The following is a 115343-nucleotide window of genomic DNA, read 5'->3' as shown; positions in this document are numbered from 1 at the left end:
ACAGCAAAGCGGAATGTTTCTTTTCCATTCATATGCAAGCAATGCATATGATTATCTATAGATTCTTGGTCTGCTGGATGTTTACTTCCCCCACCTGGAATTTCAATAGTGGTAGCGCCACTTCCATCAGCACCCAAATCAAAAGATAACATACCATAACCTTGTTCAACTTCACCAAATACAGCAGCACCTGCTCCATCAGCAAAGATGATACAAGTATTTCTGTCGTGCCAATTTACAAATTTAGATAATGTTTCAGCACCTACAACTAATACTTTTTTATAAACACCAGTTTCAATAAACTGTGTTGCAATTGCAGACCCATAAACAAAACCAGAACATGCCGCAGATAAATCAAAAGCTGCTGCATTTTTAGCTCCCAATTTTTCTTGCAAAATACATGCTGTTGATGGGGTATTACAATCGGCAGAGATTGTCGCTACTATTATCATATCTAATTCTTCAGCAGATACTTTCGCATCTTCTAAAGCTTTAATAGCAGCTTTATACGCTAATTCTGATGTTGGCTCATCTTTTGCAGAAATACGTCTTTCTTTGATACCTGTACGTTCTGTTATCCATTCGTCATTAGTATCTACTAATTTTTCAATATCTGCATTAGTGAGGATTTTTTCTGGAACATGGTATCCTATTCCAATAATGCCTGCACTATTTAACTTCAGTGTCATGGCTCCAAATCTCCTCCTTGTCTATATTGTCTCGAATTTGAGTTATTACATCTTTTTGTACAAATTCACTGGCCTGTCTAATAGCGCTACAAATAGCTTTTGCATTAGAACTACCATGAGATATTATACAACAACCATTTACTCCTAGTAAAGGAGCTCCACCATATTCAGAAACATCTATATCTTTTCCTAATTTTTTTAAGGCAGGCATTAACATTAATGCTCCTAATTTAGCTAATATACCACCCTTATTTATGGCTTCTTTAGCTAAACTAACTAAAGTTTTTGCTAAACCTTCAGCAAATTTTAAAACAACATTTCCTACAAATCCATCGCAAACTACCACGTCAAATTGGCCTGTTGGTACATCTCGACCTTCAGCATTTCCTTTGAAATTAATAGTTTTCATGCTTTTTAACATAGGATATGTCGCTTGAGCCTGTTCATTGCCTTTAGTTGCTTCTTCACCAATATTTAATAAACCTACAGCTGGATTTTCTAATCCTAGCATACACTTGGCATAGATTGACCCCATCAATGCACTTTGGCAAAGATGTTTTGGTTTACAATCTACATTTGCACCTGAATCTAACAATAAAGTAACGCTACCTTTTCCTGTAGGTATAGGTGTAGCAATTGAAGGTCTATCAATTCCCTTTATTCTGCCTAAAATAAATAACGCTGATGCTGCTGCTGCACCTGTATTGCCTGCAGATAATACAGCATCACATTTGCCTTCTTTTACTAAACGAGTAGCTACAACGATAGAAGAATCTTTTTTTCTACGCACTGCTACTCCAGGGTGTTCACCCATGCCCACTACATCACTAGCATGATGAATGGAGATGGTACTTTTTCTCCATTCTGGATAATTTTTATCTAACTCTTTTTGAATTTGAGTTTGATCACCGACTAGTACAATTTCACAATCATAGCGTTTAGCTGCAAGTATTGCACCTGCTACAATCTCTTTAGGTGCAAAATCTCCGCCCATAGCATCTACTGCAATTTTCATACCTCGGATCCTCCATTATCTTCTAATGAAACAAGAATAAATTTTGCTCTAAAAACTTCTTCTGTAACATTTTTAATTTTCACCCAAACAAAGAATTTATTTCCTCGTTTGTGTTTTAACTCTGCTTTAGCGATTAATTTATCGCCAACACGAACTGGAGCTTTATATTTTATATTAGCAACACCTGTTACCGCCATGGGAGCATCAATCAATGCTAATGCTAATGAATTTGCCTGTGCAAACATATATGCACCTTTTGCTATTTTAGTTTTTTCAAAAACCATATCTTCAGTGATATTCATTAGCGAAATGCCTGATTTTCCCAATTCTAATTCTAATAGTTCCCCAGAAACTTCACTACTACTAATAGATTTAACTTTTTTCTGCGTAGCTTCAGCTAATTGTTTTACTCGCTCTCTAAGCTCTGGTATACCTAGCTCTAAACGGTCTAACCTAATAGTCTGTATACTAACATTCAAAAGTTTTGCCAATTCCTCATCCGTAAAGAAGGGTTTGGATTTCACATAATCTATTAATAGACTTTGTCTTATTCGCTTTTTTTCACGTGTCATCCTTCACACCAACTTTTAGTACCAGATAATATAATCAGTTACAATTGGTTATTATACAAACTTTTTTTCTAATTGGCAAGTATAATTTCCCTTAACTAATTGACTATACAAGATAAAATCCAACTCAAAAATACATTTATTTTTACTATAAAATAAAATATGCTCCCTTTATAGATAGAGAAATTTAATATCACTATATCTATAAAGGGAGCATACTAATTCGCTCCAGAAAATTATTCTGCAGAAGCGATAACTTCTTTACCATCATAATAACCACATTCAGTGCAAACATGATGAGGCATTTTTGGTTCATGACACTGAGGGCATGCAACATAACCAGGAGCTTCTAATTTCCAGTTAGCACGACGTCTGTCACGACGAGCTTTTGACATTTTACGCTTAGGTACTGCCATTTACTACACACCTCCTTAAATAACTAAAGGTTCTTCAAGCTAAATTGCTTTTACCTATTTTTTCAATAAATCCTGCAAAGCTGCAAGTCTTGGGTCAATACTTTCCCTATTGCAACCGCATTCGGTTTTATTCAAATTAGCACCGCATACACTACATAATCCTTTGCAATCTTTGGAACATAAATGTTTTGTCGGCTGAGCAGAAATTATAATATCACGCACTAAATCGCCGATATTAATAATATCGCCGTCAAAATGATTTATCTCTTTAATTTTTGCAAATTCTTCATCTCTTGTATATTCTTCCGCAAAAGAATATTCACTTTTTGTCTGGAAATATTCTAAACATCTATCACAAATCTCTGAAATAGTGCAAAAAATCTTTCCCTCTAAGCGAAAACAAGTACCAGTATTAGTTGCGGTTCCTTTGACCATGATGGGACCTTCTAACTTACAATCATCTAAAAGTGGCCCAATGTCTTCGGGTTTTGCATCAAAACTAAAAGCCTTTTCATGACCAATTTGTTCAGCTATTTCCGATACATTTATTTTCATCATTGCAATCAACCTCAATTCATTATAGCCGTAGCTATATATTTTGTCAAACAATCCAAGTAAAATTTTTAGGAAAAATTTTACTTCTATGCTAAAATATTTTTTATCGCTAAAAAAATTATAAAATAAAAATCAAAGAAAGTGAATTAAAAATGTCAATAACTGGAATTATTAGTGAATATAATCCATTTCATAATGGTCATAAATATCTCATTCAAAAACATAAAGAAAATTTTCCTGACAGCTATTTCATCGCTGTTATGAGTGGTAATTTCACGCAACGTGGAGAAATTGCCTTAGTTGATAAATGGCAAAGAGCTAAACTTGCTGTAGCTAATGGCATTGATTTAGTCATTGAGCTTCCTTTTGTATTTGCTGTTCGTAGCGCCCAATATTTTGCCAAAGGTGGCATTGATTTACTGCATAAATTACACTGTGTAGATACTATTTGTTTTGGTAGCGAATACACTAATGAAAAAGAGTTAACATTTATTGCCCAAACTTCTCAAAGTGAAAAATTTCAACAAATGTTAAAAAATAAACTTGCTGATGGTCAATCATATGCTGCTGTAACTAGTGAAGTTTTAAGTAATCTCACCAATATTTCTGAAGATATTTTAAAAGCTCCTAATACTATTTTAGGCATTGAATATTTAAAAGCTAATTTAAATTTAGAAAAGCCTTTAACCGTAAATATAATTCAACGCATGAAAGCAGAACATAATAACTTGAATTATCAAGAAAATTTTGCTAGTGGTACAGCCATTCGCCATTCTTTATATACAAATAATAGCAATTTTTCCAAGCTTAAACAAGTTGTACCAGATGAAACTTATTTTCTTTTGCAAGAAATTCACCAAACACAAGATTTACCTCATTTAGATTATCTGTTTACCAATTTAATCAGTAAATTACGACTAGCTAAACTTGATGAATTAACAAAAATTTATGGTATTCGCGAAGGATTAGAATATAAATTGTTAAAAACTGCCAATGAAGCTATCAATTTACAAGATTTCTTTCAAAAATTAAAATCGAAAAGATATCCTTTGACAAATTTACAACGTTTAACATTATATTTACTACTAAATATAACTAAAGACCTTATACAAAGATTTGATGATACAGGCGCTTTATATGCCCGTGTTTTAGCTTTTAATGATAAGGGTACAGAATTACTTAAACAAATGAAAAAAAATGCTTCTATTCCTATTATAACTAAAACAACATCATATTTAGACAGCAAAAAACGTTGCCAACAAAAATTGACAACGTTTGAAGAAATGTTAGCTATAGATACTTACGCTACTGAATTATATAATTTATGCTTTAATCCGTTTAAACCATATGGAAAAGATTTCACTACATCTCCATATTATTTTAAAACGAATAATGAAAATTAATTTTTCGACTAAAAATTAAAAGTGTAAACTTTGTTGCTTCATATGAATATTCATCAATAAGCCTAAACATGTTACATTCGTCAACAATGAACTTACACCATAACTCATAAGAGGAAGTGGTATACCTGTTACTGGCATAACCCCCATTGTCATACCTACATTTACTAATAAATGGAAAGCTAACATAGAGGTAATGCCTGAAGCTAATAACATACCAAAAGCGTCTTTACATTCTCGCGCTATTTTAACACCACGCCACAATACGATTAAATACAGACATAATAAAAATGCTGCACCAATAAAACCAAATTCTTCACCAACAACGGCGAAAATAAAGTCCGTATGATTTTCTGGTAAGAAGTTTAATTGACTTTGTGTACCACCAAAAAGACCTTTACCAAAAAGCATTCCTGAACCAATGGCTATTTTTGATTGTATGATATGATATCCTGAGCCTAATGGGTCAACATTTGGGTCAATAAATACCATGATACGCATTTTTTGATAATCATGTAAAAATTGCCATATTATCGGCAACATCGCCAAAAATGCACCAAATACAATTCCTAATATTTTTAAACTAATACCTGCGACGAAAATCATACCCAAGAAAATAGCTAAAAATACTAAACCTGTACCCAAATCCGGCTGTTTTGCTACCAATAAGAACGGCACTAAAACAAATAAAGCAACTGGTATTACTTCTCTCCATTTGCTTAGATGTCCAATTCGACTTTCTAATAATGTCGCCAAAGCGATAATCATAATTACTTTAGAAAACTCTGATGGCTGTATACTGATAGGCCCTATCTGTATCCAACGCTGTGCCCCTAATGCTGCATGACCGAAAAACATAACAGCAAGTAACATGATTAAATTGAAAATATATATCTTATTACCCCAGTTTTTCAAAGCTCGATAATCGAAAAAATTCGTTATCATAAAAGCCCAAATCAATCCACCAACTGCAAACATGCCCTGTCTTTGTAAATACCAATATCTATCATCGCTAGGTGTATTTACATGAGTTGCACTAGCTATTGTAATAAGACCTACTATTAAAATTCCAATGACTGCTAAAGTCAAAGGCAAATCTAACCGACGCAGTGTTCGATGCTCTCTAATATTGAACATAATTACCTACCATTTCTTCTTTTCTTCTAAAAATACTAATTACCTATACAAAATAATAGAGGATACAACTGATTTCATTTGTATCCTCACTTATTATAGCAATTCTTATCATAATGTCAAAGTCATTATCACTTCATCTGTATCTATATCGATAATTTTAATAGTTTTATCCTCTAATACAGCTACAGTTGCTCTATTATCTTCACGTTTACTAAGTGATGGAGAACCCGGATTTAAAAATACTGTATTTCCTCTTTTTTCTAAAACATTAATATGCACATGACCAGAAATGAAAATATCTGCTTTTAAAGCTTTAGCCATTTTATCTTTTGCTTCATCTGTTTCTACATAATGACCATGAGTAGTAACTATCTTTAAGCCTTCTGCTACTACATAAGTATATGGTGCTTGAATTGGCATATCTAATACTAAAGTATCAACTTCACTATCACAATTACCACGGCAGATAACCACAGGCATACTACAAGCATTTAATTTTTCTGCAAGTTTGGCAGGATTATAATCGGAAAGCATAGGATTTCTTGGTCCATGATATAAAACATCTCCTGCATGAATAATCATATCTGCATCTTTAAAATATTTATCAAAAGCAAGTGAAAATCTTTCATGACAACCATGTGTATCGCTAATAATTCCAATTTTCATATCAAAGCACCTCTTTATCTTTATAATAAAATTATTCTAGCATTTTTCTAAAAAAAAATACATACTTGCATTTATCATTCTAAAAATATCTTCCTAACAAAAAAGATTTCTTGAAAATTCAAGAAATCTTTTCTTCTTTTATTAAAGATTATTCATAGTTTTATTTTCGCCACAAAGAGCTTCAAAATCTTTTACAAATACATCAACTGCACATCTTGCAGCATCAACTTTGATGAGATTTTCAATTACATCTGGAGCAATTGTGCTTGCACCTACACCATATTTAGCAAGCTCTAATACTTGTTGGGAATTTTTAAAACTTGCAGCTAAAATTTCAGTTTCAAGACCTGCATTTTTCAACATATCATGAATATCTTTTGCTACTTGAATACCATTTGCACCTAAATTATCAATACGATTTACATATGGTGCTACATATTTTGCCCCTGCTTTACCTGCTAAAAAGCCTTGCATCTGATTGTAAATTGCAGTACCTGTGATATTTACGCCTTCTTTAGCTAAAGCTTTGATTGCTTTTAATCCTTCTGGAATTACAGGAATTTTGATAAAAGTATTTTCACCTAATACTTCACGCATTTTATAAGCTTCTTTGATCATACCTTGCGCATCTTTAGAGATAACTTGTGCATGAAGTTCAGCTTCACTGCCAATAAAAGCTCTGATTTCACTTAAAACATCAAAAGGATTTCTTCCTGCTTTTTTCAAAATTGAAGGATTTGTAGTAACACCATCTACAGGATAATATTCATACATTTTTTTAATGGCATTAATGTCAGCATGGTCAACTAAAATTTTCATTATTATCGCTCCTATTCAATAATTAAATTTTTTATTCCATTTTGTTTAGCAATATCATAAAAAAATTGCAATTGTGCATTGCTATACAATTTAGGATTTTCTGTAAAATAATATTTTTTATCTAAATAACTATATTTAGCTTTTGCTAATGGATTATAATTTAATAATTCATACTTTACTTTATCATAACAACTACTAATAAATCTACTGATTTGCTCAATATTTTCTTTTGTAGCCGTCAATGTTGGAATAAGCGGTGTTCTTACAATTACACAATCTTTTTTATCAGTTTGCAATAAAAACTTTAAATTATCTTTTATTACTTGATTATCTACATTTGTACATTTTTTATGCCAATCGTTATCAAAAATTTTTAAATCAGTATAAAACTCATCAACATATGGCAATATTTTGGCTAAAACTTCTCGTTTAACAAATAATGATGTTTCTATCGCTGTATGCAAATTCTTTTGCTTACATGCTTTTAATATAGCTAAGGCAAATTCATGTTGGAATAATGGCTCTCCGCCAGAAAGCGTAACACCTCCACCATATTTAAAAAAAGCTTCATCTTTCGTTATTTCTTGCATAATTTCTGGTAAATTATAGTATTTACTATCAAATTGCAAGGCTCTTGTTGGACATTCTTCTATGATCTGCAACCAATTGCTATCTTGCTGACGATTTATATTCATCTTATCATCTACAAATTTTATCGCATCATTTTCGGCAATATGCTCACAAGTCTTACACTTTATACATTTATTTTCTAAATATAATATCTGCTGTTTATAATCCAATCCTTCTGGATTTTGACACCATTTACAACGAAGGGGGCAGCCCTTCAAAAATACAGTTGTACGAATTCCTGCCCCATCATGCACAGCAAAACGCTTAATATCAAAAACTAAGCCTTTATCTTCAGACATTATCATATGTTGTTCTGGCAATGATTTCATTTTGTAACTCCCCTGCAAGCTCTGTAAAATACGCTGTATAACCTGCCACTCTAACAGTGAGTGAACTATATTGTTCTGGATTTTTTTGAGCTTTTAGCAAATCTTCTCTACACACTACATTAAATTGAATATGCGGTATTTCTAAATCGACAAAAGTTCTTAAAAAATTAGCAAATTTATCTATACCTGTCTGTGTTTGGAAAAATTCTGGCAAAAACTTCATATTCAATAATCCGCCATTTGTCGTCAAATTATTATCTAAACGGGAAACAGATTTCAGTACTGCTGTTGGGCCATTCAAATCTCTACCATATACAGCAGACATACCGCCATCTGCTAATGGAGTTTGCGATAAACGACCATCTGCACTAGCTCCTAAATTTTCGCCCATAGGCACATGAGCACTAACTGTATACATGCCCATATGATAAGCTCCACCTCGATAATTTGTAAATTCTCTGAGTTTTGCTCTGAATTTTCTAGCCCATTTAACGCCCAATTCATCTACCCAAGCAATATCATTGCCGTATTTAGGTACATGATTTAATAATTTTTGACAAAGAATTTCTTGATTAGCAAAATTATTTTTCAAAGCTTCTTCTAAAACTTTTGCTGATACTTTTTGTTCATCAAATACTAATTGTTTTATCACAGCTAAACTATCTGCTAAATTAGCCACCTGAATAAATTGTATTCCCGATAAATTATATTTTGCTCCACCTTTTGTTACATCAATGCCTTTTTCCATGCAATCATCAATTACACTAGATAAAAATGCTGTTGGCAATATTGCAATATGACCTTTTTCCACAGCTTCACAACAAGGTATCATCTTTTCTACAAAATAATTCATTGTTTGCTCTAAAGCTATTTCTAAATCTGCAAAAGTTTTATAAGTACTAAGTGAACCAAAATCAGGTGCCATCTGTTTATCTGTCAATAGACATCTACCATGATTTAAAGTTAACTCTAATACTTTATTCATATTGAACATAGCCGCATCACTCCAACCAAGATTATTGCCCTGAGTTGTGAGTTCTACACAGCCAACAATAGCATAATTCATAGCATCTTGATGAGTTACACCTAAATTTTCCATTTCTTTAATGATAGCTTTATCATTGAAAAATTGTGGCATTCCACTGCCTTTGGCTACTACACGAATAGCATGTTTTAATAATTTATCATTAGTTTTTTCATGAAGTCTTACCGATAAATTAGGTTGTGGCAAGCCTAAATCTTCTTGTGCTGATAAAAATAGTTCTGATAAATCATTGCTAAAATCATTACCATGTTCATCTACACCGCCAACAGCTATATTAAAGCCAATAGGAAAACCTGCAAAGTATTTTGCACTATGCTGATTGCGTAAATAAACAATTTCATTGAATTTTAACCATAGACATTCAATAATTTCTAAAGCTTCATCTTTAGTTAAAATATTATTTTCTATATCTTTTATATAATATGGATATAAAATTTTATCTAATCTACCTGGAGAAAAACTAGACGCATTACTTTCCATATGCAAAATCACGAATAAAAACCATGTAGCCTGCACAGCTTCATGAAATGTTTGCGGTGGTCTTTGGCTGATATTTTTACAAATATCGGCTACTTTTATTAAGCTAGCTCTATTTTTTTCATCAGTTTTGGCAGTAGCAATCAATAAATCATGATAACGAAGCATAAAATCTTGTACAGCTTTCATCACAATAATTATTGCCTGATAAAAATTTTTCTTATCTTCATCTGCATTCTCATAATGATTTTGAGCATCTTCTAGTAGACCGCTGACCCCTTTTTGTAGCCATTTTTCTACATTTGGACAAATATGACCTTGTGCATGGTCTGTTTGATTTATTTTTACTACTTTGTTTATCACACTTATTTCTTGTCCAAAATTTTGTTTTATTACATCTTCTAGACTTTTGCCCTTCCAGTAAGGTACTATCTGCTCACGAAAAATTTTTATATCTTCATCTCTTACTAAAAATTTATCTTGTTTTCGTGTGGGAATAGTTTCAAATTCTCTATCCACCCAAGAAATACCGCTTTCAGGAAAAACAACACCATAGCGCACACCTTTAGTGCGATTTCCCACTATCAATTCTTCATTTTCTATACCGATTTCTAATTCTCGCAAAGCATTTACTAGTGCATAAGCTCGTTTTAAAATTATAGGTTCATTTTCATGTTGTTTATATGTTTTTGTAATAATTAATGCTTGTTCTATACTGACATATCTAGGTTGGGACAACATTTTTTCTTTTAAAATTTGTATGCGATTTTTTGTCATAAATACACTCTCCTCAACTATAAGCAACTGTCAGAAAATTCCATTCATTAATTTTATTATATAAAATTTCTTATTATTGTCAACAAATTTATATTATTTTTTATTATTTATTATTATTTTATCTGTTGATAATTTCTATATTATATTTTAATAATTCTTTTTCTTCTGTTTCCGTCAAATTTTCATCAGTAATTATTCCTTGAAAATCTTCGATATTAGCATATTTATAACTTCCCGATTGTTTTAATTTTTCACTTTCTGCCATCATATAACTTTTTCTACTAATATTTAACACTTCTTTTTTCGTAATACCATCATTTGCCATATAAGTAGTTACTGCATTATCGTGAATATCCACACTGACAACACCCATAAAAGCTAAATCAAAACGGAAATTTTTCAACATCTCTATTGTTAAGCTGCCCACAAAACCATCTTTGCCAAAATCAAATTCTCCACCGATAAAAATCACTCTTATATTTGATTTTGCCAATATATTCACTATCTCCAACATATTCGTTACAATAATAGCTTTCAAATCACTTTTAGCAATGAGATAAGCCAGCTCAATATTTATCGTAGATATATCTAAAAATACAACATAATCATCTTTTATCAAGGATAATGCTTTTTGTGCTATCTTTTGCTTAGCTACTAAATTAATGGATTTTCTTTGTGTAGCAAATTCACGATGCACATTTTCCTTTACTAATACAGCTCCGCCATACGTTTTTTTCAATTTGCCTTGCTGAGCTAATAAAGCTAAATCCTTACGAATTAAATCTTCACTGACCTTAAATTTTGCACTTAACTCTTTTACTTTCACACGACCATTTTCTTTTAATTCTTGTATAATCAAAGCATGTCTTTCTTCTACAAACACTTTTATCACCTTCAAAACTAAATTATTCCCCTTATTATTTTACTGCATAGCCTAAAAATCCAAAATAAAAAGATGAGATATCTATTTAAAATATCTCATCTTTTTTGTCTTTTATATTTAGTTTTAAAGTTTATCTACAAGCTAACACATCATTATAAAAAGCGTCCATTTCTTCTTTTGTATTGAAATTAGCTATATACATTTGATTTCCCATTGCCCCAGAAAGAGCATCCGCTACTCGTCCTGACATCTTCATGTTAGCACCGTATTTATGCATTATATCTTCATCACTCATCACGAAGTTTTTACCATCACGACGACCAGCAAATGCACAAAAAGCAGTCTGACCAATTCCTCTTAAGGAACTATCATATGCTATCATATCTGCCCAAATTTTATATACATTAGTACTTTGAGAAAAGTTCATCATGTCTGGGCTAATACCGCCACTTGGTCTCATATTTACTTCAAGCCCAATGAGCTCACCTTTTCTACCTAAACCTTCATGGTCTTTCAATAAACGGAAAAATTCAAAATGCACAAAACGACTTTTTACATCAAAGCTTTTTACTGTAGCTCTGCCCATAGCACGTGTATCATCAGCTAAATTATTTAAAATATAAAAAATACTATTATCTGCATTATTTACCACGTCCATAATAGACATTGGAGTTACATTACCAATCTCAAAAATTGGCTCTCCATGAGAATTGATAATCGCATCATAAGAATTTATCTCTGCATATATGTATTCTTCCATAATATATTCTATGTGCGAAAATTTTGTTGCAAAGAAATATGCCACTTCATCTTGATTATTAAGTTTATATGTGAAGCTAGCACCCACACCGTTATTAGGTTTTACAATTACAGGATAACCAACTTCTTGAATAAACGCCATACAGTTTTCCCAGCTATCTACAATATGATAGCGAGCTGTAGGTATGCCAACTCGAGCATAAAACTCTTTCATTCTCGATTTATATTTTACCTTTGGCATATCTTCATTATGAAAACCAGTTTTAATATTAAAATCTGTACGCAATCTAGCATCGCGTTCTAACCAATATTCATTATTGGACTCTAACCAATCAATCTCACCATATTTATTTCTAAAGAAATCTACAGCTCTACAAACTTCATCATAATTTTCAAGACTGCCAACTTTATAATATTCATTTAAACTATCTTTTAATTCTGGGCATAAATAATCATAAGGAGCATCACCAATACCTAAGACATTTAAGCCATTGTTTTTTAATTCTCTGCAAAAATGCCAATAATTCTCAGGAAAATTGGGAGATATAAATATAAAATTCTTCATAATATTATCCTTTCTTTCATCTCTCTTCGTCTTAATCTAGTAAATATGGTACAAAATAAGCTACTTGTTTATACCACCAATCCCAATCATGACTGCAATCATAGCCCCAATAATCTACCCAAGTATTAATATTTTTTTCTCTCAAAATATCATCAAGTTGACCTGTTGAAGAAGGTATTTCCCAAGCTCCTTTACCTACGCAAATCACAGATTTTTTTAGATTATATAAATGAATATATGGGTGGTCATCTGGCATATTTTTTAAATAATCCACAGGAGAATTATTATAAACAATATCGTCCATATAGCCATCAAATCCATAGCTTGCAATGTAAATACCACTTAATGCCAATAATCTATCAAATAAATCTGGTCGACGATAAAATAAATTTGTTGCATGTGTAGCACCTAAGCTACAACCAAAGACCATTATTCCAGGATAACCAGTCCAACCATTACGCAAATTCACCATATCTCGCATAAAAGGAACCATTTCATCTGTAATATATCTCATCCATTGTTCATGACGTTCTGCTCTCCATCTTGGGTCAGCGCCTTTATTTGACCATGTTTCTTTATCCATTGTATCTATGGAAAAAACCATCACTTGACCGCTTTCTATCCATGGAGCCCAAGTATCTGTCATTTTAAAATTCTCAAAATCAAAAAAACGCCCATCTTGACAAGGAATATATAAAACTGGTCTACCTGCATGACCATATACTTTAAATTCCATATCTCTATTTAAATTATAGCTATATCTTTTAAAATACTGTACTTCCATAAACTATCACTACATATAGTAGCTAAAATTCACCTCTTATTATTTTTTATTTTTCATATAATAAAGTTTCAACAAAGAAAGGAATTTGTTTTTCCCAACTTGCTTCACTATGCGTACCATTTGGCACAATGCGAGCATTCAATCTGATATTTTTTTTCATCAACACTGAAGATATCATCGCAAATTTTTGTATCATATGTTTGTATCGTGGAAGTTCCTCTGTACCATAATCCATATAAACTACAGTATCTGGATTAATATTAGCGTTTTTTATCATTTTGGCTAATTTTTGTGGACCTGTCCATATAGATGGTGATAAAGCTGCCGCTCTAGAGAATATATGATTGTATTCAAGTATTGCATATAAACTCATTAATCCTCCCATGGAGCTTCCTGCGATAAATGTATTATTTCTATCAGAGAGTGTGCGGAAAGTATTATCAATTGTTGGCTTTAATTCATTGACAAACCACTCCATAGTAATTTTTCCTAAGCTCTTGATATTTCCAAATGTTTTATCTTTAAATGGATATGGTGTATATTCTTTTAATCTACCATTATCTGGATTTTGATTACAAGCTGGGGCCACTACTATCATTTGTGTATTTGTATATTCAAGATATTCTTTTAATCCCCATGATTTTCCATAAGTGGCATCGCTGTCAAAAAATACATTTTGTCCATCAAACATATATAATACAGGATAATATTCGTCTGGTTTTTCATTATAAGAATTTGGAAGATATATATATTTTCCTATTTTCTTGGCCTGTTAATTCTGGTATAGTTATATCCCATACATCAATCACAATTATCACCATTACTGAAAACTTATAAATTACTTTATAAGGTTACACCTTTTCAATAAATCCTTTCTTTTTTGCTTAAGTATTTACTTAATACTCAACGTGGTAACTTACGTTTTAAAATAATAAAATTTATTTAGAGATTATAAAACTCATCATGTCTAATCTCAGGAGATTTTAAGGCTTCTAGAGAGATTTTTTATTAAATATACCATGTTTCAAAACAAATTTCAACATCATCTATAAAAACTCATGTAAACATGTAAACTAATAATAAATTAAATAAAGAGGATATTTCTATATGTTTTATAAAAATATCCTCTTTAGTATTTATCTATATTTATTTAAAATATTATTTTATTTTCTTTAATAAGCTTGCCATTTCCATAGCTGCCATAGCTGCATCGCTACCTTTATTACCTGCTTTTGTACCAGCACGTTCTACAGCTTGTTCGATATTTTCAGTAGTTACTACACCAAAAATAGTAGGTACGCCTGTGCTCATTCCTACTTGAGCTACACCTTTAGATACTTCATTACATACATAATCATAATGAGTAGTTGACCCACGAATAACAGCACCTAAACAGATAACAGCATCATATTTTCCTGTTTGTGCTAATTTTTTAGCTACTACAGGAATTTCAAATGCGCCTGGTACCCAAGCAACATCAATATCATCTTCATTTGTTTCATGACGGCGAAGTGTATCGATTGCTCCAGATAATAATTTACTTGTAATGAACTCATTAAAACGAGCTACAACAATACCAATTTTTAAATCTTTACCATTTAAATATCCTTCTAATATATTAGCCATTAAAAAAACCTCTTTTCTTTATACTTAATATTTGTATTAAAGATTATTATTTAGTATCTATTTATTATTTTAATAAATGTCCCATTTTTTCTTTTTTCACTTTTAAATAACCTGCATCATATTTATTAGCAGGAATTTGAAGTGGTACTCTTTCTACGATTTCTAAGCCAAAACCTTCAAGACCTGCTCTTTTAGCTGGATTATTAGTCAATAAACGTATGCTAGATAAACCTAAATCTTCTAAGATTTGAGCACCAATACCATATTCACGTTCATCAGGAGCAAAACCTAATAAAACATTTGCTTCAATTGTGTCTTTACCTTGGTCTTGAAGTGCATACGCTCTAATTTTATTTGCAAGACCTATGCCACGACCTTCTTGACGAAGATATAATAATACACCTTCACCAGCTTCTTCAATTTTTTGCATTGCTAAATGAAGTTGATCGCCACAATCACAACGCATAGAACCTAATACATCACCTGTTAAACATTCAGAATGAACACGTACTAATACATTCTTTTTATTTCTTACATCGCCTTTAACAATAGCTAAATGACATTTTCCATCTAATTTGCTTTCATAAGCCATTACTCTAAAATGACCAAATTTATTTGGAAAATCTGCTTCAGCCACTTTTTCTACCATTTTTTCTGTAGTTTTGCGATATTCTACTAATTGAGCTACAGTTATAAATATTAAATCATGTTTTTTGGCAAATTCAATTAAATCTGGAGTACGAGCCATATGACCGTCTTCCTTCATGATTTCACAGCAAAGACCTGCTGGTTTTAAACCTGCTAATTTTGCTAAATCTACAGTAGCTTCTGTATGACCAATACGGCAAAGTACGCCACCTTCTTTAGCACGAAGAGGGAACATATGACCTGGACGACGTAAATCTTCTGGTTTTACATTATCATCAATTAAAACTTCAACTGTTCTAGCTCTTTCAAAAGCAGAAATACCTGTAGTTGTATCCACAGCATCAACAGATACAGTGAAAGCTGTTTCATGATTATCTGTATTGTGGCTAACCATCTGATTTAAACCAGCTTTATCAATGAGTTCGCCAGACATTGGCACGCAGATTAAACCTTTAGCATGAGTAGCCATAAAATTGATGATTTCTGGAGTTGCTTTTTCAGCAGCTACGATTAAATCGCCTTCATTTTCACGGTCTTCATCATCTGTTACTAATACCATTTTACCTTGTTTAAATGCTTCAATAGCTTCTTCAACTGTATTGTATTTAAATTCCATATGTCTATACCTCATTTCTTAAAAACCATTTTCACGTAAAAAATCTAAACTCAATGATGATGATTTTGGTTTATCTTGTTTAAAACTCAATAATCTTTCTACATATTTACCCACGACATCATTTTCTACATTAATTATCGAACCTACTGATTTACTAAGTAGTGTTGTAACTTCAGATGTATGTGGTATTAACGATACTGCAAAATTATCTTCACCTAAATGTGCTACAGTAAGACTTACTCCGTCTAAAGCAACAGAACCTTCAGAAATAATATATTTTAAAATTCTATCATTAGCTGTTAAAGTAACACGTGTAGCATTATCATCTTTTTTCATTTCAATAATTTTAGCAGTGCCATCAATATGGCCACTTACAATATGACCGCCTAATCTACTTGATAAAGTCAAAGCTCTTTCTAAATTGACTTTATCGCCAATTTTTAATAAACCCATATTCGTCTTGCGCATGGACTCGGGCATAACATCTGCTATAAAATAATCACTTGCTAAAAAAGTAACTGTTAAACATACACCATTTACAGCAATACTATCACCTAATTGTGTATTTGCTAATACTTTCTTAGCTTTAATAGATAATTTTATAGAATGAGTGCCTTTTGCTATAGCCTTTACAACACCGATTTCTTCTACGATACCTGTAAACACTGTATCACACCTTATCTTTATCTACTCTACCTATGATTAAAATATCTTCTTCTAATTTTTCAATTTGGATATCTTTTAGCGCTAGAGCTTCTTGTAAATTTAAAATACCTGTTCCTGCTACAGGAGTTTTCGCTTCTTTACCGCCAACAATTTTTGGGGCAATAAAGAAATATACTTTATCTACTAATTTTTTTGCAACAAAACTTCCGCTTAAAGTAGCACCGCCTTCAACTAAAATGCTACAAATATTTTGTTGTCCTAAAATATTTAGTAATTTTTCTATATCTACTTTGTCATTTTCATCTTTATCCACTACAATGACATCAACATTTTGAGCTTGTAGTTTTAAAATTTTATCTTTATCCGCTTTATCTGTAGTAGCAACAATAGTTTTTGCTGATTTATCTTGTACTACATTAGCATTTATATCAATTTTTAAACTGCTATCTACAACAATTCTAATTGGATTTTTTCCGCCATCCACTCTAGCAGTGAGCATAGGATTATCTTCTATCACAGTATTAATTCCTACCATGATACCATCATAAATATCACGTAATTTATAACCATATGCTCTTGATGTTTCATTTGTTATCCATTTTGATTGACCTGTTGCTGTAGCAATTTTTCCATCTAAAGTCATAGCAGCTTTTAAGACTACAAATGGTTTTTTATGCTCAATCCATTTAAAGAATACTTCATTTTGTTTACGCAATTCATCTTGCAAAAATCCATATTCCACATGAATACCTGCATCTTCTAAAATCTTAAAACCTTTGCCTGCAACTTTAGGATTTACGTCCAATAAACCGCCATATACATTTTTTACCTTTGCTTCTACTAAAGCTTTAGCACATGGTGGCGTTTTGCCATAATGAGCACACGGTTCTAATGTTACATATACATCAGCACCTTGCGCTAATTCTCCTGCTTGATTCAATGCATGAACTTCAGCATGTGGTGTACCTGCCTTTCTATGCCAGCCACAACCCACAACTCGATTATCTTTGACAATCACAGCACCGACTAAGGGATTAGGAGAAGTTCTACCGATTGCATTTCCTGCTAACTGCATGGCAAGTCGCATATATTTTTCATCGTAACTCAAAAAATCACCATTCTTTCTGTTCATTCTTTGGTTATAATTTTTAAAGAATTAAACAAAAAAGGCTGTTAAATGCATTGCAAATAACAGCCTAATCAGCTTTATATTATAAATTAATTATCTATACTAATTCACTTTTATAAACTAATTTATAACTTTCCATCTTTTCTCATCCAGACTATACTGTCGGCTTTGGAATTTCACCAAATCATGCAAATAATTGCTCGCGGGCTTTACCGCCGGTAGGGAATTGCACCCTGCCCCAAAGACTGCTTTATTTAGTTACAAGAACATCATAGCACTTTACTATGAATAAATCAATATTTATTCTTTATTATTTCAAATTTATTACATCTAAATCATCAGGTACATATAAATTTCCATAATAATATTGTTTACCTTCATCAGTGTATAATTCTTTGCGTTTATCTATATGTTTATCTTCTGTATGATATAAAATCAAATTTTTAACTTGTAATTGTTCCGCTAATTCGCAAGCTTCTTTTACTGTGCTATGGTGTTTTTCATATGGTTTGAAAATATCTCTATCCCCATATAAACAAAATGCTTCAGATAATAAATAATCGGCATTTTGAGCATAAATTTCACAGACTTCATTATATGGTTCATCTCCTAAACAACATAAATTCATGCCATCTGCAAATTCAGCACTAAAACCAAATTGTTTTTCTTTTGTAGATAAAATATCAAAGAAAATAACTTGCATATCTAAGATTTCTCTTTGGTCGCCATCTTCAACTACATCAAAAATAATATTTTTACCAATTTGTGCTAAATCTTTCTTTTTCAAAGTCAAATTTGCAATAGTTTCTACTACCATTTTTACTTTATCATGACAATAGATATGTAATTTGCCTTCATATTTTCCTTGGTTCATTAACGTAGCTATCTTACGCACTACCCAAATTACACCGAGAACATGGTCTGTATGCGCATGTGTAATAAATAAGTGATGGATTTTTGTCATATCTATTTGCGCTTTTTCTAATTGAGCTAAAATTCCATTTCCGCCACCAGCATCAACTAAAAAATATTCATCATCTATATTTAAGGCAAAACATGTATTAAAACATTTTGTAACCATAGCATTGCCTGTTCCTAATAAGATTAATTTTCTCATAGCTAGCACCTCTATTAACATAATAGTTGTTAGTATTTATTATAGCACAAAAGAATAAACTCTGGGTTTATTTCCTACATTTCATCTATGTATACAAATACTTACCTATAATAATACATAACCTAGTCTGTTACTTTTTATTTATCATTAAAGAAAGCCATATAATAATAATTTATTATTTACTAACATGTCTATTTTGTAGTAAACTTAATTAAGTTAGTAATTCGAAATATGCAGGTGATATAATTTGTTAACAAAAAACAAAATGTTCTTCATTATTAAGAAAGATTTATCATCGCTAGAAAATTTATTACATGAGACGGTTACATCTCCTGTTGACCTTATAACTGATATTGGAAATCATCTTATAAGCTCTGGCGGAAAACGTATTCGACCCGCCTTATATCTTCTGGCGACAAAGAGTAATCCTAATTTAGATAAAGATTATGTAATGCCTCTTGCTATGGCACTAGAAATGATTCATACAGCTTCTCTTGTTCATGATGATGTTTTAGATAATGCAGCTACTCGCCGTGGTTCTGCTACTGCCAATGCAAAATGGGGAAATAATATAGCCGTACTTACTGGCGACTATCTATTTGCTAAAGCATTTGCAGCCATTGCTAAAAATGATTATGGCACGCGAATTTCTGAACGCTTAGCAACTATTGTTTGTGATTTAAGCGAAGGCGAAATCTTACAAAACCATTTTGGTTATACAATTCCAGACTCTATTGATATTTATTATGAACGCATTGCCAAAAAAACAGCCAATTTTATTGCTACTAGCTGTGAAATCGGTGCAATTGTTGCTAAATTATCAGCAAAAGAAATTGATGCTCTCCGTGAATACGGTTATTGTATCGGCATGGCATTCCAAATAGTTGATGATATTTTAGATTTAACCTCTGACTCTAAAAAAATCGGCAAACCTGCTGGAAACGATATTTTGCAAGGTGTAATTACTCTTCCTGTAATTCATGCCTATAAGCATGGCGAAAATAGCGAAGAGTTAAAAAATATCATCGAAAATCGTCAAATGAGCTTAGAAGAATTAAATCGTGCTATTAATATCGTAAAAAATTCCAACAGTATTGATTTTGCAAGACAAACTGTTACAGAATTTTTAAATCGCGCCAAAAATATTCTACCTGATAGCTTACCACAGTCAGTTAGAACATCTTTCATTGAAATAGCTAATTTTATTGGTAGCCGTGATTATTAAAATAAAATTTTTACTGAGGTGACTTAAATGTTTGGTATTGGTTTTCCTGAACTTATCCTTATTTTAATCATTGGTCTTGTAGTATTTGGTCCTGGCAAATTGCCTGAAATTGGTCGTGCTGTAGGTAAAGGCTTACAAGAATTTAAAAAAGCCACTTCTGAATTATCAAATTCCGTTAATAATACTACTAATAACGTTTCTATAACTCCTACACCACCTAATCCAGCTAACCCAGAACAACCAGCTGTAGCTCCTGTCTTCATGCAAGAAACTGCTACAGAAAAAAATACTACTACTGCAAAAACAGAAACAACAACACCTAAAACTCCAGTTGAACCTGAAAAAACTACTAAATAATCTATAATAATTGACAACTACTTTTTAGATTATATTCTTTATTTAGTACTAAAAATAAAAATAAAAGTAAAGGTGATTTAAATGTATAGTATTGGTATTCCTGAACTTGTATTAATCTTGGTTATCGCTTTAGTTGTATTTGGTCCTGGTAAATTGCCAGAAATCGGTAAAGCTGTAGGCAAAAGTCTTCGCGAATTCCGTTCTGCTTCTACAGAAGATAATACAAAAACTATTGATGCTAAAAATGAAGACGAAAAAAAAGATAAAAAGTGAGGTAGCAATTTATGTCTCAAGATATGAACGAACATACTTCTGCTAATACTGTTACTGCTTCAACTTCAGAAAATTTACCAACAACTGAAGTTAACGAGCAGACAACTACAAATAATGGCAGTATGTCCATTATTGCTCACCTTACTGAGCTTAGAAAACGCCTTATTCGTTCACTAATCGCTATAGGTATTGGTAGCTGTGTTGCTTATTATTTTATTGAAGACATAATGCACATCTTAACAGGCCCTGCTGGAAAGCTTTATTATATGCAACCAGCAGAGGCATTTTTTACTTATATTAAAGTTGCTGTATTTGTCGGATTTTTACTTGCTCTACCTATAGTTTTATATCAAATATGGCGATTTGTTTTACCTGCCTTAATCGGTATGGAAAGATATTTAATCTCCGTTATTGTGCCTATTTCGCTAATTTTATTTTTAGCTGGTTTAGCCTTTTCCTTTTTCTTTGTCATGCCAGCTGGGATAAAATTCTTAATGGGCTTTAGCACTGAAGAACTTCAACCTATGTTTTCGCTAAAACAATATTTTGACTTTGTCATTGCCTTTTTATTGCCATTCGGCTTTATCTTTGAAATGCCTTTAGCCATTATATTATTAGCCAAAGTAGGTATTATTTCTTCAAAATTCTTAGCAAAACAACAACGCATTGTAATCTTTTTAACTTTTGTTGTTGGCGCTATTATTTCCCCAACACCAGATGTTTTTTCCCAATCTATGATTGCTATACCTATGATTTTACTTTATGAAATAAGTTATGTCATAGTTCGTTTTGCTATGAAAAAATAATGTTAATCACTTACGCAATATAAATATAAAGGAGCGATTTTTTTGGCTTTTTATGATTTAAGAGAATTCATCAACGCTTTGGAGTCTCGTGGTATGCTCAAACGCATTAAAACTCCTGTTGATTGTAATTTAGAAATCACTGAAATCACTGACCGCGTTTCCAAAATGGAAGGCAAAAAAAATGTAGCTTTATTATTTGAAAATGTAAAAGGCTACGATATGCCTGTACTTATGAATGCTTTCGGTAGCATGGAACGCTTGGCACTTGCTTTTGGTGTAAATGACATCGAAGAAATTCCTAATGAACTTCGTGAAATCTTAAGATTACCTTATATTTCCCTTCAAAATAAAATGGATTTAATCCATATCATTCCAACTGCAAAACGTGCTATTAATTTCCCTAAATATGTAAAAAAAGCACCTTGCCAAGAAGTAGTTATCACAGATAATCCTACTTTAGATAAATTCCCTATTTTGAAATGTTGGCCTCAAGATGGTGGTCCATTCATCACTTTACCACTTGTATTCACTCGCAATCCAAAAACAGGTAAACGCAATGTTGGTATGTATCGTTTACAAAAATATGATGGTCAAACAACTGGTATGCACTGGCATCTTCATAAAGATGGTGCTAGTAACTATCGCGCTTATCAAGAAATGGGCAAAGATAAAATTGAAGTTGCAGTCGCTATCGGCACAGACCCAGTAATCACATATGCTGCTACTGCTCCACTTCCTCGTGATATCGATGAAATGGTATTTGCAGGCTTTTTACGTAAAAAATCTGTAGAAATGGTAAAATGTAAAACTGTTGATGTTGAAGTACCAGCTTGTAGTGAAATCGTACTTGAAGGATATGTAAATATCGGTGAAACTCGCCGTGAAGGTCCTTTCGGCGACCATACAGGTTATTATTCATTAGCTGATGATTATCCAGTATTCCACATCACTTGTATAACACATCGCAAAAATCCTATTTATTCTGCTACTATTGTTGGTAAACCTCCAATGGAAGATTGCTTCTTAGCTAAAGCTACAGAACGTATTTTCTTACCATTATTACAACAGACTTTACCTGAAATTCGCGATATCAATTTCCCTCTTGAAGGTGTATTCCATGATTGCGTAATGGTATCCATCAAAAAAACATATCCACAACAAGCTAAAAAAGTAATGCATGCTATTTGGGGTATGGGACAAATGATGTTCACCAAAATGATCATTGTCGTTGATGAACATGTTGACGTTCAAAAAGAAAAAGAAGTTTGGTGGCGTGTTTTCAACAATATTGATGCTAAACATGATATTGTAATGGTTGAGGGTCCACTTGACGCCTTAGACCACTCCTCACCAATGGCAAAATGGGGTACAAAAATAGGTATTGATGCTACAAAAACATGGCCAGAAGAAGGACATACTCGTGAATGGCCTGATGAAATTAACATGTCTGACGATATTAAAAAACTTGTAGATGCAAAATGGCAGGAACTCGGTCTTGAGTAAATTATCTGCTCATATTAATAATATAGCTCTTCATCATTCTGTATTTGCCCTACCCTTTGCTTATATGGGATTATTCCTTGCGGCAAAGGGTATCCCTACTTTTCACGATTTTTTATGGGTAACACTTGCAATGATAGGAGCTAGAAGCTCTGCTTTAGCTATGGACAATCTTGTCGATTTGAAATTTGATAAACAACAAAATCGCATGTCCAAACGTCCATTAGTTACTGGAGCAATTAAACCTATTGAAGTAATTATCCTCATCATCGTCAGTCTATGTATATTTTTATATTCTGCTAGTCAACTAGCTCCTATTTGTCTAAAATTAACACCAATTTGTTTATTTTTCTTATTATTTTATCCGTATACGAAAAGATTTACTTTTCTTTGTCATTATTTTTTAGGTGTAGCTTTAGCCATGGCACCTGCTGGTGGATATATCGCTGTTACAGGTGAATTGCCATTTGGTATTATTTTATTAAGTGGTGGCGTTTGTTTATGGATTGGTAGTTTTGATGTAATTTACGGTAGTCAAGACCGCCAATTTGATTTAGACCATAAACTTCATTCTATGGCAACACAATTTGGTGTAGCTAATGCTCATAAAATAGCAGCTTTTTTCCATTTTATTTCTATTTTATGTTTTATCGGTGCTGGAATCTATTTTGATTTATCGTTTATCTATTATATTGGTGTATTAATAGCTATCTTGACATTAATTTATCAACATAGCCTCATCACTCCATATGATTTCAGTCGTTTAACTCAAGTTTATTTCATGCGCAATGGCATTGTTTCTATTGTCATTTTTGTATTTACATTAATCGATATTTTAAGTTAATAAAGAAGGTGTTATTTTTGAGTGCACAAATTTTATCCGGAAAAATATTTGCTAGTGAATTTAAAGAAGAAGCAAAAAAACAAGTTTTAGCTTTAAAAGAACAATATAATATCACTCCTGGTCTTGCTGTAATTATCGTTGGTGAAAATCCAGCTTCTAAAGTTTACGTAAATAATAAACATCGTACTTGCGAAGAAGTTGGTATCTATTCTGAAGTTATAAGCATGCCTGCTGATACAACAAAAGAACAACTCATCGCCAAAATTGATGAATTAAATTACCGCCAAGAAATTCATGGTATTTTAGTTCAATTACCACTTCCAGAAGCTATTACTAAAGAAGAAGCAGATATTTTAAATGCTATTTGCCCATTAAAAGATGTTGATGGCTTCCACCCTGTTAATGTTGGTAAATTGATGATTGGACAAGACGATGGTATGATACCTTGTACTCCATATGGTTGTTTAAAAATGCTTCAATCTGCTAAAATCAATATAGATGGCGCACATGCTGTTATCGTTGGTCGCAGTAATATTGTGGGTAAACCTATGGGACAATTATTACTCGCTCAAAATGCTACAGTTACTATCTGTCATTCACATACTCACAACCTCAAAGAAATTTGTCGTTCTGCTGATATTCTAGTGGCAGCTGTGGGCAGACCTCATTTTATCACTGCTGATATGATAAAACCTGGTGCTACTGTAATTGATGTTGGTATCAACCGCATTGCACCTAAAAAATTAGTTGGTGATGTAGACTTTGATAATGCTGTAGAAGTAGCTGGTGCTATCACACCTGTACCTGGTGGTGTAGGTCTTCTCACTATAGCTATGCTCATGCAAAATACTATCAATGCTGCAAAATTACAACTTGCTAAATAAATTTGCCTTTGTTATAATAAAAGCATAATTTCATAAATAGTATGGAACTGACGGATTTTAGTGGAATTAACCACATGAACCGTACTATTATCAAAAAGTCGACCGTCTGGGCATAATAATATATGCTCAGGCGTTTTTTTTTGCCTAAGCATATGTTTGGCAAAATTTATATTGCCTTTTTCCAAAATATATAATACTATCAAATTAGTTTAATTATTGGAGGTACTAAACCACATGAAAACAGACGTGCAAATTGCTCAAGAAGCTATTATGGAACCTATTGGTAAAATTGCTCAACATCTTGAAATTCCAGAAGATGAACTTGAATTATACGGAAAATATAAAGCTAAAATTTCTTTAAACTATTGGAACACAACTCTCCAACAAAAAGAAAATGGTAAACTTATTCTTGTAACAGCAATTAATCCAACTCCTGCTGGTGAAGGTAAAACAACTACTAGCATTGGTCTTGGCGATGCTCTTCATAAACTCGGCAAAAAAACTGCAATCGCTCTTCGTGAACCTTCCTTAGGTCCATGCTTTGGTATGAAAGGCGGTGCCGCTGGCGGTGGTTATGCTCAAGTAGTGCCAATGGAAGATATCAATCTTCATTTCACTGGCGATTTCCACGCTATAACATCTGCTCACAATTTACTTGCTGCTGTTATCGATAACCATATCCAACAGGGCAATGCTCTTGATTTAGATGTTCGTCGCATCACTTGGAAACGCGTTGTCGATTTAAATGACCGTGCTCTTCGCAATATCATCTGTGGTTTAGGTGGTAAAGCTCATGGCGTACCACGCGAAACTGGTTTTGATATCACTGTTGCATCTGAAATGATGGCTATTTTATGTTTGACTTCTGACCTTGAAGACATGAAAAAACGTCTTGGCAATATCATCATTGGTTACACTAGAAGCGGTCGTCCTGTTCGCGCTGAAGAATTAAATGTAACAGGTGCTTTAACTTTATTATTCAAAGATGCAATTAAACCAAACCTTGTACAAACTCTTGAAGGCACTCCTGCTCTTATCCATGGTGGCCCTTTTGCCAATATCGCTCATGGTTGCAATAGTGTAATGGCTACTAAATACGCTTTAAAAATGGCTGATTATACTGTTACTGAAGCAGGTTTTGGTGCTGACCTTGGTGCTGAAAAATTCCTTGATATCAAATGTCGTTTCACTGGATTTAAACCTGATGCAATAGTAGTTGTTGCTACTATTCGCGCTTTAAAAATGCATGGCGGACTTGCAAAAACTGAACTTGCTACTGAAAATATCGAAGCACTCAAAAAAGGTATGACTAACCTTGCTAAACATATTGAAAACATTCAAAAATTCGGTTTACCAATCGTTGTAGCTATAAATGCTTTCCCTACTGATACAGAAAATGAACTTCAAGAATTAAAAGCTCTTTGCGAATCTATGGGTGCTTCTGTAAGCATTTCCGAAGCTTGGGCAAAAGGTGGCGAAGGTGCTATCGACCTTGCTCAAAAAGTTATTGAAGCAACTGAAAAACCATCTAACTTCCAATACATGTATGACGTAAATGATTCTATCAAAGATAAAATCAATGCAATCGCTACAAAAATCTATGGTGCTGATGGCGTAAACTACACACCTGCTGTAGAAAAAACTATCGCTGAATTTGAAGCTGAAGGTCTTGATAAAATGCCAATCTGCATGGCAAAAACTCAATATTCCTTAAGTGATGACCAATTCAAATTAGGTGCACCAACAGGATTTAAAATCACTGTTCGCGAACTTCGCATTAGTGCAGGCGCAGGCTTTATCGTAGCCTTAACAGGTAATATCTTAACAATGCCTGGTCTTCCTAAAAAACCTGCTGCTGAAAATATGGATATCGATATTAACGGAAAAATTACTGGTTTATTCTAATTTTCTACGTTAATTATTAATTAAAAATCAAAACCCCAAAAGTTTGTTTAAATTAACTTTTGGGGTTTATTTTATCCTCTTTTATTAAATTTAGTCATATTTTTTAACAATCTAAGATTGATAATCATAGCGATAATGGCAAAAATCGCACCACCTAGACCAACAAAAGGCATAGGTGCAAAATTTATGATTATTCCACCACAAGCTGAGCCTAGTGCTATACCTGTATTAAAAGATACAGGATTTAATGCAGAAGCTAAAGTTATAGCTTCTGGTTTTTCTCTTGTTGCTGTCTTCAAAAAATGCAATTGCGCTGGTGAATTTTGTAAATACATTATCACACCCATTAGCAAAATATTTATCAAACCTAAAACTAAATGATAACTAGTAAAAATAAGTGCAAGCAAACATAGAGCTTGTAAGAAATATACCATTGGCATTTTCTTCATGCCACCTAAACTAGCTATTCTTCCTGAAAGTAAATTACTGATAATCGTACTAATGCCAAATAAGCTCAATACTAAACTTGTCATAGAAATAGGAATTTGTATATATTGCTGTAAAATCGGTGTCAGATATGTATAAAATACATAACTTCCAGCAGCACCACAAATTACAATAAGCATACCATAATTTATACGCATACTTTTCAATAAAATAAATTGATTACATAAATTTGTTTTTTGTCCACTGCCCACATTTGGTAAATAATGCCACAACATCAATAAAATACATATACTAACTACAGATAATAATATAAAAGTCATTTGCCAACTAAATATTTGACAAATAATCGTACCTATAGGCACACCAAAAACAGAGGCTATACTAAAACCTGCAAAAATCCAACTGATGACTTTTGGTTGATATTGAACAGTCGCTATTTCAGAAGCAAATGTCATCGAAATAGATAATATTGTTCCTGAAATTATCACAGTTATAATTCTGGCTAATACTAAAATATAATAATTACTCGCTAAAGCACATAAAAAATTTCCTAAGATAAAACATATTGCTAATATCAATAATACATAATATCTGTTATAAGCACTAACTGCTGCTGTGATAAACGGTGTGCCTATTGCATAAGCAAAAGCAAAAACTGAAATTAAATTACCCGCCATAGTCAACGAACAATTTATGTCTTTCGCTATATCAGGTAAAATACCCACAATTATAAATTCACTCGTTCCTAAAATGAAACTCAATAAAATTAAACTTAAGACAGCCATAGTATTATATGTTTTTTGTGCCATCAAGATAATCTTCACCTTCTCTAAAATACAAATTTATTTAAACATAAATTATACTTATTCAAAGGAAAAAATCTAGTATTTACAACCATTATTCATCATTTAAACTACAAAAATCACGATTTTGACTATATTGACTATTTATAAATGAAATTAATTTTATTCTTGACATAGATTAAATATTTGTTATAATAAAGCTATCAATTGAATAAGCACTGTGGAACTGACGGATTTTAGTGGAATTAACCACATGAACCGCATTGCTATAGAAAAGTCGACCGTCTGGGCAAAGAAAATTTTTGCCTAGATGGTCTTTTTGTTTTTAGGCATAAGTTTTCTTGTATTTTATAATTTTTTATTTTTACGAAAGGAAGATTATATAATGAAAAACAGATGGCTTATCGCATTATCCGCAATTGGTATTCATATTTGTATTGGTAGTGTTTATGCTTGGAGCGTACTCACTAAGCCAATCATGGCTCAAATGGGCTTTAGTCTTCAAGAAACTACATGGACATTTTCTATTGCAATTTTATTTTTAGGTTTATCCGCTGGTTTTTTAGGAACATTTGTTGAAAAAAATGGCCCTCGTATTAGTGGACTTACTGCCACTGCCTTCTTTGGTATTGGTATGTTTGGTACAGCTTTAGCTCTTCATCTACAAAGCCTTATTTTACTTTACATCTGCTATGGTGTAATCGGTGGTATTGGTCTTGGTATTGGATATATCACTCCTGTTTCCACTCTTGTAAAATATTTCCCTAAAAGACGTGGATTTGCTACAGGTCTTGCTATCATGGGATTTGGTTTTGCAAGTTTAATTGCTGGCCCTATCATGCAAATTCTCGTTAGCAATTTTGGCTTAGTAACTAACTTCGTCATTTTAGGCTGTGCTTATATATTAATCATGGGAGCTTCTTCTTTATATCTCGCTCCTCCACCAAAAGAATTCGTAGAAAAATATTTACCTACAACTGTTAAAACTTCTAATTCTGTGGTTGAAATAAAACAATATAGCGTAGCTGAAGCTACTCGCGATTGGAAATTCTATGCACTTTGGTGGATATTCTTCACTAATATTACTTGTGGTATTGGTCTTTTAGCTGTAGCTTCTCCTATGGCTCAAGAAGTAGTTCATATGAGCCCAATTGCTGCTGCTTCCATGGTTGGCGTTATTGGACTTATCAATGGTTTTGGTCGTATCGCTTGGTCTAGCGTTTCCGATTATATCGGTCGTAGAAATACTTATATTTTATTTTTCTTGATTGAAATTTTTGCTTTCTATGCACTTGCTAATACAACTGAAGCCTTTTTCTTCCAATTATTAGTTTTAATCATTGTTTCTTGCTATGGTGGTGGCTTCTCTTGTATGCCAGCTTATTTAAGCGATTTATTTGGCACAAAACAATTAAGCGCTATTCATGGCAGAATTCTCACAGCTTGGGGCATGGCTGGTATCGCAGGACCACTTTTATTATCCTTTATTCGTGAAACAACTCAAAGTTATGCACTTTGCCTCTATGTATTCGCATTTTTATTTATTATCAGCTTCATCATAGCTATAATATTAAAAATAAAAACAACTAAAAAAGAAAAACTCATTTCAAGCAAAACTATTGCTTAAGAAAAAAACTCACTCTAAATAAAGCCTAGTAGTTAAAATTAAACTAACTACTAGGCTTTATTTATGTGCTAAAATAATATTAACTATCAATATAGTTAAATCTCATTAATAAAAAATATATGTTTTTTATAGAAAGGTTAATTTATTATGTCTGAGCTCTTCCATGAATTTTTATCTACCAATTTTACAATAACACAAGAAATAAAAAAATCATCAAAGAGTAAATTATACGATAAAACGCTTTATGAAGATTTTTCTAAAAAAGTTGATTTAAGCAATGGACTTCCAACAAATAGCACTCTAGATAAAGATAAAAATGGTCCCTATATGATAGATATAAGCTTTTATTCACCTATACTAGATATTATCTATCTTTATAATGATGAATTTCCTGTTTATTAATCATAAATTATCATAAAAACTTTGTAATTCTTTTAAGCTATTTGTTCTTTGTTTTATCGGCAAAGCTTGCCATACTTTTTCTTTATAACTTGCCTTTGATTTATCACCTAAACGTGAATCAATGATAGATACTATGCCTTTATCTGTTTTATTGCGTATTAATCTACCTACACCTTGTTTTAATTTAATAATCATTTCTGGAACCAATACTTCCTCTAAAGGATTTTTACTGCGTTTACATTTTTCATTGATGATTGGTTCTGGCAGTGGGAATGGCAATTTATAAATAATTAAATTCGAAAGTGCTATACCTTCTATGCTTATACCTTCCCAAAAAACTCCTGTTCCTAGTAACACAGAACTTACATCTTGCTTAAATTTATGAATTAATTGTTGTTGTGAAGATATTTCATTTTGTTTAATTAAAGTATAATTTAAATTCAAAGCTTTTAGCCTTGTATATACAGCATTCATATCCGCTTTAGATGTAAACAAAATCAAAGCCTTTCCTTGAGAAATATCCAATATTTTTTTCACTAAATCTATGCTTTCATCAATGAATTTTCCTCTATCTTTACTAGGGCTTGTAATATCATCTGTATAAAAAAGTTTTGCATGTTTATCATAAGCAAATGGCGAATATTTCACTTCTGATAATATGCTATCATTTATTGGAAACATTGTATTTTGTATAAAATAACTATATGCTTTCGTCAAATCTTCACTGGCTAAATTTGTCAAAGTTGCCGAAGTAAAAATTGTATGGAAATTTTTTCTCAATTTTACTCTATCGCCAAAAAATAATTCATTGATTTTTTCATTTACATTTGTAGGACAAAGATATATTATTGGATTTTTAGCCTCTTCAGACCAGACAATATAGTTTTTTTCATCTTGCCATGCTTTGAAAAAGTCTAAAATAATCTCCATATCACTATTGATTTTTCCGCCAGTTTTACGAATACTTACAGCATGTGCTATCATTATTGCTTCTGCTATTTTATATACATTTTGCAATAAATCAATCGGTATATTTATCTTAAATCTATCAGCATCTTGATGTTGTTTTTGTGCCTGTTGTATTTGATATTTTATCTGCTTATCTATTATCCTAAAAATTTTATCTATGTCGCTAAATACACCATCTATATTTTTAGCTAAATTAGGTGGTATTTTTTTTATGCTTAAATAGCATCTTTTCAATGTATTTACCAATTGCTTTCTAGTCAACATATCTGTATATGAAGAACGCACTTTATCTTCTAAATTATGAGCTTCATCAACAACAATCAAGCTTAATTCTTCAGTAAATAAACCATCTTTCATCTCTCGCTTTAAACGCAAATCAGTAGTGAGCATATCTTGATTGCAAATAATTATGCCCTTTGTCTTTTTCAAATTTAAACGTAAATTATGGTAATGACAAACATCTCGATATTCACAATATTTACATTCACGATAATTATAATTTTTAATTCTAAACTTCTGCCATAAATCTAAAGGAAGTTCAATATTCCAATCACTTGGCTCTTTGCCACCTTGATTTATACATTCATATATTTTTTCATATTGCTTTAAATTTGTTCTATCATCAAAAAATCTTTTAAAATGATATCTACAAATAAAATTAGTCATACCTTTAGCCAATAAAACTTCTGGAAATATTTGTAATTTCTCCATGATATAGCGTATATCACCTTGTAATTGTTCTTGCAAAGTTATAGTTGAAGTAGCTATTACCACTGGTTTTTGTAAATAATAATTGTAATAAATAAGTGGCACTAAATAAGCAAAAGATTTTCCAATCCCTACACCTGCTTCTACCACTAGATTTTTCTTTTGACTTATGGCATCTACTATTTCACAAGCCATCTCTGATTGACCTTCACGAAATTCTAAATTATTATTTTCCATTTCAGGATTTTCAAAGAAAAAACTATATACTTTTTCTCCAATCTCTCGTAAACATTTAGCTTCTAATTTTGATTGCACTATTTTTACCTCTACTATCTATAATTTAATCAATATTGCATTCTTTAAAATATTATTTTATTATAATATAAATCAATTAAAAATAACAAAGGAAGTATTTTTATGGGAGTAATCACAGATAAATTAGGTGCTGATTTAAAACAACAAAAAGATCTTCACACTTTTTTAGAAAATAATAAAGATAAATTATTAGATATGAACTTACCTAAATATCTAGATGAACTTTTAGCACAAAAAAATTTAACAAAATCAGATGTTCTCAAAAAATCTGGTCTACCTGTAACCTATGCTTATAAGATTTTTTCAGGTCAAAAACACACTGCTAGAAATCGCATATTAGCTCTTGCTATAGCTATGCAATTAAGTATTGATGAAACAAATATATTATTGACTGATGCAAAAGCTTCTCCTTTGCTAGAATAAAAAATAGGCTAATAATTTTTTCTTTTTATTAGCCTATTTTTTATTCTATATAATGTATTTTTATTTTTTCATTAATTTAAATAATGAAGTTTCCTTTATGCTTTTCAAAAAAAATATGGAACTTGAACCGTATAATCGTAAAGTAACTGATAAATTTTATAAATTACTTAGCTTAAATCGTCATAGACAATTTGGTTATTAATATTTTCAAATAAAAAAGGAAGTCTATATAATAGACTTCCTTTTTATTTTCATATTTATTATTTTACGCCTAAAGTTACTTTTTCACCATTGATATTCCATTCTTTAGTGAAGCCGTCTAATTTATCGTAAACAAGTTCATCTGCTAAAGTAATTTTCTTAATTGTTTCTGCATTATCCTGCATTAATTTAGCAATTTTTTCATTACCTTGAGCAAATACTGTAATTCTATCAGTTACTTCAAAGCCATTTTCTTTACGCATTGTCTGAACTTTACTGATGATTTCACGAACGAAACCTTCTTCAATGAGTTCATCTGTCAATACTGTAGAAATAGCAATTGTTACATCACCATCACGCTGAGCTGCAAAACCTTCTGTTTGAGTCATTTTTACATCAAGATCTTCAGGTACAAGTGTGATTTCACCAGAAGAAAGTTCTAATTTCAATGTTTTTGTAGTTTCAAGTTCAACTTTTGCTTTTTGTCCATCAACTTTAGCTAAAGCAGCAGCAATTTCTTTCATCTGTTTGCCGTATTTTGGACCTAATACTTTGAACTGTGGTTTGATTTCATAGTTCAAATATTCGTCCATATTATCTTTGAATTCTACTTTTTTAACATTTAATTCTTCTTCTACAATTTTTGTATAGAATTCATTGAGTTCAAATGGAGCTTTTACATACATAAGAGCGATTGGCTGACGGTTTTTAATATTTGCTTCATTACGAGCAGCACGACCTAAAACTACAGCTTTCAATACTAAGTCCATAGTTTTTTCAAGTTCGCTATCAATGAATGCTTCATTCGCAACAGGATAAGCACAAAGATGTACGCTTTCTGGTGCATCTTTTTCACTATTTAAAACAAGGTTTTGATAAATAGCTTCTGTCATAAATGGAATCATTGGAGCTGCAAGTTTAATAATTGTTGTAAGTGCAGTATATAAAGTCATGTAAGCATTGATTTTGTTTTGGTCTGTTTCTTTAGCCCAGAAACGATCACGGCTTCTTCTTACATACCAGTTAGAAAGTTCATCTACAAATTCTTGAAGAGCTTTTGCAGCTTCTGTGATTTTATAGCTATTTAAATCTTCATCTACAGTTTTAATTAAAGTGTTAAGACGAGATAAGCACCATTTATCTAATACAGAAAGTTTATCATATTCAAGGCTGTATTTAGATACATCAAATTTATCAATATTAGCATAGAGTACAAAGAATGCGTAAGTATTCCATAATGTACCCATGAATTTACGTTGACCTTCTTGAACAGCAGCATCATGGAAACGATTTGGAAGCCATGGAGCACTATTTTCATAGAAATACCAACGGATAGCATCTGCACCATGTTGAGCTAAAGCTTTCATTGGTTCTACTGCATTACCTTTGGATTTACTCATTTTACGACCTTGAGCATCTAAAACGTGACCTAATACGATAACGTTTTTATAAGGAGCTTTGTCAAAGAGTAATGTGGAAATAGCGATTAGAGAATAGAACCAACCACGAGTTTGGTCTACTGCTTCAGAGATGAAATCTGCTGGGAATTGTTCTTCAAAGAGTTCTTTATTTTCAAATGGATAATGCCATTGTGCAAAAGGCATGGAACCAGAATCAAACCAGCAGTCAATAACTTCTGGAACACGATGCATTTCTTTACCACAATGAGGACATTTAATAGTTACAGCATCAATGAATGGACGATGTAATTCAATATCATCAGGGCAATTATCAGACATGGATTTTAATTCTTCGATAGAACCGATTGCATGTTGATGACCGCATTCACATTCCCAGATATTAAGTGGAGTACCCCAATAACGGTTACGAGATAAGCCCCAATCTTGAACATGTTCGAGCCAATCGCCAAAACGACCTTTACCGATAGATTCAGGAATCCAGTTGATTGTTTTATTATTAGCAATTAATTTATCGCGAACAGCTGTCATACGAATGAACCATGTTTCACGTGCATAGTATAAAAGTGGAGTATCGCAACGCCAGCAATGTGGATAACTATGTTCAAAGTTAGGTGCAGAGAATAATAATCCTTTTTCTTCTAAGTCTTTTAAAATTTTTGGATCTGCTTTTTTTACAAATACGCCTGGCCAATCAGTATCTGCTGTCATGCAACCTTTAGCGTCAACAAATTGTACGAAAGCAATACCATATTCACGGCAAACACGGGAGTCATCTTCACCGAATGCAGGAGCCATATGAACGATACCAGAACCATCTGTAGTTGTTACATAATCATCACAAGTTACGATAAATGCTTTTTTGCCATTTAATTTATTTAAAGCATATGGATAAAGTGGTTCATATTCTTTATATTCAAGAGATTTACCTGGCATTTCTTCGAGGATTGTATAATCTTCGCCTAAAACTTTTTCGCAAAGTTCTTTAGCCATGTAATAAGTGTAATCGCCTTGTTTTACTTTTACATAAGTGATTTCTGGATTTACGCAAAGTGCAAGGTTAGATGGAAGAGTCCATGGAGTAGTTGTCCATGCGAGGAAGTAAGCGTCTTCGCCTTTTGCTTTAAATCTTACAAATGCAGATTTTTCTTTTACATCTTTATATCCTTGAGCTACTTCGTGAGAAGAAAGCGGTGTACCACAGCGAGGGCAGTATGGAACGATTTTATGCCCTTTATATAAAAGACCTTTATTCCAAATTTCTTTTAATGCCCACCATACAGATTCAATATAATCATTATGGTATGTAACATATGGATCTTTCATATCTGCCCAATAGCCTACAGCTTTGGAGAATTCTTCCCACATACCTTCGTATTTCCAAACGCTTTCTTTACATTTTTCTACGAAAGGTTCAATACCATATTCTTCAATTTGTTCTTTACCATTGATGCCTAATAATTTTTCAACTTCAAGTTCTACTGGAAGACCATGTGTATCCCAACCAGCTTTACGGATAGTTTTATGACCTTTCATAGCTTGATAACGAGGAATCATATCTTTGATTACACGAGTTAAAACGTGTCCAATATGAGGTTTACCATTTGCTGTTGGTGGTCCATCATAAAATGTGAATACATCTGCATCTTCATGTTGATGTACTTGTTTTTTAAATATATCGTGTTCTTCCCAGAATTTTTCAATTTCTTTTTCGCGTTCTACGAAATTTAGATTGGTATCAACTTTGTTATACACAAAAAAGCCTCCTCTGTATACAAATAATAAATAAAAATTCCAGTATATGAAAAAAACTCTTGCCAAATAGGACAAGAGCAACTGTAATACATAACTAAAAAAAGCCTTCACCCAAAACAGGATGAAAGCTGTGCTGTCATTATACCACCTATTTCACATACCAACATATGCAACCCCTTTAACGGAGGGACCCGACACGGTCTATTCTTAAAAATTAATTTCAACCTGTAACTCCAGAGTGATTTTCCATTAAAAACTACTTGTACCAATTTCCAGCAATACATGGCTCTCTGTAACTTTTATTTTTAATTTACTATCTCTTTCATTGTTTTTCTTCTTTGTACTATTGTGTACGCTTGATATAATATCACAATAATAGAAAATGAGCAAGAAAAAATTTACCCTAAACAATTTACAATTATACAAAATAAAATTGACAAATATAATTTTATCGTTTATAATTCATTCATACTTATTCACTATGAAAATACATATTAAAGGAGGTCATTGCCATGAAAATTTATCATAATTTTATGGAACTAGTAGGTCATACACCTCTTGTTCAAATTAATAATTACAGTAAACTCCATGATATAAAAGCTAATTTATTAGTGAAATTAGAATATTTTAATCCTGCTGGTAGTGCCAAAGATAGAATTGCCAAAGCCATGATTGAAGATGCTAAAAATCGCGGTATTTTAAAACCTAATTCCACTATCATTGAGCCAACAAGTGGCAACACTGGTATTGGTCTTTGTGCTGCAGCTGCAAGTAAAGGTTATAAAATCATCATCACTATGCCAGAAACAATGAGTATTGAACGCAGAAAACTCATGAAGGCTTATGGCGCTGAGCTTATATTAACAGAAGGTAGCAAAGGCATGGCAGGAGCTATCCAAAAAGCTGAAGAATTAGCAAAAGATATACCTAATAGCTTTATTCCTGGACAATTCACTAATTTAGTCAATCGCCAAGCTCATTACATGACGACTGGCCCAGAAATCTGGCAAGATACTGATGGTAAAGTTGATATCTTCGTTGCTGGTATTGGTACAGGCGGTACTTTAAGCGGTACAGGAAAATATCTCAAAGAACAAAATCCTAGTATAAAAATCATTGGTATTGAACCTCAAACTTCTGCTGTATTAACAACCGGTAAAGCAGGGGCTCACAAAATTCAAGGTATTGGAGCTGGCTTTATTCCAAATACTTTGGATACCTCTATCTATGATGAAATCATAACTGTAGACAATGAAGTATGTTTTACAGCTAGTAAAGAATTAACTAAAACAGAAGGTCTTTTGACTGGCATTTCTTCTGGTGCCGCACTTTGGGCAGCTACTCAAGTTGCTAAACGTCCAGAAAATGTTGGCAAAAATATTGTTGTGCTTCTTCCTGATACAGGTGAACGTTATCTCTCTACACCATTATTTGAAGAATAATATTTCAAACTCAATAACATCATCATATTGTAAATATTTTTATGTGATGATGTTATTTTTTATAAGTTATTCATAGTTTTATAATAGGATAAATATATTTTAAAAGGAGAGTTTTATGATGACAAAAAAATTAGATACAAATAATTGGGCTTTTGAAACTAAACAATTACATATAGGTCAAGAAATATCTGACCCTATAACAAATTCTCGTGCTGTACCCATTTATCAAACGACCTCTTATGTATTTGATAATTGCCAAGTAGCTGCTGATAGATTTGCCTTAAAAGAAGGCGGTAATATTTATGGTAGATTAACTAATTCCACTCAAGAAGTATTAGAAAAGCGCATTGCTAGTCTTGAGGGTGGTGCAGGAGCTTTGGCTGTAGCTTCAGGTGCTGCCGCTATAGCCTATACAATACAAGCTCTCGCTAAAGTAGGCGATCATGTTGTCTGCTCAAAAACAGTATATGGAGGAACATATAATCTTTTTGCTCATACTTTAGTGGATTTTGGTATAAATACGACTTTTGTCGACATTCATAATCTAGATGAAGTCGAAAATGCCATCACAGAAAATACAAAATGTATTTATTTTGAAACTTTAGGCAATCCAAATAGTGATGTTGCCGATTTAGAAGCTTTAGCTAATTTAGCACATAAATATAACATTCCTGCTGTTGTAGATAATACATTTGCTACACCATATCTTGTACGACCTATCGAATATGGTGTTGATATCGTCATTCACTCTGCTACTAAATTCATTGGTGGTCATGGCACTTCTCTAGGTGGAATTATCGTAGATAGTGGCAATTTCGATTGGGAAAAAAGTAATAAATTCCCTTCTTTAGTCGAAGCTAATCCTAGTTATCATGGAATTTCTTTCACTAAAGCTACAGGAAAGCTCGCTTTTATCACTAAAGTTCGTGCCATTTTACTTCGAGATTTAGGTGCTTGTATCTCTCCATTTAATGCCTTCTTACTCTTACAAGGATTAGAAACCTTATCTTTACGTGTAGAACGCCATGTACAAAATACACTTAAAGTCATTGAATTTTTACAAAATCATGATAAAGTCGAAAATGTCAATCACCCTTCTATTACCTCACGCTTCGACCATAATTTATATCAAAAATATTTGCCTAATGACGGTGGCTCTATCTTCACATTTGAAATCAAAGGCACAGCAAAAGACGCCCAAGATTTTATCGATAGACTCCAATTATTCTCCTTACTTGCCAATGTAGCAGATGCGAAATCCCTCGTAATTCACCCAGCTAGTACCACTCACTCACAAATGACTACAGAAGAATTATCTGCTTCTGGCATAAAGCCAAATACAATTCGCCTTTCTATAGGTCTTGAAAATATAAACGATATTCTCCGTGATTTAGCTCAAGCTTTAGCATAATAACAAAGCCACATTATATTATTTAAATTTAATATAATGTGGCTTTTATTTAACAAGCTGTAATTCCGCCATCAACGCTCCATACAGCCCCTGTTACAAAACTAGCTTCTGGACTTGCCAAAAAATAAATTACATTTGCTACCTCTTCTGGTCTGCCTATTCTTCCTATAGGATATAAGCTACTCGCTTCTTTTATGCCTTCCTCCACATCACCTGCAAATTGATTTCGCGTAAGTGGTGTATCTATATCTCCAGGGCAAACACAATTTGCTCTGACCTTATACGGTGCTAATTCCAAGGCTAAAGCTTTTGTAAATACGGTCAAACCACCTTTAGAAGCACAGTATGCACTACAAAAGAAATTTCCATTAATACCTGCATCAGAAGATACATTTACAATAGAAGCATTCTCTCCTTGTTTTTTCAAATGAGGAACAGCATATTTACATAAAAAATAAGCTCCTTTTAAATTTATACTCATAATTCTATCAAATTCATCTTCTTCTACATCTTCAATAGCATTTTCCAGATAAATCCCTGCATTATTCACTAAAATATTTAGTTTTTTATATTTTTCAATCACTGTATCTATGACGCTCTTGCAATTTTTAGCACTGCTGATATCTGCTTGGATAAAGTCGCAAAATACATCTTTTGTGATAAATGATTTTAAATATTTTCTAGCTTCTATATATTTATCTTTATTTCTACCTACTAAAATCACATTTATTTTATTTACTAAAAATTTTTTAGCACATTCAAGACCGATACCAGATGTCCCACCTGTGATTAAAGCTATTTTCTCCATAAACTTCACCATTTCTTCATCATTCTAAAAAATAAAGTCGAGTCTAAATATCACGTGATATTAAAAACTCGACTTTATCATTTCTTAACGTTTATTCAATTAAGAATTACTGATTTACAGCTTCTTTTAAAGCTTTACCAGCTTTGAATACTGGGTTTTTGGAAGCAGGAATTTCGATAGTTTCGCCAGTCTGTGGGTTACGACCTTTACGAGCTGCACGAGTTCTAACTTCGAAAGTACCAAAACCAATAATTTGTACTTTGTCATCTTCAACAAGAGCTTTTTGTACACTTGCAAAAACAGCGTTAACAGCTTTTTCTGCATCTTTTTTTGTTAATTCTGCTACTTCAGCAACACTTGCTACTAATTCGGATTTATTCACGAAGATAGCCTCCTTTAAAATTATTATCAAATATAATTGTTCGCCGCTAAAGAGGTATTTCCTCTAAATAAGAGTCTAATATATATATAAATTACGGCAAAACTCTTATTTTGTAAGGATTATTTCACAACATTAAATCCTTATATGATGAGATTATAAAACCACCTTATTATCTCATCATATAAGGACTTAATCAAGTCCTTATTTACATTTATTTAATTATTTTTCATCTTTAAGTTTAGCTTCTTGCCACAATTCATCTAAATCAATCAAAGACAAGCTTTCCCAATTTTGTTGTTTAGCTTTTACTTTTTTTTCAATATAAGAAAATCTTCTTCTAAATTTGCGATTTGTGCCAGTTAAAGCCACTTCTGGGTCTATCTTTAAGAAACGAGAAATATTTACAATTGTAAATAAAACATCGCCTAGTTCTTCTTCTATCTTTTCTTTTTGTCCATCAACAATAGCTTCTTCTAATTCACGAAGTTCTTCTTCTAATTTATCCCATACAGGATCAATATCTGGCCAATCAAAACCTACTTTTGCTGCCTTATGTTGTAATTTATAAGCAGCCATAAGTGATGGTAAATCTTTTGGCACACCATCTAATATTGAAGTTCTTTCTGTTTTTTCAGCCTGTTTGATAGCTTCCCAATTAGCTAAAACTTCGCCTGCATCTTTTACATCGACATCACCGAAAACATGTGGATGACGGCGAATTAATTTTTCAGTTATACCATCGATAACATCTTGCATAGAGAATAATTTAGCTTCTTCTGCCATGCGAGCATGAAATACTATTTGCATCAATAAATCGCCAAGTTCTTCACAGAGCAATTTTTCATCTTCTAAATCTATAGCTTCAATAACTTCATAAACTTCTTCAATCAAGTTACGACGAAGAGATTTATGTGTCTGCACGATATCCCATGGACAACCGCCTGGGCTACGAAGTGTTTTTACTACATCTTCTAGTGGCTCTAAATCAAAAGTTTGCTCATTTTTTGGCATTTTTCCTATATATAAACTTGTCAAATGGTCAATATGAGGTTGACGGTCTAATTCATATAGAGGAATTTCGCGAATTTCTTCATCTGGCAAACTCAAATTGCGAATGAATGTTACCGGATAATCTTCTGGATAATTTTCCATCAAAGTCAATTTTGTATCTGAAGCTACATGCTGATTATATACTTGCGTGATTACAAGTGCTGATGGCATTTCACTTGGCAAGTTTTCTAAATCACAAGCATCTAAAATAGTAAGCCCATCAATAGGGTCTATATTTAAGCGCTGATATAAAACTTCCATAAAGCTCATACCTGGCATGATGTTTAATTTCACACCAGCTTCTCTGGCTTTTTGTCTGATAATCACTACTGTTCTTTCTGCAACAAGTGGACTACCTGGAACAGCATATACTACATCATGACCATTTTTAGCTTCTTCAATCAATTTTTGAGCAATGCTATTATACACATCATCAAAAGAAGCCCCTTGTTCATAAAATTCATCACAAGAAGTATAAACTACATTTCGTTTATCTAATTCAGCTACTGTAGGGTGAATAGCAGTACGCAAAATCAATTTATCTGTATTTGTTATTTTATCCCAAGTATCTAAAGTAATAAGACCAAAATCGCCTGGTCCTAAGCCTACAATTGTTATTTGTCCCATATTATACCTTCCACTTCTTTCAGAAAAAAAGTAACCGCTGTGGAAAACCGTGCGGTTACTATGGATTGTGATTACTATAAATATAAAGCAAGAAAAGTGATTTGTCAATCAAAGATTGCAATAAACTAAGGTTTCATAAGGTTTTAATGCAATTTTTTTTGCTTTTGCTTCATTTTTATAATTATTTAATATGCATTTGTAATTTGAAAGGTCATATGGCAATTCTATTTCATATGTTGTTGGATAGAAATTACAGATTACAATTAATTTTTGACCTTTATAATTGCGTTCATAAGCAAATACTCTTTTATCTTCACGAAGTAATGGTTTTATATCTCCATAAGCTATCACATCATAATTTTTACGCAACTGAATTAATTTTTGATAGTAATAGAAAATAGAGTCCTTATCTTCTAAACTATTTTTTACATTTATCTCAGTATAATTATCTGCTGTCTGTATCCAAGGAGTTCCTGTTGTAAATCCTGCATTTATACTATCGTCCCATTGCATAGGAGTTCTTGAATTATCACGGGAATGTACATCTAAAATCATCAAAGCTTGCTCTTTTGTCATGCCTTTATCTTGTAAAATTTGATAATGATTTAGACTTTCTACATCGCGATATTGTTCAATGGATTTAAAATGAGGATTAGTCATTCCGATTTCTTCACCTTGATAAATATATGGTGTTCCTCTTAAACAATGTATCAATGTTGCCAACATTTTGCCTGATTCTTTATGGTATTTATCATCACTACCAAAGCGAGATATTACACGTGGCTGGTCATGATTGCACCAAAAAACAGCATTCCAAGCATTATTTTTTTCCATATTTATCTGCCAATCAAAAATCAACTGTTTCAACTTCATAAAGTCAGTTGGTACAAGTACCCATTTTTCATTGCCCATAAAATCCACTTTTAAATGATGGAAAGTAAATACCATAGAAAGTTCGCCTGTTTTTTCACCAGCGTATTTATAACAATTTTCCATAGTAGTGCTACTCATTTCACCAACAGTGATGATATCTTTGTCTTTTGCAAAACTATCTCTAGCTAATTCTTGTAAAAATTCATGAATACGTAGCCCATCTGTATAAAAGCTTCTGCCATCTCCATCTACAGAGAAATCATCTTCAAAACCAGCCTTACTGATTAAATTGATGACATCAAAACGAAAACCTTTTACGCCTTTTTCCATCCAAAAATGCACGATATTTTTTACGTACACGTTCTATATACCAAACTTTAGTACCACTTTTTAACATCAATAATTTTTTTATTTCTTCATCTGGCTCAATACATTCACAAGTATGCACGATAGTTTCAACTTTGCCTTTTATATCACTTGCAATTTCTTTAAAACTAGTAAGCCCTGATACTGGAAAATTAAATCTATTGATATCTAATACAATTGAACTTTTTCCCTGTGATTTTTGAATATATCCATTTTGAGATAATAATAATAATGCTTTTCTAATTGTATCTCGTGAAGCTTGATATTTATTTTGTAAATCAAACTCACTAGGCAATTTTTCTCCAGCTTTAATTTTATTATTTTCAATCAAAGCCAATAAATCATGATAAATACTTTCATATTTTTTCATTATTTTTTCTCCTCTTTTTTAAGAGTCATCTTCTGTAATTTTTCACCTGTTAAAACTTTTACTACTTTTAAACATAAATTTATTATATGTTTTTTATTTATTGGCGTAATTTTTATCTGTATCGTATTTTGTTTTGGCACAAATTTTAATAGATTATCAAATTGCTTTTTCGCTAAAAGCATATTTTCTGTCTCTATATTTGGTGCTTTATCAAAATATATTTCCACAAAAGCAGGTTTTTCAATAATAGATTTTATTTTTAATTTACGAGCATAATTTTTCAATCGTGCTACTTGCATTATTTTCTTTACAGGTTCAGTCAATGCACCAAAACGGTCGATTAATTCTTCCTCTAATTGGTCTGCATGTTCGTCTGTTCGTATCGCTGCAATGCGTTGATAAATTTCAATCTTATTAGTGGCGTCATTTATATATTCTCCATCTAAATAAGCATCTTCTTTCAATTCAATTATCGGTTCTACTACTTTTTCTGGCTCTTTACCTGTTTGCAATGTTTCTACTGCTTCTTCTAATAGACGACAATACATCTCAAAACCCACACTAGAAATATGACCATGTTGTTGAGAACCTAATAAATCACCAGCACCGCGAATTTCTAAATCTCGCATAGCAATTTTAAATCCAGAACCTAATTGAGCAAATTCTTTTATTGCCTGTAATCTCTTTTCTGCCATTTCAGATAAGATTTTATCTTTCTGATAAATAAAATATGCAAATGCCATTTGTTTTGAACGACCTACACGGCCTCGCATCTGATAGAGCTGAGATAGACCAAAATAATCTGCATCATAAATAATTATAGTATTAGCATTTGATACATCTAAACCATTTTCAATAATGCTTGTAGCCAATAAGATATCGTATTTTCCTTCATAAAAATTGAGCATAGCTCTTTCTAATTCTTCTTCACTCATCTGCCCATGAGCTATCCCTATTTTTACATCAGGAAGCATAGATAATAAATGCAAATACATCTTATCTATAGTTTCTACTCTATTGTAAATAAAATATACCTGACCGCCACGACGAACTTCACGCTTAATAGCATCTTTAATAATCATATCATTATTTTCAATTACATAAGTCTGCACAGGGAAACGCTCCTGTGGTGGAGTTTCGATAACAGACATATCTCTAGCACCTACAAGAGACATATGCAGTGTACGTGGTATAGGTGTTGCACTCAAAGATAATACATCGATATTTTTACTTATGCGTTTTATTTTTTCTTTTTGTTTTACGCCAAAACGCTGTTCTTCATCAACAATCAATAAACCTAAATCTTTAAATTTTACTTTTTTCTCATTCAAAATAGCATGAGTACCAATCAAAATATCAATTTGACCTGTTGCCAAATCTTCTAAAACTTTCTTTTGTTCTTTCGGGCTATTAAATCTACAAATAATGCCGATTTTCGGTCCAAAATCATTAAAACGATTGCTAAAAGTTTGATAATGTTGTTGCACTAATACAGTAGTCGGCACTAATACAGCAACTTGTTTATTGCTCATTACAGCTTTAAAAGCAGCTCTAATGGCTACTTCTGTTTTACCAAAGCCTACATCACCGCATAAAAGTCTATCCATAGGAACAGGTTTTTCCATATCTGCTTTTATCTCTGCTATCGCTTTTAATTGGTCAGGTGTTTCTTCATAAGGAAAAGCATCTTCAAATTCTTTTTGCCATGGCGTATCTGGAGCAAATGCAAAACCTTTGCCATTCTTACGTTCTGCATAGAGATTGATTAAATCTTTAGCAATATTTTCTACAGAAGCTTTTGCTTTTGCGTTTGCTTTTTTCCATGCTGTACCATTCATCTTAGATAAACGAGGCACATCACCTTCAGAACCAATATATTTTTGAATTAAATGCACTTGGTCTGTTGGCACGAATAATTTATCTGTACCGCTGTATTTTATATGTAAATAATCACGATGAACATTGCCTATTGTCAATGTTTCCACACCTAGATATTTACCAATACCATGATTTACATGTACAACATAATCGCCGATATTTATATCTCTAAAATGAGATATTTTATCATTTTTATTTTTACCCGATTGACGTGGTCTTAACTTTTTCTTTTGACGACCTAATATATCTTTTTCTGTGATTACCACCAATCGAGATTGAGGGAATTCAAAACCATTTAAAAGTGAACCTACGATAAATGTAACTCTATCTTTGGATAATTCTTTCGGCTCACTTTCTCGTGATACAGGTATTTTTTGTTGTTCTAATACATCTTGTAAATATGCTATTTTTGTTTTATCACCCAAACAAATCAATATTTCATTTTTTTGTTCTAGCCAATTTTTAATTTCTTCACCTAATAAATGCATCTGCTTTTGAAAAGGTGCTGTAGATTTTACTGCTACACTGATGAGCTGTTCTGGCTCTGTATCTGCTATTCGTTGCATCATCAAAGACATATAAATAATATTATGCTTTTTTGCAGAAGTTAAAATATAATTCCAGTCATAGACAAATTCTTTTATCTCAGGATTTTCTTTTATACTGCCTTCAACAGCTTCTTTTAAATGTAGTGGTTCATCTAAAATTACATTACAATCTTTATTTAAATAAGATAAAAATATAGCTGGTGAGCCTGTATCGTCCATTTGCATCAATGGCAAGATTTCACATTTAGCTATATTGCGCAAAGAACGTTGACTATCTATAGCAAATTCACGTATGGACTCTATTTCACTGTCAAAAAACTCAATACGTATAGGCGTATCTGAATTTATAGGATAAATATCTATAATTCCACCACGAGCACTGAATTGCCCTATTTGTTCGACTTTATCTACACGTTCATAACCTAAAGATACTAATTGTTCTAAAATTTTATCATGTTCGTATTCTTTATTGAGTTCTATTTGCACACTAGAATTTTCAAAATCCTGACGAGACATGTCTTTTTGCATAGCAGCATTGGTAGTCGCTAAAATAATGACAGGCTCTTTTCTAGTGAGCATTCCCAAAATTTTCATTCTCTTAGCTTTTAATTCTAAGCTTTTTGCTGTAGCACTTACAGACATGACATCTAATGCTGGCAATTCCCAAATAGATGCTTCTGGCAATAATGAAGAGAAATCATTATACCATTCTTCTACACCATCTTGATTATGTGTAATAATAATTGTCGTTTTAGGATTCTGTTTATATGCATTAGCAATAACTATATGTTTTTGTGTACCTGCTAAGCCATAAATATAATTTTGACCATAATCTTGATTAAAACATTCATTTATCTTAGTTAAAGTTACCTCTTTAGCTAATGCAGGAAAGAGTATATTCATTCATTTATCAACCTTTTCTCTATTGACTATTTTAAATACGATAAAGGGGACTGTACAATATTGTACAGTCCTCAATAAAACATAATATTCAACTTATAAATATATTACTATATTTACACTTCATTGTATATAGTAATGCAAATATTACAATTGTCTATTTTCTCAAATATCTAACTAAAATAACTAAAAGATATTTATAAAAAAAGTGTATAAGCATAAAAACTTATACACTTGATAAAAAATCCCTAAAAATACTAATTTGAAGCATTTTTCTGTTTTATTCCTATTAAAACAGAAAAAATAGAAAACATTATACACATAAAACCATAGACAAAAACGATTTTATGATTTGTAAAATTAAACAAACCTAAAAAACCTGCTAAGGCATAAAAAACAACACTTATAAAAGCTCCGCTATAAGCATCTCTTGTATTTATACAGATTAAAGCCGCAATCAACGCCACAAAAGAAATTATTATCCCTATATTACCTATACCATTACTACTTTTTACTGTGGCATAAGCTCCACATGATTGAAAAGCCACAAATACAAAAAGCATAATCGTAACTATACCTATAATTAATCGTATATCTTTCAAAAAAATTCGCCTCTTTTAATTCTTATCACTAAAATAATCTAAAATCACTACATTTGCCCTAAAATAAATTCAAAAAAATCAATACTTATCTAAAATATTATTCTTTAAAGCATAATTCACTAAATCTGAATTCTGTTTGCAGTTCAGCTTAGTCATTATTCGCGTTTTATATGTTGAAATAGTTTTTACAGATAAACATAATTTTTGTGCTATATCCGATAAAGAATATCCTCTAACTATATAATTTAAAACCTCTTCTTCACGTGAAGATAAGCTTTCTTTTTTCGGTGGAATATACATCAAACTATCTAATAAACTATTTGCATCATTTTCTGCTAAATAACGTCTTCCTTCAGCTAAAGTTCTTAATGCTTTAAATAATTCTGTATCTAATGTATCTTTACGTAAACAACCTTTTGCACCTAAAAGCATAACTTCTTTGATATATTGTTGCTCATTGTGCATAGTCAATACTAATACATTTATACTAGAAATACTCTGTCTTTTATTTAATTCACGTAAGCAATCAAGCCCACTCATAACAGGCATAGATAAATCCAATAAGATAACATCTACTTCTAAGCCATCATCTAGTAAAGATAAAACTTCTTTGCCATTAGAAGCTTCTGCTACCACCTTGAAATCTTTCTGAGTAGAAAGTAATAACTTTAAACCAGTTCTCAATATACTATGATCGTCTGCTAATAAAATTTTTAAAGTTCTACTCATAATCAAAATCCTCTCTTGTTGGTATATTTTCTACAGGTATCACAATTTTTATTATTGTACCTTCATTCATTTTAGAAATTATTTCAAATTCACCTTGTAATAATTCTATGCGTTTTTGCATACTTCTAAGACCTAAATGATGATTTAATTTTGCTCTTTTTGCCGTTTCTTCATTAAAACCAATACCATCATCAATAATTTCTAAATCTATCTTTGTCTTTGTATAAATAATTTTTACCAAATGCAAGTGTAAAGCCCCTAAATTTATTTATGGGGATATAAGCTCGCTAAAAAACAATGATTCGATATCATTGTTTTTTATTGTATTATATTTTTAATAGTTATATAATACTTTTATGAAATATAAATCAAATAATAATATAGTATATTCTTGTAAATATCATGTAGTATTTTGTCCTAAATATCGTAGAAAAGTCTTGAACAATGGTGTTGATGAACGATTAAAGGAGTTGATTAATAATATTTGTCAGGAGCTTCACGTCGATTTAATCGAGATGGAAGTAAAGCCAGACCATGTTCATTTGTTTTTAGAAGTTGATCCACAATTTGGTATACATAAAGTTGTTAAACGAATAAAAGGAATATCTTCAAGGATACTTCGAGAAGAATTTTCATGGTTAAAATCAAGGCTACCAACATTGTGGACAAATTCATATTTTGTATCTACAGTTGGTGGAGCACCAATGTCAATTATTAAACAGTATATAGAAAGTCAAAAGCGTTCAGAATAAATAAATGATAAAAAGGCAGGTGATTGTAGTGAAGACATATTGTTTTAAATTGTATAAGGCAAAAAGGAATAAAAAACTTCATAAAGTTATTAATATAGCTGGAATTATCTACAATCACTGTATTGCTTTGCATAAAAGATATTATCGTTTATTTAAAAAATCTCTTAATATCTATAAGCTTCAAAAACATTTAACTAAACTTAAGAAAATAGGTAAATTTAGCTATTTTAAAGAAGTAGGTTCGCAAGCTATTCAAGACATAACTCAAAGAATAGACCGTGCTTGTAAATTGTTTTTTAGAAATTTAAAACATAAAATTCGTACAGCACCACCATCTTTTAAAAAGATACGAAAATATAAATCATTCACGCTCAAACAAGCTGGTTGGAAGCTTTTAAAGGGTAATATTATAGAAATTAATAAACAAAAATACAAATATTTTAAAAGTAGAGATATTGAAGGAATAGTTAAAACAATAACAATTAAACGTGATACTTTAGGTGATATATATCTTTATTTTGTTTGTGAAACTAACGAGAATAAAGTTTTAGCAAGAACAGGTAAAAGCGTCGGCTATGACTTTGGACTAAAACAGTTTTTAACAGCATCGGATAATGAAGATATAAAAGCACCTTTATTTTTTAAGCAAAATGTTAATGATATAAAAAAGGCTAATAGAATATTATCTAGAAAAAAGAAAGGTTCAAATCATCGTAGATTAGCAAAAATAGCTCTTGCCAGATTGCATAAGAAAATATCTAATCAACGTAAAGATTTTCATTTTAAATTAGCAAATAAAATTTGTAGTGAATATGCTTTAATCTGCATAGAAGATTTGAATATAAAAGGAATGCAAAAACGTTGGGGTAGAAAAATATCTGACTATGGATTTAGTGAATTTATAAAAATTCTTGAATATAAAGCGAGAGAAATTGGCTCAATAGTGCAAAAGGTAGATAGATACTATCCAAGTTCGCAAATTTGCCATGTTTGTGGTACAAAAAATCCTGAAACTAAAAATTTGGCAGTTCGTGAGTGGATTTGCGCAAAGTGCAAAACCACTCACGATAGAGATAGAAATGCTGCTATAAATATATGGAAGGTTGGGGCATCAACCTTCTTTGGAGAGATATAGTAAGACCTGCTATTTTAGTAGGCAAGTATCGTTTGTATCCAAGAATCCCCTGCATTTAGGCATGAGGAGTATGTCAATAATTATTCCGTAAATAATTATCGCATATTCTGTTTATTTGTTATATCGGCAAAATTCTAATTTTTTTGTAGGAATTTTTCTGATAGCACTATAAGAAAAAAACTTATAAAAAAATAGAGTAGAGAATTTATCTCTACTCTATTTAATAGCATATTTATTATTTACCTACAGCTAAAGCTGCTTTTACAAAGTCACGGAATAATGGTTGTGGATTATTTGGACGAGATTTTAATTCTGGATGGAACTGAGAAGCTACAAACCAAGGATGATCTTTTACTTCTACGATTTCTACAAGTCCATTATCTGGGCAAACACCAGCAATTACAAGACCAGCATCAGTGAGTTCTTGTTTAAATTCATTGTTGAATTCAAAACGATGACGATGACGTTCATGAATTAATTCACTGCCATAAGCTTCATAAGTTTTTGTACCTGGTGTTACTTTACATGGATAAGAACCAAGTCTCATTGTACCACCTTTGTCTTCAACATTGATCTGAGAAGACATTAAAGCGATTACTGGATGATTTGTTTCTGGATTGAATTCAGAGCTATGAGCATCTTCCATACCACATACATGGCGAGCAAATTCAATAACAGAACATTGCATACCAAGGCATAAACCTAAGAATGGGATTTTATTTTCACGAGCGTATTTAATTGCGGAAATTTTACCTTCAACACCACGATCGCCGAAACCACCTGGTACTAAGATACCTTTGCAACCTGCAAATACGTCGCTTAAATCAGTGCCTTCTTTTTCAATTTCTTCAGCGTTAACCCATTTGATTTTTACATCTGTAGAATTGTAGATGCCTGCATGATGTAATGCTTCTGTAACAGAAATATATGCGTCTGGTAATTCTACATATTTACCTACAACAGCAATTTTTACTTTATTTGCAGGATTTTTAATGCGATGAACCATACGTTCCCATTCTTCCATATGAGCTGGGCGATAATCCATTTCTAATTTTTCAAGAACAATTTTATCAAGACCTTCTTTTTGCATCATTAAAGGTACTTCATAAATTGTAGAAGCTGTCATATTCTGAATAACTGCATCTGCATCTACGTCACAGAAAAGAGCTAATTTTTCTTTCATATCTTTAGAAAGTTCTTGTTCTGTACGGCAAACAAGAATATCTGGCTGAATACCAATGCTACGAAGTTCTTTTACGCTATGCTGAGTTGGTTTTGTTTTTAATTCGCCAGCAGCAGAGATAAATGGAATTAAAGTTACATGAATGTATAATACATCGTGTTTACTTACTTCTTTTTTAACCTGACGAATAGCTTCGAGGAATGGAAGACTTTCGATATCCCCTACTGTACCACCGATTTCAGTGATAACTACATCTGCATCATCATGAGCAGCAACGTCATATACACGTTGTTTAATTTCATTTGTGATATGTGGAATTACCTGAACAGTTTTACCGAGGTAATCACCACGACGTTCTTTATTTAATACAGACCAGTAAATTTTACCAGTAGTTACGTTAGAATTTTTTGTAAGATTGATATCAATAAAACGTTCATAATGTCCAAGGTCAAGGTCAGTTTCTGCACCATCTTCTGTTACGAAAACTTCACCATGCTGATAAGGACTCATAGTACCTGGGTCAATGTTAATATATGGGTCAAATTTTTGAATTGTTACTTTAATACCACGGCTTTTTAATAAACGACCTAAAGAAGCTGCTGTGATACCTTTACCTAAAGAAGAAACTACACCGCCAGTAACAAATATATACTTTGCCATTAAAAAAACTCCTCCTCTATATATCTAAATTATGCTTTATCTGTATCGTCTTGAATGCCTTCTAATAAAGAAGTACGACGTCTGTTGGACATTGCTTTCATTTTGCTAGTGCTAGAAGAACTACTAGAAACACTACTACGTTTTGTTTCTGGTGGATTCCATTCTACAAGACCCCACATACCATTACCTGTATGTTGAAAACGAGCGTCCATATTAATAAGTGTATATACTTCAGATATAGAAGCAGATAAGGACTGCACTGGTTTACATTTTTTCTCTATTACTTCTAAAATAAGGTCTTTAAAAAAGATAGGTTTATTAGCTAAATTTAAGATATAGTATGCTACATCTGTTTCTGAACTATGCAGAAAATCCATCAAGTATTTCCTCCCAATTATCATTTACATTAAAAATTATTACATTTTTTCTGGTGCATTAACACCTAAAATTGCAAGTGCATGAGCTAATACATATTTTACGGCTAAACAAAGAGCAAGTCTTGCTCCTGCTAATTTTGCATCTACACCTAAAATACGGCATTTATTATAGAAACTATGGAACATAGATGCTAAATCATGTACATATGTTGCAATACGATGTGGTGCTTTATTTTTAGCTGCTGTTGCAATTTCATCTGGATAAGATAATAACTTTTTAATTAAAGCAATTTCTGCTTCATCTGTCAATAAAGAAAGCTGTGGATTTTCAGTTGTTTCAATACCAGCTTCTTTCATTTGACGGAAAATACTACAAATACGAGCATAAGCATATTGAACATAGTATACAGGATTTTCATTAGATTGAGATTTTGCTAAGTTTAAATCAAAATCAAGCTGACTGTCTAAAGAACGCATGATAAAGAAGAAACGAGCTGCATCAGCACCTACTTCTTCGATTAATTCAGATAAAGTTACGCTTTGACCTGTACGTTTAGACATTTTTACAAGTTCACCATCACGATAGAGGCTTACCATTTGTAATAATAAAACTTCTAAATCATCAGCATTATAACCAAGTGCTGCCATTGCTGCTTTTACACGGCAAACATAACCATGGTGGTCAGCACCCCAAATATTGATGAGTTTATCAAATTTACGTTCAAATTTATTATCATGGTATGCAATATCTGCTGCTAAATAAGTAGGCACACCATTATCACGAATAACTACGCGGTCTTTATCATCACCATAAGCAGTGGATTTTAGCCATAAAGCACCATCTTGTTTATACATGTTGCCATTAGCTAAAAGTTTATCACAAACAGCATTAACAGCATCTGGATGAAGTGTTCTTTCACTGAACCATACATCAAAATGAACATTAAATGCAGCTAAATCTTCTTTTAATGCTGCTAATTTTTCTTTTAATGCTAATTCTTTAAAGATGGATAATCTTTCTTCATCAGACATATTTAAATATTTATCACCATCTTTAGCGATAATGCGTTTTGCTGTTTCAATGATGTCTTGACCATGGTAACCATTTTCTGGGAACTCTACTTCTTTACCCAATAATTCAAGATAACGAGCATTTACAGATAATGCCAAGTTATCAATCTGTTTACCAGCATCATTTATATAATATTCACTAGAAACATTATATCCTGCTGCACGCATAAGATTTACTAAAGCACTACCAAAAGCAGCTCCACGACCATGACCTACATGAAGTGGACCAGTAGGGTTAGCACTTACATATTCTACTTGAATTCTTGGTGTTTCTTGTTTTGGTAAATTACCATATTCACTGCCAGCTTTTAATAAATTAGCTAAAGCATCATAAATAACATCAGATTTTAAGTAAAAATTAATAAATCCAGGTCCTGCAATTTCTGTTTTTTCCAAAAAAGTAGCATCTAAACGGCTTACAATTTCTTCAGCAATTTTTCTTGGTGCTACATGAAAAACTCTAGCTGATTGCATAGCAATATTAGATGCGAAATCACCTAATTCTTTCTTTGGTGGTACTTCTAAAATAACAGTAGGTAACTGTCCTTCAGGAAGTGCCTGCTCAGCTATAGCTTTTGCAACTGCATCTTTGATGGCTTGTATAAGCAAATCTTTAGTATCCAATCAAAATCCTCCTAAGTTTTATATTTATCTCTATATTAATTGTATATTAGCAATATATCATTAGTAAACTCAATTTGCTGGCTCTAATCTAATCATAAGTTCATTATCACTTTGCCAACTATTATTTATATATAAAGCATAATCTATTTTTATAGTAGATTTCATGCCTGTAATTATTTCCAAACGATGTGTCTTTACCTTCATTTTTAAATTACCATAAGGTGTTATATAATCGCTTACACTTTCTTTTCCTTCGACAAAAACTTGCTGTTGTTGTACGCCACCAGTTCGCGTAAGCGTCAGGCTATTTTCCTGTATTTTTAACATCGTTGAAGTTTCTTTTTCTTCATTTAAATCTTTTTCTTTATAAATGACATACAAAATACCATTTTTTGTATAAGCATTAGCCAATGCCTTCATTTTTATTGTATTTTGTTTATCATTTTTTTGTTTACTGTTAATTTTAACAATAACTTTGTTCATTAAATAGATAATCTCCCTATAAACACATTAAGTTTTATTATAACTTAATCTTTATACCTTGCCAACTGTATTTAGAGAATTATCCTTTAAAAATAGCTGTAAATTTTTTAATCATCTTCACAGGGCGATAAGACTCTTTTGCTTTTCTTAAACCTTCAATACCCATATCCTCTTCACGATTGATATAAGTCATATCTTGCCAAGTATTAGCCACAAAAGCCTGATTTATTGCAGTATAAGCACCATTGACATCTGGATCAGCTTTTTCTACGTGAATAACAGCTGTATCTTCATTTAACTGCTCACCAAAAGTAAATGCCATTACTTTATTAACCAAAAATAATGCTCCACCTTTTAATTTTAACTGCTCAAAATTATTAAGCACTTCAATGATAGCATCTCGTTCAGCTCCGATAAATGGGTCATCAGGAGTAAGTGCTAAACGTTTTTTATACCAGCCATTAATCGTTATCTTACATAATGTTATTATATCATTATTAATTGGCAAATATTTAGCTTCTAGATAATTTTTTCGGAAACTATTCAAATGATTTTTCTTAGAATGGAATTTTCTTCCTGATAAATTTATTAAATCTATAGCATTATAGACATAATCATCATCATCGCGATTAGTTGAAAACTCAAATTCTCCATTAGGATAATTTTTTAATTCTTCAACGATATTTTCTTCTAAGCCAGAAAGTGTGAATTCTATATTCTTATCATTAAAATATGCTTTTAATTTATCAATAGCTTCAAATAATCTATCTTTTTTACAAAGTGGCTGAAGTGCAAATTCACTATCATGGAATTTAGCTTTGAAATATAAAATATCATCTTCAATACACCACATAATGTTATAAGCTTTGCGCCACATAAATAAATTTGTAAAATTCAAATGAGAATTTTCATGATAGTTTAATTTAAAAAAGCTATCTAATCTATCTTTATCATTTATAGTCAATTCATTAAAAATAATTGTAATCACCTTCTTTTTTTAATCTAAAGATACATTATAGCAAATTTTAATTATTTAAATCAAGAATTCTTATTTTTACTTTATAAATTATCTTTTTAAGCTAATAAAATATTTTTGAAATTATTTTCATTTTGCTATTTACATTTGTTCATTTATGAATTATAATGAACTTAAGAAATGAAACTTGAATTTTCTTTTAATTTTAAATTTTAATATTAAATAGATTAATAGGAGGATTTCATCATGATAAATTGTGATTTATTAGTAAAAAAAGCTTATGAAGGCCGTGCTAATGCTTACACTCCATATTCTAATTTTAAAGTAGGCGCTGCTGTACTCACTGAAGACGATACAATCTATACTGGTTGCAATATAGAAAACGCTTCTTATGGAGCTACTAATTGTGCTGAAAGAACAGCTATCTTCAAAGCCATTTCTGAAGGTCATCAAAAAATTAAAGCTATCGCCATTGTTGGTGTAGAAAATGATTACACTTATCCATGCGGTATCTGCCGTCAAGTAATTGTAGAATTTGCCACTAAAGATATAAAAATCATCTTAGGCAAAAGTCCTACAGAATATATTGTAAAAACTATGGACGAAATCTTACCTGGTGCTTTCACTAAAGAAGATTTAAAAAAATAAAAATTATCCTTCATTAATATAAATAATAAATATATGAAATAAACATCTAAAGGAGTATTTATAATGAACATCAATAAATTAATCGACCACACAGCTTTAAAACCTAACACAAATAAAGAAAGCATTTTAAAATTAATCGCTGAAGCTAAAACTTATGATTTTGCTTCCGTTTGCGTAAATCCTTGCTGGGTTGCACTTGCTCATCAAGAATTAAAAAATACAGATGTTAAAGTATGTACTGTAATCGGCTTCCCTCTTGGTGCTAATACTACAGAAGTAAAAGTTTTTGAAACTAAAGATGCTATTGAAAAAGGCGCTCAAGAAATTGATATGGTAATCAATATCGCAATGCTCAAAGATAAAGAGTATGATTATGTAGAAAATGAAATTCATCAAATCGTAGAAGCTGCTAAAGATAAAGCTATCGTAAAAGTAATCATCGAAACTTGCTTATTAACTGATGAAGAAAAAATCAAAGCTTGCGAACTTTCCCAAAAAGCAGGTGCTGATTTTGTAAAAACTTCTACTGGTTTTTCCACTGGTGGTGCAACTGTTCATGACATCGCTCTCATGCGTAAAACAGTAGGAGCTGAAATGGGTGTAAAAGCTTCTGGTGGTGTTCATACTCATGAAGAAGCTCTTGCCATGGTAGAAGCTGGTGCTACTCGTATCGGTGCTAGTGCTGGCGTTAAACTTCTAAAATAAAAACACGGAGGATATCATCATGCAATATATTATTGGTGTAGCTGGACTTGCCTTAGTTTTTGGTATGGCATTTATTGTCAGCAATGACCGCAAAAAAATAAAATATAGACCAATTATCACCATGCTTGTTCTCCAATTTGTTTTAGGATTTTTACTTTTGAATACATCTGCTGGTAATGTTTTAATCAGTACAATTGCTAACGGATTTACAGCACTTTTAAATTGTGCTAGAGAAGGTATAAATTTCGTTTTTGGTAGATTGGCTAATCCTGATGATCCTATCTTCTTTATGAGTGTTTTAATGCCTATTACATTTATCTCTACTTTAATCGGTATCTTACAACATTGGCATATATTGCCATTTATCATCAAATATATCGGTCTTGCTTTAAGCAAAGTAAATGGCATGGGCAAACTTGAATCCTATAATGCAGTGGCTTCCGCTATTTTAGGTCAATCAGAAGTATTTATTTCCGTAAAAAAATTACTCGGACCTTTGCCACCTAATCGTTTATATACTTTATGTGCTTCTGCAATGTCCACAGTTTCTATGTCCATCGTTGGAGCATATATGGTAATGATTGAACCAAAATATGTAGTTACAGCTCTCGTTTTAAATCTCTTTGGTGGATTTATAATCGCTTCCATTATAAATCCCTATGAAGTTAAACCTGAAGATGATATTCTAGTAGTAGCAGAAACTAAAAGACAATCTTTCTTTGAAATGCTCGGTGAATATATCTTAGACGGTTTTAAAGTCGGCGTTATTGTATGTGCTATGCTAATCGGTTTCGTTGGCATTATCACATTAATCAACAATGTATTTTTAGGAATTATTGGTATTTCTTTCCAAGAAATCCTAGGTTATTTATTCTCACCATTTGCCTTCTTCATGGGAATTCCAATGGCAGAATGTGTAGATGCTGCTAGCTTGATGGCTACTAAAATAGTTGCTAATGAATTTGTAGCTATGATGCAACTTTCCAGTGGTACAGTTATTCTCTCTGCAAAAAGCGTAGCTATTGTATCCATCTTCTTAGTATCCTTTGCTAATTTCTCCTCTATTGGTATTATTGCAGGTGCAGTTAAAGCCCTCAATGAAGAAAAAGGTAATGTAGTAGCTTGTTTCGGACTTAGATTGTTATATGGTGCAACATTAGTTAGCATTTTAAATGCTACAATTGTAGGCTTAATAATTTAAGGTTAGGTGATACTATGAACAACATTAAAAAATTTAAACGCATTCATGTTATAGTTATGGACTCCGTTGGCATTGGCGAAACTCCTGATGCTGATAAATTTGACGATATTGGTGCAAATACACTTTTGCATATTTCCACAGCTAAAAATGGTTTAAACGTACCAAATCTTGAAAGATTAGGTCTTTCTAATATATATAAACTCAAAGGCGTAAATACTGTTCATCCATCTCTTGGATATTATACAAAAATGCAAGAAGCTTCTTGCGGTAAAGATACAATGACAGGTCATTGGGAAATGATGGGACTTTATATTGATAAACCTTTCCAAGTCTTCCCTGATGGTTTTCCTGATGATTTAATCGCTCAAATTGAAAAATTCTCCGGTAGAAAAATCGTTGGTAACTGCCCTGCAAGCGGTACAGAAATCATCAAACAATACGGAGAACATCAATTAAAAACTGGTGATTTAATCGTTTATACTTCAGCTGACTCTGTACTTCAAATTGCAGCTCATGAAGAAATCATACCGCTTGAAGAACTTTATCGCATTTGTCAATTCTGTAGAGATATCACTCGCGAAGGCAAATACCAATTAGGCAGAATTATTGCTCGTCCTTATGTTGGTACTTGCAAAGAAGATTTCACTCGTACATCTAATAGACATGATTATGCCTTAAAACCTTTTGGCAAAACTGTAATGAATAGCCTTCAAGAAGCAAACTTAGCTTCTATAGCTATCGGCAAAATAAGTGATATCTTTGATGGTGAAGGTGTTACAAAAGCAATCCGCACAGTTTCTAATATGGACGGTATGGATAAATTTATAAATATTTTAGATGAAGACTTCACAGGTCTCAGCTTCACAAATCTTGTAGATTTCGATGCTAAATTCGGTCATCGTCGCGACCCTATTGGTTATGGTGATGCTCTTGAAGAATTTGATGCTAGATTAAACGAAGTTTTTGCAAAAATGCATGATGAAGATTTACTCTTAATCACTGCTGACCATGGCAATGACCCAACATATAAAGGCACTGACCACACTCGCGAATATGTGCCATTATTAATCTATAGTAAACAATTAAAAAATTATGGTAGCCTTCCTATCAGAAAAACATTTGCTGACTTAGGTGCTACTATTGCGGATAACTTCTCTATTGAAATGCCACAACATGGGCAATCATTTTTAAACGACTTACAATAATTTGAGAAAAGGAACGGTGCTTATTTATGCGTATGGTAGATATTATTGAAAAAAAACGTGATGGACAAGAATTAACAACTGCTGAAATTAATTTCTTCATTGAAGGATATACAAAAGGTGAAATTCCTGATTATCAAGCAAGTGCTTTAGCTATGGCTATTTATTTCCAAGATATGAATGACCGTGAACGCGCTGATTTAACTCGTGCAATGGTAGAATCTGGAGATACTATCGACCTTTCTGCTATTGATGGAGTAAAAGTAGACAAACATTCCACTGGTGGTGTAGGTGATACTACTACACTCGTATTAGCTCCACTTGTTGCTTCCCTTGGTGTTCCTGTAGCTAAAATGTCCGGACGTGGATTAGGTCATACTGGTGGTACAATCGATAAATTAGAATCTATCGCAGGCTTCCATGTAGAACTCACTCGTGAACAATTCATTGATTTAGTAAATAGAGATAAAGTTGCAGTTATTGGACAAAGCGGTAACTTAACTCCAGCAGATAAAAAATTATATGCACTCCGCGATGTAACTGGTACAGTAAATTCTATTCCTCTTATCGCAAGCTCTATCATGAGTAAAAAAATCGCAGCTGGTGCTGACGCAATCGTTTTAGACGTAAAAACTGGCGATGGCGCTTTCATGAAAACTCAAGAAGATGCAGAAAAACTCGCTCACGCTATGGTACGCATCGGTAATCATGTAGGCAGAAAAACAATCGCTATCATCTCTGACATGTCTCAGCCTTTAGGCTTTGCTATTGGTAATGCTTTAGAAGTAAAAGAAGCTATCGAAACACTTCAAGGCAAAGGTCCAAAAGATTTAACTGAACTTGTTTTAACTTTAGGTAGCCAAATGGTAATCCTTGCAGGTAAAGCAAAAACTAGCGAAGAAGCAAAAGAAATGCTTTTAGATGCAATTCACAGTGGAAAAGCTTTAGCTAAATTCAAAGAATTCTTAGCAAACCAAGGTGGAGATGCTTCTATCGTTGATGATTTAACAAAATTACCACAGGCAAAATATAAAATTGAATTACCAGCAAAACAATCTGGCTATATTTCCAGAATGGTAGCTGATGAAATCGGTGTTGCTTCCATGATTTTAGGTGCAGGACGTGCTACAAAAGAAGATGTAATCGATTTAGCAGTTGGTCTTGTACTTCATAAAAAAGTTGGCGATAAAGTAGAAGAAGGCGAATCTATTCTCACTATCTACAGCAATCGTGAAAATGTTGAAGACGTAAAACAAAAATTATACGACAATATCTTTATCGCAGATACTGCTACAACTCCAACATTAATTCATACAGTTATCACTGAATAAATAACCCCTAAAAAAAGACTGCTATGGGCATATATCCCAATAGCAGTCTTTTTTATTAAATATTTCCAACTAATTCAATACTAGGTTTTAATGTTTTAGCACCTGGTTTCCATCTTGCAGGACAAACTTCGCCACCATGTTTAGCTACGAATTGAGCAGCTTCTACACGGCGAAGCAATTCATCAGCGTTTCTGCCAACACTTCCCATGATTACTTCATAAGCTACAATTTTACCTTCTGGATTTACGATAAAACTACCTCTTTCTGCAATACCATCATCTTCAATCATCACATCAAAAGCTCGTGCTAATAATCCTGTTGGGTCAGCAAGCATTGGATATTTAATTTTTTTGATAGTATCAGATGCATCATGCCATGCTTTATGCACAAAATGAGTGTCGCAAGATACACTGTAAATTTCACAATCTATATTTTTAAAATCAGCATATTTATCAGCTAAATCTTCAAGTTCAGTCGGACAAACAAAAGTAAAATCAGCAGGATAAAAGAAAAATACTGACCATTTTCCTAAAACATCAGCCTTTGTTATTTCACGAAACTCACCATCAACAAAAGCCTGAACCTTAAAATCAACGATTTCTTTATTAATTAATGACATCTAACTATCCTCCATTTAAATAACATTTTCTAATTGATAATAATTATTATTTTATATTAATATAATATCATTTTATTTCCCATTAGTCAATAATAATTATCATTATCTATATTTCTAAAAAATTGTTCTGTATTTATCAAATATATAGAATATTATTTTATCTTTATCTTATTGTATATATAATTAATAAATTATTATAATATACACATACAAAATACTAAGGAGGTGATTATATGACTTACGATTTGATTATTCAAATAATCAAAATATTATTATCTAATAAAACTTATATTTCTGTATCAAATATTGCTGATAAAACTAATGTTTCTACAAAAACTATTTATAATTATTTAGAAAAACATAGTTTTTTAGAATATATATATCCTTGCACTTTAGAAAAAAGACAAAAACAAGGTGTTCGCATATTAGGAAATGAACAAGCATTAAATAAATTAAAACAGAAATTATCTATTTATGAACAAGAAAAAAATTTATATACACCTATTTTAAATCTTGATTCAACTACTTTTATATTACATTCTTTATTCAGTACCTCTTCTAGTATAACTATACAAAGTTTAGCAGAAAAACTATATAGTAATTCTGTTGCTATTTCATCTATATTAAACAAAATCAATTTATGGTTAAAAAATTATGATTTGCAATTATCAAAAAAAAGTAACTGGGGTTGCCAAATCTTAGGTGAAGAAAAAAATATTCGTCTTGCCTACAAAGATTTCATTATAAAAAGCAATTATCCTATTAAAACTTTAAAAATTAATACTATTGATCGTTTATCTGATGAACATTATCGTAAATTAATTCTTATTTTTGATAAACAAGAAACAGATAAAGTTATTCAAATTATTTCGTTAGCTGAAATAGTATTAAATAATAAATTCACAGATAATGATTTCTATAAATTAACTGTACAAATACTAATATTGATAAAACGTGTACGTCTAGGTAAGTTTATTTCTTATAAATTAAATAATATCGAAAATATTCCAGAGTTTTTAGCAGCTCAAATTATAAAAAACCATATTGAAGATATTATAAAATTTAAAATTCCTAATGATGAGTTATTAGCTTTAACACAAAATATACTATCTGCAAGAAAACAAAAAGAAGATACTATAAACTCATCTAAGGATGAATTCATAACAGAACTAACAATAAATAGATTTGTAAAACGTATATCTGACTGTTTAAAAATTAATTTATTACAAGATAAAACCTTTATAAATAATTTAATACTTCACCTTGTTCCAGCTGTTAGACGTAGTAAATATGGTACAACTGCTGAAAATCCTTTATTAAATAAAATAAGATATGAATATACTGATATTTATTTAGCTGTCTTAACATCTATTGAAGAATTAGAAGTATCTGAGAAAATTTTTCTTGATGCTAATGAAATTGGTTACATTTGCTTACATGTTGTCGCAGCAATTAATCGCTGTCAAAAAGGCGGATATATAAAAGTTTGTTTAGTTTGTGATAATGGTATCACTATTACAAATTATTTAGAAAGTACTATTACTAGATATTTACCTGAAATAAAAATCATAGAAAAATGTACTAGTAGTGAATTCTCAAACTTAAAATTAGCAAATTTTGATCTAATTTTAGACTCTACTAATTTAATAAAAAATAATGATAGTAAAATTTTAAAAATAAATGAATTTTTACAAAAAGAAGAAATTCATTATATCCAAAATTGGATATTAAGTAAACATTTATTAGATTTTAATGAAGATGCACCTTCTATTCAAGGAAAAATCTTTTATTTTCATGATGATCTTCCTGACAGAGATAGTGTTTTAAATAAATATGGAAAATATTTATTTGGAAATGGCTATGTTATGAAAGGATATGATAAAAGTCTTATAGCACGTGAAGAAAGAGTATCCACTGCTATGGGACGATATGTAGCTGTTCCTCATGGTTCTAAAGATTTAGTTTTAAAACCAAGTTTAGTCATAGTAAATCTAAAAACACCTATTTTATGGGATGATGAATTTCGTGTAGATTTAATTTTTATTTTAGCTGTAAACTTTAATAAAGTACAAATTAATAAATATTTTTTCTCAAAATTATATGAAATTATAAAAAATGAAGAACTTATATCTGCTATAAAAAAATCAGATGATATAAGTGAAATAGAACAATTATTTTTATAGAAAGAGGTCATAAAAATGAACATTTCCGATTTATTAATTAAAGACAACATACTTTTGAATCTTTCAGTTTCTAGTAAATTAGACGCTTTCAAAGAATTATCTAGTAAATTACTAATAAATAACTGTATAAATGATCAAAAAGAATATATTAATGCTCTCATTAAACGTGAACAAGAATTTAGTACAAATATTGGTTTTGGAATTGCTATTCCACATGCTAAAGATAAATCTGTGAATAAAGCCTCAATAGCTATTGGTACTTTTTCTCCTGGTCTTAATTATGAAGATGGCGAAGCTCCTGTAAAACTTATGTTTTTATTAGCAGTTCCTACAGAAAGCGATAATCTTCATTTAGAAATTTTAAAAAGATTATCTAGAAAAATTATTGATACCAAATTCAGAGAAAATCTCTTATCTGCTAAAACTGTAAATGACATTTTTAAAATAATGGAAACAATTTAATAAAAGGAGTGTTTTTTATGAAAATAGTTGGTATTACCGCTTGTCCTACTGGTATAGCCCATACTTATATGGCTGCCGAAGCTTTAACAAAAGCCGCTCAAGAAATGGGTCATGAAATTAAAATTGAAACGCAAGGTGTTGAAGTAGAAAATATTCTATCTGATAATGACATACAATCAGCTGATATTGTTATTATTGCTTGTCAAAAAACTGTAGATTTAAGTAGATTTGAAGGTAAACGTGTTACCGAAATTCCTATTGAAAGAGCTGTAAAAAATCCGCAAAAAGTAATTCAAGATGCTATTGATGGTAAAAATATTAGTATATTTGAATTAGCTAAAGAAGATAAAGCTAAGAAAAAAGCTCAACAAACTGGAATTTATAAACATTTAATGTCCGGTGTAAATTTTATGTTACCATTTGTTATTTCTGGTGGTATTTTAATAGCCTTTAGTTTTATGTTTGGTATTAAGGCTAGTGATCCTAATGATCCTAGTTTCAATGTAATTGCAAAAGCTTTAAGTGATATTGGTGGTGGTGCCGCTTTTGGAATGATGGTTCCTATGTTAGCTGCTGGGATTGCATATTCTATTGCAGGAAAACAGGGTATGTGCTCTGGTATGGTTGCTGGTGTAATTGCCAAAAGTATTGGAGCTGGCTTTTTAGGTGGTCTTATTGGTGCTATTTTTGCAGGCTATTTGACTAAAACTCTTATGGAAAAAATTCACTTACCAAAAGCAATTCAAACCTTAAAAGGTCTTATTTTAGTTCCTCTTATTTCTGTATTCATCACTGGTATGTTTATGATTTTCATCGTAGGAGAACCAGTTAAATTTTTATTAGATGGATTAACTAATTATTTAAATTCTATGGATTCTTCTAATGGCGTTATTTTTGGTTTAATTATTGGTGCTATGATGGCTTCTGATATGGGTGGTCCTATTAATAAAGCAATCTCCACGTTCTCTATTGCTCTTATGTCCACTGGAGTTTATGCACCTATCGCTGCTTGTATGGTTGCTGGTATGACACCTCCTCTTGGATTAGCATTAGCTACTGTATTATTTAAGAAAAGATTCACTAAAGAAGAACGTGAAGCTGGAAAATCTTGTTGGGTTTTAGGATTATCTTATATTACAGAAGGAGCAATTCCTTTTGCTGTAGCTGACCCAATTCGTGTAATACCAGCCTTAATGTTAGGTTCTGCTGTTGCTGGCGCAATATCTTTAGGAGCTGGTTGCGCATCACTTGCCCCTCATGGTGGAATTTGGATTTTACCAATACCTAATGTTATAACTAATTTACCTATGTATGTATTAGCACTTGTTGCTGGTTCTATTGTTACATGTTTATCTGTAGCCTTATTAAAACGTAAAAATAATTACGAAGATTAAAATTATTCAATAAATAAAAGGAGATTATATTATGCTTTATAACATGAAAGAATTATTAACTATTGCTAAAGAAAACAAATTTGCTGTTCCAGCTTTTAATATAGGAAGTCTAGAAATACTCCGTGCTGTTATGGAAGTAGCTGAAGAAACTAATTCACCTGTAATCTTAGAAATCCATCCATTAGAAATAGAATATTTAACTGATCCATTTGTTTTAACAGTAAAAGAATATGCACATAAATCTAAAGTTCCTGTTGTTATTCATATGGATCATGGTTCTAATATTTATGACGTTATGCGTTCTATAAAAAATGGATATACATCTGTAATGATTGATGCATCTAATTTACCATATGAAGAAAATGTAGCACTTACTAAACAAGTTGTAGAATTAGCCCATAAAGTAAATGTATCAGTAGAAGCTGAAATTGGTACTATAGGTGCTATGAATTATGAAACAGAAGGCGTTGATAATGTTTTATATACAGATCCTGAACAAGCTAAAGATTTTGTAAAACGCACTGGTATTGACTGCTTAGCTGTTGCTATTGGAACTGCACATGGATTATATCCTAAAAATTTTACACCTAAACTTAATTTAGAATTACTTAAAATTTTAAATAAAGAAGTTAATATTCCTCTTGTACTACATGGTGGTTCTGGCAATCCAGATGAAGAAGTTACTGCTTCTGTAAGCTTAGGTGTTAGTAAAGTAAATATTTCCAGTGATGTAAAAAGTGTTTTCTTTAAAAAATGTCATGAACTTCTAAATGAAAATCCTAATCAATATGAACCTTGCGATTTATTTCCTAAATGTATTGATGAAGCTAAAAAAGTTATTTATCATAAATTAAATGTTTTAAATACAATTGGTAAGGCTAATTTATATAAATAATAAAAAAACATTCCTTAAATTTTTAATGAATTTAAGGAATGTTTTTATTTTATAACTATTTTTTATATCTCTAAAAAAACTATTATTTTAAACCAGTAATTACGCTAAATGTTTTTTCTTCATCAGGTTGTAACATAAGTAGACTACCTGCTTTTTTTGCTGCTAAAAATCCTTCTGGTCTACATGTTCCTGGAATTATACAAGAAGATACTTGCTGTTCTGGTGTATACATAATCCAACGTGTACCATATTTAAAATCTTTAGTTGAAAATTGTGTTTTAAAACCATAACCTTCTGGAGAATTAATCTCTACTATAGCTTCATCTGTATATTTATCAAGTCTATCAACTAAAAATACTACTTCTGTGTTATATAAATCAGGATTTTCTAATTTAGTCAAAGTTTTCCCTTCAACTTGTGCTTTTTTTATTTCATCAGTATAGTCAAACCATTCTTTTGTAGGTTTTATATGACTAGGAATACTTTCACGTAATTTAAAAGCTTCATCTAGTATATTAGCTTTGAATTCACCTTTATCCACATAATGGTGATTTATATGACACATATATTGTAGTGGCATTTCTACGCTTGTAAGATTTTTTACTTGCATACTGATTTTTATATTTGTAGCATTCGCTTTCAAACTTACACTAGGTCTAGCTAAATATTTAAAACCAAAACCTTGGCAATATTCATATTCACCGCCAATAATAACTTCATCTTCACTAAATTCAATCCATGTAGCATCTAAATCAGCGCAACAAAATTCACCATGCATTGGATGTGTATCTTCACTTGATGGACAACCATTAGCTAAAAGACCTGAATGAAAAGCAAAACAACCATAAGTATCTAACATATTATTCACTTTTCTTGGTCTAGAAAACATATTCTTCATGGTTAAATCAATGCCATCAAATTCAACTCGCCAAATCATCTGTCCCATATAAGGAAGAACAATGATTTTACCACGAGAATTTGTTACTTCTATCGCTTCTACTCCTGAACTATATTTAAATAAATTTACTTTAAATTCATCATTTTCCATGATAGTTTTTGCATTTTCAGCAAAGAAACCACGCTGTAAATATATTTTTGTATTCATAAATTAACCCTCTTTATTTTCAAGTTTCATTTTGTAATAGAAATACCAACCTATATAAGCAAAGCAGAAGAAATTAACAATAAAGGAAAATTGCATAGAACCTACCATGTCGGATACAAAACCTTGTACTGCTGGCATAAAAGCACCACCGATGATAGACATTACAATTATTGCACCTGCTGTTTCTGTGTATTTTTTCTCTACAGATTTTAATGTTTCAGCATAAATAGTTGCCCAGCAAGGTCCAAGTAAAATACTGATAGCTACTGCTGCATAGATGGCTGTTAAATTTGGAATAAATGCTACATATAAAATTAAAATACAACCAATAATAGAATAAGCTAATAAAACTTTATTTACAGAGAACTTAGTCATCAAGAAATTGGCAATAAATTTACCAACGAAGAAACAAACAAAGCTAATTACCATGAAATCTGCTGCCATACGTTCATTAATATGAGGCATTAAATCTAAAGCTAAACGAATAGTAAATGACCAAACTGCAACTTGCATACCTACATATAAGAATTGAGCTACAATACCTTTTTTAAATAAGCCATTACCAGAAAGATATTTTAAAGTTTCGCCTAAAGTTACTTTTGGCGTATTCTGATTATTTGCTACTTCTTTTACTTTACATTTTGGATATTTAGTGATTAAGAATAGAATAAAAATAGCTACTAAAATACAAATCATAATTTTATAAGGCTCTAAAGTATGTTGTAACATCTGTAATCTGAATAAATGAATTTGATCTGGAGTCATTTGAGCCATCTGACTTGCTAAACTTTCACCTTCTTGGAAAACTAAATATTTACCAAGTAAAATACCAGATGCTGAACCAATTGGCTGGAATGTTTGGCTAATATTTAAGCGAAGTGTTGCATATTTACGAGGGCCAAGCATAGTACTATAAGTGTTAGAAGCTGTTTCCAAGAAACCAAGACCAATAGCAATGGAGAAAATAGCTACTAAAAACATAGTGTAAGTCGCCATCATAGAAGCTGGGAAAAATAAACTACAACCACCGATATAGAAAATTAAACCAATCATAATTGCTAATTTATATGTAGTTTTACGAATAACTACAGATGCTGGTATGGAAATTAAGAAATACCCACCATAAAAAGCACTTTGTACTAAAGCACTAGCAAAATCGCTCAAAGTAAAAACTGATTTAAATTGCGTAATCAAAATATCATTTAAACTAGCTGCCGCACCCCAAAGTGCAAATAAACAAGATAATAACACAAATTGGAATATTGGGGTCTTATTCAAATAACCATCATCATATTGAATTAATTTACTACTTTCTGTCATTTTTAACTCTCCTTCAAATTAATCATAAATCTAAAAAAACTTAACCTAAAAAATAAATTATAAATCTTCCTCCTAGCCATTTTTATTCTTTATTATGCCTAATCACTTTTAATAAAACGTTTTACTAAAAATTATAAAATAAAATATATATCTAAAAATATGATATATATTTCAATAAAACGTTTTACTAAAACTCAAACCAAAATTTACATTCATATAATAACATGTACATTTCAGTAAGTCAATATTTTCTAAAAATTTTTATTCTACATTAAATTATAACAAAGACCCCACATAAATAAAAATGTGAGGTCTTAATATTAAAATATAATATATGCTATCGCTAAGGATAATACTGTAGAAGCTGCCATAGATACTAATCCTGGGATTAAATAACTATGGTTAAAGCCGAAGCGACCAATTTTAGTTGTACCTGTACGGTCAAAAGCAACACAACTAATTTGAGCACCACCTGGTATGATGAATACTGCACAAGTTGCTGGAATAAGACCAATTAATACTTCTGCTGGTAATCCTAAAGATACACCAATTGGCATTAAAGCTACAGCTGTTGCTGCTGGACTGTATAATACCATAGAAGTAACAAATAACATTGCACCAAAAAGCATAGGATATTGTATCAATGTTTGAGCAAATACATCTGTGATAAATTTTAAATGTGTAGCAAAAAATGTATCAGTCATCCAAGAAATACCTAAAATACCTACTGCTCCAATAAGACCAGATTTAAATACAGAACCAGAGTCTAATTTATCTCTAGGTACACGACAAACTACCATGATAATAGCACCAGTAGCAAGCATCATGATTTGTAATAAAGTCGGTACAGAAATAGGTTTTCCACCTGGGCCAATATTTGGCAATAAATCAGGATGAGAAGTCATTCCCACAATAATAGCAATAGCTAATAAGAAAATAACTACAGATACTTTTGCTGATGTAGTAGCATTTTGTGTATCTCTTTCCAAAACATAGTCTTCTTGGAATTGACCTGTAGCTACACGACGTTTAAATTCTGGATCATCAGCAAGTTCTGCTCCACGTTTATACACGAATAAACAACCTACTAATACCCCAATTAAACATGCCGGCACTGTAACTGCAAGTAAACTAAGTGGAGTAACACCGATTGGTGCTGTAATCGCAATCATAGCCGCAGCAATTGCACTTGTAGGACTAGCACAAACTGCCATATTAGATGCAATAACTGACATAGACATAGCACGTTCTGGACGAACTTTTGCATTAATCGCAATTTCTGCAATAACTGGATATACAGAAAATGCTACATAAGAAGTACCACAAATAACTGTGAAAATATATGATACTAATGGGCCTAAAAAAGTAATAGCACTAGGTTTTTTGCGGAGAATTTTTTCGGCCATGGATATCATATAATCAAGACCGCCTGCACCTTGTAATAAAGATACACATGTAATAACAGTCATAATGATGAATACTACGCTTGTTGGCATTTCTCCTACTGGAAGACCAAAACCTAAAGTCAAAATAGCAAGACCAAAACCACCTGCTACACCAAGACCAATACCACTAAAGCGTCCACCGATAGCTAAACAGATAACAATAACTGCTAATTCTAACCAAAAGCTAAAAATGAAAATCAACCCCTTTTTTATTTTTAGATGATATATATTAAAATACTTAATATATCAAATTATTAATCAATTAATCCTTTAATAATTCTTCTGCTGTATATTGATCTGTAACTAAAATATTTGCAAATTCACCTTTTAATGCTGCTTTTATTGCTGTTATTTTTCTTTGACTACCTGCTACTAATATACGTTTTTCTTTAGCCTTTAATTCTTCTAATTTTATTCCTACTGTACGTTCATCTAATTCTTTATCACAAATATTTCCTTGAGCATCAAAAAATCTTGAACAGATATCGCCTACTGCTCTATTTTGTATAATATCTCTATCTTTTTTATCAATATAACCCAATCTAAATAATAAAGCATCATTTTTTACAGTACCTACTGTAAAGACAGCAATATTAGCCTGTCGTCCTAAATCTAAAATCTTCTTAATATGTTTATCTTTTTCAATTAATTCTTTTATCTGTACCGTATCAAACATTACTGGAAGTGGTAAATATCGTCCTACTGTAGAAAACGCTTCTGAGAATAATTCTACTACTTCGTAAGCATATGTATTGCTTTGTGAATGACTTATTCCACCTTTTAATTGTACAATCTGCACGCCTTTTAACGCTTTATGTTTTAAATTTAAAGCCATATTATAGATAGTAGTTCCCCAACATACACCAATAATATCGCCATCTTTGGCTATCTCATGTAAATAATCAGCTGCTTTTATGCTTATGGATTTTTTAATCTCATTTGTCGTATTTAAAGGCGCATAAGCAATCTTTACCACATCTAAATTATATTTCTCACATAAAGCTTCTTCTAAGGAGCTATTATCTTCTATAGGGTCAGCTATATTTATCTGTACAAAACCTTTTTCTTTTGCATATTGCAACAATCTTGATACTGTAGGTCTTGATAAATTTAATTTATTGGCTATCTGTTGTTGGCTATAATCTGATTTATAATAAAGCTTGGCAACATCAATGCTAAGTCTATCCTTATTTTGTTCCATTAATTACACCCCCTTTATATTATATTAAACTGCAAAATTAGCATTTATATCTTAACATATAAAAAATAAAAGAAAAAGCCCACAACCAGAAAGATTGTGAGCTTTGTATTCTCTTTGATAATCGTATGTGATTAACGTTTGGAGAACTGGGATGCTTTACGAGCTTTTTTGAGACCGTATTTACGACGTTCTTTTTCACGTGGGTCACGTGTTAAGAATCCAGCTTTTTTAAGAGCAGGACGAAGTTCAGCATCGAGTTCTAATAAAGCACGGGAAATACCGTGACGAATAGCACCAGCCTGACCGGAAGGGCCACCACCCTGAACGTTAGCGATAACATCATATTTATCAGCTGTTTCAGTTAAGTTAAGAGGCTGTTTAACGATTAAATCTAAAGTTTTAATGCCGAAATATTCATCAATATGACGGCCATTGATTACAACGTTGCCTTCACCTGGAACCAGACGAACTCTAGCAACTGAAGTCTTTCTGCGGCCTGTGCCGTAGTAGGATACTGCCATTATATTGTTCCTCCTTCCAAGTATTATCTAATATTTAATTCCAAAATTTCTGGTTTCTGAGCAGCATGTGGATGTTCTGGGCCAGCATAAACATTAAGTTTTCTGTACATCTGTGCACCTAATTTATTTTTAGGAAGCATACCACGAACAGCTATTTCTACAACTTTCTCAGGCTGTGTTGCGAGCATTTTCTGAGGAGTTGTAAAAGTTGTGCCTCCTGGATATCCAGAATGACGGAAATAAGTTTTATCAGTTAATTTTTTACCGCTGAATACCACTTTATCAGCATTAACTACGATGACAAAATCACCAGTGTCAACATGTGGTGTGAATGTTGGTTTATGTTTACCGCGAAGTACTTTTGCAACTTCAGCAGCTAATCTACCTACTGTCTGGCCTTCTGCATCAACTACGTACCATTTACGTTCAACGTTAGCAGCGTTTGCCATGAATGTTGTTTTCACTTGTATATCCCTCCCTGTACAATTTTCAACTATTTAATATTGAATCTTTTTTCTCAATAGATGTCCTTTGCACGGTTCCGGGGCTAGTGGAAGCCGTCATCGAACGTCATACGAAGATATTTTAAAGTAAATGACTTCTAAAGTCAAGTATTTTCTTAAATAAATTTTACAATATTTTTATTGCAGTTTAATAAAAGTCTTACAACTTTGCACTTAAAGCTATATAATGTTCTAATTTTTTTATATAGCTTTGAGCCAATTTACTTAAATGATTATATTTATTATAAATATAGCCCACACAGATTTTTTCATCACTATCAAGTGGAATGGCAATTATATTTGTACCATTTAAATCTTCACTCAATACACCTGTAGATATCGTATAGCCATTTAAGCCTATAGCTAAGTTAAATAAAGTCGCTCTATCACTAACATAAATATTTTTACGATGAGATATTGTTGAATGTATCTCTTCGGCAAAATAAAAAGAATTATAAATTCCCTGCTCAAAAGAAAGACATGGATATGGTTCTAAATCTGCAAAAGTTGCAATATCTTTATTAGCCAATGGATGCTTTGCTGATAAAAATACATGAGGATTAGCCGTAAATAATTCTTTAAAACATAAATCATTTTCCTGGAGTATTTTACGTATTACTTGTTCATTAAATTTACTCAAATACAATACACCAATCTCACTGCGCATATTTTTTACATCATCAATGATTTCATGTGTTTTCGTTTCTCTCAACGTAAAATCATATTCATCTTGAGCATATTCTTTAATTAAATTTACAAAAGCATTCACAGAAAAAGCATAATGTTGTGTAGATACAGCTAATAATCTTCGTGCTGGCTTATCTTTATGATAACGCTGTTCTAATAATTCAGTTTGCTCAATAATCTGTCTTGCATAACCTAAAAATTCCTGTCCACTAGAAGATAAAGTTACACCTTTATTAGTGCGAATAAAAATCTCAATACCCAACTCTTTCTCTAATTCTTTAACCGCATTTGATAAACTAGGTTGAGAAACAAATAATTTTTGAGCTGCTAAATTCATTGAACCACAATTTACAATTTCTATAATGTATTTTAATTGTTGTAAAGTCATACTCTTCCTTTACTCCTATTTTTTAATTATTAACGTACTTTTGGCAAACTCAAATGATAGTAAATACCTATCATACGCAAGAAAAATACTACAAAAAAGGATATAGGTGATGCTAAATACCAATAATCATCACCTATAATCGCTATAAGGTAAAATACTATTCCTCCAATTATAGATGGCAATGCATATATTTCTTCTTGTAATACTGAAGGTATTCTTTGCGCTAATACATCACGAATAATACCGCCACCTACAGCTGTTATCAATCCCAATGTAATCGCAAATAATGGATATTCAGGATAAGCATTAAAGCCTATTGTAGTCCCTGTAACTGTAAATGAAGCTAACCCTAAAGTATCTGCTAATAAATACATTTTACGAAGTTTTCTTCTCGACATATATCGTAAAATTTGGTTGCGATAAATAAAAAAGATAATAAAAGTAATGACTGTTGTAAGCACTATATATAACGAAGTCTTAAAAGAATTTGGAGGAATGTTTCCCACCAAAACATCACGAATAATACCGCCACCAATAGCTGTGCTTAAAGCTAATACCAATATACCAAAAATATCCATACGTCTTGATATTCCTACCAAGGCACCTGAAATAGCAAAAGCAATTGTTCCTGCAATCTCAAAAAAAGTCCATAAAAAAATCATAACTATCCACCTTTCTAAAAAGATTTCCAACTAATATTAATTTCTGCATACATTATACAATAATAAATTAATTTAGCAAATTAAACCCAACTATCCTAAAAATATCATTCTAATATATAATATCTATATACATATTTTTATTCAAAGGAGGTTCTATTATGCACATTTATCAACTAAAAATTCGTCAATTATTTCTTGCTTTACTTACTTTTTGTTTTATTTTTATACCAAATTCTGCATGGGCTATACAAAAAGATATCATCATCTTATATACCAATGACGTTCACTGTGGTATCGAAGATAATCTAGGATATACTAAACTAGCTCAATACAAAGAAGATTTACAGCAAAATACACCATATATTGCTTTAGTCGACGCAGGTGATGCCATTCAAGGGTCTCCTATCGGCAAATTATCCACTGGCGAAGCTATTATCAATATCATGAATGAAATAGGCTATGACTTTGCTATTCCTGGCAACCATGAATTTGATTATGGTATGGATAGATTTCTCATTTTAAACGACAAATTATCTTGCGGTTATTATAGTTCTAATTTAGTAAATACTATTACAGGAAAAAATTTATTGCCAGCTTATAAAATTTTCCAATTCGATGATAAAAAAATAGCTTTAATCGGTGTTACAACGCCTGAAACACTCAATTCTTCTACACCTGCTTATTTTCAAGACGATAAGGGAAATTTTATTTATTCCTTTAATGAAGACGCTACTGGCAAAAAATTATACACTAATATCCAAAATACTGTAGATACAGTGCAAAAACTCGGCGTAGATTATGTCTTTTTAGTAGCTCATCTAGGCATGAATGGTATCACATCTCGTTGGAGTAGCCTTGCTGTAGCTCAAAATACACAATGTATTGACGCTATCATTGATGGTCATTCTCATGAAGTTATTCCTACTTTTATAGCTAAAAATAAACAAGGAAAAAATGTTCTCATCACTCAAACAGGCACCAAACTTCAAAATATTGGTAAATTGACCATCACACCACAAGGTGAAATCTCCACTGAATTAATCAATGATTTAACAAAAACCAATCAAAAAACTACCGACTTAATCAATGAAGAAAAGAATAAATATGCACCTTTGCTCAATCAAATAATCGGAACAAATACAGTAAAACTCACCACTAACGATCCTAATACTAATACACGCTTAGTCAGAAATGGCGAGACAAATCTCGGTGATTTTGTAACTGATACTTATAGAATAGTTTTAAATACCGATGTAGCAATCTGCAATGGTGGAGCAATCCGCAATGAATTACCTATAGGCGATTTTTCCTATAATGATATTTTGACAACGTTTCCATTCGGTAATATGTGTGTAGTCCTAGAAATCACAGGACAACAGCTCTTAGACGCTTTAGAAATGGGTGCTAGCCGTTACCCTGAAGAATTTGGTGGATTTATGCAAATCTCTGGTGCTACTTATACGATTAATAGTAAAATCCCATCATCTGTAATAACTGATGAAAAAGGTAATTTCATAAAAGTAGATGGTGCTTATCGTGTTCAAAACGTAAAAATAAATGGTAAAGATTTAGATTTAAATAAAAAATATACCATTGGTGGAACTTCTTATATCTTGAAATTCGCTGGCAATGGTATGACAATGTTCAAAGACAGCCCTATACTTCAAAATGAAGAACTATCCGAAACAGATGTAATCATCGAATACATTCAAAATTATCTTAATGCCACTATCGGTAATGAATATGCCAATCCATATGGTCAAAATCGCATAATAATCATCAAATAAGAAAAGCAGGTATTATTTACCTGCTTTTACATTTCATTATACGCTTTTTCTATTAAACTTTTAGCCTTTTCAAAACTTTGTTCATCTTTAATAATTATTTCTAAATCGCCAGTTCCATAATGCCCTATATTTCTCATATCTCTAGTAAATCCTTCTTCTAATTTAATCTTATCAGGATTTAATTTTAAATAAATGGCAACATATTTATTATAAACTTCAATACATGCCATATTTTGAACTTTTTTATATGCTAAATAATATTTTAATTGGTTAGACTCTATATCATCACCTAGAGATTCTATATAATTACAAATAGAATCATATAATATATTTATTTTTTCTGAAACAGTTTTTAATTTTTCTACATGAGTTTTATAATTATTATTTTTCCTACTAATCAAATCTTTTTGATGAACAATATTTTCTACTTTTGGTGAATTTAAATGCTCAAATAAAATCAAATCATTACTATATTTCTTATACTTTACTAATTTTATATTTTTTTGCATTTGATTAATAGCATGTATATCGTATCGTGTAAAATTACTCGCAATACAAATAACACATGGTGCAGACCAATCAATATTTTTCACATATTCATAACCATATTTTTCGGCAACTAACATATGAAAAGCATCTTTATGGTCTAAAAGCCAATCTAAATAAAACAATCCTTGATTTATAATATTTTCATTACTACTACGCTTATACTCTACAATTACAGGGCAATTATTTTCATCAATTCCTATGCTATCCATTCTTCCATTAGTTATAACATATTCGCTTTTTAAAAATCGAACACCAAAGAATTTTTCCATATTATCTTCTATTAAATTTTGCAACTCTTTTTCTAATAAAACTTCTGATGGTATTAATTGTTTTACATCATTCTTTATACTAAATAACTTTATTTCTGACATTATAATCACCTACAAAATATTATCAAATCATCTCTAATTATACCAATATTTATTAATATAAAAAATTAAATCATTTATGAAAAAAACCCATATGTATATTAAATAAACCATTATAAAAGGCTTGACTTAATAATTTTATCAACTATTAAATCAAGCCTTTTTCTTAATATATTAATTTAAAAATTAATGTTGAACTATTCCATAATCTTTATAGCCGAACCAATTGCTATTTTCGTCCCAGAAGAAATGATATTCTTGTGCTTTTGGATGTAGGGACATCACTCTATATGCTAAAATAAGTTCTCCATTTTCTACATATATATTTGCTTCAGCATATTTTCCTAAAGGATTATAATAATTTATTGGATTTACATATAGTTGCCATGCCTCTTTTTGTTCATCATAACCCATCAAAAGCGACAAATCTGAATCCCCCATACTATTTATACTTCCCGATATAATATAAGCATATTTTCCTGTTTCTGTATCATATACTTGCTTTACTCTTACATATTTTACATTTGGTATTTTGGCTGCATAAATAGGTTCTCCATATTTACCTACAATTAAATATCTTTCATTATCTTTTGTTAAGAATGCAATTTGAATGGTATTATTATTTTCTGGAAAACTAAATTCTATGCCATTGCCTTCTACTTTTCCATATTTATCTGCGGAAACAGAAAATGAGCTTGCATATGTTACTCCGACAAAGGCTAACATCAAGCCACAAACTAATAAACAAATACGTATAAATTTCATGATTATGCCTCCCTTATAATTTATAATTTCTGCTTTTACTATACTATATATCTCTAAAAAATCCTTATCCTCAAAGGACAATTTATATATTTTTTTATACTATTATGTACTAAATAAATATTATTAGTCCTGCTTTATTCTCAAAACAAAACCACTATTTAAATATTAAAATAGTGGTTTTATCTTTCATTTATCCAACTCTAACATAATCTGCTGAATATCCTGTAGATACATTATTTAACATCATATAATTAGGATTGTTATTGTCAAAAGTTAAAGTATTTATACTACGTCCACCATTTACACTAATAGTAACAACTGTATAATTGCCATCATTGGATACACTTCTTACACTATATGGAGCTTTACCAAAACCTCTATCCGTTATACTCATTATACTGCCATCTCTACCTTGCCATGTTCCTTCAATTAATTCATATCCACGAGAAATATTTTCTTGATAAGCATAAGCTGATTGCATAGGTATTATCGCTTCACAAAATATTACCGAAAATGCACATAAACCTATTAAACAAATTTTTTTCAATATGTTCATTTTTATTCCTCCTTTATCAACTATTATGCTACTAAAAATATTAAAACTCCATAATCCTTAAAGATGAAAAATTTCACTGTTAGAAATAAATAAAAAAACCACCGCATAAAACGGTGGTTAATTTTTTATCTCATATTGATGAATTGTAAATCAATACCAAAATCGCCAGCTTTTAAAGTCTGTATAACTGCTTGCAAATCATCTTTTTTCGCACCAGAAACACGAACTTGTTCACCTTGCATTTGTGTATTAACTTTTAATTTTGTAGCTTTTATCGCAGCGATAATTTTCTTTGCATTTTCTTTAGAAATACCCTGTTTAATAGTGAGCATTTGACGAACAGAGCCTTTTGCTGCATCTTCGATTTTACCGAGTTCTAAAGAACGTAAAGATAAGCCTCTTTTAGCCATGCGCGCACGTAAAATATCAATGATAGCATTTAATTTATAATCATCTTCTGCTGCGATTTTAATTGCTTTATCTTCTAATTCAATGCTTGCAATACTACCACGGAAATCATAACGCTGAGAAATTTCTTTTTCTGTTTGGTTAACAGCATTACTCATTTCTTGCATATCAACTTGAGATACAATGTCGAATGAACTATCTTTTGCCATTTATATCACTCCATTTTTAAAATTCGTGCTTATATTTTATCATATCGCCAAATATAAAAAAAGGCTTTAAAGACTAACTTTAAAACCTTCTTTTTTCACTATTACTTTTAATAAATTCATTATTATTATTTACAATTATAGATTACCAAATATCACGATTAAATATGTTTATATATTTTCTCTACCAATGAAAAAATCAACCTATTTAGTTCATGGGAATTTACTCTTTTTAGTAGCATAATAATTCTATAATAAGTATTTTTATAAAAAATTTATCCATTATTTAAATTTATTTTATAAAAAGGAGTTTTTTATATGTATAAATTCTGTACTCATTGTGGAGCTAAAATGCCTAATGAAAATGCTTTTTGCACTAATTGCGGAGCTAAATTTTCACAAATTCCTACCCCACAACAAAATATGGCTCCAACAAATATCAATTATAATACTTCAAATTCTAATACTATGCCACCTTATATGCATAATCAACAAACTCAACAAATTAATAATATGCCAAATCCTAATAATATGCAAATGGCTTCACAAGAATTTGCTATTGGTCAACAATACATGGATATAAACAATCCTCAACATAATTATATTAAAGCAATCAATCACTTTCAAAAATCTTCTTTACTCGGCAATCAAAATGCTAAATTTTATATGGCTATGGCTTATTTGTATCAGGCTATGGATATATTAAAACAAAGTGCGCCTCTACAAAATAATCCTTCGCCATCTGTTAATAATTTTTCTCCTCAAGCACCATTTTTCCCTCAAAATCCTAATAATCATGGCAATCAACAATTTGCTTCTAATCCAAATAATCAAACCAATCAAAATAATGACAATAGCACTTTAAAAAATGTAGGTAAATACGCAGCAGCTGCCGCTGTTGGTGCTGTAGCTAGTTCTATGCTCCATTCTGCTTCTACAGCTAGTGCTGCACCACATAATACGGATACAAGTCCTCTTCCTGACCTCAATGCACCAATTGATCCTACGGATACAATCAATCAAACAGTAGACTCTGCCAATGACTATATCCAAACACCAGAAGAATTTGTTACCAATGTCATTGACCCACTAAGTACAGCTAGTGAACAAATAACTCCTGTTAATACAAGTGATGATGGTACAAACCATATTTCTAATCTTGATAATAACTCAGAACTTACTGCAACAGAACAAATTGAACCTTCAGCAGATACTGATATTTCTTCAGATAGTGGTGAAGAAGATTCCAGTATTTCCGATAGCGTAGACAGTCTTTTTGATGATTTATTCGGCGAATAATTATAAATTTTAAAGGAGTTTTAATATGAATAAACAGTTAAAATCCCCAAGACTAATAATATTAGTAATGATATTATCTTTAATGAGTGTATTAGTTGCAGGTTGTGGTGATGATAAATATGTACAATCCTTGACGTACTCCCCATAGCTAAAGCTAGGGGATTCTGGGATACTGACGAACCTTGCTATCAAAAGACAGTCTTACGAGTTCTCTCCACAATGGACAACGCCCTGCCCATATTTATTTATTACTTGCGGGAGAAAAAAATTCTTTCTCCTTCTTTCTTTATATTTATAGCGGCGTTTAAATCCCTATCATGATGTTTACCGCATTTTGGACAAGTCCATTCTCTTATTCTCAATTCTTTGAGTTCTTTGTTTTGATAGCCACAATTACTGCATAGCTGACTTGACGGAAAGAAATTTCCTACTTCAACAACGTTGGAACCTGCCTTTTGTGTTTCATACTTCAACTTGTTTACAAAATCGGCAAAACCTAAATCGGATATCTTTCTGCCGAAACGTTTCTGCATGGCTTTTAAATTCAAATTTTCGATAGAGATTAAGGCATATTTACCAGTGAGATACTGTGCCGTTTTCCAATGAAAATCACGGCGCATATTCGTTACTTTTTTATGCAGTCTTGCCAAATTCAGTCTTGCTTTTTGGCGATTGTTAGAAGCTTTTTGTTTACGGGATAAATTGCGGTTAGCTTTAACAATTAATTTTGCATTCTGCTTGAAAAACAGCGGAGAGATGATATTTTTCCGTTCTGAACCTGTGAGAAATATCTTTAACCCGAAGTCAAAACCGACGCTTTCACCTGTTCTTGTTAAGACTTCATTTTCATTTGTTTCACAGGAAAAATACAAATAAATATCGCCTAAAGCATCGCGCTTTATGGTTACGGTCTTTACTTTTCCGTCAATATCCCGCGATTTAAAATAGCGATATTTCTGATTGGCAATTCTAATAACATTTCCACCCAATAATTTCCAACCGGACGTTTTCAAAGTATATGATTTATATTTACGTATCTTTTTAAACGACGGAGGAGCTGAACGGACATTATGCTTCTGATTTCTGAAAAACAACTTATAGGCACGGTCTATGCGTTCAGTTATATTTTGTACTGATTGTGAACCTATTTCTTTAAGATAGCTGAATTTTGCCCGTTTTTTCAGTTTAGTTAAGTGTTTCTGCAGAACAAATTTGTGCAATGATTTTTTAAATAAACGATAGTACCGTTTGTGAATTGCAATGCAGTGATTATAAATGAGACCTGCCGCATTAATCTGCCTATGAAGTTTTTTATTTCGTTTAGAGTTATATAGCTTAAAGCAATAGGTTTTCATTTATCTCACCGCCTTTATTGTTATTCGTAGTTATATGATAGCATATGAATATACAAAATAAAATGGTCCGACTTCAATTGCTTACGCAAATTCGTCGGACGTGCCTTATATCCCCAGTGCTAAAGCACGGGGCTTTACGGCACATTTGGTAAAATTATTTTAATTAGCCTTATATTATAAATAATGATTATTATAAGAGGTGATTTATACTGTTTATAGTTGGATTTGTACTATTTATTATAGCTATTGAAATACTTTTTCCTGATTCCAACTAGGTATATTGATAAAAAATCAAAAGCAATATATTACCATAATATCAAAGAATAAATCTTCGTAAAGCTATAACAATTTGAGTTTTAACTCTTTTTGTTATAGCTTCTTTATTTCTACTTATAAAGAAAAATCAAACCAATTTTTACTTCTAAATCTTTAAAAATTTTATTATAACCTATATATTTTTTTCTTTTATAATTGACTTTATCTTTCTTGCCATGACCTCTTATTATTAAATAGAATTATTTAAAAGTTTATATACTCAAAATTAGACAACAAAAAAGGCTTTACGGAAAACCCGTAAAGCCTTGAATTTACTAATGGTGCCGAAGGCCGGACTCGAACCGGCACGTAGGGGACTACGCTTGATTTTGAGTCAAGTGCGTCTGCCAATTCCGCCACTTCGGCATATTGTGTTAAACAACAGTAATATTATATCATTCTATAATTATACTGTCAATATAAATAATTATCTTAACTTAATTAAATATATCTATTATAATGTTAATATATTTTTTAATATGAAAGGAATTTTTTATGTCACCAAAATCTGTTTTTCTTACTTTAATAATTATTTTATCTTGTATTATTTACTTACCTTCTATAACGTATGCTCAAAATACCACAACTAATACTACTACTTATTTACATTTACCAGAAAAAACTACTATGCAAATAATAAATATAGATAATTTAGACAGTAAAACTAATCATAAATACGATTTAATCAACTTCCGTCTTCACCAAGATTTAGTTGTTAACAACGAAATCATTTTACCTAAAGATACAAAACTTCAAGGTATGATTACTAAAATCCATGGCAGTAGATTGCTTGGGGAAAGTGCTATTATCCGCATAAAATTAAATAATATCACCTTAGCTGATGGCAGTATTTTAGAATTTCCTTGCGATTTAAAATTAAAAGGTGGCAAAAATTATGCCAATATAGCAAGTAGTATCATCGTTCCTTTTTCGGGTTTACTATTTAAAGGAAAAGAAGTTTCTTGCCCATCTGGTAGCATAATTGAATACAGTTTTGAAGGATAAAAAATGGCAATAGGCTTATCATGAAATAAAGTCTATTGCCATTTTATTTAAATATCTAATTCCAAACTAACTGGACAATGGTCACTACCAAAAAATTCATTGTGAATGCCAGCTTCTTTTATATTTTCTTCAATATCTTTAGATACGATAAAATAATCAATTCTCCACCCAGCATTATTTTCACGAGCTTTTCGCATATATGACCACCATGAATAAATGCTTGTTTTATCCGGATAAAGATAACGGAAAGTATCTACAAAACCTGCTTGTAATAATTCAGTCATTTTACTGCGTTCTTCATCTGTAAAACCTGCACTACGGCGATTTGTCTTAGGATTTTTTAAATCAATCTCTTTATGAGCAACATTTAAATCTCCACACATCACAACAGGTTTTTGTTTGTTTAATTCAACTAAATAATTGCGAAAAGCATCTTCCCATTGCATACGGTAATCCAAGCGCTCTAATTCTCGCTTAGAATTTGGTGTATATACGCAGACCATAAAGAATTTATCAAATTCTAAAGTAATTACACGACCTTCGTGGTCATGTTCTTCTATACCTAAACCATAACTTACATTTAATGGCTCTACTTTAGTAAAAATAGCTGTACCTGAATAACCCTTTTTTTCTGCACTATTCCAATACTGTTTATATCTAGGTAAATCTAATTCTAATTGATGAGGTTGCATTTTTGTTTCTTGTAAACAAAAAATATCTGCATCTAAAGTCTGAAAAGTCTCCATGAAACCCTTATTCATACAAGCACGAAGACCATTTACATTCCAAGAAACAAATTTCATAAATCATGCCTCCTGTTTTGCCATTTGTACCAAAATATTAGCAATAGCTCCAAACTCTTCCATAGTCAAAGTTTCTCCGCGACGAGTTGCTTCTATTCCAGCTTTATCTAATACATCAGCAATAATATTTTTATCTACACCCATGGATTTTAAAGCATTATTTAAAGTCTTACGACGTTGACCAAAAGCTGCTTTTACCACTCTAAAGAACATTTTTTCATCAATAAGTTCTACGGCAGGAGTCTGTCTGACTTTACAATTCACTACTACAGAATCCACTTCTGGAGGTGGCATAAAAGAACGTGGTGGTACATATAAAGCGATTTCAGGCACTGTATAATACTGCACTGCTACAGATAAAGCACCATATGTTTTACCGCCTGGCTGTGCTGCCATACGTTCTGCTACTTCTTTTTGTACCATTACTACGATATCTGTTATGGGCAAATGTTTTTCGAGCAAAGCCATGATAATTGGTGTAGTAATATAATACGGCAAATTAGCTACTACTTTAAATGGTTTATCGCCCATGATTTCTGGAATATTTACTTTTAAAATATCTCCTTGAATAACACGCACATTGTCATAAGCATCTAAAGTATGTGCCAAAACTTCTGGCAATCTTTTATCTAATTCTACACAAGTAACCTCTGCTCCAGTTTCAGCTAAAGCTTGAGTCAAAGTACCGATACCCGGGCCGATTTCTAATACTCTATCATTTTCCTGTACATTTGCTGCATCTACAATGCCCTGTACAATATTAGCATCTATTAAAAAGTTCTGTCCTAAGCGTTTGCTCATATGAATGCCAAAACGCTGTAAAATATATCTTGTAACCTTCTTATTAGCAATAGTAGGTTGCTTCATTAATTAAAAATCCTCCAATTTATTATTTATTTTCAACTTCGTTAATGTCATTTTCTGAATTTAATTTTGCTAAAGCTTGATTAAATTCATCTCTAGTAATTCCATAATTATTTAATCTGCGTAAAAAAGTTTTAGCATTTGCAAAACCAATTCCTAAAATAGCACCTAATTTTGCCCTGCGAACACCAGAATTTGCAAAACCATTTAAGCGATTTAAAATTAAATCAGTAGCACTAAATTCATCACTAGGTTTCCAATTCATTGTACGCACTTTAGCCAATGCTTTACGAATAGCTTCAGGACTTGCCTGCTCTATACCGATATCATCATTTGCAGTAGCTTCTTCACAAGGTACAAAAGCGTGCTTTGCATTAGGAAATCTTCTTGTTAAATATGTGCGAATTCGCTCTCCAGCTGAATCTGGGTCAGTTAAAATAATAATGCCACGTTTTTCATAAGCAGCTCTAATATTTTTTATAGTCTTAGGCAATAAATTAAAACCTTCTGTGATAATACAATCAGCTTCAACTGCTTTATTAATGGCTACAACGTCCATTTTTCCTTCTACAACTAAAACTTCTTTTATCATTAAAAACCTTCTCACTTATTTTTCAACTAAAATATTACAAATAAACTCATATTTTTTTAGTATAACAAAAATATATCAAAAAACGCAAGTAAAAAGCCATATACTCTAGACAAAAAGAGCCTGTAAACTTACAGACTCTTTTTCATCTTTATATATAATTTTCTATCTATCCTACTATTTTAAATCAATTTATACAAATATCAATCTAAAATATAAACTTCTACACCACGACGACCAAAAGCTATAGCTTGAGTATAATCTTCCATACATAAATCAATCATATAGCCATTAATCGCACCGCCAGTATCTGCCGCAATAGCTTCACCATAACCTGGAATATATACACGCGTTCCAAGTGGAATAATATCTGGGTCTACAGCTACTACACCATAACGAGCAGGAATACCAAGCGCTGTATATCCAGCACCGCCACCATCATAAGGTAAATATGCACTAGCTTCCATATACAATACTTGAGAATATGATCTCAAACCAATAGTATTCATCGGTTCTGCTGTGCCTTTACGAATAACCTGATTTACAGGACGAACTAATTGAGAAGTTTGTACTACTTCTTCTCCCACTTTAATACCTTTATGATATTTTTCTCTAACTAATAATCTATTTAAACCATTTCTTCCAGCTTGAATTACTTCTTCATTACCACGGATCATAGAGCTATCTGGCTCTTTTATCACCTGATAATTTTGTACTTCATCTCTTAATACTAATTTACTAGAAACATTTAAAACTTTTACTTTTGCATCAGTATGTAGTTGAGTATCTTTACCGCCCTCAACAAAATACTTATCTTCATCTAAATTCATTGAAGATATCAATTCACCCACAGTTTTCTTTGTGGTTTTTACTACTTTTGTATCTCCATCAATTTCTACAGTTACTGGCATTGCACGATTGATTGTAATTACAGCATTATCAGTTATATTACCTGTAGATACTGTATAATCATCTCCATTATCTAACTTTATACCAGCTTGCTTCAATATATTCTTTGGATTATCATAGACCGTATTGACTACCATTTTATTACCATCTGCTACAATTGTGACATTTTTATTTGCTGTTACAAATCCAGTTAATGTAGCCATTGCAAAACATAAAACCACTACTGCAGTTAGTTTACATTTTGTTAAATTGTGGCTTAATAGGTTTTTAAAATCCATTGAATTCCTCCTTTACGAAAAGATATTATACCAAGTATTTACACTTGTGTCAAATTTCTTCATAAATATGTAACATTTGCACTTGTAAAATTGTAAATTGTAATCTAGTAAAAAACCTTATAAATAAAGGATTTTTCTATGTGTTTACACCTAAAATATGATGTATTTCATGTAAATAAATAAGGCATTTAAATGCAAATGGCTCATAAAAATAAATACAGAAATTTTACTTATAATTAATCTATTTCACATATATATCATTTATCGTGTTTTTTGTATAATTATTAATTACATATATAATTCAATTCTATAAAAATTAATATTATTTATATAAAAACAAGATAAAAAAGCTTTTCTTTAAAGGAATTTTACTTCCACTTAAAGAAAAGCTTTTATTTTATAAATTAAATACTTCTATAGCGTTTTTAGTTGTTTGATTTGCTACTTCTTCTAAAGAAATATTTCTAATCTCTGCTACTTTTTCTGCTATATATTTTACATATGCTGGTTCATTGCGTCTACCACGTTTAGGAACAGGTGCCAAATATGGGCAATCTGTTTCTAAAAGCAATCTTTCCAAAGGAATTTTGGCCACTATTTCTGGCAATTTTGCTGAATTTTTAAAAGTAAGCGGTCCATCAACACCTAAGAACCAACCCATTTTTAATAATTCTTTTGCCATTTCATAGCTACCAGAAAAACAATGTATTGAGCCTGTCAGCCCTTTTCCTTCTTTTTTCAAGATTGCCATAGTATCACCATGAGCATCACGGTCATGTATGCTAACTGGCATATGCATTTGTCTTGCTACATCTAATTGACGAATAAATACTTCACGCTGAACTTTACGAGGAGCATTTTCATAATAATAATCTAAGCCTATTTCACCTAAAACTTTTACCTTTGGTAAAGTCATAAGTTCTGCTAAAGTATCATAATCTTTATTGCTTTGTATGCTCAAAGCTTCTTGTGGATGTACTCCAGCTCCTGCAAAAACACCATCAAAATTATCTGCAATTTTAATAGCATTAAATGAAGACTCCATAGTATCACCCATAGTGATAATTCTTGTTGTACCTTCAGCTTTTGCTCTAGCTATTACTTCTTGTCTATCTTCTTCGTATTTTAAATCATCAAGATGTGCATGTGTATCTACTAACATTATTTCACCTTACTACCTACAGGCATTGTAGTTTCTACTATTTGAAGTTCATCGCCTTTAGAAGCAGCTAAAAGCATACCATGGCTCATTACACCACGAAGTTTTGCAGGTTTTAAATTAGCAACTAAAACTACATGTTTGCCAATTAAATCTTCTGGTTTGTAGTGTTTAGCAATACCAGATACTACTGTTCTTTCTTCATCGCCTAAAGAAACTTGTATTTTCATGAGTTTATCTGTTTTTGGCACAGGTTCAGCAGCTAAGATTTCTACTACACGTAAATCAATTTTGCTAAAATCTTCTATGCCAATCATGCCATCTTCATTTTCTTTGGCTTTTTCTGGAGCTTTTTGTTCTTCTTTTTTAGCTTTTTTATTTTCTTTTACTTCTTTTTTAGCTTCTAGTTTTTCTTCTTCGATTTCAATACGAGGGAAGAGCTGTTCTGGTTTATTGATTTGAATACCTACAGGAGTTTTGCCCCAACCTTCGATATCGCTGATGCGAATTTCATCAAAGTTTTGTGGTAAATTCAATTGAGCCCAAATACGACGAGCTGTAGTAGGAATAAATGGCTCAATCATTACACTGATTGCACGTAAGCTTTCTACTAAATCATAAAGTACACGATTTAATTCAGCTTTTCTAGCTTCATCTTTTCCTAAAACCCATGGAGTAGTTTCATCAATATATTTATTTGTACGGCTAATAAATGACCATACAAGTTTGATGCTATCGCTGAGTTTCATATTATCCATGTAGTTTTTATATTCAGCAATAGTTTTTGTAGCATCATCAATTAATGCTTGGTCTACTTCACGAATATCGCCAGGCTGTTCGATAATGCCTTTATTATATTTATTAATCATACTAAGTGTACGATGTAATAAGTTTCCAAGGTCATTTGCAAGGTCAGAATTAATACGAGAAATCAAAGCATCACGAGAGAAGTTACCGTCTTGACCTAAATTGATTTCACGAAGTAAGAAATAACGGATAGCATCTGCGCCAAATTCGTCAATTAAGCCGATTGGATCGATTACATTTCCTTTAGATTTACTCATTTTATCGCCATCAACTATAAGCCAACCATGACCATATACTTTTTTAGGAAGTGGTAAATCAAGTGCCATTAAGATTATTGGCCAAATAATTGTATGGAAGCGAACAATTTCTTTACCTACGAGGTGAAGGTCTGCTGGCCAGAATTTGTTGAATTTTTCTGGGTCATCTAAATATCCAATTGGTGTTAAATAGTTTGTAAGTGCATCAAACCATACATAAATTACATGTTTTTCATCAATTGGTACAGGAATACCCCAGTCAAAAGATGTACGAGAAATACATAAATCTTCTAAGCCTTGTTTAATGAAGTTAATCATTTCATTTCTGCGAGATACTGGCTGAATGAAATCTGGATTTGCTTCAATATATTCAAGTAAGCGATCAGCATATTTAGAAATCTTGAAGAAATATGCTTCTTCTGCTACTTCTTTCACTTCACGACCGCAATCTGGGCATTTACCATCAACTAATTGACGTTCGAGCCAGAAGCTTTCGCAAGGTGTGCAATATAAGCCTTTATATGCACCTTTATAAATATCGCCTTTTTCATAAATGCGTTTGAAAACTTCTTGTACTACTTTTTCATGGCGTTTTTGTGTAGTACGAATGAAATCGTCATTAGAGATATTTAATCTTTTCCATAAATTTTGGAAGCCTGCAACTATTTTATCTACATATTCAATAGGAGTAACGCCTTGTTCTTCGGCTTTCTGTTCAATTTTTTGACCGTGTTCATCAGAACCAGTTAAGAAAAATACATCAAAATCGGATAAACGTTTATAACGAGCAATACTATCTGCAATTGTTGTACAATAAGCATGACCGATATGAAGTTTTGCACTAGGATAATAAATTGGCGTAGTTATATAAAAAGATTGTTTAGCCAACAATAATTCCTCCTTTAAAAATTTGTATCTAATTTATTATACAACAAATACAAAAAAATCCATAATAAAAATATTAACCTACTAATAATCTATGGTATAATTAAAGAAAAAGTATAAAGGTGGCGATACTATGAATACTATGAAATCGAAGCATTTATTAATTTTACTATTATCTTTATTTGTATTTTGTTTTAGTAGCACAGTTTTTGCTAATAAAGCACAAGATGAAGCCATTGATTACCTCAAACAAGCTGTAGAAAATACTGCTAATGCTAAAAATTTGACTTATAAAATCAATTTATCTATGACAAGTCCACTTGCTGATGGTGATATCATTGTCGATGGTAAATACTCTGAATTAATGAATACATCTGGTAATATAAATATTTCTTTTAATAGCTGGATAGATACTATTAAATTTGAAGCTACAACTCAATTTTATACTGAGATTGCTGATACTAATTTAAATCAATATTTAAAGATGAAAACAACTCCTCTTATCAATGATATAAATCCTGACCAATGGTATATATCTAGTACAACACTTGCTGATAATGCCAATGAATTATTCTCCCAAAAAAAACAATTTAATTTAGATAAATTCACTCAAAATATCACTAATATATTTATGTATGATGTGAATAAAAATACTGCTAAAATCTATGTAACTTATACTAGACCAATTTTAGATGAAGGCATGAAGGCAGAATTAAAAACGCTTTATGCTAAAGATGATAAACAAAAGCAAAATTTAGAAAAACTAGATAATCTACTAGCCAAAAATCCTCAATTAGTAGAAAGTCTTGCTAAACCTAGAAAGATTAGTTATGAATTGACCATTGATAAAAAATCTCTATCCATAACTAATTTAAAAACAGATTTCTCCAATAATATTCAAGAATTTGGTAATGAAGTTTTAGATAGTATTCCTGATGAAGAATTTTCTGATATGAATGGTTATGTATTGCGCAATACTTTCAAAAATTATCTAAATCTCAGCAAATTCAATTTAAATATTAGAATTTCTCATCTAAACAACACTACAGTTGATGAAATTCCTCAAGAAGTAAAATCTTCTGCGCTTCCACTTCCTGAAACAGATTTACCTCAACCAACACAAACAACTCTATTATCTAAGCTTTAATAAAAAAACTCTGTTATATCCAAAATATCAATTTAGATATAGCAGAGTTTTTATTTTATATCAAATACATAAAATATCAATCATCTTTTAACAATGCTTGATAAATATCTCGTCTACTCATATTTAAAGCTTTTGCAGCCATACGCATAGCTTCTTTTTTGTTTATACCCTTTTCCATTAAGTCCTGCACATATTTCACAGGAGAGATATCTTCTTTTGTATCTTCTTGTTCATTTAACATTTCTTCAGTAATTCCAGATACAATAACTACAAATTCACCACGAGGTTCATTTTCATGGAAGAAATTTACCAATTCTTCTAAAGTGCCACGATTAAATTCTTCAAATTTTTTCGTAAGCTCTCTACAAGTTGAAGCCTGTCTATCTTTGCCTAAAACATTCATTAATTCTTTCAACATATCTTTTAGATGATATGGTGTTTCATAAAAAATCAATGTTTCTTCTCTAAGTTTTATAGCCTCTAATAATTCTTTGCGCTTTTTGCTTGTCTTGGGCAAAAATCCTATGAAAGTGAATTTTCTTGTATCTATACCAGAACAAATAAGTGCCGATAGTGCTGCATTTGCTCCAGGAATAGGCGTTACTTTTATACCTTCCTGTATTGCTAGTTGTGCTAAATGCGTACCAGGGTCAGCAATTCCTGGAAGACCTGCATCACTTACTACAGCGATATTTAATCCTTCTTGAAGTTTTGTTATAAGCTGTGGCCCTTTTTCAAATTTATTATGTTCATGATAGCTTGTAAGCGCCGTATGAATATCATAATGTGATAATAATTTTCGTGTATTTCTTGTATCTTCAGCTGCTATTAAATCTACTTCATTTAAAATTCTAACTCCACGATAAGTCATATCTTCTAAATTTCCAATAGGAGTAGCTACTAAATATAAACAGCCATTTTTATTTTCTATCATATATATTCACCTCACCTCTTACAATCTATCTGGATAATAATATTCCATTAATTTTCTTGTATAATCACCATTATCTTCATGGACAATAAGCGCTGGCTCTACACTCAATCCACCTGGAGCGCCTTCTTTGACACCTTCAATCAAGACTATATTCGGTGCTTTATCTCGTTTTGGTTGTACTAATTGCAGTCTTTTCGCTTCAATATTATATTTGTGAAAAGCCACCATGATTTCGCCTAGTCGCTCTGGCAAATGTACCATGGCAAAACGACCTTTTCTCTTCAATACAAAACTACCTGCACGCACTACATCATCAAGTGTAGCTGTTATTTCATGTCTAGCTCTTGCCACTCCATCTAAAATATTTAAATGACCTTGATTTATTTGACGATAAGGTGGATTAGATACGACAAAATCCATAGATTGAGGTTTATAATATTCTTTTATCTTGCATAAATCGCCTTCTTGAACGCAAATCTTGTCTTGAAGTTTATTCATGACCATATTGCGTTTGGCAATTTCACAAGTTACAGGATTTATCTCCAAAGCGTCCATTTTCATCGCTCTATTGGATAATAATAAGGGAATAACACCTGTTCCTGTGCCTAAATCTAATCCTTTAGCATTTTTACGTACAGTTACAAAATGTGCTAATAATACAGCATCAATGGAAAAACAAAATTCTTTATTGTTTTGAATTATTTTCAATCCGCCAGCTAATAAATCATCTATACGTTCATTTTCTTTTAAATTTAAATTCCAATCAGATATCATCGTCATCTTTTTCTACAACATCTTCCCATGAAGCCACAATAGTTTTTTTAGAGTCTAATAATACCGTTACAGTACGTTTTTGCATATTGATAGAAATAGCTTTTCCTTCGCCTTCCATAGATACTACACGACTACCTTGTTTTGGCGGAGCAATAATACTATTTTGTTTGCAACAACCTTGGTATAAATCATTTTCATATTTTAAACAACACATCAAACGACCGCAAATACCAGATATTTTTGTTGGATTTAAAGATAAACTCTGGTCTTTCGCCATGCGAATGGATACTGGCTCAAAATCGCCTAAAAAAGTAGCACAGCAAAGTGGTCTACCACAGCAACCTATTCCACCTAATAATTTTGCTTCATCACGTACGCCAATTTGACGAAGCTCAATGCGAGTATGGAATACTGCTGCCAAATCTTTTACTAATTCTCTAAAGTCAATTCTACCTTCAGCAGTGAAATAAAAAATTATCTTATTCACATCAAGAGTATATTCTACGCTGATGAGTTTCATTGGCAATTCACGCAAGCGAATTTTCTCTTCACAAATAGCATAAGCTTCTTTTTCCTTTTCGCTGTTTTCTGCCAATTTATCAATATCTTCTTGTGTTGCTTTTCTTTGTACATCTTTTAATGGCTGTACAACTTCTGAATCTGGTACATCACGTGGCCCTATAACAACTGTTCCAAATTCAACACCACGAGCAGTTTTTACTACTACGCCATCACCTTGGGCTAATTCCAATCCACCTAACCCAAAATAATATATTTTACAAGCTTTTTTAAATCTTACACCTACAACGGTCTGCACAAAGTGCCCTCCTGTCTATTTCTCGTTTATTTATTTTGCCAATCTAAAATAAATTTCTGCAAGATGAGTTTTATATCTGCATTAGAATTTAACCGTTTTAAAATCTCTTCTACTAAGGTCAATTTAGTTAATAGATTAACTTCATCATACTTGTTTTGTATATTCAATAAATCATCTTTTATATCCTGATTATAAATAATATCACTATCTTTATTAACCTTCATCAGTAATAAGTCTCTCAATAGCATTTGTAAATGACTCATTATATCATTTATCTTATTTCGCTCAAAACTTGATAATTCATCAATAAATGACCATATATCTTTTATGGAAAAATTGTCTTGAAGACAAGATAACGCCTTTTGTCTTAAGGCTAGAGCATCATCATCAATAAATTGCATAGCTTTTAATATACTGCCACCAGACAATCTAGCAATGATTTTAGCTTTATCTTCTTCAATCTGTATTTTTTGTTGTAAAACCTTCGCCACATCTAGATAAGAAAGAGGCGCAAAATATATCTTCATACAACGCGATAATATAGTAGGCAGTATCATATCTTTATTAGAAGTGATTAAAATAAAAAACACTTCACCTATTGGCTCTTCTAGAGTCTTAAGCAAACTGTTTCCTGCTGTATCATTTAAATATTGAGCATCATTTATAATCACCACTTGTTTATCTGACAGATATGGCGATAAAGCTATTTTTGCTTGTATTTGACGAATTTGCTCAATCTTAATCAATTTTCTTGTTTTACCTTCTGGCTCCAAATAATAAAAATCAGGGTGATTTTGTTCATCAAACATCTTGCAAGAATTACAATAACCACAAGCCATATTGCCTTGTTGCGAATTACAGCAAAGTAGCGATTTAGCTAACATCTTAGCCGTCAATAATTTACCAATACCATCAATTCCTGAAAATAATAAGGCATGAGGCAATTTATTTTCTTGCAATAATAATTGTAAATCCGCTTTTATTTGCTCATGCCCATAAATATTTTGCCAACTAATCATCTTAATTTATGTAGATAAACTTATCTAAAAGTTCATCTATTTGCTTATGATATTGTGTCAAAGATACTGTATCTTCATTTTCAATACATTGATTGATATTTAATAATAAATCATCTACTTTATTTGCATAATCGTATAAATTATATTGTGATAATTCCTCTTTAGCAGAACTCATCACGACAATATAAAATTGTTTTACAGCCATAGTTACAAAATCTTTAATGAGTGTTTGATATACTTGCATCTGTTCATTATTAGGATTTTGCAATAATAATTTATATTCATCATCTACTTTTACGCGTTGCATCTGTATCATGGAATAGAAATCATCTTTCAATATGCTATTCTTTTCTTGACTCATACTGAACATCCTTTACTCTTACATATATTTAGATAGCAAAATTTTCATTAATAAAAAAGTTTTAGCCATAATTTATTTTTTATGACTAAAACTTAGTATATCATAAAGCTATTTAATTATAAAGTTTATAGACTTTTATCTACTATTTTTATTTAATCAGACCTTGAATTTTTTGCCAAACATCTTCATGAATTTCTTCTATAGTTCTTAACTGATTATCCTTTGCACATTCTACGATATCCCAATCATAGCGATTTGCCATTTCTTGATAAACTTCATGGCATTTTTCTAAATAATTTTTATCCTGTTCATGAATATCTTTTTTGCGATTATCTTTTTTAGCTCTATTATCAATCAATTTATTGCTGATATCTGGTGGCATATTCAAGAAAATAACTTTATCCGGCACTGGAAGTCCCATTTTCGTAAATTCTGTATCCCAAAGCCATGATAAAAATTCATCACGCATTTTGCTATCTTCTATTTTTACAGCTTGATGAACCATATTAGAAGTAGTATATCTATCCGCTAAAATAATAGTGCCTTCTTCGTAATCTTTTTTCCATTTCATGCGATATGAAGCATATCTATCCACAGCAAATAATACAGAAGCAGCATAGGCATTTACATCATCTACATGACCGCCAAACTCACCTTGCAAATACATTTTTACCGGTGTACATGCTGGACTTTCATAATCTGGATACTCTATTTTTTTTACCTTGTAACCTGCTTGATTTAATCTATCATATAAAAGCTTAGTTTGTGTAGCTTTACCACAACCATCACCAGCTTCAATGATTATGAGCTTTCCTTTCACCATTATTCCTCCACTATATTAATATTTTCTAAATTCGTATCTTCTGGGCCTATTATATTGCCCCCGTTTTGTTTTTGCAACAATACATAATCAATAATTTCTTGACTTATTTCTTCCCCTGGATAAATCACAGGTATTCCCGGTGGATAAAATGTAATCAATTCCCCAGCTATTTTGCCTACACTTTGCTCAAATTTTACTTTCTTCGTCTTAGCAAACATTGCTTGTCTTGGTGATAAAACATAATGAGGAATACTTGGCAAATTAATCTGTACTAAAGGATTTGTCTCTTTATCCTGAAAAGATTTTGCTAATTCTTGCAAAGCATTTAATAAATACTCACATTCTTTCTCACTATCAGCGTAAGAAATAATGAATAATAAATTATACATATCGGATAATTCACATTGAATTTTATATTTATGTCGCAAAATCTGTTCTGCCTGAGCTCCACTTATCCCCAATTTACGCACACAAACAGTTATTTTTGTTACATCTAAATCATATTTGCCTTCACTGTTCATATATTCACGACCAAAACAGCTTAAATTGGGGATTTTATTGATTTGCTCACGTAAATCTTCCGCTAATTGCACAGCTCTACCGACTAAATCTCTACCTTCCATTGCCATCTGTCTGCGTGCTATATCAAGTGAAGCTAACAATAAATAATTAGGGCTTGTCGACTGCACTAAACTGCACATTTTATTAAAACGCTCTATATCTACGTGTTGTTTTTTCATATGCAATAAAGAAGTTTGCGTCATTGAACCTACTATTTTATGCGTACTTTGTGCAACAATATCTGCTCCTGCTGATAATGCTTGTATTGGCAATTTATCGCAAAAAGCTAAGTGTGGCCCATGTGCTTCATCAACTAATAATAACATATTATTTTCATGCACTAAATTAGCTATACTTTGTATATCCCCTGCCACTCCATAATATGTAGGATAAACCATTACTACAGCTTTAGCATCTTTATTTTCACGTATTACTTTTTCTAATTCAGTTTTCGTAATGCTCATAGCAATACCTAAATTTTCATCTATTTCTGGTTGAATAAATACAGGTATCGCCCCAGCCAAAACCAAACCGCCAAGTACGGAACGATGTGCATTTCTAGGTATGATGATTTTATCACCAGAATTTACAGCTGTTAAAATCATCGCATGAATAGCACCTGTTGTTCCATTGATAAAAAATCTAGTTTCATCTGCACCATATAAATCACTTGCCAAATCTTGTGCCTGTTTTATACACGTAGAAGCTCCATGTATATCATCTAATTCTTCCATCAAAGATACTTCCATCTTAAGACCTGTATCTGTTATCATTTCATGAAGTTCATTTGCAGCACCTTTGCCTTGTTTATGTCCTGGTGTATGAAAAGCCATTGCTTTATCTTCAATATATTTTTTCATTGCTGTATACAAAGGTGTATTATTTTGCTCCATCAAAAAACCTCCTTTTAAAACTAAATCTAGTATATCATAAAAAAAATTCCTATATAAAAATATAGGAATTTTAATCTCAATATTAAATAAATTAATTTTAACTATTTTACTTTATTTATTTCTTTTATTTGCCACTATCATTCTAACGACAGTTACAACTACAAATGCCCCTACTAAACCTAACATTATTTCCATAAAAGAACTATATCCTTCTTGGCTTTCAGGAGACATTGTAAAAAATATACCACATAAAACTAAAACAATCACTAATAAATTGGCAATAGATGCTTTATTTATGGTATTTCCTCCTCTCAAAAATACTATTCTAATGCCACTGTTTTTGGTAAAGAAAAGCCATTAAAAGTTGTAGCTGATACTTTACTATAAGCCCCAGCATTTAAGGCTATTAATAAATCACCCTCATCTAATTTAGGGCAATACATTTCTTTTTTTACTATATCCAACGAATCACAACTTGGGCCTGCTATAGTGGCTTTTTCATAAGTATTATCTTCATCTTTCAATGATATTATATCATAATCCCAATGGTCAAATAAAATTCCCGAAAAAGAACCATATATACCATCATCTATATAATACCATTGTTTTTCATCACGCATTTGTTTACCAATTATAGAAGTAATCACATTTACTGCATTACCGCAAATATATCGACCAGGTTCAGCCCAAACTTCTACATCTTCAAAATCAACTAAACAATCATTTATATTTTTCATGATTTTTTCTGCATCAACATCTTTATCTAAACATGCTACAGGTAAACCGCCACCGATATCCATATATTTTATATCAATCCCACTAGCTTTTAATCTATCTATTAAACCTCGTGCTAATGAAAATGCCCTTTCATATGATTTTGTAGATAAAACCTGACTACCTACATGAAAACATATCCCATTTGCTTTTAAACCATTTGCTTTTGCATAATTTAATAAATCTAAAATTTTAGTTTCATCTGCACCAAATTTTATATTTAAATTCACAATAGCATCAGATTGTTTAATCTTCACACGAGCTAAAACTTCTGCATCTGGTACATATTTTTTTATTTTATCAATTTCATTTTCACTGTCAAAAGTAAATCGCTTTATACCTACCTTACTAGCTTCAATCAGCCCTTCTATCGTCTTTACAGGATTAGCATAAATCATTTTCTCCCCTGATACACCCATTTTAGACAATAGCCTTATCTCTCCGGCTGAAGCGACATCAAAATTAGAGCCTAATTTTATCAGCTTTTCCAAAATACATTTCGCTGAATTAGCTTTGATTGCATAAAAAACCTTCAACCTCGGTATATGTTTGCACAATAAATTATAATTTTCCTCAATATGCTCTAAAGAAATCACCTCTAATGGTGTAGCATATTTTTGTGCTAACATTGTAGCTTCTTCTTTTGTCAGTTTAAAACTTTTCATAACACTCCCCTTATTCTTCGCACAGTATCTTTGATGTGCATTAACAAATGATGTTTATAAAACGCATTTTATAAACTTACAACATTATACTACTTTTTAACTAAAATTGTTATAAAATTTTATTATTTTTATGTAAAAATACAAAAAAGACGATTGCCATAGACAATCGTCTTTTTCTATAAAAATATTTACTACTTATTAAAGAACAGATTTAACAGTATTTACTACATTTTCAGTAGTGAAGCCGAATTTTTTGAATAAGATACCAGCAGGAGCAGAAGCACCGAAACCATGCATAGTTACAACAGCACCATCTAAACCTACATATTTACCCCAACCAAAATCAGTACCAGCTTCTACAGCTACACGTGCGCGGATAGCTTTTGGAAGAACTGCTTCTTTGTATTCAGCGGATTGTTGTTCAAATAAGTCTACGCAAGGCATACTTACTACGCGAACATCAATATCTTCTTTTGCTAATTCTGCTTTAGCATCTAAAGCTAAAGATACTTCTGAACCAGTTGCGATAATGATTGCATCTGGAATTTCTTTAGTGGAATCAGCGATTACATAACCACCTTTTAATGCTTCTTTGGAGCTACCAGGAAGCTGTGGTAAGTTCTGACGAGTCAATACAAGACCTGTTGGAGTAGTTTTGCTTGTTACAGCTAAATACCAACCAGCAGCTGTTTCTGTAGCATCAGCTGGACGGAATAAGTTGAAGTTTGGTAAAGAACGAAGCATAGCATATTGTTCAATAGGTTCATGTGTAGGACCATCTTCACCAACACCGATACTATCATGAGTGAATACCATTGTTACAGGTAAGTTCATCAAGGAAGCTAAACGAAGCATTGGTTTTGTATAATCGCTAAATACGAAGAATGTAGCACCATAAGAGATTAAACCACCATGTAATTGAATACCATTTACGATAGCTGCCATAGCGAATTCACGAACACCAAAGTGTAAGTTTCTGCCAAGATAATCATCTTTGCTGAAATCGCCAGCATCATTCATATGAGTTTTGTTAGAAGGAGCAAGGTCAGCACTACCACCGAAGAGATTTGGTAATCTATCTTTTAAGCGGTTGATCATTGTACCAGAAAGAGCACGAGTTGCTACTGCTTTATCTTCATAAGCCCAGAATTCTTCATCTTCAAGAAGACCTTTAGCATCAACTTCACCGAAGTATTTATCCCAAAGAGCTTTTAATTCAGGGTATTTTGCACAATAATCAGCAAAGAGTGTATTCCAAGCTTCTTCAGCTTTAGCACCATTTTCAGCTAATTTATTGTAGTTATCATAAACTTCTTGTGGAACATAGAAAGCTTCTTCACTTTCCCAGCCTAAGAATTCTCTCATAGCTTTTACATTGTCTACACCAAGAGGTTCACCATGAGCGGAAGCTTTACCTTGTTTTGCAGGGCAACCATAACCGATTTGAGTTCTAACAGTGATGAAAGAAGGACGAGTTTTATCAGCTTTTGCTTTTTCAATAGCTTTGCCGATAGCTTCTAAATCGTTACCATCTTCAACAGTGATAGTTTGGAAACCAAATGCTTCCATACGTTTTTGTACATTTTCAGTGAAAGCAATATCTGTGCTACCTTCAATGGAGATTTTGTTGCTATCATAAATAACGATTAATTTGCTAAGACCTAATGTACCAGCTAAAGAAAATGCTTCAGAAGAAATACCTTCCATCATACAGCCATCTCCACCTAATACATAAGTGTAGTGGTCTACAACAGGGAATTCTGGTTTATTGAAAGTTGCAGCTAAATGAGCTTCAGCCATAGCCATACCAACAGCCATACCCATACCAGCACCAAGTGGACCAGTAGTAGCTTCAACACCAACAGTATGACCATATTCTGGATGACCTGGAGTTAAGGAACCATCTTGACGGAAATTTTTAAGATCTTCTACAGTTAAGCCATAACCAAATAAATGTAAAAGAGCATAAAGCATAGAAGAACCATGTCCACCGGATAAAATGAAACGGTCACGATTAACCCATTTAGGATTTTTAGGATTGTGGTTCATATGTTTGCCCCAAAGTTCATAAGCAACTGGTGCACAGCCAAGTGGAAGACCTGGATGTCCAGAATTTGCTTTCTGTACTTCATCTGCTGCTAATACACGAATGGCATTAACTGATAAATTATTAATGTCTGTCATTTTTTACTACCCCTTTTTTAATTTTAGGATTTATATATATTTTTATATATTTTTAAATATTTTATATAAACTTATATACCTCCTAATGTTGTATTACAACTTTCTTTAACAAAATACAACTTATCTAATCAAACAAATTTTATTATAATGGATATTTCATTTTTTTTCAACAAATAGATTTATAAAGTATCAATAAATCTATATTTTTTCTTTTTTTATAATTAATTTCATAAAAAATTAATTTCATAAAAAAGAAAAGCAAGATACAATAAAGTATCTTGCTTTTTATTAATCTTATTCAGTAACTGTAGTTTCTTCTTGTGCTTCATGTTCAGCAGCATCTAAATCTACTACATTAATATTTCTATATCTACTCATACCAGTACCAGCAGGAATTAATTTACCGATGATAACATTTTCCTTAAGACCGATAAGTGGATCAACCTTACCTTTGATAGCTGCATCAGTAAGAACACGAGTAGTTTCTTGGAATGATGCTGCAGATAAGAAGGAATCTGTTGCCAAGGAAGCTTTTGTAATACCTAAGAGGATTGGACGAGCAACGGCTGGAATACCGCCTTCTTCAATAGCTTTAGCATTTGCAGATTCAAAGCTATTGATATCAATATATTCGCCAGGGAGGAAATCAGTGTCACCAGAATCTTCAATTTTAACTTTATGAAGCATCTGACGAACCATAACTTCAATATGTTTATCGTTGATACCAACACCCTGAGATTTATATACTTTTTGTACTTCGTATACGAGGTAACGCTGAGTTTCACGTAAACCACAAATACGTAAGATATCATGTGGATTAATAGAACCTTCAGTGATTTTATCACCAGGTTTAATTCTTGCACCATTTTTAACAATGAGACGAGAACCATAAGGAATTAAATATTCTCTAGATTCGCCTTCATCTGGTGTAATAGTAACTATGCGCATTTCTTTATCTTCGGAAATGAGAACAGTACCTTCGATTTCAGCAATGATAGCATGATGTTTTGGTTTTCTTGCTTCGAACAATTCTTCAACACGTGGAAGACCCTGTGTGATATCTTCGTCACTGGCAACCCCACCGGAGTGGAATGTACGCATTGTAAGCTGTGTACCAGGTTCACCGATAGATTGAGCAGCGATAATACCAACTGCTTCACCAACTTCAACCTGATTAGCTGTAGCAAGGTCTTGACCATAACATTTAATACATACACCAAGCTGAGATTTACATGTGAGTACGCTACGAATAGAAACTTTTTCACGTACTTTACAAATTGCTTTAGCAAGAGCTGGTGTAACAGTTTCGTTAAGAGAAGCGATTTTTTCACCAGTAGCAGGATCAATGATATCTTCAGCTAATACACGTCCTACGATACGATCTTCAAGAGATTCGATAATACCGTTACCTTCTTTAATAGCTTCAACTTCGATACCACGAATGTTGTTATTGCGAACTTTAACTTCTTTCGCATCGCTATTTAATACAGCTTCGATATATTCTTCTGTAAGTGGTGTATTTGCAGGAATGATTTCTGCGCCTGTGCTATCATAAACAGCATCAGTTGTATTTTTACCAAGCATTTCATGCATCATAGCATGTTTAATGGATTTACGTACATTTTCTTCAGGAGCACCAAGAGCTATTGTTTCAGTGGACATGGAGTTGAGTCCTTCATAAATAGCGGAACCTTTGAGTACGATTTCGCTAACATTATATTCACCAATAGTATTAAGAGCTTCTTCATCAAGTGTAGTATCTGCAGCATAAAGAACTTCGCCTGTTTTTGGACTAACGATATCATTTGCAAGCACACGGCCTTTTAAGCTATCGCCAAGTTCTTTGATTGCAGCGCTAGAAGATGCAGCGAGTTTTGCACGTTCACGTACGAGGTTAATACCTACAACGTCACAGTCATCTTCACGAACGATAACGTCTTGAGCAACGTCAACAAGACGACGAGTGAGGTAACCAGAGTCAGCTGTTCTAAGTGCTGTATCGGCAAGACCTTTACGAGCACCATGAGAAGAAATAAAGTAATCAGACACTGTTAAGCCTTCACGGAAGTTTGCTTTGATTGGTAAGTCGATGATTTTACCAGATGGATCAGCCATAAGACCACGCATACCAGCGAGCTGACGCATCTGCTGTCTGTTACCGCGGGCACCGGAGTCAGCCATCATGAAGATATTATTGAATGTATCCATGTTAGCCATCATCGCATCAGCAACGTCATCTGTAGCATCGCTCCAAAGTTTTACAACTTTCTTATAACGTTCGTCTTCAGTGATAAGACCACGATTATAGTCGCGTTCAACACGGTTAACAACTTTTTCTGTAGCTGCCAAAATTTCTTTCTTTTCTGGTGGAACAATAATATCAGAGATAGCAACTGTCATACCAGCAAGACAAGCATAATGGTAACCTAAGTTTTTAACATTATCAATTACTTCAGCAGTTTTAGAACCACCAAATGTTTCAAAGCATCTAGCAACTAATTTACCAAGTTCTTTTTTACCTGTTTTGTAACCGAGATACCATTGTCCAGAGTTACCACCATGAACAATAGCTTCTTTAGCATCACTAGCAAGTAAGTTTTTAATATAACCAGCATCAACAGCTGTATCGGCTGGAACGATTTCTTTACCTTCGCTATTAACGATTGGCTCAGCCATCTTTTTACCTTTTAAGCCTTTAATTAAAGCTTCACGAGCTTCTGGTGTATCAGCTTCTAAGGAAACTTTTGTTACTTGATAGAAATCGCGAATTTCAGGAGGAAGAATTTCATTGAAAATCATACGACCAAGAGTTGTTTTTACAAGGCCATATCCTTCCATACGAACCTGAATTAATGCTTGTAATTGAAGATTTTTATGTTGATGAGCTAAAATAGCTTCATTTATACCAGTAAATACTTTTCCTTCTCCTTGTGCATTTGGACGAAGGATTGTTAAATAGTAAGAACCAAGTACCATATCCTGAGATGGAGTGATAATTGGGCCACCATCTTTTGGTGCTAAGATGTGGTTAGCAGCAAGCATTAAAATACGAGCTTCTGCTTGAGCTTCTGCTGAAAGTGGAAGGTGAATAGCCATCTGGTCACCATCGAAGTCAGCGTTGTAAGCTGTACAAGCAAGTGGATGTAATTTAAGTGCACGACCTTCTGTGAGTACAGGTTCAAAAGCCTGAATACCAAGACGGTGAAGCGTAGGGGCACGGTTTAAAAGAACTGGATGTTCTTTAATAACTTCTTCTAATACATCCCAAACTTCTGGACGAATACGTTCAACCATGCGTTTTGCAGATTTAATATTGTGTGCAAGTCCAGAATTTACAAGTTTTTTCATTACAAATGGTTTGAATAATTCAAGAGCCATTTCTTTTGGTAAACCACATTGATGAAGTTTAAGTTCAGGACCTACAACGATAACGGAACGACCAGAGTAGTCAACACGTTTACCTAATAAGTTCTGACGGAAACGACCTTGTTTACCTTTGAGCATATCACTTAAAGATTTAAGTGGACGGTTACCAGGGCCTGTTACAGCACGACCACGGCGACCATTATCGATAAGTGCGTCAACTGCTTCTTGAAGCATACGTTTTTCATTGCGCACGATAATATCTGGTGCACCTAAGTCTAATAAACGTTTTAAACGATTATTACGGTTGATAACACGACGATATAAATCATTTAAGTCAGACGTAGCAAAACGACCACCATCTAATTGAACCATTGGACGTAATTCTGGTGGAATAACTGGTACTACATCAAGAATCATCCAAGATGGTTTATTGCCAGATTTACGGAAAGCTTCTACTACTTCTAAGCGACGAATAGCACGAACTTTACGCTGACCGCTAGAAGTACGAAGTTCTTCACGTAATTCTTTATTCATTTTATCTAAATCTAATTCTTCTAAAAGCTGTTTTACCGCTTCAGCACCCATGCCTACTTTGAAGCTAGAGCCATATTTATCATAATACTCACGGTATTCATTTTCGGATAAAAGTTGCTTTTTAATAAGAGGTGTATCGCCTGGATCTAATACTATATAAGAAGCAAAGTATAATACTTTCTCTAAAGAACGAGGTGATACATCTAAGATAAGACCCATACGACTTGGAATGCCTTTAAAGTACCAAATGTGAGATACTGGTGCAGCGAGCTCTATATGACCCATACGTTCACGACGTACTTTTGCACGAGTTACTTCTACGCCACAACGGTCACAGACAATACCTTTATAACGAATGCGTTTGTATTTACCGCAATGACATTCCCAGTCACGTGTAGGACCAAAAATTCTTTCACAGAACAAACCATCACGTTCAGGTTTTAAAGTACGATAATTGATAGTTTCTGGTTTTTTTACTTCGCCATAAGACCATTCACGAATCTTTTCTGGAGAAGCTAGTCCTATGCGCATAGAATCAAAATTATTTACATCTAACAAGGGGCTGTCACTCCCTTTCTTTAAAATTCAGCCTTGCATCTGTTAAAAAACTTTTATTAAACAAATAAAAGTTACCTACATTACTATATCACTATTTCAATTTATTGATTAAGAGCATTTATAATTATAAATGCTCTTAAATCGATTAAATTAAACCATTATATTATTCGTCAAAATTATCTGCACCAAGATCAGCAATGATATCATCTGTTGGTTCTTCAGTAGTATAATCATCTTCTACTACATTTTCTTCAGAAACATCTGTTGTTACTGCTTGACCATAAGATTCTTTTGTTGCTGTTGCATCCATATCGAGTTCTCTTGCAGTTTCATTGATATCATCTTCAATATCATTAATCATAATTTCCTGTGCATCTTCGGAAAGAACTTTGATATCAAGACCAATACTTTGTAACTCTTTAATGAGAACTTTGAAGGATTCTGGAACACCTGGTTCAGGAATGTTTTCACCTTTTACAATAGCTTCATATGTTTTAACACGTCCAACAACATCGTCAGATTTTACTGTTAAAATTTCCTGAAGTGTATAAGCTGCACCGTATGCTTCGAGAGCCCAAACTTCCATTTCCCCGAAACGCTGACCACCAAATTGTGCTTTACCACCAAGTGGCTGTTGAGTAACAAGAGAGTATGGACCAGTTGAACGAGCATGGATTTTATCATCAACAAGGTGATGAAGTTTAAGCATGTACACGCAACCTACTGTAACAGGATTTTCAAATGGTTCACCTGTACGACCATCATATAAAATAGTCTTACCATTATCAGAGAAACCAGAAGCTTTGAGTGTTTCAAATACTTCGTTACCTTTTGCACCATCGAATACTGGAGTTGCAATGTGAATACCAGCAACGTCTGGTTTTGGCATACCATTTTTATCAAAATCATAACCAATTGCACGTAAACGAGATTCTACTGTTGGATCTCCTGCTTTAATCTGCATACCAAGTTCGCGAACAGCCATACCAAGATGTGTTTCAAGTACCTGTCCGATGTTCATACGTGAAGGCACGCCTAATGGGTTAAGCACGATATTTACTGGAGTACCATCTGGTAAGAATGGCATATCTTCTTCACGCATAACACGGGATACAACCCCTTTGTTACCATGACGACCAGCCATTTTATCGCCGACAGAGATTTTACGTTTTTGAGCAATATATACACGTACTAACTGATTTACACCAGGTGGTAATTCATCATTTTTAGCACGGTTGAAGATTTTAACATCAACAATTCGACCAGCTTCACCATGTGGAACGCGAAGGGAAGTATCACGAACTTCACGAGCTTTTTCACCAAAGATAGCGCGTAATAATCTTTCTTCTGCTGTAAGTTCTGTTTCTCCTTTTGGAGTAACTTTACCAACTAAGATATCACCTGCACGAACTTCTGCACCGATACGGATAATACCATCAGCATCAAGGTCGCGAAGAGCATCTTCTGCTACGTTTGGAATATCTTGTGTGATTTCTTCTGGTCCAAGTTTTGTATCACGAGCATCGCATTCATATTCTTCAATATGGATAGATGTGTAAATATCTTCTTTTACAAGTTTTTCACTTAATAAAATCGCATCTTCGTAGTTATAACCTTCCCAAGGCATATATGCTACGATAACGTTGTAACCAAGAGCTAATTCACCATGGTCAGTTGCTGGACCATCAGCGATAGGTTCTTTTGCTTCTACATGATCACCTTTGTACACGATTGGCACTTGGTTCATACATGTACCTTGGTTGGAACGTAAATATTTTTGTAATTTATAATGGTCGATTTCACCAGTTTCGTCTGCACGAACTTCAATGAGATCTGCTGTTACTCTAACAACTTCACCTGCGCGTTTTGCAAGTACCATAACGCCAGAGTCGCAAGCTGCTTTATATTCCATACCAGTACCAACAAGTGGTGCCTGTGTTCTGAAAAGAGGTACAGCCTGACGTTGCATGTTCGCACCCATTAAGGCACGGTTAGCATCGTCGTTTTCTAAGAATGGAATCATTGCTGTCGCAATGGATACAATCTGTTTTGGTGATACGTCCATGTAATCTACACTATCTGCATCAACAAGCATTGTTTCTTCATGAACACGTGCTGTTACACGCTGAGCTTTGAACCAGTTATTTTCATCTAATGGTTCATTGGCTTGTGCAATTACTAAATCATCTTCTTCATCAGCTGTTAAATAACGAACATCTGTTGTTACTTGTTTATTAACTTTATCGACTTTACGATAAGGTGTTTCCATAAAGCCAAATTCATTAATACGAGCATATGTTGCAAGGGAACCGATAAGACCGATGTTTGGACCTTCTGGAGTTTCGATAGGACACATACGACCATAGTGAGAGTTGTGTACGTCACGAACTTCGAACCCTGCACGTTCACGGCTAAGACCACCAGGACCAAGTGCAGATAAACGACGTTTATGTGTAAGTTCACTAAGTGGGTTATTCTGGTCCATGAACTGAGACAACTGGCTAGAACCAAAGAATTCTTTGATTGCTGCCACAACAGGACGAATATTTACAAGAGCTTGTGGTGTAATTACATCATTATCTTGTGTATTCATACGTTCTCTGATTACACGTTCCATACGGGATAAACCGATACGGAATTGATTTTGTAACAATTCACCAACAGAACGGATACGACGATTTCCTAAATGGTCGATATCATCTTTATGTCCATGTCCATCCATTAAGTTTAATAAATAACTAATAGATGCAATAATATCGTTAATAGTAATTGTACGATGATTGTATGGTAAAGTACGAGAACAAATCATCTTAATTCTATTATTGTTTTTATCTTTAATATAAACAATTGCATGTTCATCTTCACCGAAGATATTATTTTCTTGTTCGATAGTAATATCTTCAACCATAGATGCTTCAATTGTAACATCAGCAGGAACTAAAACTTCACCAGTTTCTTTATCTACTAATGGCTCAGCTAATTGTTTGCCTAAAAGACGACGTTTCCAGCCTAATTTTTTAGTTAATTTATAACGACCTACAGTTGCTAAATCATAACGTTTAGGATCAAATAAAAGCTGTTCTAAAAGTTGTTTAGCATTATCTACAGTAGGTGGGTCGCCTGGACGCTGTCTTTTGTAGATTTCTACTAATGCTTCTTCTTTTGTTACTGTATTATCACGGTCTATAGTGTTTCTAATGCGTTCATCATTATCAAATAAAGACATAATAGCATCATTTGTACCATAACCTAATGCACGGATTAATACTGTAGCTGGTAATTTACGATTGCGGTCAAGACGAACAGAAATTACATCATTTAAGTCTGTTTCAAACTCTATCCATGCACCACGATTTGGAATAACTGTGGCATTATATAATCTTTTACCAGTAGGATCAATATTTTCACCGTAATAAGCACCAGGAGAACGAACGAGCTGACTTACGATAACACGTTCCGCACCATTGATGATAAATGTACCTGTTTCTGTCATGAGTGGGAAATCACCCATGAAAACTTCCTGTTCCTTTACTTCGCCAGTATCATTATTAACCAGGCGTACATTGACACGTAAAGGAGCAGAATACGTAGCATCGCGTTCTTTACATTCATCAATATCATATTTAGGTTTTCCTAAAGAAAAACCTTCAAACGATAACACAAGATTTCCTGTAAATCCCTGAATTGGAGAGATATCATGGAAAATCTCCTGTAATCCTTCCTTCATAAACCAATCATAAGAATTTCTCTGGATATCCAGAAGATGAGGCATATCCATAACCTCTTTGATTTTGGCATAGCTATACCTGGTCCGTTTACCAACTGAGACAGGATTGAACATTAAAATCTTCACCCCTCAAACCGAATTGAAACTAAATATTAAACATATGAATAAAGTGTTTTCTTATCTTTTGTCTACACGCTTTGATATGTTTTCACTATCAACATACATTAAACGTTAAAAAGGCAAGGCACTTTTTCTCTTTAAAGACCTTGCTTTGTAATTGACAAAGATATTCCTTTGTACACCTCATTCACTCCAAAATATATAAAGCTATAGAAAAATATTTTCTATAACGTAATCAAATATATTGACATTCTTCTCTCAACAATAATAACTACAGTACTTATATACTTAACAGTTATAATTGCCAATAGAAGATTTTTAAGAAGTATATCCTCTTAAAGGAACTGCCAAAACTCCTTTGTAGCTTCTAAAATATGAAGTCCTACATTTTGTGTTTTTAAAGAACAACTAACTTTATAGGCTTGCTGTTTGCTTACCTAAAACTTAACATAAAGCTTTATTTTCTTTGAAATAAAATCAAAAGAACTCTCACTTTTTATGTTAAAATTTTTGAACGTTACTCATCTCAAACTAATTTTTATTTAGTTTTTTTACGACAAATAATCGCACGTCCGGTAATAATAAATTATAGCATACTAGCAGATGAGCGTCAATCAAATATTCTAGCTTAAAATGCGATTTAAACTAGAATATTTGATTTTAATTTTAAAGAATTTTAGATAAGAATAATTTTGTACGTTCTTGTTTAGGATTTTCAAAAATTTCCTTTGGTGTACCTTCTTCAATGATACGACCTTCATCTACGAATAATACACGATCCCCAACTTCACGAGCAAATCCCATTTCATGAGTAACTACAACCATTGTCATACCTTGATTAGCTAAGCTTTTCATAACATCTAATACTTCTGTTACCATTTCTGGGTCAAGAGCTGATGTTGGTTCGTCAAAGAGCATAACTTTTGGTTTCATTGCAAGAGCTCTAGCAATAGCAACACGTTGTTGTTGCCCACCAGATAACTGACTTGGATAAGAATTAGCTTTTTCTTTTAAACCAACTCTTTGTAATAAATCCATAGCTGTTGAGATTGCTTCATCACGTGAAATTTTCAACACTTTTGTTGGTGCAAGTACAATATTTTCTAATACTGTCATATGTGGAAATAAATTAAAACGTTGGAATACCATACCGATATTTTCACGAATTTTATTGATATCTGCATGTTTATCGAGTTTCATATTATCTACAGTGATATCTCCACTTGTAGGCTCTTCTAAATAATTCATGCAACGAAGTAGTGTAGATTTACCAGAACCACTTGGCCCAATTATAACTACCACTTCTTTTTCTTCAATGGAAACATCTACGCCTTTTAATACTTCTACATGACCAAAAGACTTATGCAAATTTTTAATTTCTATCATCAATTTGATACCTCCGCTCTAAATATGCTACAAAACGAGAAATAGATAATGTCATTATTAAATAAATTAAAGCAACACAAACCCAAATTTCTAAAGAAGCATATGTTCTAGCAATAACTAATTGACCACGACGAGTTAATTCTTCAAAGCCAATAACAGACACTAATGATGAATCTTTCAATAAAGCGATAAATTCATTTCCTAGTGGTGGTATTACACGTTTAAAAGCCTGAGGAATAATTATATATCTCATTGTCTGGAACCAAGATAAACCTAAAAAGCGACCTGCTTCCATCTGACCATTATCTATAGATTGTATACCTGCTCTAAAAATTTCCGCTACATATGCACCACTATTGATACTACAAGCAGCAATAGCTGCTACAAATGGGTTCATTTTTATACCTGTTAATACAGGTAGTGCAAAATATATCAAGAAAATCTGTACTAATAAAGGTGTTCCACGTAAAAAGTCAACGTAGATAGCTGCTAACCATTTAATTATTCTAATTTTACTAATGCGAGCAACACCAACAAATAAACCAATAATAATACCGATTGCAACACTTAGTGCTGTAATTTGAATTGTGAAAATAGCACCTTCAATAAGTAATGGAAAAGCATTGATAATAATATCAAATCTAAAATCCAAAAATAAAACCTCCTCACTTTCTTCTATTATAGAAAAAGGACACTGACCATCAGACAGTGTCCTTCTAGGTTACTATGTTAAATACAAAATCTATTATTTAGCAGGTTTTGTACCAAACCATTTTTCATAGATTTTGTCATATTCACCATTTTCTTTAAGTGTTTTTAAAGCTGCATCTACTTTTTGTTTTAATTCTGTATTACCTTTTTTCATTGCAAAACCATATTCTTCAGATGTAAGTTTATCATCTAAACGTTTTACATCAGTAGCTTTAGTTTTTACAATATAATAATCATTTACAGGAAGGTCATTAATAACTGCATCAACGTTACCTGCTTTTAGTTCCATAAATGTATCAGCAGAACTATTTAAAGCTTTTACTTCAGCACCTTCGATTTTCTGTGCTTCTTCCATGCTAGTTGTACCGATCTGTACAGCTATTTTTTTGCCTTTTAAATCAGCAAAACCATTGATATCAGTGTTATCTTTAGGAACAACGATAGTAAGACCAGAAATATAGTAAGGATCAGAGAATTCTACCTGATTTTTACGTTCTTCATTAATAGTCATACCAGAAGCAATTATATCAATATTGCCAGATTCCATAGCAGGAATTAAGCCATCGAAGTTAACATTTTGAATTTCAGCTGTGTAACCCATTTCTTTAGCTACAGCTCTGATTAAATCCATATCAAAACCTTGATATTCTGTGCTACCATTTTCGTCTTGGAATTCAAATGGAGCAAAGTCAGCATTAGTACCTACACGTAATACTTTTTCTCCGCTAGAAGCTGCTTTATCAGAACTATCTTGTCCACAGCCAGCGAAAAGTGCACTTACAGCAAACATACAAAGAGCACATAAAGTTAATAGTTTCTTACTCATTATGTAACTTCCCTTCTTTAAATTTGTTTATAAAATTATAATTACATCTAACCTTAAAAAAGGCTCGGAAATATCCAAGCCTCCTTGCCGATTAAACTAAATTATTTATTGCGTCTAGCGTTGAAGCAATCACGACAATAAACTGGACGGTCTCCTTTTGGTTCAAAAGGAACCTGTGTTTCTTTTCCGCATTCTGCGCATTCTACAGTATACATCTGACGCTGTTCTTTTCCGCCTTCACGTTCGCGACGTCTTTTATCACGGCATTCATGGCAACGTGCTGGTTCATTTTCAAAGCCTTTTTCTGCATAAAAAGCTTGTTCTCCTGCACTGAAAACAAATTCCTTACCACAATCTTTACATACTAGTGTTTTGTCTTGAAAATCCATTTGTAAAACTCCTTAAAAAGTTCAATTAAGCCCAAGCCGTTTCATCCCATAAATGCATGATTTTCCACGTCATTTTTCATATCAGAACAAAAAAGCTGTTTGCTTCTTTTAGTATAAAGTTTTATTCAACAAAAATCAAGCAAAAATTAACTATATATTGTAAAATTATAAAAATTTTTCTCCCTTTATTCGTATATTTATACACAACATTTATAAATATTTATTTTTATATAAATTGAAATGATAATTTATATTTGATATACTAACTTAGTTAGCATAATGTATGAATAAATTAGTAGGAGTTTTTTATTTTGGAAAATAAAATTGATGATACAAATAAACACGATACAACTAGTGATAACGATAAAAATGATATTGATACATTAAATACTCCAGATTGGCTCAGCAGGGAATGGCGAGAAAAAAATGATCCACCCTCTCCTCCACCGCCAAAAAAAATATATAAAAAGAAGAAAAACTATAACCGTCTTATTGCTTTAATTATTATTCTATTATTGGTATTAGTTGGATTTGTCTTTGCTAACTCTGATTCTTCCTCTGATAATCCTCCAACTATAACTACAGAACAAACAAACGTTCTTAATATCATGATAATGGGTGTAGATAGACGTGCTGATGATGTCGGTCGCAGTGATACATTAATGGTTTTAACATATAATCCAAATGAACAAAAAGCTTCTTTATTATCTTTGCCACGTGATACTAGAGTACATATCGAAAAAAATGACTATGACAAAATAAATCACGCTTACGCTTATGGTGGTCATGAGCTTACGCAAAAAGTAGTGGAATCATTTTTAAATGTACCGATTAATTATTATGTTCTTATAGATATCCAAGCTTTTGAAAAAATCATCGACGCTGTTGGTGGTGTTGATATTGATGTAGAAAAACGCATGTATTATGAAGACCCTTGGGACGACAATGGTGGTCTCGTCATCGACCTTCAACCAGGACTTCAGCATTTAAATGGTAAAACAGCTATTCAATATGTTCGCTATCGCGATGGTGAGGGCGATATCGGTCGTATAAATCGTCAGCAAAAATTCATGAAAGCTTTCCTTGCACAAGCAATATCACCATCAATCCTACCAAAACTACCAGATATTTTAAGCAATATTTCCTCAGCTATTCAAACTAATATGCCATTGAATGAAATGATTGCCCTAGTATCCAATTTACCTACAATCCAACAAAATGGCTTATCTTCTAGTATGGTTCCTGGACAACCTGCTTATATCGAAGATATCAGCTATTGGATACCAGATATTGCCAAAACACGAAATTTAATAGCGCAAAATATGGGAATTACCTTAAATGAAACTGCTCAAAAAGATACTGAATCTACAATAAAAGCATATGAAAAATCTTTGCCTAAAGGTTTAAAAATGGGCGATATTACAACAGAAACTCCTTCAAACGAAGAAAAATCTTCAACTCAAGAAGACAACACAGCTCCTGCTAAAGAAAAAGTTGAACCTGTAAAAAATGAAGATATAACCGTTTTAGTCATCAACTCTAGCGGTATCAATGGAGCTGGTGCAGAAGTTGCAGATATCTTAAAACGCAAAGGTTTTAAAATTTCTAGTGTTGAAACAGGAAATACATCTTCTCGTGAACATACAACTATTACAGCAAATGAGCATGAAACAGATTATTTCTATGGTATGCCATTTACTTGTACTATTATGTCAGGAGGAAGCTCTGGTCAGGCAACAGTCAATATTGGCTTAGATTATCAAAAACAAAATTAAATTATTTTAGATTAAATCTTGCTATATCTTCATGGAGTAGCAAGATTTAATTATATAGGTCTATAAATTTAAAATTTAAATTATATTATATAGTTATAAATTATAAAGGAAGTGTTATTTTGGGAATTTTACGCATTCAAGATTTAGGAAAATCCTTTGGCATAGAAGAATTATTTCATAATGTCTCCTTTGATGTGGCTCGTGGCGATAAAATTGGTTTTGTTGGCCCTAATGGTGCTGGTAAATCCACTTTAATGAAATGTCTTTTAGGTATTGAAGAATATGATACAGGTCGCATCAGTATTGATAGTGTAGATACTATCGGCTATATGCAACAGCAATCAGATTTCACTCATGATAATTTATATGATGAACTCTTATCTGCTTTTGCTGATATCATTGCTCTCGGACAGAAAAAAACTACATTAGAAAAACAAATTGAAAACTTAGATGATGATGATAAACTTGAAGATTTAATGAAGGAATATAGTCGTATTTCTGATAAATTTGAACAATTAGGCGGATACGATTATGAAAGCCGTCTTCGTCGCGTTGCTTTTGGTCTTGGCTTTAGTGAAGAAGACTTTCCCAAAAACCCAACATTATTTTCAGGTGGTCAACGCACTCGCATTTGTCTAGCTAAAGCATTACTTCGTGAGCCAGATTTTCTATTTTTAGATGAACCAACAAACCATCTTGATATTGAAATGATTGAATGGCTAGAAGGCTTTTTGAGCAATTATAAAGGTGGCGTACTTTTAATTTCCCATGACCGCTTTTTCTTAGACAAAGTTGCTACTAAGATTTTAGATTTAGAAAATAAAACAACTGTTTTATATGATGGCAATTATTCCACTGCCATGAAAGTAAAAGCTCAAAGACGAGCTGCCCTAGAATCTGCCTATGCTAAACAGCAAGAACATATCCGCGAAACAGAAGAATATATTCGTCGTTATAAAGCAGGTGTCAAAGCCAAACAAGCTAGAGGACGTGAAAAACAATTACAACGTTTAGAACGCATCATCTTACCTCCACAAAAATCAGGCTTTAATTATTTTATGTTCCATAAACCAGAAGAATGTGCTCAACGTGTAGCTGAACTTGATGATGTATCTGTTAGTTTCGGCGATCATAAAATCTTTGAACATCTATCTTTATTAATTCGCAAAGGTGATGGTGTAGCTATCGTAGGCCCTAATGGTGCTGGTAAAACAACTTTATTGAGATTACTTTTAGGCGAATTACAATCTCCTACAGGAAATATTAAAATCGGCAGTCGTGTAAAAATCGGCTATTATTCCCAGCAACATGAAGGTCTTTGCCCTAGCAATACTGTTTTTGATGAAATCTTATCTTCATTTGGTTTAAATGATGAACAGGCTCGCCACTGTCTAGGTGCTTTCTTATTCAAAGGCGATGATATTTATAAATTAATCGGCGATTTATCCGGTGGAGAAAAATCTCGCTTGGCTTTATTAAAGTTAATGTTAACTGGTGCAAATTTCCTCGTAATGGACGAACCTACAAACCATTTGGATATTCCTGCTAAAGAAGCTATTGAAGAAGCGATGATGGCTTTCCCTGGTACATTTATCGTCGTTTCCCATGACCGTTATTTCTTAGATAAAGTTACTAACTTCACTTGTGAATTAGAAAACGGACATTTAACAGAGTATAATGGAAATTATAGCTATTATCGTGAAAAAAAATTAGAAATGCAAAAAGAACTTGAGTCTACTCAAGAAATTTCAAATAAAAAAGCTACTACTGAAAATAAAACTACGCCTAAAACAAAACAAGAAAAAGCAAAACCTAAAAATGCACATGTAGCTTCTGCTATGAGCAGTGAAAAATTAACCATGATGATACAGCGTTGCGAAGCTACTATCGCTATGTTTGAAGCTGAATTAAAAGGCTTAGAATATCAAATGAATGAC

General features: G+C 32.1%; 103 protein-coding genes, 1 tRNA gene and 3 riboswitches (2 of these 107 running past the window's edge). Of the genes, 31 read left to right on the top strand and 73 right to left on the bottom strand.

Going from position 1 to position 115343, the window contains the following annotated elements; translation table 11 throughout:
• From GXM21_RS03085 to GXM21_RS03065, 5 genes are all read right to left on the bottom strand, one after another.
• Positions 1–689 carry the 5' portion of a beta-ketoacyl-ACP synthase III gene (locus tag GXM21_RS03085; protein WP_008538623.1) on the bottom strand. The gene continues 316 nt to the left of window position 1, outside the view, so only the first 689 of its 1005 coding nucleotides appear in the window; its start codon is at positions 687–689; the stop codon falls past the left edge of the window.
• Positions 670–1704 (bottom strand): phosphate acyltransferase PlsX, encoded by a 1035-nt coding sequence (gene plsX / locus GXM21_RS03080; protein WP_008538624.1) that lies wholly within the window; start codon positions 1702–1704, stop codon positions 670–672. The genes GXM21_RS03085 and plsX overlap by 20 nt, the downstream gene beginning before the upstream one ends.
• Positions 1701–2276: a transcription factor FapR gene (gene fapR / locus GXM21_RS03075; RefSeq protein ID WP_008538625.1), complete on the bottom strand. Its 576-nt coding sequence runs from the start codon at positions 2274–2276 to the stop codon at positions 1701–1703. The genes plsX and fapR overlap by 4 nt, the downstream gene beginning before the upstream one ends.
• A gap of 233 nt (positions 2277–2509) precedes the next feature.
• Positions 2510–2689, bottom strand: coding sequence for a 50S ribosomal protein L32 (gene rpmF / locus GXM21_RS03070; protein ID WP_008538627.1), 180 nt, complete (start codon positions 2687–2689; stop codon positions 2510–2512).
• A gap of 54 nt (positions 2690–2743) precedes the next feature.
• A complete protein-coding gene (locus tag GXM21_RS03065; protein ID WP_008538628.1) occupies positions 2744–3247 on the bottom strand; it encodes a YceD family protein in 504 nt (167 codons plus the stop codon).
• Positions 3248–3396: 149 nt separating this feature from the next.
• Between GXM21_RS03065 and GXM21_RS03060 the strand changes: the two genes are divergently transcribed.
• Positions 3397–4647: a nucleotidyltransferase gene (locus tag GXM21_RS03060; protein WP_008538629.1), complete on the top strand. Its 1251-nt coding sequence runs from the start codon at positions 3397–3399 to the stop codon at positions 4645–4647.
• 15 nt (positions 4648–4662) lie between these two features.
• Here GXM21_RS03060 and rodA read toward each other — a convergent pair whose 3' ends face one another.
• The 14 genes from rodA to GXM21_RS02990 all read right to left on the bottom strand — a co-directional run bounded on the left by rodA (position 4663) and on the right by GXM21_RS02990 (position 19317).
• Positions 4663–5781 carry a rod shape-determining protein RodA gene (rodA, locus tag GXM21_RS03055; protein ID WP_008538630.1) on the bottom strand — a complete coding sequence of 373 codons (1119 nt, stop codon included), beginning with the start codon at positions 5779–5781 and terminating at the stop codon, positions 4663–4665.
• 108 nt (positions 5782–5889) lie between these two features.
• Positions 5890–6447, bottom strand: coding sequence for a phosphodiesterase (gene yfcE, locus GXM21_RS03050; RefSeq protein ID WP_008538631.1), 558 nt, complete (start codon positions 6445–6447; stop codon positions 5890–5892).
• Between the two features lie 141 nt (positions 6448–6588).
• Positions 6589–7266, bottom strand: a complete 678-nt coding sequence (locus GXM21_RS03045; protein ID WP_008538632.1) for a transaldolase family protein — start codon at positions 7264–7266, stop codon at positions 6589–6591.
• 11 nt (positions 7267–7277) lie between these two features.
• A complete protein-coding gene (locus tag GXM21_RS03040; RefSeq protein WP_008538633.1) occupies positions 7278–8225 on the bottom strand; it encodes a glycyl-radical enzyme activating protein in 948 nt (315 codons plus the stop codon).
• The gene (locus GXM21_RS03035) at positions 8188–10524 is read right to left on the bottom strand and encodes a glycyl radical protein (RefSeq protein ID WP_008538634.1); all 2337 of its coding nucleotides are present in this window, start codon (positions 10522–10524) and stop codon (positions 8188–8190) included. The genes GXM21_RS03040 and GXM21_RS03035 overlap by 38 nt, the downstream gene beginning before the upstream one ends.
• 118 nt (positions 10525–10642) lie before the next feature.
• Entirely contained in the window at positions 10643–11407 is a 765-nt protein-coding gene (locus GXM21_RS03030; protein ID WP_008538636.1) for a DeoR/GlpR family DNA-binding transcription regulator, read from the bottom strand.
• 130 nt (positions 11408–11537) lie between these two features.
• A complete protein-coding gene (locus GXM21_RS03025) occupies positions 11538–12731 on the bottom strand; it encodes an ATP-grasp domain-containing protein (protein WP_008538637.1) in 1194 nt (397 codons plus the stop codon).
• Positions 12732–12762: 31 nt separating this feature from the next.
• On the bottom strand, positions 12763–13515 hold the full coding sequence (locus tag GXM21_RS03020) for an esterase family protein (protein WP_008538638.1): 753 nt from the start codon (positions 13513–13515) through the stop codon (positions 12763–12765).
• Between the two features lie 46 nt (positions 13516–13561).
• Positions 13562–14263, bottom strand: coding sequence for an alpha/beta hydrolase (locus GXM21_RS03015; protein WP_244263880.1), 702 nt, complete (start codon positions 14261–14263; stop codon positions 13562–13564).
• A 410-nt stretch (positions 14264–14673) separates the two neighbouring features.
• Positions 14674–15141: a 6,7-dimethyl-8-ribityllumazine synthase gene (ribH, locus tag GXM21_RS03010; RefSeq protein ID WP_008538641.1), complete on the bottom strand. Its 468-nt coding sequence runs from the start codon at positions 15139–15141 to the stop codon at positions 14674–14676.
• A gap of 64 nt (positions 15142–15205) precedes the next feature.
• Positions 15206–16405, bottom strand: a complete 1200-nt coding sequence (locus GXM21_RS03005) for a bifunctional 3,4-dihydroxy-2-butanone-4-phosphate synthase/GTP cyclohydrolase II (RefSeq protein WP_008538642.1) — start codon at positions 16403–16405, stop codon at positions 15206–15208.
• Positions 16406–16423: 18 nt separating this feature from the next.
• The gene (locus GXM21_RS03000; RefSeq protein ID WP_008538643.1) at positions 16424–17071 is read right to left on the bottom strand and encodes a riboflavin synthase; all 648 of its coding nucleotides are present in this window, start codon (positions 17069–17071) and stop codon (positions 16424–16426) included.
• 4 nt (positions 17072–17075) lie between these two features.
• Entirely contained in the window at positions 17076–18203 is a 1128-nt protein-coding gene (gene ribD, locus GXM21_RS02995; protein ID WP_008538644.1) for a bifunctional diaminohydroxyphosphoribosylaminopyrimidine deaminase/5-amino-6-(5-phosphoribosylamino)uracil reductase RibD, read from the bottom strand.
• A 130-nt stretch (positions 18204–18333) separates the two neighbouring features.
• Positions 18334–18450, bottom strand: a riboswitch (FMN riboswitch).
• 60 nt (positions 18451–18510) lie between these two features.
• Positions 18511–19317, bottom strand: coding sequence for an MBL fold metallo-hydrolase (locus tag GXM21_RS02990; RefSeq protein WP_008538646.1), 807 nt, complete (start codon positions 19315–19317; stop codon positions 18511–18513).
• Positions 19318–19564: 247 nt separating this feature from the next.
• Here GXM21_RS02990 and GXM21_RS02985 point away from each other — a divergent pair, with 247 nt between their 5' ends.
• The 8 genes from GXM21_RS02985 to GXM21_RS02950 all read left to right on the top strand — a co-directional run bounded on the left by GXM21_RS02985 (position 19565) and on the right by GXM21_RS02950 (position 27111).
• Entirely contained in the window at positions 19565–20542 is a 978-nt protein-coding gene (locus tag GXM21_RS02985; RefSeq protein ID WP_008538647.1) for a polyprenyl synthetase family protein, read from the top strand.
• A gap of 27 nt (positions 20543–20569) precedes the next feature.
• A complete protein-coding gene (tatA, locus tag GXM21_RS02980; RefSeq protein ID WP_008538648.1) occupies positions 20570–20899 on the top strand; it encodes a twin-arginine translocase TatA/TatE family subunit in 330 nt (109 codons plus the stop codon).
• Positions 20900–20980: 81 nt separating this feature from the next.
• Positions 20981–21172 carry a twin-arginine translocase TatA/TatE family subunit gene (locus tag GXM21_RS02975; RefSeq protein WP_008538649.1) on the top strand — a complete coding sequence of 64 codons (192 nt, stop codon included), beginning with the start codon at positions 20981–20983 and terminating at the stop codon, positions 21170–21172.
• 11 nt (positions 21173–21183) lie between these two features.
• Positions 21184–21978, top strand: a complete 795-nt coding sequence (tatC, locus tag GXM21_RS02970; RefSeq protein WP_008538650.1) for a twin-arginine translocase subunit TatC — start codon at positions 21184–21186, stop codon at positions 21976–21978.
• A gap of 42 nt (positions 21979–22020) precedes the next feature.
• Positions 22021–23481, top strand: coding sequence for a menaquinone biosynthesis decarboxylase (locus GXM21_RS02965; protein WP_008538651.1), 1461 nt, complete (start codon positions 22021–22023; stop codon positions 23479–23481).
• Positions 23474–24322, top strand: coding sequence for a 4-hydroxybenzoate octaprenyltransferase (locus tag GXM21_RS02960; RefSeq protein WP_008538652.1), 849 nt, complete (start codon positions 23474–23476; stop codon positions 24320–24322). The genes GXM21_RS02965 and GXM21_RS02960 overlap by 8 nt, the downstream gene beginning before the upstream one ends.
• A 17-nt stretch (positions 24323–24339) precedes the next feature.
• Positions 24340–25206, top strand: a complete 867-nt coding sequence (gene folD / locus GXM21_RS02955; protein ID WP_008538653.1) for a bifunctional methylenetetrahydrofolate dehydrogenase/methenyltetrahydrofolate cyclohydrolase FolD — start codon at positions 24340–24342, stop codon at positions 25204–25206.
• A 33-nt stretch (positions 25207–25239) separates the two neighbouring features.
• Positions 25240–25325, top strand: a riboswitch (ZMP/ZTP riboswitch).
• 115 nt (positions 25326–25440) lie between these two features.
• Positions 25441–27111 carry a formate--tetrahydrofolate ligase gene (locus GXM21_RS02950; RefSeq protein WP_008538654.1) on the top strand — a complete coding sequence of 557 codons (1671 nt, stop codon included), beginning with the start codon at positions 25441–25443 and terminating at the stop codon, positions 27109–27111.
• Positions 27112–27182: 71 nt separating this feature from the next.
• Here the strand turns inward: GXM21_RS02950 and GXM21_RS02945 are convergent, their stop codons facing one another.
• Positions 27183–28367: an MFS transporter gene (locus GXM21_RS02945; RefSeq protein WP_008538655.1), complete on the bottom strand. Its 1185-nt coding sequence runs from the start codon at positions 28365–28367 to the stop codon at positions 27183–27185.
• 206 nt (positions 28368–28573) lie between these two features.
• Positions 28574–28659: riboswitch (ZMP/ZTP riboswitch) on the top strand.
• An 87-nt stretch (positions 28660–28746) separates the two neighbouring features.
• Between GXM21_RS02945 and GXM21_RS02940 the strand changes: the two genes are divergently transcribed.
• Together GXM21_RS02940 and GXM21_RS02935 are read left to right on the top strand one after the other, a co-directional pair.
• Positions 28747–29988 carry an L-lactate MFS transporter gene (locus GXM21_RS02940; RefSeq protein ID WP_008538657.1) on the top strand — a complete coding sequence of 414 codons (1242 nt, stop codon included), beginning with the start codon at positions 28747–28749 and terminating at the stop codon, positions 29986–29988.
• Between the two features lie 147 nt (positions 29989–30135).
• Positions 30136–30390 (top strand): hypothetical protein, encoded by a 255-nt coding sequence (locus GXM21_RS02935; RefSeq protein WP_008538658.1) that lies wholly within the window; start codon positions 30136–30138, stop codon positions 30388–30390.
• Here the strand turns inward: GXM21_RS02935 and GXM21_RS02930 are convergent, their stop codons facing one another.
• Positions 30391–32382 carry an ATP-dependent DNA helicase gene (locus GXM21_RS02930; RefSeq protein WP_008538659.1) on the bottom strand — a complete coding sequence of 664 codons (1992 nt, stop codon included), beginning with the start codon at positions 32380–32382 and terminating at the stop codon, positions 30391–30393.
• Between the two features lie 102 nt (positions 32383–32484).
• Here GXM21_RS02930 and GXM21_RS02925 point away from each other — a divergent pair, with 102 nt between their 5' ends.
• Positions 32485–32805: a helix-turn-helix domain-containing protein gene (locus GXM21_RS02925; protein WP_008538660.1), complete on the top strand. Its 321-nt coding sequence runs from the start codon at positions 32485–32487 to the stop codon at positions 32803–32805.
• A gap of 260 nt (positions 32806–33065) precedes the next feature.
• On the opposite strand, the gene ileS is transcribed toward GXM21_RS02925, so the two are convergent.
• On the bottom strand, positions 33066–36179 hold the full coding sequence (ileS, locus tag GXM21_RS02920; RefSeq protein ID WP_008538661.1) for an isoleucine--tRNA ligase: 3114 nt from the start codon (positions 36177–36179) through the stop codon (positions 33066–33068).
• A gap of 512 nt (positions 36180–36691) precedes the next feature.
• On the opposite strand from ileS, the gene cysK reads away from it, so the two are divergent.
• On the top strand, positions 36692–37621 hold the full coding sequence (gene cysK / locus GXM21_RS02915; RefSeq protein ID WP_008538662.1) for a cysteine synthase A: 930 nt from the start codon (positions 36692–36694) through the stop codon (positions 37619–37621).
• A 118-nt stretch (positions 37622–37739) separates the two neighbouring features.
• Positions 37740–39032 carry an O-acetylhomoserine aminocarboxypropyltransferase/cysteine synthase family protein gene (locus GXM21_RS02910; protein ID WP_008538663.1) on the top strand — a complete coding sequence of 431 codons (1293 nt, stop codon included), beginning with the start codon at positions 37740–37742 and terminating at the stop codon, positions 39030–39032.
• A gap of 49 nt (positions 39033–39081) precedes the next feature.
• Here GXM21_RS02910 and GXM21_RS02905 read toward each other — a convergent pair whose 3' ends face one another.
• The 9 genes from GXM21_RS02905 to GXM21_RS02865 form a co-directional block, all read right to left on the bottom strand.
• On the bottom strand, positions 39082–39840 hold the full coding sequence (locus GXM21_RS02905; protein WP_008538664.1) for an SDR family NAD(P)-dependent oxidoreductase: 759 nt from the start codon (positions 39838–39840) through the stop codon (positions 39082–39084).
• 106 nt (positions 39841–39946) lie between these two features.
• Complete coding sequence (locus tag GXM21_RS02900) at positions 39947–40222, bottom strand: non-specific DNA-binding protein Hbs (protein ID WP_008538666.1); 276 nt, start codon at positions 40220–40222, stop codon at positions 39947–39949.
• 219 nt (positions 40223–40441) lie between these two features.
• On the bottom strand, positions 40442–41899 hold the full coding sequence (gene yabN, locus GXM21_RS02895) for a bifunctional methyltransferase/pyrophosphohydrolase YabN (RefSeq protein WP_008538667.1): 1458 nt from the start codon (positions 41897–41899) through the stop codon (positions 40442–40444).
• A gap of 108 nt (positions 41900–42007) precedes the next feature.
• Entirely contained in the window at positions 42008–43132 is a 1125-nt protein-coding gene (locus tag GXM21_RS02890) for an alpha-amylase family glycosyl hydrolase (RefSeq protein WP_249068222.1), read from the bottom strand.
• Positions 43071–43508, bottom strand: coding sequence for a GntR family transcriptional regulator (locus tag GXM21_RS02885; protein ID WP_008538669.1), 438 nt, complete (start codon positions 43506–43508; stop codon positions 43071–43073). The genes GXM21_RS02890 and GXM21_RS02885 overlap by 62 nt, the downstream gene beginning before the upstream one ends.
• The gene (mfd, locus tag GXM21_RS02880) at positions 43508–46837 is read right to left on the bottom strand and encodes a transcription-repair coupling factor (RefSeq protein WP_008538670.1); all 3330 of its coding nucleotides are present in this window, start codon (positions 46835–46837) and stop codon (positions 43508–43510) included. Before mfd ends, GXM21_RS02885 begins: the two co-directional genes overlap by 1 nt.
• A 254-nt stretch (positions 46838–47091) precedes the next feature.
• On the bottom strand, positions 47092–47436 hold the full coding sequence (locus tag GXM21_RS02875) for a hypothetical protein (protein WP_008538671.1): 345 nt from the start codon (positions 47434–47436) through the stop codon (positions 47092–47094).
• Positions 47437–47514: 78 nt separating this feature from the next.
• Entirely contained in the window at positions 47515–48165 is a 651-nt protein-coding gene (locus GXM21_RS02870) for a response regulator transcription factor (RefSeq protein WP_008538672.1), read from the bottom strand.
• Positions 48158–48406 carry a sensor histidine kinase gene (locus GXM21_RS02865; RefSeq protein WP_163604670.1) on the bottom strand — a complete coding sequence of 83 codons (249 nt, stop codon included), beginning with the start codon at positions 48404–48406 and terminating at the stop codon, positions 48158–48160. Before GXM21_RS02865 ends, GXM21_RS02870 begins: the two co-directional genes overlap by 8 nt.
• 115 nt (positions 48407–48521) lie before the next feature.
• Between GXM21_RS02865 and tnpA the strand changes: the two genes are divergently transcribed.
• On the top strand, positions 48522–48917 hold the full coding sequence (gene tnpA / locus GXM21_RS02860; protein WP_008538674.1) for an IS200/IS605 family transposase: 396 nt from the start codon (positions 48522–48524) through the stop codon (positions 48915–48917).
• 28 nt (positions 48918–48945) lie between these two features.
• Positions 48946–50052, top strand: coding sequence for an RNA-guided endonuclease InsQ/TnpB family protein (locus GXM21_RS02855; protein ID WP_163604669.1), 1107 nt, complete (start codon positions 48946–48948; stop codon positions 50050–50052).
• Between the two features lie 235 nt (positions 50053–50287).
• On the opposite strand, the gene GXM21_RS02850 is transcribed toward GXM21_RS02855, so the two are convergent.
• The 5 genes from GXM21_RS02850 to GXM21_RS02830 all read right to left on the bottom strand — a co-directional run bounded on the left by GXM21_RS02850 (position 50288) and on the right by GXM21_RS02830 (position 55438).
• Positions 50288–51895, bottom strand: coding sequence for a CTP synthase (locus GXM21_RS02850; protein WP_008538677.1), 1608 nt, complete (start codon positions 51893–51895; stop codon positions 50288–50290).
• Between the two features lie 29 nt (positions 51896–51924).
• On the bottom strand, positions 51925–52272 hold the full coding sequence (rpoE, locus tag GXM21_RS02845; RefSeq protein WP_008538678.1) for a DNA-directed RNA polymerase subunit delta: 348 nt from the start codon (positions 52270–52272) through the stop codon (positions 51925–51927).
• A gap of 39 nt (positions 52273–52311) precedes the next feature.
• A complete protein-coding gene (gene argS, locus GXM21_RS02840; protein WP_008538679.1) occupies positions 52312–53967 on the bottom strand; it encodes an arginine--tRNA ligase in 1656 nt (551 codons plus the stop codon).
• Positions 53968–54036: 69 nt separating this feature from the next.
• On the bottom strand, positions 54037–54450 hold the full coding sequence (locus GXM21_RS02835; RefSeq protein WP_008538680.1) for a YwiB family protein: 414 nt from the start codon (positions 54448–54450) through the stop codon (positions 54037–54039).
• Positions 54451–54529: 79 nt separating this feature from the next.
• Positions 54530–55438 (bottom strand): DUF2156 domain-containing protein, encoded by a 909-nt coding sequence (locus GXM21_RS02830; protein ID WP_008538682.1) that lies wholly within the window; start codon positions 55436–55438, stop codon positions 54530–54532.
• Positions 55439–55672: 234 nt separating this feature from the next.
• Between GXM21_RS02830 and GXM21_RS02825 the strand changes: the two genes are divergently transcribed.
• From GXM21_RS02825 to GXM21_RS02805, 5 genes are all read left to right on the top strand, one after another.
• Complete coding sequence (locus GXM21_RS02825) at positions 55673–56074, top strand: cytidine deaminase (RefSeq protein WP_008538683.1); 402 nt, start codon at positions 55673–55675, stop codon at positions 56072–56074.
• Between the two features lie 63 nt (positions 56075–56137).
• Complete coding sequence (gene deoC, locus GXM21_RS02820; protein ID WP_008538684.1) at positions 56138–56779, top strand: deoxyribose-phosphate aldolase; 642 nt, start codon at positions 56138–56140, stop codon at positions 56777–56779.
• A gap of 19 nt (positions 56780–56798) precedes the next feature.
• Positions 56799–57980, top strand: a complete 1182-nt coding sequence (locus GXM21_RS02815; protein ID WP_008538685.1) for a NupC/NupG family nucleoside CNT transporter — start codon at positions 56799–56801, stop codon at positions 57978–57980.
• Positions 57981–57994: 14 nt separating this feature from the next.
• Positions 57995–59185, top strand: a complete 1191-nt coding sequence (deoB, locus tag GXM21_RS02810) for a phosphopentomutase (RefSeq protein WP_008538686.1) — start codon at positions 57995–57997, stop codon at positions 59183–59185.
• Between the two features lie 26 nt (positions 59186–59211).
• On the top strand, positions 59212–60513 hold the full coding sequence (locus GXM21_RS02805; RefSeq protein ID WP_008538687.1) for a pyrimidine-nucleoside phosphorylase: 1302 nt from the start codon (positions 59212–59214) through the stop codon (positions 60511–60513).
• 55 nt (positions 60514–60568) lie between these two features.
• Here GXM21_RS02805 and ahpC read toward each other — a convergent pair whose 3' ends face one another.
• On the bottom strand, positions 60569–61132 hold the full coding sequence (gene ahpC / locus GXM21_RS02800) for an alkyl hydroperoxide reductase subunit C (RefSeq protein WP_008538688.1): 564 nt from the start codon (positions 61130–61132) through the stop codon (positions 60569–60571).
• Between the two features lie 233 nt (positions 61133–61365).
• Here ahpC and GXM21_RS02795 point away from each other — a divergent pair, with 233 nt between their 5' ends.
• Genes GXM21_RS02795 through GXM21_RS02780 form a run of 4 tightly spaced genes read left to right on the top strand, consistent with a single transcriptional unit; the run spans position 61366 to position 66066 of the window.
• On the top strand, positions 61366–63315 hold the full coding sequence (locus GXM21_RS02795; protein ID WP_008538689.1) for a BglG family transcription antiterminator: 1950 nt from the start codon (positions 61366–61368) through the stop codon (positions 63313–63315).
• A gap of 15 nt (positions 63316–63330) precedes the next feature.
• The gene (locus GXM21_RS02790; RefSeq protein WP_008538690.1) at positions 63331–63777 is read left to right on the top strand and encodes a PTS sugar transporter subunit IIA; all 447 of its coding nucleotides are present in this window, start codon (positions 63331–63333) and stop codon (positions 63775–63777) included.
• Between the two features lie 17 nt (positions 63778–63794).
• The gene (locus GXM21_RS02785) at positions 63795–65171 is read left to right on the top strand and encodes a PTS fructose transporter subunit IIC (protein WP_008538691.1); all 1377 of its coding nucleotides are present in this window, start codon (positions 63795–63797) and stop codon (positions 65169–65171) included.
• A 31-nt stretch (positions 65172–65202) separates the two neighbouring features.
• Positions 65203–66066: a ketose-bisphosphate aldolase gene (locus tag GXM21_RS02780; protein ID WP_008538692.1), complete on the top strand. Its 864-nt coding sequence runs from the start codon at positions 65203–65205 to the stop codon at positions 66064–66066.
• An 82-nt stretch (positions 66067–66148) separates the two neighbouring features.
• Here GXM21_RS02780 and GXM21_RS02775 read toward each other — a convergent pair whose 3' ends face one another.
• From GXM21_RS02775 to GXM21_RS02740, 8 genes are all read right to left on the bottom strand, one after another.
• Positions 66149–67171: an aldose 1-epimerase family protein gene (locus tag GXM21_RS02775; protein WP_008538693.1), complete on the bottom strand. Its 1023-nt coding sequence runs from the start codon at positions 67169–67171 to the stop codon at positions 66149–66151.
• Positions 67172–67174: 3 nt separating this feature from the next.
• Complete coding sequence (fucP, locus tag GXM21_RS02770; protein ID WP_008538694.1) at positions 67175–68491, bottom strand: L-fucose:H+ symporter permease; 1317 nt, start codon at positions 68489–68491, stop codon at positions 67175–67177.
• A gap of 320 nt (positions 68492–68811) precedes the next feature.
• Entirely contained in the window at positions 68812–70137 is a 1326-nt protein-coding gene (locus tag GXM21_RS02765; RefSeq protein WP_008538695.1) for an anaerobic C4-dicarboxylate transporter family protein, read from the bottom strand.
• Positions 70138–70198: 61 nt separating this feature from the next.
• A complete protein-coding gene (locus GXM21_RS02760) occupies positions 70199–71137 on the bottom strand; it encodes a DNA-binding transcriptional repressor DeoR (RefSeq protein ID WP_008538696.1) in 939 nt (312 codons plus the stop codon).
• 131 nt (positions 71138–71268) lie between these two features.
• The gene (gene rpsI / locus GXM21_RS02755) at positions 71269–71661 is read right to left on the bottom strand and encodes a 30S ribosomal protein S9 (RefSeq protein ID WP_091695066.1); all 393 of its coding nucleotides are present in this window, start codon (positions 71659–71661) and stop codon (positions 71269–71271) included.
• A gap of 20 nt (positions 71662–71681) precedes the next feature.
• A complete protein-coding gene (gene rplM / locus GXM21_RS02750; protein WP_008538698.1) occupies positions 71682–72122 on the bottom strand; it encodes a 50S ribosomal protein L13 in 441 nt (146 codons plus the stop codon).
• Positions 72123–72321: 199 nt separating this feature from the next.
• On the bottom strand, positions 72322–73236 hold the full coding sequence (locus GXM21_RS02745) for a LysR family transcriptional regulator (RefSeq protein WP_008538699.1): 915 nt from the start codon (positions 73234–73236) through the stop codon (positions 72322–72324).
• Positions 73237–73265: 29 nt separating this feature from the next.
• Positions 73266–73898, bottom strand: coding sequence for a trimeric intracellular cation channel family protein (locus tag GXM21_RS02740; RefSeq protein WP_008538700.1), 633 nt, complete (start codon positions 73896–73898; stop codon positions 73266–73268).
• Positions 73899–74056: 158 nt separating this feature from the next.
• Between GXM21_RS02740 and GXM21_RS02735 the strand changes: the two genes are divergently transcribed.
• The gene (locus GXM21_RS02735; RefSeq protein WP_008538702.1) at positions 74057–75685 is read left to right on the top strand and encodes a bifunctional metallophosphatase/5'-nucleotidase; all 1629 of its coding nucleotides are present in this window, start codon (positions 74057–74059) and stop codon (positions 75683–75685) included.
• Between the two features lie 26 nt (positions 75686–75711).
• Here the strand turns inward: GXM21_RS02735 and GXM21_RS02730 are convergent, their stop codons facing one another.
• The 4 genes from GXM21_RS02730 to GXM21_RS02715 form a co-directional block, all read right to left on the bottom strand.
• Entirely contained in the window at positions 75712–76605 is an 894-nt protein-coding gene (locus GXM21_RS02730; RefSeq protein ID WP_117898832.1) for a DUF5655 domain-containing protein, read from the bottom strand.
• A 183-nt stretch (positions 76606–76788) separates the two neighbouring features.
• Complete coding sequence (locus GXM21_RS02725; RefSeq protein ID WP_008538707.1) at positions 76789–77367, bottom strand: hypothetical protein; 579 nt, start codon at positions 77365–77367, stop codon at positions 76789–76791.
• Between the two features lie 190 nt (positions 77368–77557).
• Complete coding sequence (locus GXM21_RS02720) at positions 77558–77923, bottom strand: hypothetical protein (RefSeq protein WP_008538708.1); 366 nt, start codon at positions 77921–77923, stop codon at positions 77558–77560.
• Positions 77924–78048: 125 nt separating this feature from the next.
• Complete coding sequence (locus GXM21_RS02715; protein ID WP_008538709.1) at positions 78049–78540, bottom strand: YajQ family cyclic di-GMP-binding protein; 492 nt, start codon at positions 78538–78540, stop codon at positions 78049–78051.
• Between the two features lie 315 nt (positions 78541–78855).
• On the opposite strand from GXM21_RS02715, the gene GXM21_RS02710 reads away from it, so the two are divergent.
• Positions 78856–79836, top strand: a complete 981-nt coding sequence (locus GXM21_RS02710; protein ID WP_008538710.1) for a zinc ribbon domain-containing protein — start codon at positions 78856–78858, stop codon at positions 79834–79836.
• A gap of 248 nt (positions 79837–80084) precedes the next feature.
• Here the strand turns inward: GXM21_RS02710 and GXM21_RS02705 are convergent, their stop codons facing one another.
• Both GXM21_RS02705 and GXM21_RS02700 read right to left on the bottom strand, forming a co-directional pair.
• Complete coding sequence (locus GXM21_RS02705; protein ID WP_008537710.1) at positions 80085–81191, bottom strand: RNA-guided endonuclease InsQ/TnpB family protein; 1107 nt, start codon at positions 81189–81191, stop codon at positions 80085–80087.
• 594 nt (positions 81192–81785) lie between these two features.
• Positions 81786–81872, bottom strand: a tRNA-Leu gene (locus GXM21_RS02700).
• Positions 81873–82001: 129 nt separating this feature from the next.
• On the opposite strand from GXM21_RS02700, the gene GXM21_RS02695 reads away from it, so the two are divergent.
• Complete coding sequence (locus GXM21_RS02695; RefSeq protein ID WP_008538712.1) at positions 82002–82511, top strand: hypothetical protein; 510 nt, start codon at positions 82002–82004, stop codon at positions 82509–82511.
• 47 nt (positions 82512–82558) lie between these two features.
• On the opposite strand, the gene GXM21_RS02690 is transcribed toward GXM21_RS02695, so the two are convergent.
• The 6 genes from GXM21_RS02690 to metG form a co-directional block, all read right to left on the bottom strand.
• Entirely contained in the window at positions 82559–83314 is a 756-nt protein-coding gene (locus tag GXM21_RS02690) for an exodeoxyribonuclease III (protein WP_008538713.1), read from the bottom strand.
• A 3-nt stretch (positions 83315–83317) separates the two neighbouring features.
• The gene (gene rsmA, locus GXM21_RS02685) at positions 83318–84181 is read right to left on the bottom strand and encodes a 16S rRNA (adenine(1518)-N(6)/adenine(1519)-N(6))-dimethyltransferase RsmA (RefSeq protein ID WP_008538714.1); all 864 of its coding nucleotides are present in this window, start codon (positions 84179–84181) and stop codon (positions 83318–83320) included.
• A 22-nt stretch (positions 84182–84203) separates the two neighbouring features.
• Positions 84204–84770: a ribonuclease M5 gene (rnmV, locus tag GXM21_RS02680; protein ID WP_008538715.1), complete on the bottom strand. Its 567-nt coding sequence runs from the start codon at positions 84768–84770 to the stop codon at positions 84204–84206.
• Positions 84771–84970: 200 nt separating this feature from the next.
• A complete protein-coding gene (locus GXM21_RS02675) occupies positions 84971–85954 on the bottom strand; it encodes a resuscitation-promoting factor (RefSeq protein WP_008538716.1) in 984 nt (327 codons plus the stop codon).
• A 397-nt stretch (positions 85955–86351) separates the two neighbouring features.
• Complete coding sequence (locus tag GXM21_RS02670; protein ID WP_008538717.1) at positions 86352–87116, bottom strand: TatD family hydrolase; 765 nt, start codon at positions 87114–87116, stop codon at positions 86352–86354.
• Positions 87116–89065 carry a methionine--tRNA ligase gene (metG, locus tag GXM21_RS02665; RefSeq protein WP_008538719.1) on the bottom strand — a complete coding sequence of 650 codons (1950 nt, stop codon included), beginning with the start codon at positions 89063–89065 and terminating at the stop codon, positions 87116–87118. The genes GXM21_RS02670 and metG overlap by 1 nt, the downstream gene beginning before the upstream one ends.
• Positions 89066–89195: 130 nt before the next feature.
• Here metG and GXM21_RS02660 point away from each other — a divergent pair, with 130 nt between their 5' ends.
• Positions 89196–90209, top strand: a complete 1014-nt coding sequence (locus tag GXM21_RS02660; protein ID WP_008538721.1) for a hypothetical protein — start codon at positions 89196–89198, stop codon at positions 90207–90209.
• Between the two features lie 76 nt (positions 90210–90285).
• Here the strand turns inward: GXM21_RS02660 and rsmI are convergent, their stop codons facing one another.
• The 16 genes from rsmI to GXM21_RS02580 form a co-directional block, all read right to left on the bottom strand.
• A complete protein-coding gene (gene rsmI, locus GXM21_RS02655) occupies positions 90286–91143 on the bottom strand; it encodes a 16S rRNA (cytidine(1402)-2'-O)-methyltransferase (protein WP_008538722.1) in 858 nt (285 codons plus the stop codon).
• Positions 91144–91161: 18 nt separating this feature from the next.
• Positions 91162–91917 (bottom strand): tRNA1(Val) (adenine(37)-N6)-methyltransferase, encoded by a 756-nt coding sequence (locus GXM21_RS02650; RefSeq protein WP_018999623.1) that lies wholly within the window; start codon positions 91915–91917, stop codon positions 91162–91164.
• Complete coding sequence (locus tag GXM21_RS02645; protein WP_008538724.1) at positions 91907–92734, bottom strand: PSP1 domain-containing protein; 828 nt, start codon at positions 92732–92734, stop codon at positions 91907–91909. Before GXM21_RS02645 ends, GXM21_RS02650 begins: the two co-directional genes overlap by 11 nt.
• Before the next feature lie 26 nt (positions 92735–92760).
• A complete protein-coding gene (holB, locus tag GXM21_RS02640) occupies positions 92761–93753 on the bottom strand; it encodes a DNA polymerase III subunit delta' (RefSeq protein WP_008538725.1) in 993 nt (330 codons plus the stop codon).
• A gap of 1 nt (position 93754) precedes the next feature.
• The gene (locus tag GXM21_RS02635; RefSeq protein WP_008538726.1) at positions 93755–94114 is read right to left on the bottom strand and encodes a hypothetical protein; all 360 of its coding nucleotides are present in this window, start codon (positions 94112–94114) and stop codon (positions 93755–93757) included.
• A 148-nt stretch (positions 94115–94262) separates the two neighbouring features.
• A complete protein-coding gene (locus GXM21_RS02630) occupies positions 94263–94937 on the bottom strand; it encodes a dTMP kinase (protein WP_008538727.1) in 675 nt (224 codons plus the stop codon).
• The gene (locus tag GXM21_RS02625; RefSeq protein WP_008538728.1) at positions 94937–96391 is read right to left on the bottom strand and encodes an aminotransferase class I/II-fold pyridoxal phosphate-dependent enzyme; all 1455 of its coding nucleotides are present in this window, start codon (positions 96389–96391) and stop codon (positions 94937–94939) included. The genes GXM21_RS02630 and GXM21_RS02625 overlap by 1 nt, the downstream gene beginning before the upstream one ends.
• Positions 96392–96502: 111 nt before the next feature.
• The gene (locus GXM21_RS02620) at positions 96503–96706 is read right to left on the bottom strand and encodes a hypothetical protein (RefSeq protein WP_039881336.1); all 204 of its coding nucleotides are present in this window, start codon (positions 96704–96706) and stop codon (positions 96503–96505) included.
• Between the two features lie 5 nt (positions 96707–96711).
• On the bottom strand, positions 96712–97830 hold the full coding sequence (locus GXM21_RS02615; protein WP_008538730.1) for a type III PLP-dependent enzyme: 1119 nt from the start codon (positions 97828–97830) through the stop codon (positions 96712–96714).
• Between the two features lie 198 nt (positions 97831–98028).
• Positions 98029–100014: a transketolase gene (gene tkt, locus GXM21_RS02610; protein WP_008538731.1), complete on the bottom strand. Its 1986-nt coding sequence runs from the start codon at positions 100012–100014 to the stop codon at positions 98029–98031.
• Positions 100015–100308: 294 nt separating this feature from the next.
• Complete coding sequence (rpoC, locus tag GXM21_RS02605; RefSeq protein WP_008538732.1) at positions 100309–104472, bottom strand: DNA-directed RNA polymerase subunit beta'; 4164 nt, start codon at positions 104470–104472, stop codon at positions 100309–100311.
• Positions 104473–104635: 163 nt separating this feature from the next.
• Positions 104636–108313 carry a DNA-directed RNA polymerase subunit beta gene (rpoB, locus tag GXM21_RS02600; protein WP_039881337.1) on the bottom strand — a complete coding sequence of 1226 codons (3678 nt, stop codon included), beginning with the start codon at positions 108311–108313 and terminating at the stop codon, positions 104636–104638.
• A gap of 672 nt (positions 108314–108985) precedes the next feature.
• Positions 108986–109705 (bottom strand): amino acid ABC transporter ATP-binding protein, encoded by a 720-nt coding sequence (locus GXM21_RS02595; RefSeq protein WP_008538734.1) that lies wholly within the window; start codon positions 109703–109705, stop codon positions 108986–108988.
• Positions 109692–110357: an amino acid ABC transporter permease gene (locus tag GXM21_RS02590; RefSeq protein ID WP_163604668.1), complete on the bottom strand. Its 666-nt coding sequence runs from the start codon at positions 110355–110357 to the stop codon at positions 109692–109694. Before GXM21_RS02590 ends, GXM21_RS02595 begins: the two co-directional genes overlap by 14 nt.
• Positions 110358–110450: 93 nt before the next feature.
• On the bottom strand, positions 110451–111242 hold the full coding sequence (locus tag GXM21_RS02585) for a basic amino acid ABC transporter substrate-binding protein (RefSeq protein ID WP_008538737.1): 792 nt from the start codon (positions 111240–111242) through the stop codon (positions 110451–110453).
• 101 nt (positions 111243–111343) lie between these two features.
• Complete coding sequence (locus GXM21_RS02580; protein ID WP_008538738.1) at positions 111344–111631, bottom strand: zinc-ribbon domain containing protein; 288 nt, start codon at positions 111629–111631, stop codon at positions 111344–111346.
• A gap of 311 nt (positions 111632–111942) precedes the next feature.
• Between GXM21_RS02580 and GXM21_RS02575 the strand changes: the two genes are divergently transcribed.
• Positions 111943–113406, top strand: coding sequence for an LCP family protein (locus tag GXM21_RS02575; RefSeq protein ID WP_008538739.1), 1464 nt, complete (start codon positions 111943–111945; stop codon positions 113404–113406).
• Positions 113407–113525: 119 nt separating this feature from the next.
• A protein-coding gene (locus tag GXM21_RS02570) for an ABC-F family ATP-binding cassette domain-containing protein (protein WP_008538740.1) crosses the window boundary here: on the top strand, positions 113526–115343 show its 5' portion. 129 nt of this gene lie beyond the right edge of the window; 1818 of the gene's 1947 nt are visible here — the first part of the coding sequence; its start codon is at positions 113526–113528; the stop codon falls past the right edge of the window.

Origin of the sequence: Megamonas funiformis, assembly GCF_010669225.1 — a bacterium.
Lineage (GTDB): Bacteria > Bacillota > Negativicutes > Selenomonadales > Selenomonadaceae > Megamonas > Megamonas funiformis.
Note: the sequence above shows the minus strand (reverse complement) of the source record. Positions and strands in the feature narration are given on the sequence as shown.

Bases quoted from the DNA above. Each gene is read 5' to 3' on its own strand.
- plsX (WP_008538624.1), bottom strand. From the start codon at position 1,704: ATGAAAATTGCAGTAGATGCTATGGGCGGAGATTTTGCACCTAAAGAG.
- fapR (WP_008538625.1), bottom strand. From the start codon at position 2,276: ATGACACGTGAAAAAAAGCGAATAAGACAAAGTCTATTAATAGATTAT.
- rpmF (WP_008538627.1), bottom strand. From the start codon at position 2,689: ATGGCAGTACCTAAGCGTAAAATGTCAAAAGCTCGTCGTGACAGACGT.
- GXM21_RS03065 (WP_008538628.1), bottom strand. From the start codon at position 3,247: ATGATGAAAATAAATGTATCGGAAATAGCTGAACAAATTGGTCATGAA.
- GXM21_RS03060 (WP_008538629.1), top strand. From the start codon at position 3,397: ATGTCAATAACTGGAATTATTAGTGAATATAATCCATTTCATAATGGT.
- rodA (WP_008538630.1), bottom strand. From the start codon at position 5,781: ATGTTCAATATTAGAGAGCATCGAACACTGCGTCGGTTAGATTTGCCT.
- yfcE (WP_008538631.1), bottom strand. From the start codon at position 6,447: ATGAAAATTGGAATTATTAGCGATACACATGGTTGTCATGAAAGATTT.
- GXM21_RS03045 (WP_008538632.1), bottom strand. From the start codon at position 7,266: ATGAAAATTTTAGTTGACCATGCTGACATTAATGCCATTAAAAAAATG.
- GXM21_RS03040 (WP_008538633.1), bottom strand. From the start codon at position 8,225: ATGAAATCATTGCCAGAACAACATATGATAATGTCTGAAGATAAAGGC.
- GXM21_RS03035 (WP_008538634.1), bottom strand. From the start codon at position 10,524: ATGACAAAAAATCGCATACAAATTTTAAAAGAAAAAATGTTGTCCCAA.
- GXM21_RS03025 (WP_008538637.1), bottom strand. From the start codon at position 12,731: ATGAAGAATTTTATATTTATATCTCCCAATTTTCCTGAGAATTATTGG.
- GXM21_RS03020 (WP_008538638.1), bottom strand. From the start codon at position 13,515: ATGGAAGTACAGTATTTTAAAAGATATAGCTATAATTTAAATAGAGAT.
- ribH (WP_008538641.1), bottom strand. From the start codon at position 15,141: ATGGCTAATATATTAGAAGGATATTTAAATGGTAAAGATTTAAAAATT.
- GXM21_RS03005 (WP_008538642.1), bottom strand. From the start codon at position 16,405: ATGGAATTTAAATACAATACAGTTGAAGAAGCTATTGAAGCATTTAAA.
- ribD (WP_008538644.1), bottom strand. From the start codon at position 18,203: ATGAACAGAAAGAATGGTGATTTTTTGAGTTACGATGAAAAATATATG.
- GXM21_RS02990 (WP_008538646.1), bottom strand. From the start codon at position 19,317: ATGAGAAAATTAATCTTATTAGGAACAGGCAATGCTATGGTTACAAAA.
- tatA (WP_008538648.1), top strand. From the start codon at position 20,570: ATGTTTGGTATTGGTTTTCCTGAACTTATCCTTATTTTAATCATTGGT.
- GXM21_RS02975 (WP_008538649.1), top strand. From the start codon at position 20,981: ATGTATAGTATTGGTATTCCTGAACTTGTATTAATCTTGGTTATCGCT.
- tatC (WP_008538650.1), top strand. From the start codon at position 21,184: ATGTCTCAAGATATGAACGAACATACTTCTGCTAATACTGTTACTGCT.
- GXM21_RS02950 (WP_008538654.1), top strand. From the start codon at position 25,441: ATGAAAACAGACGTGCAAATTGCTCAAGAAGCTATTATGGAACCTATT.
- GXM21_RS02945 (WP_008538655.1), bottom strand. From the start codon at position 28,367: ATGGCACAAAAAACATATAATACTATGGCTGTCTTAAGTTTAATTTTA.
- GXM21_RS02940 (WP_008538657.1), top strand. From the start codon at position 28,747: ATGAAAAACAGATGGCTTATCGCATTATCCGCAATTGGTATTCATATT.
- GXM21_RS02935 (WP_008538658.1), top strand. From the start codon at position 30,136: ATGTCTGAGCTCTTCCATGAATTTTTATCTACCAATTTTACAATAACA.
- GXM21_RS02925 (WP_008538660.1), top strand. From the start codon at position 32,485: ATGGGAGTAATCACAGATAAATTAGGTGCTGATTTAAAACAACAAAAA.
- cysK (WP_008538662.1), top strand. From the start codon at position 36,692: ATGAAAATTTATCATAATTTTATGGAACTAGTAGGTCATACACCTCTT.
- GXM21_RS02910 (WP_008538663.1), top strand. From the start codon at position 37,740: ATGACAAAAAAATTAGATACAAATAATTGGGCTTTTGAAACTAAACAA.
- GXM21_RS02905 (WP_008538664.1), bottom strand. From the start codon at position 39,840: ATGGAGAAAATAGCTTTAATCACAGGTGGGACATCTGGTATCGGTCTT.
- yabN (WP_008538667.1), bottom strand. From the start codon at position 41,899: ATGGGACAAATAACAATTGTAGGCTTAGGACCAGGCGATTTTGGTCTT.
- GXM21_RS02885 (WP_008538669.1), bottom strand. From the start codon at position 43,508: ATGAAAAAATATGAAAGTATTTATCATGATTTATTGGCTTTGATTGAA.
- mfd (WP_008538670.1), bottom strand. From the start codon at position 46,837: ATGAATATACTCTTTCCTGCATTAGCTAAAGAGGTAACTTTAACTAAG.
- GXM21_RS02870 (WP_008538672.1), bottom strand. From the start codon at position 48,165: ATGAGTAGAACTTTAAAAATTTTATTAGCAGACGATCATAGTATATTG.
- tnpA (WP_008538674.1), top strand. From the start codon at position 48,522: ATGAAATATAAATCAAATAATAATATAGTATATTCTTGTAAATATCAT.
- GXM21_RS02850 (WP_008538677.1), bottom strand. From the start codon at position 51,895: ATGGCAAAGTATATATTTGTTACTGGCGGTGTAGTTTCTTCTTTAGGT.
- rpoE (WP_008538678.1), bottom strand. From the start codon at position 52,272: ATGGATTTTCTGCATAGTTCAGAAACAGATGTAGCATACTATATCTTA.
- GXM21_RS02835 (WP_008538680.1), bottom strand. From the start codon at position 54,450: ATGAACAAAGTTATTGTTAAAATTAACAGTAAACAAAAAAATGATAAA.
- GXM21_RS02825 (WP_008538683.1), top strand. From the start codon at position 55,673: ATGATAAATTGTGATTTATTAGTAAAAAAAGCTTATGAAGGCCGTGCT.
- deoC (WP_008538684.1), top strand. From the start codon at position 56,138: ATGAACATCAATAAATTAATCGACCACACAGCTTTAAAACCTAACACA.
- GXM21_RS02815 (WP_008538685.1), top strand. From the start codon at position 56,799: ATGCAATATATTATTGGTGTAGCTGGACTTGCCTTAGTTTTTGGTATG.
- deoB (WP_008538686.1), top strand. From the start codon at position 57,995: ATGAACAACATTAAAAAATTTAAACGCATTCATGTTATAGTTATGGAC.
- GXM21_RS02805 (WP_008538687.1), top strand. From the start codon at position 59,212: ATGCGTATGGTAGATATTATTGAAAAAAAACGTGATGGACAAGAATTA.
- ahpC (WP_008538688.1), bottom strand. From the start codon at position 61,132: ATGTCATTAATTAATAAAGAAATCGTTGATTTTAAGGTTCAGGCTTTT.
- GXM21_RS02795 (WP_008538689.1), top strand. From the start codon at position 61,366: ATGACTTACGATTTGATTATTCAAATAATCAAAATATTATTATCTAAT.
- GXM21_RS02790 (WP_008538690.1), top strand. From the start codon at position 63,331: ATGAACATTTCCGATTTATTAATTAAAGACAACATACTTTTGAATCTT.
- GXM21_RS02785 (WP_008538691.1), top strand. From the start codon at position 63,795: ATGAAAATAGTTGGTATTACCGCTTGTCCTACTGGTATAGCCCATACT.
- GXM21_RS02780 (WP_008538692.1), top strand. From the start codon at position 65,203: ATGCTTTATAACATGAAAGAATTATTAACTATTGCTAAAGAAAACAAA.
- GXM21_RS02775 (WP_008538693.1), bottom strand. From the start codon at position 67,171: ATGAATACAAAAATATATTTACAGCGTGGTTTCTTTGCTGAAAATGCA.
- fucP (WP_008538694.1), bottom strand. From the start codon at position 68,491: ATGACAGAAAGTAGTAAATTAATTCAATATGATGATGGTTATTTGAAT.
- GXM21_RS02760 (WP_008538696.1), bottom strand. From the start codon at position 71,137: ATGGAACAAAATAAGGATAGACTTAGCATTGATGTTGCCAAGCTTTAT.
- GXM21_RS02745 (WP_008538699.1), bottom strand. From the start codon at position 73,236: ATGACTTTACAACAATTAAAATACATTATAGAAATTGTAAATTGTGGT.
- GXM21_RS02740 (WP_008538700.1), bottom strand. From the start codon at position 73,898: ATGATTTTTTTATGGACTTTTTTTGAGATTGCAGGAACAATTGCTTTT.
- GXM21_RS02735 (WP_008538702.1), top strand. From the start codon at position 74,057: ATGCACATTTATCAACTAAAAATTCGTCAATTATTTCTTGCTTTACTT.
- GXM21_RS02730 (WP_117898832.1), bottom strand. From the start codon at position 76,605: ATGTCAGAAATAAAGTTATTTAGTATAAAGAATGATGTAAAACAATTA.
- GXM21_RS02725 (WP_008538707.1), bottom strand. From the start codon at position 77,367: ATGAAATTTATACGTATTTGTTTATTAGTTTGTGGCTTGATGTTAGCC.
- GXM21_RS02720 (WP_008538708.1), bottom strand. From the start codon at position 77,923: ATGAACATATTGAAAAAAATTTGTTTAATAGGTTTATGTGCATTTTCG.
- GXM21_RS02715 (WP_008538709.1), bottom strand. From the start codon at position 78,540: ATGGCAAAAGATAGTTCATTCGACATTGTATCTCAAGTTGATATGCAA.
- GXM21_RS02710 (WP_008538710.1), top strand. From the start codon at position 78,856: ATGTATAAATTCTGTACTCATTGTGGAGCTAAAATGCCTAATGAAAAT.
- GXM21_RS02705 (WP_008537710.1), bottom strand. From the start codon at position 81,191: ATGAAAACCTATTGCTTTAAGCTATATAACTCTAAACGAAATAAAAAA.
- GXM21_RS02695 (WP_008538712.1), top strand. From the start codon at position 82,002: ATGTCACCAAAATCTGTTTTTCTTACTTTAATAATTATTTTATCTTGT.
- GXM21_RS02690 (WP_008538713.1), bottom strand. From the start codon at position 83,314: ATGAAATTTGTTTCTTGGAATGTAAATGGTCTTCGTGCTTGTATGAAT.
- rsmA (WP_008538714.1), bottom strand. From the start codon at position 84,181: ATGAAGCAACCTACTATTGCTAATAAGAAGGTTACAAGATATATTTTA.
- rnmV (WP_008538715.1), bottom strand. From the start codon at position 84,770: ATGATAAAAGAAGTTTTAGTTGTAGAAGGAAAAATGGACGTTGTAGCC.
- GXM21_RS02675 (WP_008538716.1), bottom strand. From the start codon at position 85,954: ATGGATTTTAAAAACCTATTAAGCCACAATTTAACAAAATGTAAACTA.
- GXM21_RS02670 (WP_008538717.1), bottom strand. From the start codon at position 87,116: ATGTTAGTAGATACACATGCACATCTTGATGATTTAAAATACGAAGAA.
- GXM21_RS02660 (WP_008538721.1), top strand. From the start codon at position 89,196: ATGAATACTATGAAATCGAAGCATTTATTAATTTTACTATTATCTTTA.
- rsmI (WP_008538722.1), bottom strand. From the start codon at position 91,143: ATGATAGAAAATAAAAATGGCTGTTTATATTTAGTAGCTACTCCTATT.
- GXM21_RS02650 (WP_018999623.1), bottom strand. From the start codon at position 91,917: ATGATATCTGATTGGAATTTAAATTTAAAAGAAAATGAACGTATAGAT.
- holB (WP_008538725.1), bottom strand. From the start codon at position 93,753: ATGATTAGTTGGCAAAATATTTATGGGCATGAGCAAATAAAAGCGGAT.
- GXM21_RS02635 (WP_008538726.1), bottom strand. From the start codon at position 94,114: ATGAGTCAAGAAAAGAATAGCATATTGAAAGATGATTTCTATTCCATG.
- GXM21_RS02630 (WP_008538727.1), bottom strand. From the start codon at position 94,937: ATGGTGAAAGGAAAGCTCATAATCATTGAAGCTGGTGATGGTTGTGGT.
- GXM21_RS02625 (WP_008538728.1), bottom strand. From the start codon at position 96,391: ATGGAGCAAAATAATACACCTTTGTATACAGCAATGAAAAAATATATT.
- GXM21_RS02615 (WP_008538730.1), bottom strand. From the start codon at position 97,830: ATGAAAAGTTTTAAACTGACAAAAGAAGAAGCTACAATGTTAGCACAA.
- tkt (WP_008538731.1), bottom strand. From the start codon at position 100,014: ATGACAGACATTAATAATTTATCAGTTAATGCCATTCGTGTATTAGCA.
- rpoB (WP_039881337.1), bottom strand. From the start codon at position 108,313: ATGTTCAATCCTGTCTCAGTTGGTAAACGGACCAGGTATAGCTATGCC.
- GXM21_RS02595 (WP_008538734.1), bottom strand. From the start codon at position 109,705: ATGATAGAAATTAAAAATTTGCATAAGTCTTTTGGTCATGTAGAAGTA.
- GXM21_RS02585 (WP_008538737.1), bottom strand. From the start codon at position 111,242: ATGAGTAAGAAACTATTAACTTTATGTGCTCTTTGTATGTTTGCTGTA.
- GXM21_RS02580 (WP_008538738.1), bottom strand. From the start codon at position 111,631: ATGGATTTTCAAGACAAAACACTAGTATGTAAAGATTGTGGTAAGGAA.